The 115,343-nt window shown below is 41.9% G+C and carries 74 protein-coding genes and 1 pseudogene (1 of these 75 cut by a window edge); 30 read left to right on the forward strand and 45 right to left on the reverse strand.

The features are described 5' to 3' along the window. Window positions 1-139: 139 nt before the first annotated feature. The 5 genes from KQP79_RS09855 to KQP79_RS09875 all read right to left on the reverse strand — a co-directional run bounded on the left by KQP79_RS09855 (window position 140) and on the right by KQP79_RS09875 (window position 8,992). A complete protein-coding gene (locus tag KQP79_RS09855) occupies window positions 140-1,126 on the reverse strand; it encodes a FecR family protein (protein WP_061447960.1) in 987 nt (328 codons plus the stop codon). A gap of 224 nt (window positions 1,127-1,350) precedes the next feature. Next, a complete protein-coding gene (locus KQP79_RS09860; protein WP_004309597.1) occupies window positions 1,351-2,289 on the reverse strand; it encodes a glycerophosphodiester phosphodiesterase family protein in 939 nt (312 codons plus the stop codon). A gap of 13 nt (window positions 2,290-2,302) precedes the next feature. Beyond that, the gene (locus KQP79_RS09865; protein WP_004309598.1) at window positions 2,303-3,184 is read right to left on the reverse strand and encodes a PL29 family lyase N-terminal domain-containing protein; all 882 of its coding nucleotides are present in this window, start codon (window positions 3,182-3,184) and stop codon (window positions 2,303-2,305) included. Between the two features lie 12 nt (window positions 3,185-3,196). Beyond that, window positions 3,197-5,617, reverse strand: coding sequence for a PL29 family lyase N-terminal domain-containing protein (locus tag KQP79_RS09870; protein ID WP_225483921.1), 2,421 nt, complete (start codon window positions 5,615-5,617; stop codon window positions 3,197-3,199). A gap of 30 nt (window positions 5,618-5,647) precedes the next feature. Then, on the reverse strand, window positions 5,648-8,992 hold the full coding sequence (locus KQP79_RS09875) for a PL29 family lyase N-terminal domain-containing protein (protein ID WP_061447961.1): 3,345 nt from the start codon (window positions 8,990-8,992) through the stop codon (window positions 5,648-5,650). Between the two features lie 303 nt (window positions 8,993-9,295). On the opposite strand from KQP79_RS09875, the gene KQP79_RS09880 reads away from it, so the two are divergent. Beyond that, window positions 9,296-9,883 carry an RNA polymerase sigma-70 factor gene (locus KQP79_RS09880; RefSeq protein WP_004309601.1) on the forward strand — a complete coding sequence of 196 codons (588 nt, stop codon included), beginning with the start codon at window positions 9,296-9,298 and terminating at the stop codon, window positions 9,881-9,883. 108 nt (window positions 9,884-9,991) lie between these two features. On the opposite strand, the gene KQP79_RS09885 is transcribed toward KQP79_RS09880, so the two are convergent. From KQP79_RS09885 to KQP79_RS09960, 16 genes are all read right to left on the reverse strand, one after another. Further along, window positions 9,992-11,335: a Gfo/Idh/MocA family oxidoreductase gene (locus tag KQP79_RS09885; RefSeq protein ID WP_138343227.1), complete on the reverse strand. Its 1,344-nt coding sequence runs from the start codon at window positions 11,333-11,335 to the stop codon at window positions 9,992-9,994. Between the two features lie 87 nt (window positions 11,336-11,422). Continuing rightward, window positions 11,423-11,662, reverse strand: a complete 240-nt coding sequence (locus tag KQP79_RS09890) for a hypothetical protein (RefSeq protein WP_004309603.1) — start codon at window positions 11,660-11,662, stop codon at window positions 11,423-11,425. Between the two features lie 3 nt (window positions 11,663-11,665). Next, a complete protein-coding gene (locus tag KQP79_RS09895; RefSeq protein ID WP_022199332.1) occupies window positions 11,666-12,991 on the reverse strand; it encodes a Gfo/Idh/MocA family protein in 1,326 nt (441 codons plus the stop codon). A gap of 1 nt (window position 12,992) precedes the next feature. Continuing rightward, window positions 12,993-13,763, reverse strand: coding sequence for an FAD:protein FMN transferase (locus tag KQP79_RS09900; protein ID WP_061447962.1), 771 nt, complete (start codon window positions 13,761-13,763; stop codon window positions 12,993-12,995). A 51-nt stretch (window positions 13,764-13,814) separates the two neighbouring features. Then, a complete protein-coding gene (locus KQP79_RS09905; RefSeq protein ID WP_022199330.1) occupies window positions 13,815-15,224 on the reverse strand; it encodes a putative oxidoreductase C-terminal domain-containing protein in 1,410 nt (469 codons plus the stop codon). A 4-nt stretch (window positions 15,225-15,228) separates the two neighbouring features. Further along, the gene (locus KQP79_RS09910; RefSeq protein ID WP_008649456.1) at window positions 15,229-16,233 is read right to left on the reverse strand and encodes a Gfo/Idh/MocA family protein; all 1,005 of its coding nucleotides are present in this window, start codon (window positions 16,231-16,233) and stop codon (window positions 15,229-15,231) included. 6 nt (window positions 16,234-16,239) lie between these two features. After that, on the reverse strand, window positions 16,240-17,031 hold the full coding sequence (locus tag KQP79_RS09915) for a glucosamine-6-phosphate deaminase (protein WP_004305159.1): 792 nt from the start codon (window positions 17,029-17,031) through the stop codon (window positions 16,240-16,242). Beyond that, on the reverse strand, window positions 17,012-18,199 hold the full coding sequence (gene nagA, locus KQP79_RS09920) for an N-acetylglucosamine-6-phosphate deacetylase (RefSeq protein WP_004305156.1): 1,188 nt from the start codon (window positions 18,197-18,199) through the stop codon (window positions 17,012-17,014). Before nagA ends, KQP79_RS09915 begins: the two co-directional genes overlap by 20 nt. Before the next feature lie 17 nt (window positions 18,200-18,216). Continuing rightward, window positions 18,217-19,533, reverse strand: coding sequence for a sugar MFS transporter (locus KQP79_RS09925; RefSeq protein ID WP_004305154.1), 1,317 nt, complete (start codon window positions 19,531-19,533; stop codon window positions 18,217-18,219). A 6-nt stretch (window positions 19,534-19,539) separates the two neighbouring features. Further along, entirely contained in the window at window positions 19,540-21,744 is a 2,205-nt protein-coding gene (locus KQP79_RS09930) for a beta-glucosidase family protein (RefSeq protein WP_264386630.1), read from the reverse strand. A 23-nt stretch (window positions 21,745-21,767) separates the two neighbouring features. After that, window positions 21,768-23,336: a glycoside hydrolase family 26 protein gene (locus tag KQP79_RS09935; RefSeq protein ID WP_138343226.1), complete on the reverse strand. Its 1,569-nt coding sequence runs from the start codon at window positions 23,334-23,336 to the stop codon at window positions 21,768-21,770. Window positions 23,337-23,377: 41 nt separating this feature from the next. Next, entirely contained in the window at window positions 23,378-25,075 is a 1,698-nt protein-coding gene (locus KQP79_RS09940) for a DUF5018 domain-containing protein (RefSeq protein WP_008776506.1), read from the reverse strand. Between the two features lie 19 nt (window positions 25,076-25,094). Then, the gene (locus KQP79_RS09945; RefSeq protein WP_004299618.1) at window positions 25,095-26,729 is read right to left on the reverse strand and encodes a RagB/SusD family nutrient uptake outer membrane protein; all 1,635 of its coding nucleotides are present in this window, start codon (window positions 26,727-26,729) and stop codon (window positions 25,095-25,097) included. 12 nt (window positions 26,730-26,741) lie between these two features. Further along, on the reverse strand, window positions 26,742-29,891 hold the full coding sequence (locus KQP79_RS09950; protein WP_004299620.1) for a SusC/RagA family TonB-linked outer membrane protein: 3,150 nt from the start codon (window positions 29,889-29,891) through the stop codon (window positions 26,742-26,744). Between the two features lie 168 nt (window positions 29,892-30,059). After that, entirely contained in the window at window positions 30,060-31,247 is a 1,188-nt protein-coding gene (locus KQP79_RS09955; protein ID WP_008642909.1) for an alpha/beta hydrolase family protein, read from the reverse strand. Between the two features lie 108 nt (window positions 31,248-31,355). Further along, window positions 31,356-32,501: a xylose operon transcription regulator XylR gene (locus KQP79_RS09960; RefSeq protein ID WP_022199325.1), complete on the reverse strand. Its 1,146-nt coding sequence runs from the start codon at window positions 32,499-32,501 to the stop codon at window positions 31,356-31,358. 233 nt (window positions 32,502-32,734) lie between these two features. On the opposite strand from KQP79_RS09960, the gene KQP79_RS09965 reads away from it, so the two are divergent. The 4 genes from KQP79_RS09965 to KQP79_RS09980 all read left to right on the forward strand — a co-directional run bounded on the left by KQP79_RS09965 (window position 32,735) and on the right by KQP79_RS09980 (window position 36,853). After that, window positions 32,735-33,232, forward strand: coding sequence for an HU family DNA-binding protein (locus tag KQP79_RS09965; protein WP_004305143.1), 498 nt, complete (start codon window positions 32,735-32,737; stop codon window positions 33,230-33,232). An 81-nt stretch (window positions 33,233-33,313) separates the two neighbouring features. Next, window positions 33,314-34,582 carry an ATP-binding protein gene (locus KQP79_RS09970; protein WP_004324509.1) on the forward strand — a complete coding sequence of 423 codons (1,269 nt, stop codon included), beginning with the start codon at window positions 33,314-33,316 and terminating at the stop codon, window positions 34,580-34,582. A gap of 103 nt (window positions 34,583-34,685) precedes the next feature. Further along, on the forward strand, window positions 34,686-36,227 hold the full coding sequence (locus KQP79_RS09975; protein WP_004299629.1) for a glycine--tRNA ligase: 1,542 nt from the start codon (window positions 34,686-34,688) through the stop codon (window positions 36,225-36,227). An 11-nt stretch (window positions 36,228-36,238) separates the two neighbouring features. Further along, a complete protein-coding gene (locus tag KQP79_RS09980) occupies window positions 36,239-36,853 on the forward strand; it encodes an FKBP-type peptidyl-prolyl cis-trans isomerase (RefSeq protein WP_004299631.1) in 615 nt (204 codons plus the stop codon). A 351-nt stretch (window positions 36,854-37,204) separates the two neighbouring features. Here KQP79_RS09980 and KQP79_RS09985 read toward each other — a convergent pair whose 3' ends face one another. Continuing rightward, window positions 37,205-38,239, reverse strand: coding sequence for a LacI family DNA-binding transcriptional regulator (locus tag KQP79_RS09985; RefSeq protein WP_061447964.1), 1,035 nt, complete (start codon window positions 38,237-38,239; stop codon window positions 37,205-37,207). Between the two features lie 179 nt (window positions 38,240-38,418). Between KQP79_RS09985 and KQP79_RS09990 the strand changes: the two genes are divergently transcribed. The 21 genes and pseudogenes from KQP79_RS09990 (at window position 38,419) to KQP79_RS10090 (ending at window position 75,214) form a co-directional block, all read left to right on the forward strand. Next, window positions 38,419-39,351 (forward strand): aldo/keto reductase, encoded by a 933-nt coding sequence (locus KQP79_RS09990; RefSeq protein ID WP_087317084.1) that lies wholly within the window; start codon window positions 38,419-38,421, stop codon window positions 39,349-39,351. Window positions 39,352-39,366: 15 nt separating this feature from the next. Beyond that, entirely contained in the window at window positions 39,367-40,290 is a 924-nt protein-coding gene (locus tag KQP79_RS09995) for an amidohydrolase family protein (RefSeq protein WP_134978761.1), read from the forward strand. A 38-nt stretch (window positions 40,291-40,328) separates the two neighbouring features. Beyond that, window positions 40,329-41,621 carry an L-fucose:H+ symporter permease gene (gene fucP, locus KQP79_RS10000; RefSeq protein WP_004309619.1) on the forward strand — a complete coding sequence of 431 codons (1,293 nt, stop codon included), beginning with the start codon at window positions 40,329-40,331 and terminating at the stop codon, window positions 41,619-41,621. Between the two features lie 25 nt (window positions 41,622-41,646). Next, window positions 41,647-42,663 (forward strand): zinc-binding alcohol dehydrogenase family protein, encoded by a 1,017-nt coding sequence (locus tag KQP79_RS10005; protein WP_004309620.1) that lies wholly within the window; start codon window positions 41,647-41,649, stop codon window positions 42,661-42,663. Between the two features lie 296 nt (window positions 42,664-42,959). Then, window positions 42,960-44,558, forward strand: coding sequence for a glycoside hydrolase 43 family protein (locus KQP79_RS10010; protein ID WP_061448011.1), 1,599 nt, complete (start codon window positions 42,960-42,962; stop codon window positions 44,556-44,558). 96 nt (window positions 44,559-44,654) lie between these two features. Next, a complete protein-coding gene (gene xyl3A, locus KQP79_RS10015) occupies window positions 44,655-47,240 on the forward strand; it encodes a xylan 1,4-beta-xylosidase (protein WP_061447965.1) in 2,586 nt (861 codons plus the stop codon). Window positions 47,241-47,650: 410 nt separating this feature from the next. Beyond that, window positions 47,651-49,378, forward strand: a complete 1,728-nt coding sequence (locus KQP79_RS10020; RefSeq protein WP_061447966.1) for a glycoside hydrolase family 43 protein — start codon at window positions 47,651-47,653, stop codon at window positions 49,376-49,378. 25 nt (window positions 49,379-49,403) lie between these two features. Continuing rightward, a complete protein-coding gene (locus KQP79_RS10025; protein WP_234120582.1) occupies window positions 49,404-51,848 on the forward strand; it encodes a TIM-barrel domain-containing protein in 2,445 nt (814 codons plus the stop codon). A gap of 20 nt (window positions 51,849-51,868) precedes the next feature. Continuing rightward, complete coding sequence (locus tag KQP79_RS10030) at window positions 51,869-53,845, forward strand: glycoside hydrolase family 97 protein (RefSeq protein WP_061447968.1); 1,977 nt, start codon at window positions 51,869-51,871, stop codon at window positions 53,843-53,845. Between the two features lie 19 nt (window positions 53,846-53,864). After that, a complete protein-coding gene (locus KQP79_RS10035) occupies window positions 53,865-55,196 on the forward strand; it encodes a glycoside hydrolase family 43 protein (RefSeq protein WP_138343225.1) in 1,332 nt (443 codons plus the stop codon). 216 nt (window positions 55,197-55,412) lie between these two features. Next, on the forward strand, window positions 55,413-57,146 hold the full coding sequence (locus KQP79_RS10040) for a glycoside hydrolase family 43 protein (RefSeq protein ID WP_049702278.1): 1,734 nt from the start codon (window positions 55,413-55,415) through the stop codon (window positions 57,144-57,146). 120 nt (window positions 57,147-57,266) lie between these two features. After that, the gene (locus KQP79_RS10045) at window positions 57,267-60,416 is read left to right on the forward strand and encodes a SusC/RagA family TonB-linked outer membrane protein (RefSeq protein WP_008024353.1); all 3,150 of its coding nucleotides are present in this window, start codon (window positions 57,267-57,269) and stop codon (window positions 60,414-60,416) included. A 10-nt stretch (window positions 60,417-60,426) separates the two neighbouring features. Beyond that, window positions 60,427-62,427 (forward strand): RagB/SusD family nutrient uptake outer membrane protein, encoded by a 2,001-nt coding sequence (locus KQP79_RS10050; RefSeq protein WP_004324534.1) that lies wholly within the window; start codon window positions 60,427-60,429, stop codon window positions 62,425-62,427. Window positions 62,428-62,469: 42 nt separating this feature from the next. After that, complete coding sequence (locus KQP79_RS10055) at window positions 62,470-65,304, forward strand: SusC/RagA family TonB-linked outer membrane protein (protein WP_049701721.1); 2,835 nt, start codon at window positions 62,470-62,472, stop codon at window positions 65,302-65,304. Window positions 65,305-65,337: 33 nt separating this feature from the next. Further along, the gene (locus tag KQP79_RS10060) at window positions 65,338-67,125 is read left to right on the forward strand and encodes a RagB/SusD family nutrient uptake outer membrane protein (protein WP_008024359.1); all 1,788 of its coding nucleotides are present in this window, start codon (window positions 65,338-65,340) and stop codon (window positions 67,123-67,125) included. 26 nt (window positions 67,126-67,151) lie between these two features. Beyond that, the gene (locus tag KQP79_RS10065; RefSeq protein WP_008024360.1) at window positions 67,152-68,210 is read left to right on the forward strand and encodes a DUF5627 domain-containing protein; all 1,059 of its coding nucleotides are present in this window, start codon (window positions 67,152-67,154) and stop codon (window positions 68,208-68,210) included. A gap of 19 nt (window positions 68,211-68,229) precedes the next feature. Next, window positions 68,230-70,428, forward strand: coding sequence for an endo-1,4-beta-xylanase (locus tag KQP79_RS10070; protein WP_004324537.1), 2,199 nt, complete (start codon window positions 68,230-68,232; stop codon window positions 70,426-70,428). A 127-nt stretch (window positions 70,429-70,555) separates the two neighbouring features. Further along, window positions 70,556-70,738: a hypothetical protein gene (locus KQP79_RS26015; protein WP_004305120.1), complete on the forward strand. Its 183-nt coding sequence runs from the start codon at window positions 70,556-70,558 to the stop codon at window positions 70,736-70,738. Beyond that, window positions 70,717-71,868, forward strand: a pseudogene (locus tag KQP79_RS10080) (glycoside hydrolase family 5 protein); the annotation flags it as partial. The gene KQP79_RS26015 and the pseudogene KQP79_RS10080, both read left to right, overlap by 22 nt. Window positions 71,869-71,901: 33 nt before the next feature. Next, window positions 71,902-73,818: a sialate O-acetylesterase gene (locus tag KQP79_RS10085; RefSeq protein ID WP_049701723.1), complete on the forward strand. Its 1,917-nt coding sequence runs from the start codon at window positions 71,902-71,904 to the stop codon at window positions 73,816-73,818. A 7-nt stretch (window positions 73,819-73,825) separates the two neighbouring features. After that, the gene (locus tag KQP79_RS10090) at window positions 73,826-75,214 is read left to right on the forward strand and encodes a glycoside hydrolase family 43 protein (protein ID WP_061447969.1); all 1,389 of its coding nucleotides are present in this window, start codon (window positions 73,826-73,828) and stop codon (window positions 75,212-75,214) included. Window positions 75,215-75,235: 21 nt separating this feature from the next. Here the strand turns inward: KQP79_RS10090 and KQP79_RS10095 are convergent, their stop codons facing one another. The 20 genes from KQP79_RS10095 to KQP79_RS10190 form a co-directional block, all read right to left on the reverse strand. Beyond that, window positions 75,236-79,255 carry a two-component regulator propeller domain-containing protein gene (locus tag KQP79_RS10095; protein ID WP_138343221.1) on the reverse strand — a complete coding sequence of 1,340 codons (4,020 nt, stop codon included), beginning with the start codon at window positions 79,253-79,255 and terminating at the stop codon, window positions 75,236-75,238. 158 nt (window positions 79,256-79,413) lie between these two features. Beyond that, window positions 79,414-81,849 carry a glycosyl hydrolase family 95 catalytic domain-containing protein gene (locus KQP79_RS10100; RefSeq protein ID WP_061447971.1) on the reverse strand — a complete coding sequence of 812 codons (2,436 nt, stop codon included), beginning with the start codon at window positions 81,847-81,849 and terminating at the stop codon, window positions 79,414-79,416. Between the two features lie 706 nt (window positions 81,850-82,555). Next, window positions 82,556-85,093, reverse strand: a complete 2,538-nt coding sequence (locus tag KQP79_RS10105; RefSeq protein ID WP_061448013.1) for a glycosyl hydrolase 115 family protein — start codon at window positions 85,091-85,093, stop codon at window positions 82,556-82,558. A 507-nt stretch (window positions 85,094-85,600) separates the two neighbouring features. After that, window positions 85,601-86,416: an N-acetylmuramic acid 6-phosphate etherase gene (gene murQ / locus KQP79_RS10110; RefSeq protein WP_004309644.1), complete on the reverse strand. Its 816-nt coding sequence runs from the start codon at window positions 86,414-86,416 to the stop codon at window positions 85,601-85,603. A 40-nt stretch (window positions 86,417-86,456) separates the two neighbouring features. Further along, window positions 86,457-87,293, reverse strand: coding sequence for a hypothetical protein (locus KQP79_RS10115; RefSeq protein WP_004309645.1), 837 nt, complete (start codon window positions 87,291-87,293; stop codon window positions 86,457-86,459). A gap of 13 nt (window positions 87,294-87,306) precedes the next feature. Then, window positions 87,307-88,590, reverse strand: coding sequence for an MFS transporter (locus tag KQP79_RS10120; protein ID WP_061447972.1), 1,284 nt, complete (start codon window positions 88,588-88,590; stop codon window positions 87,307-87,309). Window positions 88,591-88,604: 14 nt separating this feature from the next. After that, on the reverse strand, window positions 88,605-89,963 hold the full coding sequence (locus KQP79_RS10125) for a SpoIID/LytB domain-containing protein (protein ID WP_061447973.1): 1,359 nt from the start codon (window positions 89,961-89,963) through the stop codon (window positions 88,605-88,607). Further along, window positions 89,960-92,425, reverse strand: a complete 2,466-nt coding sequence (locus tag KQP79_RS10130) for a DUF4922 domain-containing protein (protein ID WP_004309648.1) — start codon at window positions 92,423-92,425, stop codon at window positions 89,960-89,962. The genes KQP79_RS10125 and KQP79_RS10130 overlap by 4 nt, the downstream gene beginning before the upstream one ends. After that, the gene (locus KQP79_RS10135) at window positions 92,425-93,918 is read right to left on the reverse strand and encodes a sodium:solute symporter (RefSeq protein ID WP_004309649.1); all 1,494 of its coding nucleotides are present in this window, start codon (window positions 93,916-93,918) and stop codon (window positions 92,425-92,427) included. The genes KQP79_RS10130 and KQP79_RS10135 overlap by 1 nt, the downstream gene beginning before the upstream one ends. A 91-nt stretch (window positions 93,919-94,009) precedes the next feature. Continuing rightward, window positions 94,010-95,284 carry a hypothetical protein gene (locus KQP79_RS10140; RefSeq protein WP_004309650.1) on the reverse strand — a complete coding sequence of 425 codons (1,275 nt, stop codon included), beginning with the start codon at window positions 95,282-95,284 and terminating at the stop codon, window positions 94,010-94,012. Between the two features lie 261 nt (window positions 95,285-95,545). Further along, the gene (locus tag KQP79_RS10145; RefSeq protein ID WP_004309651.1) at window positions 95,546-96,580 is read right to left on the reverse strand and encodes a DUF4857 domain-containing protein; all 1,035 of its coding nucleotides are present in this window, start codon (window positions 96,578-96,580) and stop codon (window positions 95,546-95,548) included. Between the two features lie 40 nt (window positions 96,581-96,620). After that, window positions 96,621-97,289, reverse strand: coding sequence for a hypothetical protein (locus KQP79_RS10150; RefSeq protein WP_004299700.1), 669 nt, complete (start codon window positions 97,287-97,289; stop codon window positions 96,621-96,623). A 70-nt stretch (window positions 97,290-97,359) separates the two neighbouring features. Further along, window positions 97,360-98,247: an ABC transporter ATP-binding protein gene (locus KQP79_RS10155; protein WP_004309652.1), complete on the reverse strand. Its 888-nt coding sequence runs from the start codon at window positions 98,245-98,247 to the stop codon at window positions 97,360-97,362. 22 nt (window positions 98,248-98,269) lie between these two features. Continuing rightward, window positions 98,270-98,836 carry a PepSY-associated TM helix domain-containing protein gene (locus KQP79_RS10160; protein ID WP_061447974.1) on the reverse strand — a complete coding sequence of 189 codons (567 nt, stop codon included), beginning with the start codon at window positions 98,834-98,836 and terminating at the stop codon, window positions 98,270-98,272. After that, window positions 98,823-99,410, reverse strand: a complete 588-nt coding sequence (locus tag KQP79_RS10165; RefSeq protein ID WP_004309654.1) for a hypothetical protein — start codon at window positions 99,408-99,410, stop codon at window positions 98,823-98,825. Before KQP79_RS10165 ends, KQP79_RS10160 begins: the two co-directional genes overlap by 14 nt. A gap of 180 nt (window positions 99,411-99,590) precedes the next feature. Beyond that, window positions 99,591-101,216 carry a fimbrillin family protein gene (locus tag KQP79_RS10170; protein WP_004309655.1) on the reverse strand — a complete coding sequence of 542 codons (1,626 nt, stop codon included), beginning with the start codon at window positions 101,214-101,216 and terminating at the stop codon, window positions 99,591-99,593. Window positions 101,217-101,251: 35 nt separating this feature from the next. Beyond that, the gene (locus KQP79_RS10175) at window positions 101,252-102,763 is read right to left on the reverse strand and encodes a DUF6850 family outer membrane beta-barrel protein (RefSeq protein ID WP_055235232.1); all 1,512 of its coding nucleotides are present in this window, start codon (window positions 102,761-102,763) and stop codon (window positions 101,252-101,254) included. Then, window positions 102,756-103,988 (reverse strand): DUF4876 domain-containing protein, encoded by a 1,233-nt coding sequence (locus KQP79_RS10180; RefSeq protein ID WP_061447975.1) that lies wholly within the window; start codon window positions 103,986-103,988, stop codon window positions 102,756-102,758. Before KQP79_RS10180 ends, KQP79_RS10175 begins: the two co-directional genes overlap by 8 nt. 4 nt (window positions 103,989-103,992) lie before the next feature. Continuing rightward, on the reverse strand, window positions 103,993-106,830 hold the full coding sequence (locus KQP79_RS10185; protein WP_061447976.1) for a TonB-dependent receptor: 2,838 nt from the start codon (window positions 106,828-106,830) through the stop codon (window positions 103,993-103,995). 240 nt (window positions 106,831-107,070) lie between these two features. Further along, window positions 107,071-108,078 (reverse strand): aspartate-semialdehyde dehydrogenase, encoded by a 1,008-nt coding sequence (locus KQP79_RS10190; protein WP_004299708.1) that lies wholly within the window; start codon window positions 108,076-108,078, stop codon window positions 107,071-107,073. Between the two features lie 252 nt (window positions 108,079-108,330). On the opposite strand from KQP79_RS10190, the gene KQP79_RS10195 reads away from it, so the two are divergent. The 3 genes from KQP79_RS10195 to KQP79_RS10205 are packed head-to-tail and all read left to right on the forward strand — an operon-like array spanning window position 108,331 to window position 111,846. After that, window positions 108,331-110,466 (forward strand): cation:proton antiporter, encoded by a 2,136-nt coding sequence (locus tag KQP79_RS10195; RefSeq protein WP_004299709.1) that lies wholly within the window; start codon window positions 108,331-108,333, stop codon window positions 110,464-110,466. Continuing rightward, window positions 110,448-111,182, forward strand: coding sequence for a ThiF family adenylyltransferase (locus KQP79_RS10200; RefSeq protein ID WP_032842925.1), 735 nt, complete (start codon window positions 110,448-110,450; stop codon window positions 111,180-111,182). The genes KQP79_RS10195 and KQP79_RS10200 overlap by 19 nt, the downstream gene beginning before the upstream one ends. Window positions 111,183-111,189: 7 nt before the next feature. Next, on the forward strand, window positions 111,190-111,846 hold the full coding sequence (locus KQP79_RS10205; RefSeq protein ID WP_004309659.1) for an ABC transporter ATP-binding protein: 657 nt from the start codon (window positions 111,190-111,192) through the stop codon (window positions 111,844-111,846). A gap of 182 nt (window positions 111,847-112,028) precedes the next feature. On the opposite strand, the gene KQP79_RS10210 is transcribed toward KQP79_RS10205, so the two are convergent. Continuing rightward, window positions 112,029-112,946, reverse strand: coding sequence for a helix-hairpin-helix domain-containing protein (locus KQP79_RS10210; protein ID WP_004309660.1), 918 nt, complete (start codon window positions 112,944-112,946; stop codon window positions 112,029-112,031). Beyond that, window positions 112,946-114,316, reverse strand: coding sequence for a sodium-dependent transporter (locus tag KQP79_RS10215; protein ID WP_004309661.1), 1,371 nt, complete (start codon window positions 114,314-114,316; stop codon window positions 112,946-112,948). The genes KQP79_RS10210 and KQP79_RS10215 overlap by 1 nt, the downstream gene beginning before the upstream one ends. Before the next feature lie 103 nt (window positions 114,317-114,419). Here KQP79_RS10215 and KQP79_RS10220 point away from each other — a divergent pair, with 103 nt between their 5' ends. Next, window positions 114,420-114,812 (forward strand): VanZ family protein, encoded by a 393-nt coding sequence (locus tag KQP79_RS10220; protein ID WP_004305084.1) that lies wholly within the window; start codon window positions 114,420-114,422, stop codon window positions 114,810-114,812. An 80-nt stretch (window positions 114,813-114,892) separates the two neighbouring features. On the opposite strand, the gene KQP79_RS10225 is transcribed toward KQP79_RS10220, so the two are convergent. Then, window positions 114,893-115,343: the 3' end of a UDP-N-acetylmuramoyl-tripeptide--D-alanyl-D-alanine ligase gene (locus KQP79_RS10225; RefSeq protein ID WP_004305082.1), read on the reverse strand. It continues 845 nt past the right edge of the window; only the last 451 of its 1,296 coding nucleotides appear in the window; its start codon lies off the right edge, out of view; the stop codon is at window positions 114,893-114,895.

Genomic DNA, 115,343 nt, shown 5'->3' on the forward strand with positions numbered 1-115,343 from the left:
TTTTTAGTTAATAAAAAAGCCCGTATTTCTACGAGCTATAACTATTTGTTATGACCTAACCCACTAGTGTCGGGTCGTATATAAGTGCCTTTTTTATAAATATTAGTTTGCTTCATATCAGGTTATACTACTGCTAAATTTATGGAGTTGCAGAAGTAATCATGATTACTTCCTGACTCCGGGTTATGGACATTTGTCCGTCTGTATTGAGATTGGATAAAATCTCGTCAAGAGTTTCCCCGTTAGTGAAATAAGCAATGTACGTGTTGTCGCTTAACTTTTGATCTAATATGATGATTCTGGTATCGAAATAATATTCCAGTTCCTTCACAATATCACTAAGGGGAAGATTACTGAAATAGAATCCTTCGCTTTTTGACGGACACTTGTACAGATTGGCAAGGAATGTTTCACGAACAATTTTCTGTGAGGCACGGTTGTACTGGATCATTTCTCCTTTTTTCAGAATCTCATTAGGATGAGTCGGAGTTTTGAACAGTACCGAACCTTCTACGAGTGCGACTTCTACCGTCTCAATATTCTCGTAGGCACGGAGATTGAACTTTGTACCCAGTACCTGCACATGGACGTCACCGGCAGAAATGATAAAAGGCTTGTCCGGGTCCTTTGCCACATCGGCAAAGAGCTCTCCACTGACAAAGATTTCTCTTTTATCTTCTGTGAAGTCGGAAGGATAAATAACCCGCGTGCCTGAATTGACGTGGAGCTTCGTTCCATCCGAAAGAGTGAGTGTTTGATGCATACCGTGTGGTACGGTGATATCATTCCAGTGTGTATTTGCCTTCTTGTTAAGAAGTAAATATCCGGCTAAAAACAAAAGTGGTATAAAAAGGACGGCTGCTACACGCTGCATCCAGCGGATTGAGTGCTGAAGCCTTGGGCGTAGTATGCGAACCTGTTTGGGTTGAATAGCTTTTTGAAATTTCTGAAAGGCTTTTTGAGATAACTCATGGTCCTCTATTTGAATTTCAGAGATAATCTCACGGAAACTCTGGTCCATCAGGTTATTGTCATTTTCTGTCAACCACTTTTGGATTTCTATTTCTTCCTCGTGAGAACACTTATCGTAGAAATAATCTTTTAATATGTCGTTAGTTATCTTCATAGCGTATTTGTTTAAAGTACAAAAATGCATTTTTTTTCTTTATCTGTGAGTATATTATGTTGATTATTTCTGAATAAGATATTCTATTGGGGATAGATTCGTATTCTTAATCTGATCTCATATTCATAAGCACTTGTTTTTATTTAATATAGTGAAGTCAGAAGGAGCAATATAAAATTTCTCATGTTTCTTTATCTGATAAATAGAGTAATAACTTCGAGAGGCTAATCGTGGCGTCCGATTTTCTTCAGGTAGCTGATTAATAACTCTGGTCGGTCCGTTTGTATGATGGATGTACCGAAATCTAGCACCTTTTGGTAAACTTCTGCCCCGTGTTCAAAAGCGTAGTCATCGTATATACCAGCTTCTTCACCTCCGCAGAGCGAGGCCCAAAGGGTGTTTACCCAGATTTTGGAACCTTGGGCAAGGATATCCTTCATACATTTTCTTACTTCCGGAGTTTCTTGTTGCCAGCATACTTCATAAGCCAAAGGGACGATTTTTTTGTCCATATATTGGCGGAATAATTCCTGTCCGCTTGGTTTGTTAATATCAATAATGGGCATGTACATCATAGCGTGCTTATACTTCTTTGCCTGTGCATCTACAAAATCTACCGGTTTTTTGCCTTTAATCAGGATTTGTTCTGTGACTCCCAGTTCTTCTGTAATAGCCATCACTAAATCATAATATTGATACCCTTGGTCTATATTAACCACTATACGGTCTTTGCAAACAGCCAATGCTTCTTTTAAAGTCGGCATCTTGTATTTGGTAGGGCAGTTATGTCCAGTTTTCAGGAAACAGTTTTTGATATAATCGTAAGTTACGTCGCTGACTCTGCCTTTTCCTGTAGTAGTCCGGTCAATGGTACCGTCGTGGCAGAGGACAAGTACACTGTCGGCTGTTAGCTTCAGATCCAGTTCCATAACATCAACTCCCATTCGGATAATTGATTCAATGGCGGGGATCGAGTTTTCCGGGTAATCTCTCCAGTCTCCCCGGTGAGACACTACTACTACATAGTCTGTTTTCGGGTTGTGGATGGCTTCTACTATCTTTTGCGCATTTGTCTTGCCCGAAGTGACAGGAGTGGCTGCAAAAGTGCTTAGAGTCAGCAAGAGCAGAAGTCCGGCGAATAAAATTCTTTTTTTCATATTCATATCATTTTAAGGATTAATTCTTTTTGAATAAAAGAGGGCGAAGCACAAGATGTTGAAGATCGTAGGCTGTGATGATGACATGGCCTTCGTCAAAATCATTCTCGAATGTCACTGTAAGAGTATGAGTCTCTTTGTCGAGTGTTGCTTTAACGTTTACTGCCTGAGCAATAGTAATTATCGCGTCTCCTGCTGATGTTCCCGTCACTTCATATTCAATTTTCAGAGGACTGGCAAGGTCAGTCACCTTGGTAACCGCTTCAGCTTTCAACTTGAGATTCAGTGAATTGAATACTTCCAATGTAAGGGTTTCTCCGTTACCCAATGTGATATTGAGATATCCATCGTCAGTTTTGGATATATTCTTAAAAATGGCAGTCGCGTCGGTGGTAGCTGTAATAGGAGTGCCTTTGCTATCTTTAAGGACTTCACCGTTGACTGTCCAGTAACCGTCGGCGTTTACCCCCATTTCGGGGGTATAGCCGCAGACTGGGACTTTTTTCCCGGCATCATCAGTGAGCCAGTTTGTTTCATTGTCAATGGTTGTAGTCCAATAATACAATTGGTCATCATCGCTGAGGCGTACACCTAGTATCGGAGCTTCTATTACATCTTCCTGGGTTGCTACGACGACTGCTTTTTCTTCATTATTGCTATCTTTGTAGGTAATGACATATTGTCCATCCGAGTTCCGGGTAACGGAGGTGATAACATTTCCTTCCGTCAGATAGCTCAGCTTTGAAATATCTTCGTTGAGTTTATTCGCTTTTGTTTGAAGAGCAGTTATTCGCTCTTTGAAATCATTGAGCTTATTCTGAATCGCGGAGTCGTCATAATCCCCACAACTGGTTAGCAGGAGGGAAAGAAGCAACGAACAGAAAAAATATATTCTTTTCATATCTTGTGTCTTTTAGAAATTAATACTGGGATCGAAATTCTGGTTTGCATGGCAGAATGCATTCTCGTTGGTGGCATCCGGTGCAGAAGTGGGATCGTCCTTATACTTGCTGTAATCACCGACATAACCTCCGCATACACAAGCTTTGCAATTAGTCCAGGTTGCAGTAGAAGCACCCGAATAACCACATAACCACCCCGGACCATGTCTGTTGGTTCCATTTCCTTCGGTAAATACATCTCCCAGAACAGCCCCTTTGTTTACACAGCCGATAATCTGTATGTTGGAGTGACCGATGATACCTCCGGTGCGGACACTTAGGTGAGTCATGACATTTCCATAATTTGTGCAGGACTCTACTGTACATTCTGGTTTCGTTTTCAGGTCATCCGTACCTCCCACAATTCCACCCATACGTTTGTAATTGTAGGTTATGCTCGCTTCTTTACCTTCGAATTGTCCTACCTTATCATCTTCGATGGTTCCTCTATTGTCGCAGTTGTAAATGTTGCCATACATCAGTGTTGCTACAATTCCGCCTGTTCTTCCACTCGGACAACTAATATCACCATAGTTAGTACAGTAATTCAGTTTGCCACCTTCTGCTTTAGCCATGAAGGCGCAGATTCCGGCAGTCTGCATGCCCGTACCTCCATTGCCTGTATTACTGATGTGTCCTGTGCGGACAAATCCTCTGTTGGCACAACCTTGTGCTTTGGATTCTCCTCCGATCGTCGTATTTATAATAGCACCTACCAGACCGGAAAGTGCGTTAAATTCTCCAGATTTATTATCGGCTGTGAAGTCGATATTATAATAGTTAGTACAGCCCTCTATTACTGAATTTTTGGCGAAGCAAACAAGAGGAGCGATAACAGTATATTTAGGTGCTGTTCCGCTCATGATCCAAATAGTAGTGGTACCAGCATCTCCTAAAGCCAAATTCTTGACCGTTGCGTTTTCTATTGAACCGAACAGGCCGTATGCCAGCCCTCCGTTCGTTATATCTGCACTGCAATTCAGATTCTTGATGGCGTAACCTTGTCCGTTGAAGGTTCCGGTAAACGGATGTACGGAAACGTAAGGTTCGGCAGTTGTATAGTTGGAAGCATCTATGTCGCCTATCGGTGTCCAGCTGGTCACGGATGACATATCAATGTCATTCAGCAAAACTACTTCTCCGGCATCATTCTGCCAACGGGAAGTATTTGTTCCATTATTAACGGCTTTCGCAAAGTTAACCAAATCAGTGGCCGTACTGATTCCTCCCTTAGCTTCCACTTCTTTTGCTTCCTGTATCACATCAATGCTTGAAGAAATATTATACAGCGAGTTGGAGAATGTTATTTTTCCGGTACGTTCGTCGCCTGTTTCATTGGCCAGAATGGTGAAAGCGTGTGTGGTTGTAACCAGTGCGCGGGTCCCGTTGTAGGTGATCCACTCATTTTCTGTATTGACTTGATAGGATATGTTCGCAGATATTTGCATCTCAATATTCATTTGTGTACCTTTAAGTTGGATAGGTCCTACATGACCTTGATATATTGGTTCGTCCAGAATAGCAGTACCATATGTGAAGTATATCGGTTTCAATACGGTATTATTACCAGCACTTGCCAGTAACAGGATATTCCCTTCAGTTGCCCCTTCTTTCATGGTGGCGATAAGGGTGGAAGAGATCTTGTCTATTTTGACTTCCATATTGTAGGCAGTAAACAAGTCTACATATGCATTTTCCGACTGTGTACCATATATTTCGTATGGGATACTTACGGGAGTGGTATAGTCTGTTACTGCGTTGTATACCGGACTGTTGAAGCGGATGCTGAGTGCTTCCTGCAAACTCATCCGCAATTCCTGGCCGTCTGCCAGAATAAATACGGCTTCTCCTGTTTTATCATCGATATAGGCTGATTTGAATAACATATTACTTAAATCATTAGCCAATACACCGGTACTACTACCGTTCACACTCCAGTAACCATTCTCGTTTATTTTAACGTCAGGCATCGTTCCGCCAATCGGGAATTTCTTTCCGTCACCGTCAAGGATGAATGTGTAAGTCTTCCCCTTATCAGTAGTCTGTGCCCAGTAGAATTTACCGTCACTATCTTGCTTTGCTGTGATGATTGGGAATTTGATAACATCTCCTTGGGTGGCGATGGTAACGGTGTGGGTTTCCCCACCACCGTCGCTGTAAGATATTATGTAGTTACCATCAGCATCCTGACTGATTAAAGTGATAAACGAACTTCCGAGCACTTTGGACAGTGAGGCCATTTGTGCAGTCAATGTTTCGGTTTGAGCTTCATAATCTCCAATCGTTTTTTCTATTTCGTTGAGGTCCTGCCAAATTCGTTCGTCGTCGTAAGAACTACAACTTCCTAGAAAGCAGGCAGATATAAATAATGATATACTTATAAACTTTTTCATATATTCAGTGATTAACATTCGTTTGATTCATTATTCAAGTACTCTGACATGCAGATAGTTCATGCAGCTTCTTTCACCATTCGCATCCGACACATGATTGATTACATTTCCGATACCATTTTCATAGGTCCACATTACCGTAGAACCTCCTCCATCGAAACGGATTACATCATATAACCCCAACTTTTTGCAGACACGATAAGCTTCATAAAAATCAAGTCCTCTGTCGTTATCTGTTCTTCCGTCTACACAGAATATAATTACCTTCGATTTATCTTGTGTCATTCCAAGATTAGTAGTCGGGTTGATTGTCTCTGCATCTTCTTTCTTGGGAGGAGCGGAGTATATACCATTGTATACGTAGCGATACATGCTGGAATTATGTACTTTAATCGGATCGGTAGAACTACCTATTTTAAGTTCGGCACTAATTTGTACTTTATCTCCTGTTTTCAGACTTTGAGCCAGTTCATTGGCTTTGTCACCTGTCACTTGCAATACCCATTCATTTTTATCTATTACGTATGGAGCTTCTACAGTAGTGCTTCGCCCGTCAATGATTTGGGTAATTGTAGCTTCAAAATCACCGGAATTAACCTTCAATGGTTGGTTATTTTTGCCTATGATAAACAAAGCTTTGGTTCCTATTGGGTTGGTCAACCCCGGATGAGGCTCTTTCACATATCTGAAAGTATATAAATTTGCATCGTATGATGGCTTGCCATTCAAGCGGACAATGGTGTCATTGACTGAATAATATTCATATTCTTTGGTTCCGACTTTCAATTTACCAGTAAAGTCTCTCTTTTCGAAACTGATGGAACGGTTATCAAAGAAGGTGAATCCCCAGACATGATTGGTCAAAGTGGAACGCACATACGGATTATTGACGAATACAGGTTCTCCTTCTTCAATATGCATTCCTCTGGGGAAGCCGTCGTGAGAATTGAAAAAGCCGGTATTGATACCTACGACGATATTTCTTCCTTCTCCTCTTCGTCTGACACAAGTCTCTGACAATGTTTCGCGAAGAATTTTACCATTATTAGAGTTGTTGTTACCATTAGGATTCGGGCAGATCTCATCTGCCATGACTGTTTCGAACGTCACTTTCGGATTGTTCATATCAATCTCGATAGCATAGATATTCTGATTGAAATTGGTGAAAGAATAGTGTTTGTATACGATACCCGATGCCAATTCGCGGTCTTCGGTCACCTGCCAGTCATAGTATGCTTCATCCTGATTAGAGAAGTTATTAGCTTCTTTGGAGAAAGCTCCGTGGCGGACGGCATTGCTGTAAGTGGCAACCGGAGCATCTTCCGGATTGTTCTTGTAAACACTGTAATCTCCGATTTTGCCTCCGATGTGGCAGTCTGTGATATAGTCTGTGCCAGTTTTTGTACCGCTATAGCCACAAGCCCATCCGGCTCCATGTTTGTTGGCTCCGTCTGCGGTTGCATCCGACAGAATGATTCCGTTGTTTGTACATGATTGAACAAATCCGGCGTTGTGTCCGACGAATCCGCCTGCACGACTTCCATTTTGAGAGTAGACGTTTCCGTTGTTAATACAATTCTTGAGGTATTTATCTGTGTTGATTCCCCCTGCAAGTCCTCCGATACGTTTCACATTATATCGTTTGGAGTTTGAGGCAAATACATCGTTCACGTCATCCTGAATAAGTCCTTCGTTAGTGCTGTTTTCAATCGTTCCTTCCTGTAAAGTTCCTACGATTCCTCCGCCACGTCCGGAAGGTGCACTGATATTTCCTTTGTTGATTGCATATCCGATATAGGCTTCATCAATTTCTATATATCCCGCAATTCCTCCTTGGTTGAAAGCGGAATAGGCCCCGGAGCCCGTGTTGACAATATTGCCGCAAGTCAGGTTGCCTTCATTTATACAGCCATTTGTTTGTGTTGTGTCGCCTATTTTATTTCCATACAGTACACCAGCCAAACCTCCCATTCGAACACCGATATTAGCGGCGTTTGTTCCTTCAAAGGATAAGTTTATTTTATTGGTGCATGCCAGTATGCTTCCTTCACAATAGCCTACCAATCCGCCAATAGCTGCCCCTTGCGGAGCTTTACCTGTAATGGTGGCATTACCGGAAACCACTAAATTTCTGATAATTCCCGAACTGCCGAGTGAATTAAATAATCCGTGGGCGATATTGCCGTCTTCAAGATTATACGTACAAGTTAGGTTGTTAATTGAATGTCCTTTACCGTCAAATACCCCGTTGAAGGTTTGCTCGCCGATTGTATAAACTACTTTTGTATTAGCACTGGTAGTATTACTTGTAACTTTACTTCCTACACCGCTCGTCAGTGTAATATCTTTCATATCGATATCATTCAGTAGGATTACGTTTCCTTCTGTGTCTTTGAATTTACGTAAACTACCTCCATTCGTGACCGCATCTATAAATGCTTTAAAGTCTGTTGCAGTAGCAATGCCTCCGTTTTCGACGATTGGTAGAGTAAAGCGTACCGGCTTGATTAATACATTATCTTCAGTATCATAGAGCATAATCATGGTTACTCCCTCTTCAAAATCATCGGTAAAGGTAACAGCCAGTGTTTTATTGCTGCTATTCAACTTGACTTCTACTCCATCGTCGCTACGTGTGATGAGCACCAGTGTTTGTGCTGCCTTTTTCCCGATAATATTATAATTTAAGGTAAGGCTTTTCGTTCCTTCCTCTATAATAATAGGAGAAATGGCAGGTTGACCTGCATTTTTAAATTCTACATTAAATAGCGTAAAGGTACTGACCGATAGAATTTCTCCGTTGCCTAGTGTTATTGAGGCAGTTCCGTTATCGTTCATTTCCACTTTAGTAATCAGTGAAGCCGTTTTACCTTCGGCCTTAATCGGCTTTTGGTTACTGTCGAGAATCTGCTGGTCATTGATAACCCAATATCCATTCTCATCCACTCGTATTTGAGGAGCGCTACCCGATACTGGGATTTTTTGTTTGTTGGTATCCAACAGGAAAGTTGTTTGTCCTTTGGTGGTAGTAGTCCAGTAATAAGTTCCGGCTTCTTCTTGTATTCCGATAATCGGACTGGAAACCATTTGATCGGTGGTAGCGATGGTGAAGCTATGCTCTACATTGTCACTTCCTTTATAAGAAATGACATAACCGCCATTAGCAGCTTCTGTGACAGAGGTGATTGCTCCTCCTTTCACAATTTGGCTCAACGCATTCGCTTGTAGTTGCAAACTGTTTAGCTTCTCTTTCAGTTGATCGAGATCTTTGTAGATTCCATCAATGTCCTTCCAGGCAGCCGAGTCATCATAGTCATCGGTGCAACTGCCAATCACAGGCATGAGTAGCAAGAATAAAAGTAGAAAATTTCTCATGTTTTTTAAATAATTTGATTCAATGGTTAATAGCGCGCTATTTATAACTCGTTTCTATAATGAAGAACACATCACTTGGAGGGGGTACGTAATCGGATTTGAACTTTTTTTTTTTAATCATCACTATTTTCAATAAGACTTGAATTTTTCATATTAATTTCATAGTTTTGTCATCAGAAGCATACTATTTCCTGTTTACTCCTCCCTTACATATTACAATATGATGTGATTTTAAATAGGGTTTGGTATATCTTCTATATTATTTATAGCTTTGTTGCCTAGAAATCTTTTTCGGAATAAACGATGAATAAAACTGATTTATCTTCTGTTACTGAAGAACAACTGTTGTTACGGCAGTTGAGAGAAGGGGATATGGGGAGCTATGAGACCCTTTTTCATCGTTATTATCCCACCTTTTTTGCTTTTGCCAGAGGTATGCTGAAGGATGCAGGGGCAGCAGAAGATATTATCCAGAATGTATTTATGAAGATCTGGATACATCGTGAAGCTTTGGATGAAACGATGTCAATCAAGAACTATATTTATGTACTTTCCAAACGGGAGGTTTTCAATTATCTTCGGGCCAAATACAATACCCATGTTGTGTTAACGGAAGACATGATGACATTGGAGCAATCTTCAAGTACGGATGAGCCAACTACAGACTATCGTGAATTGCGTGAAGCAGTACAAAGTGTGATTGATACGATGCCGCCTAAACGTAGGAGTGTGTTTTGTCTTAGCCGTTTCAAATCCCTGACTAACCAAGAGATTGCTGATAAACTCGGTATTTCTATTCGTACCGTTGAGAAGCATATAGAATTGGCTCTTCGCACTTTTAAAGAACAGTTGGGGAGTTTCTTTGCTCTTTTTGTGGGGTGGTTCCTTTGAATGAGGCTGTAGCGACTGCAGGGGGGCTACTTGTATAACAGAAAGAGATATGGTATTTGAACACCATATCTCTAAATAACTTATTAAAAGTGAGAGGAATAAGCTGAATTAAACTCGTATTTCCCATCCTTTTTCATACTCTCTTCCCCAGAGCTTATTAGCCTCCAAATCGTTGAGAATACGGCCGCTTCCCGGATCGATTTGTAATGAATGACCGACGCGCTGAGCGATATTACCCAATTGTACTAGCTGGGTACTGATACAGGCATCTACAATTCCGGAGTTTAACTTAGTACCTTTGCGGATAGCATCAAACCAGTTCCGGAAGTGGAAAGAGTCCAGCTTTTCTGAAGGATTCAGGAGATTTCCGGTTTCAAACTTCAAATCACTCTTTACCTCCTTGATCGTTTTGCCTTTGATATCTGCTATCTTATATTCGTTACCACCACCAATAAAAAGAGTGCCCGTATCTCCATAGAATGCAGTACCGACTCCATATCCGTCTACCGGCATCGTATTGCAACTACGTCCCTCCCAGGAGAAAGATGCTTCGTCGCCAAACTGGAAAGTGATAAGCTGTGTATCCGGCGTCTGCCAATCATCCTGAAAACGATAACGTCCTCCGATTGAATCTACTTTGGTTGGATAATCCACACCTAGTCCCCAGCGAAGCATGTCGACAAAGTGAGTACCGTTATTTAAAGCTTCTCCAGTTCCCCAGTTCCAGAACCAGTGCCAGTTGTAATGAATGAAGTTATCCTTGAAATCGGGTACACGAGGGGCAGGGCCTTGCCACAAATCCCAGTCCAGATAATCCGGTACGGGAATGACTTTACCTGTTCCGATAGAAGGACGGTTGTTGACATACCATGATTTGGCATATCTCACTTTTCCGATGGTGCCGGACTTGATTTCCTCCATCGCTTTGATTACATTCGGGAATGATCTGCGTTGATTGCCAACCTGAACGATTCGATTGTATTTTAAAGTGGCTCTAACCAACATTTCATTTTCTGCCGGATTGTGGCTAGTTGGTTTTTCCAGATAAACGTGTTTGCCGGCTTGCATAGCCATAATGGCTGCTTTAGCATGCCAATGGTCCGGAGTGGCGATTACTACTGCCTCAAACTCATTGGATTCTAACATTCTGCGTATGTCTTTTTCTCCTTTAGGAGTCCGTCCGGTCAGTTTGTGAATCGCAGCCTGGCATTTTTCAAGTGCTCTTGAGTCTACATCGCAAATGTAAGTTACTTCACAATCGGGTTGTTTGGCAAATCCTTGCGCGAGAGCACTGCCTCTGGAATTTACGCCAATAACTCCGATACGTATTTTCTCATTAGCTCCCAGAATATCTTGATATCGGCTGGAACCAAACCCTGGAAGTATGCTTCCTAAAGAAAGTGCAGCTGTACCTGCTACTGTTTTTTTGATGAAATCTCTTCTTGTTGTCATAGTATCTATTTTTCTCCAAAATTAGGTTGTTATTAGGATATGTGAATGAGTATTTCCGCCAATTCTCCCTCAAAAAACGTAAATTTCTTATTTTTTTCTTCGGAAAAGACGGATCAGGACGCTAAGAATTCCCCGGGGAATCCATAGGATGAAATAAATGAAAATGCTGATGACAATCACATATCCGATTTGAGAAATTACTTCGATCCATGGTCGGGAATAGACAATGATTGCAATAACATTGACGATAAACGCAAGTATGAAACTTAGAAGATAGATATTTCTTTCTCGTTTCAGCTTTTGGGATGTGATGATAATATCTTTCATGGTTTAGAATTTCATATAAGGTATTTTATATTCGTCAGGAAAGAATATGTGGCGTTGTTCTTCCATGGCCTGATTTCCAAGTAAACAAAGAACCGTTGAACAATATGCTTCTTCAACTATATTCTGTGCTTTCTCTCCGGTGATACATGACTGGCAGAAAGAAGACAGGATAATGTCCGAACCGTCTTTGTCTGCTCCGATCATACTCAATCCACTGTTTACGTGGATATCTCCATCAATGATAAAGTGTGGTGTGTACTCCATTTTTGTTTCTGGTCTCCAACTAGGACCTGCTGTCGGGATGGCGGCAAAGACCTTGTCTTTTACCTGGTCAATCAGTTGCCGGATACCCGAAGTTGAATGATCTTCTTCCAAATAATAAATACCTTTTGCCATTTCCACGGTTCCTTTACTTCCCAGAATTTGGTCTTCCATTCCGTTGAACTTATTGGAAATCATTGATTCGTATGCGATCTTAACTCCATCCGAGTATCTGTAAGTGACATTGACGCTATCATAAACTTCTCGTCCGTCTTTCCAGTATACAATGTCACCCATTCCCACAATGGATTCTGGCATTTTTTTGGCTGCCCAGTTACAAACTTCCAACTGATGGCATGCTAATTCCGTCATTAATCCTCCGGAGCTCTCTTTGTATAATCTCCAGTTAATCTTGCGTTCCAGCTCTGGTGAAGGAACCGGACGACGCCAGTCTGCATTACGGAACCAGTGACAGCGAAGACCTACCACATCTCCGATGAGACCGGAATGGATCATCTGCATTCCCTTGATGTACTTCTCGTCATACATTCGCTGCATACAAAAATAGAGAACCTTGTCTGACTGGTTGTAAGTGTCATAGATAGCTTTGCACTCGTCAAGGGTACGTGCCATTGCTTTCTCGCAAAAGACATGTTTGCCGGCAGCTAATGCGTCCAATACAATAGGTGCATGCCAGTTTAGTGGTGTGGATATGATGACTCCATCGATGTCTTTCAATTCCAGTAGTTTGCGGTAATCCGTATATGGCTTTGCATCCGGACAAAGTTCCAATGCTTGTTGAAGATTGGGGGCATAATTATCACATACGGCAACAATTTGTGCATGAGGTATTTCTTTGAGGTTATGGATGTGGTATTGTCCTCTGGACCCGGTACCAATCAAAGCTATTCGTGCTTTCTCATGCTTGATCTCTTGTAGTTTCTCCGGAGTACAGGAAGTCAGCCAAGGAGTGGTCGCCAATAATGCGGTTCCTCCGGCAACGTATCCTAGGCTTTTGATGAATTGTCTGAGTCCTAAGTCTACTCCTTTTTCTTTATGTTCTTTCATATCATAAATTGTATAGGGTTGCTTGTATATTATTGAACTTTTCTGAAATCTTTTTTTGTTCCTGTTCATTGGCAATCATCCAGACCGTACTAAGAACTTCGGCTTCCAACGGGTCGGGGGACAGGATAGAACTTGCTTTTCGTTGTTCATTAAATATGCCTGTAAGCGGATTCATAATGTGTCCGGTATATTGTAACGTATTACCGGAAGTGGATAATGTTGTATCCTGCAGATCGAATTCTTTTAGAAGAGACTGATTGTACGGGTTCAGAAAACTGACTTTCCAACAATCTCCATAAGGATGATGTCCTATACCCAGGATCGAACTGTTTCCAAAATTAGCAAATGCATCACTAATATTCTCCTGTTCAATGAATTTTCTTATTTTCTTCAAAGCATATCCTTTGGCAAAACCTCCAAAATCAAGTGAAATATCAGGAGATGTAAAGGAGATATATGAATGTTCATGAAGTTGTATTTGGGAGAAATCTTTTAATGTAATGTCGAATAAGTGTGAAGTGGTCTCATAATAGTATGAGCAAAGCTGTAAGATTGATTTCATCTCTTTACTGATTTGAATCTTGCTTTGAGAAGCATGATTATTAATCTTGGAAACTTCACTATGAGGATCAAAACGATTTAATATTTTATCCAATCGCTCCAGCTCATAGGCGATATCTGCCCAAAGTGTATTCAATCGGTCGATATCGGAATGAATGAGCAGGATATCGAATCGGGTCCCCATGATATGAGGAATGAAGCCATGAAACATGGCTTCATTTTCATAATATTTGCATCTTGTTTCTAACACCTATTGTTTTGTTTATTTGTTTCCTTTCTTTGCCATTTCTACAGCAGTAGTAGTAATGTAATATTTAGCTAGTGTATTTTCATTTTCCCATTCCGGCATATCCTGATTGTGTACATAATGCAGGAAAGCCTTTGCCACTTTGCTGAAATGTTCTTCGTGTCCTAATCGTTTTTCCTGTGGTATGTCAATCAGATAAGTTCCATTCTTTTTGTTTTTGACAGATAAGAACGGATAAGTTATTTGAAGCTGTTCCACTGTTTTTTGCAATTGAGCTTCAAATGTCCTATTGTCAATGTCCGGTTCTTTCTGTATATATAGCTCTTTTACAAATCCATTTTTTTCATCCTGAACGATTTTTAAAGTGGCTTTACTTCCTTTCTTTATGGAAGTAAATGTATCTCCTCCGTTAGTGGGTGGAGTATAATGCCATGTGACTTTTATTCCTATACAAATCCCTTTAACGGTATAGTTGAGACTTCCGTTTGCCATCACTTCCAATACATCGTTTTTTATGTATCGATTAAGATAAGCGGGAAAAGAATCGACTTGTGTCGATTGACTGAACTCTGCTAATGTAATTGGAGTTGCCCAGTGTTTGGCGGCATTCACGGTGACATCCGATTGATAATGAATCGTTTTATCAGGAAAACATTGCCAGTTGATAAGATCGATCAGATGTGTTGTAACATCTGCAATCCCTTCTCCTTGTTGCTCTACATCATAATACCATGCCGGGCGAATTAATGGCTTGCCAGAAACTGTCTTGAAAAAATGATGCACGCTTTCCATTATGACAGATGGATTGTCCGGTGAACCTTTTTGTAAATCTCCGAATAATTCCGTCTGATGCAAAAGCTCTTTTTCTATGATATTGAGGATATCATAACGTTCCGTCATCAGATCGTATAAAAGAAGATTCTTTTCTTTGGCGAGTTGATAGGCTTCTGTCAATAACTTGAAATCCTGTGGATTGATAGCCAGTGGCTTATCGGCAAGGACATGATATCCGGCTTTGATAGACTCCATGATATAGCGCGTCTTTTTCTGATTGTTTCCGGCCAATACTGCTATATTACCTTTATGATCGGCAAGCATTTTCTGGAGATAATCATCTCCGGTATATACTTGTTTTTTCCATGTCGTAGGAGATTCCGCCCGCTGATTATAAGAATCAATGCTTTCCAGATATTGGTTGACGGCTATTCCTTCGGGGGCATATATCCGGATGGTGTCACTGACATCTGTCAATGTCTCTTTTTGAAGTAGGCTGGCATGGAAATGTCCGGGATCGAGAACCACTACTTCTATTTTACATGAATCATTGGCTTCCGCCTTATTCATAATCTGTTTCTTGGAGAAAGAACATGAAGAAACTATAAATAAGATTGATATAAGCCCGATTCCTTTATATATAAATTTCATTTTCTTATTTATTATAGGTTTTGATTAATTTCCGGGCGTCTTTCCATCCTTTTTGGTAAGCTTCTTCCAATGTGACAATTCTTCCATTCTCTTCTTTACTCATATTGGATGCTTTCATGAAAGTGAATATTTCAATTGTTTCTTCTCTGGAGATAGGAGAGATTCCTGTTTGAAAGTATTTAAGAATCTGTTCAAGAAGCGCTTTATAACCTTGGTAACCTCCTGCGGCTACTGCTCCTTTTGAAGTATAGGCAGTTCCACCATAAATTTGCGGTCCTTTTATAATCGCTCTGAAAGTTCCGATTCTACCATCTTTCCATCGTCCTACTACTACATCCCCTCTATCTGAAGACATCCGGTTGACTGATTCGCATCCTGTTCCCATAATTGTGTATAATGTTTCTACTCCATGAATGCCATAGAAACCGAAATCCGGATGCGTTGGCTCCACTTTGTGAGGAGAATAACAATCGGCTCCAAGGATTTTGCCAAATTCTCCATTTCTTAATTTCTGGTTTTGAGGAGTAAATCTAAGAGCAGAAGAGGAAAAAACAGGTGCATTGTATTTTTCTGCCATTTCATAAATAGCGATTGCATCTCCTAAAGTAGCTCCGACAGGTTTGTCAATATAGCATATCTTACCTGATTTGAATACCTCGACGGCTTGTTCCAAATGTAGTCTGCCGTCATTGGTTTCCAAAAGGACACAGTCTACTTTTTCCAGTAAATCTGCTATTGATGAGGTGATTTCCACGCCATTTGCTTTGACCTTTTCAATGTATCCGGGGATTCGTTCGTAACTGGATTGAATAGTCTTTGAACCGTACGGATACGCTGCTACTACCCTAAAACCTTTGGAAAAGGTCTCATCCGAACCACTATTAATCAATTCGGTGAAAGCGGTGGAATGGGATGTGTCCAGACCAATAATTCCGATCCGCATAACTTTTTGTGCGTGTATACTGAAGCTGATAGCCAGTAGTATAAGAAGTGAGATTCTGTTTTTCATAATCCTTTATAAATTAATTCTTTCTGCACTTTCCGGGTCCAAATATAACGAAGAATTTTCTTTTCTTCGCAATATGCTGGCCGGACATTTTTCTGAAACTTCACCATAAACAGTCTGATAGACTGCTTGAGCTTTATTTTTGAACGGGACGATACAAAACATCCATTCAGCTTTTAGCAAAGCCGGTATCGTGAGTGTTAAAGCTTCTTTGGGTACTAAGTCTAGTGTCTTGAAGCATTTTTCATTGACTTGCTGTTGGCGACATATTGGGTCCAGTTCAACTACTTTCACAAGTTTGGGATCATTAAAGTCTGCTACATCCGGATCATTGAAAGCAATATGCCCATTTTCTCCAATTCCCAAACAAACGATGTCAACCGGATGCTTAGTCAGCAAGTCTGCATATCGCTGACATTCCTCTTCAAGGTTTTCCGCCAGACCATTCAGATAGTTGACTTTCTTGAAAGGAACTTTGTCAAAGATACGAATTCTAAGGAAATGTCCAAAACTTTGTGGGGCTTCCGGATGTATACCGATGTATTCATCCATATGAAAAGCGTTTATTCTGGTCCAGTCGATGCGTTTGTCATGAATCAGATGACTCAAAAACTCATTTTGTGAGGGGGCAGCGGCGAAAATCATATTTATTTCCGGTTTGCTTTCCAATAAGCGACAAATTTGGTCGCCGACTTCTTTTGCGGCTACACTGCCCATCTCTTGAATGGACGGGAAAATTCGAACTGTTAATTGTTCCTGCTGAAAAACTTTGGTCTTAGTTTCATTTAGTATAGATAACATGGCCTTTTAATATTGTATTATTTATATTTATTTGATTATCAAAAATGACTATGTCGGCATCCTTACCGATTTCTAAAGAACCTTTTTCTTTGTCAATATGAAGAATACGGGCGGGCGTCAGGGTCATCATACGGACGGCGTCAATGAGAGGAACACCGGCTAAATATATCATGGTTCGAACCAGTCGGTCGGTTGTTGCAACACTACCGGCAAAAGCTTTCCGATCCGGCATTTTGGCCACTCCGTCTTCGATAATGACTTTCTGACCGTTGTTGAGGCTACCTAATATCGATTCACCGTCCGGCATACCCGCTCCTCTCATGGCATCAGTGCAGAGGGCTGTTTTATCAACTCCTTTGAACTTGTATACGAATTGGAGCAGGGGTTTCGGAAGATGTATGCCATCGGCAATAATCTCCACTGTCATATCTTCAATCAAGTAGGCGGCTTCTACTACTCCGGCATAGCGGAAAGCATTTTTGCGGGTCACTGATGACATGGCCGAATAAAGGTGGGTCACATGTGTATAACCTGCTGTAAAGGCTTTCTCAACTTCTTCATAAATCGCGTCGGTATGAGCGATGGAGGGCAGAATATGATGTTGTTGCAGAGTTTGCCCTAGTGCTAGAGCACCCTCCAACTCTGGAGCTACGCTCCAACGGATAATATCTTTTGAGGCTTCCAGAATGGCATTATATTCTTCTGCTTGCGGCTTTTTCAGGAAGTTCGGGTCTTGCGCACCACATTGTTTCGGTGAAAAGTAAGGTCCTTCCAAATGTAAACCGATAAACTGCGAACCATTGATATTCATTTCTTTGGCTTTCCGATATACGGTAAACGTCGTCATTAACTCCTCGTTAGTGCTAGTAAGTGTGGTGGGAACCATTGCGGTAGTACCATACTTGGCATGTGTCTCGGCCACTCCGAGAAAAGCTTCGATAGTACCATCCATGAAGTCATGTCCTCCTCCTCCATGGATATGCATGTCGATGAATCCTGGTGAAACATAATTCTGACGGGCGTCTATTACCTTGTCACCGACGAGCGGCTGATAGCTTCCATTGGGAATAATCTGCTCAATTTTTCCATTTTCGCATATCAATGTTTGCCCCATTTTTATGCCTGTTGGTAGAATGAGTTTTCCATTTGTTATGATGAGTCTTTCCATATTATTTCGTTTTTAATTTATTTCCAGGAGTCTATTTTATGACCTTTAACTGCAAAGAAAACCAAATATAAAAAACAGGGAATCAATACCCAATAACCGAAACGCAGACTATACATATCTGCCAGATGACCATATATCAGAGGCAGAATGGCATTGCCACATAATCCCATGATAAGAAGAGAGGAACCGGTTTTGGTGAATTTCCCCAGTCCATGAATGGAAAGTGGCCAGATACCTGCGTAGATTAAAGCATTTGGGAAACCCAATGCATTCAGAAAGAAAATGGAGGCATTGGCATGATGACCGAACAGAGTTACTTCAAAATCTGCAAATACAACTCCGAATGAAAGGAGTAATCCGATGATGGTACAACCTATAAGTGCATTTTTTTGTGAAACATATTTGGGTATTAACAGGATTCCTAGGAGGTAACCAATCATAGTACAGGCCAATGTATATGAGGGAAAAGTTTTAGCTTCAAGCAGGTCCATACCCATCGAATTGGCATAATTGATGATTGTATCAATTGCGATAACCTGTGTTCCTACATGAAGAAATATAGCCACTGCTCCTAAGATAAGGTAAGGAAAGTCGAAAATACTTTTTCTGGTGTGATGGTGGCTACCTGTATCTTCCGTGCTGTTTTCTTCGTCTGTATTGATTTCAGGCAGAATGGAGTAACGGATACCGATACCGGTAAGCAGTAAAATAACGCCTAGAACAGCATAAGGCACAATGACGCGTTGTATTAATTCGTCAAGCATAGCGTTCTTTGTGACTATGTCTAAAGTCCCCGATTCTATAGTGGCAAAAAGCTCCTTGTCGGTAACATTTAATATCAATGCAGCAAATATGAGCGGTGAGACGATACCTGCGAATTTATTGCATATTCCCATAATACTGATTCGTCTGGCGGCACTATCAATAGGACCGATAATAGTGACATAAGGATTAGCGGCAGTTTGCAATATGGCTAATCCGGTGCCGATGGAAAACAGACCGGCCAGAAATATCTCGAACTGACGGGCTAATGCTGCCGGAACAAATAAGAAAGCTCCTAAGGCGGTAAGCATAAAACCATACATAATACCTCGCTTGAATCCCACTTTCTTGAGAAGTACTCCCGAGGGGATAGCCATTACAAAGTAGGCGATGTAAAATGCAAAGGCGACAAAATAGGATTCGAAATGTGTCAGTTCACAGGATATGCGGAAGTATGGAATCAGTATGGCATTGACCCACGACACAAATCCGAAGATAAAGAACATCCCTGCCAGAATTGCAATTGATATGTAGTATGTCTTTTTGCTGCTTATAAGGTTATTGTTTCCCATGTGTTTTTATTTTTTCAGTTCGAAATCTTTCTGTAATTTGATGTCCCGTGACGATGCGCCTATTAATACTGTAAACATACCCGGTTCGTCTTTCCAGCGTTTACTTTCGGTATCGTAGTATTGTAAGGCGCGGCGTGGTAACTTGATAGTGACTTGTTTGGATTCATCCGGTTTTAAGCCAACCTTAGTGAACCCTTTTAACTCTTTAAACGGGCGTTCTACAGAACATTTGTTTTGATGCAAATATAACTGTGCAATTTCCTGGCCATATCGTTTTCCCGTGTTAGTAATGGTGAATGATACGGCAAACTCTGTGTCCGATTCTTTCCATACAGATTTCATCTTTATGTCTGAATAAGTAAAAGNGGTATAAGATAATCCATAACCGAATTCAAATTGGGGGACTACACGGTAAGTATCGAAGTAGCGGTAGCCGACCATAAGCCCTTCCTTGAAACGGACGGTGTCGTTTATACCCGGATATTCTCCAAATACGTGATCAGGCATATCTTCCAGACGCTTACACCAGGTAGTAGTCAGTTTTCCCGAAGGATTGACTTCTCCAAACAATGTACGTGCTAGTGCATTTCCTCCTTCCATCCCTAGAAAACTGCCGTGCAGTAATGCCGTAGCATCATTATACCATTCTCCTATCTCGACGGGGCCACCGGAGATTAGTACCACTACAGTGTTGGGATTAACCTCCAGGATACCTTTTAATAATCTGTCCTGTTGGTAGGGAAGCTTTAAATTCGGCTTATCATACCCTTCACAGTCAGAACCATGTTCGTGGGAGGTTCCACCTATATAGATTACCAATTCTGCTTGAGCAGCTGTATTGATTGCTTTCTTATATAACTCTTCATCGAATTTATCAAATTCGTTCGTGAACCAATGACCAACCTTATACGCCTTTTTACTCAATTGATAACCGGGGGCATATTCGATCCGGGCTTTTCCATCTAAAAGATTTTGTAGCCCTTCCAAAGGAGTGACTTCATATTTGGCTTTGAGTTTTGTACTGCCACCTCCTGCTGCAAATACTTCGGTTGCATTTGCGCCAATCACTGCGACATTCTTGTATTGTGCCGGGTCTAGTGGTAGCATATCTTTGGAATTCTTCAATAATACCAATGATTCCTCCGCTATTTCTCTGGCAGCCTTAGTATGGGCAGGTATTGCAAGTTTGGCTGCCATGCCTGTGGTGTCATAAGGAGCTTGTCCTATTAAATCAAGTCGAATCATCAATTTCAGAATATTACGTACTTTTTTGTTGACAGCTTCTTCCGGAATCTCTCCATTACGTACTTTCTTCAATAAAGGATCGGCTAAATAATATTTATTGAAAGCATATTTCCCATTTTCTTTGATGCTTGTTCCCATTTCGACATCCATACCACACAGAGCTGTTCGCTCTGTGTTATGGACTGCATTCCAGTCTGATACGACTAATCCGTCAAATCCTAGTTCATCACGAAGTAAAGTATCAAGAAGATAAGGACTTTCCGTACACCACAACCCTCGAACCTTGTTATATGCCGCCATGGCTGCCATGGCTCCACCTCGTTGTATGGCAGCTTCAAAAGCCGGAAGATAAATTTCGTGTAAGGTGCGTTCGTCTACTTCTACACTCACTTTGTACTGGTTGTATGCCTGGCTATTCAGAGCAAAATGCTTCACACAAGAGGCTACTCCCTGTGACTGTACTCCTTGTATATATGGAACAGCCAGTTCACCGGAGAAGAAAGGATCCTCGCTGAAATATTCCCAATTACGTCCATTGAGTAAGGAACGGTGAATGTTGACTCCCGGAGCCAGACTTACATGCTTACCGCGTGCTTTACATTCAGCTCCAAGAACTTCTCCATATAGCTGTGCCAGATCACGGTTCCAAGTAGATGCTAAGGCGCTTAATGCAGGTAGATAGCTACATGCGTCGTTATCCCATCGGGCGGATTCCCACCCATTGGCTACTCCCTCAAATCTTACTCCGTGAGGTCCGTCGGAGTAGTGCAGGTCGGGGATGCCAAGCCTCGGAACACCGGTACTTGAAAACATCGTGTTACTGTGCAACATTCCAATTTTCTCTTCCAAAGTCATTTGCGATAATAAACTTTCTATCTGTTTATCAGTACTTGCTACTTTATTACCAGTCAGGCAGGAGGAGAATATAATCAGAATCAGCCAGCTATATGGAGTCAGTCTTTTCATACTAGAATACTTGTTGTCTTTGATTATTTTGAGTTATTTTTTCTTGTTTCAATTTCACTGTACACAGCATCCGGGATCAGATCAAGCCAGTAAGGATCCTGGACGAGTTCCTTGTACAGTTCAAGTGCCAGAGGGTCACTTTGCAGACGGCGGTCACCATTCTCTGCATTTTCGTGATTCTCCCATACGACGACCTTGACACGTGGCTCTTCATCCTTCAGCTTAAACCATTCTCTTACCCATCTCTGGTGGTCGCATGTACTGGAGTATCCTCCTTCACTAATCATGATAGGCTTGTCTGCCGATACCTGCTTGATGCCTTGCATCAGCGTGAGCGGATATCTTCTATCTTCCGGATAAGTAGCACTAAGCGATGGTGGATAACAGCTTACTCCCAGCCAATCTACATACATATCTCCTGGATAATAGTTTTTCATTGCGTTTGCTTCTGTACCTGGCATGCTTACACTGTTGGGTGACCATACGAAGACATTGTAGGCAGTGACACCCAACTGTTCTGCAATGTTATACATACGTCTCCAAGCCTTGACATAGTTTGTGGGATCTCCGTAATACGGAGTCCAGCTTCCATTCATTTCGTTGGCTGGTCTGAACCAGATAGGTCCCATGTCACGTACTTTTTGGGCAGCTACTTCGGCGAAGTATGATTTGTGAAAATCGTCGAGTTCGCCATTTGCCATTTGTTGGGTGGGAATGACGGGCAGCCATCCGTAAAGGAAGAATCGGTATTTGCCCTGATAGTTTTTTCCCCAGTATTTCTCACGTACTGTTTGCATTTCGCTGAAATTTCGTCCCGGTTCCATATTCTGATACCATAAGATCATAGATAGTTGCTTTCCCACCAATTTTTCAAATAAGGCAACGGCACACTGGTCAGTACTTCCTTCGCGGTCTTCCGGATCGAATCCGTATAATGGTGGGAATGCTCCATGATAACACCCTTTTTCGGGGACGTACTTCATGTCATTATGAAATTCTCCCATTACCTTGATTTCGTCGATGAGCATCATCGTACTGGTGGAAGCTGAAGATTTGAGAGTCGCTTTCACATATCTGCATGCTACATTACTAATGTCTGTTTTTCCCCAAGCGTCCGACTTTCCGTTGCTGTCGGAATAGGTAATTGGTGAGGCTGCTTTTTCCCATTGGCTTTTGTCCTTGCTGGTTGATACTTCTATTTGAGCAGGGAATACAATTTGTGATGTCGGATCGGAAATAGCATGTACTGATACTTCTGTGATATTGCGTAATGATCCCAAATCAATTATTACTTCTACAGTTTGTGCATCCCAACCGACTCCTCTGTTTTTAGTCGAGAGGGTACCGGTCTCCTCATCCGTCAGTTTGGTGCCGGATGTCCAGGGATCGAGAGGGGCTTTATCAGCATAGGCACTGTTGGCTACAACATTCATTTTATAGAATTTGCCTGCCGCCACATTAATAATGCTTTGTTCATTTGGATCTTTGGGCTTATTTGGATCAAAAGTAACTTCCCATGATCTCGTTTCTTCTGCATTGCAAGCGTATATGAGTATTGCAACTGCTATTAACCATAAATTTTTTAATTTCATATTTAGTGGTATATTATAAGGTTGATTACTGGTTGTTTGTATTACATATCAATACAGTCATATTGGTAGCAGGCGATGCCTCCATTAGAGAATACGAGATAAACGTATAGATAATAACCATTTTTGGCAACTTTAAATACGACATCTCCGGTTCCTTCGGTGTTTTGACCGGAATTCTCGAGACCTCCATATATCTTGTCCGGACATACTATTATTTGGTTGTCGAACGAGCCGCTACTAAGATCATACATACGGACAGCATCAGAACCAGTTACGGCATAGTTGAAACTATTTACATGATTGTAAATGATATAAGGTACTTTGTTGAACACGGCATAGTCTACGGCATTGATAATTGTGTTACCCGGAGCACCCGTATTTGCCGCTTTTATGCTATTGTCTGTTCCTTTAAACCAGTAGAAATAGCGTTTGGCAGAAGTATCTGTGACATGGCTGGCCAAGAAATAGTCACTTTGAGTATCAGTGTCATCAGCATAAATCACATCCGCCCATTTAATCCAGTTTGAAGTCAGTAGAGAGGAACTCATAATGACAAATTCCGGACTTTGTGATTGTAAAGTACCATTTATGACACGCCAACGGGCGAATTGCACTTTACTATCCTTTTGGAATACCGGAGTTGTGATAAGGGCATTGGCATCCAAATCTCCTTGGATAGAGATCTTCCAACCAAATCTTATGTTAGTGCCAGTTTTATATTCAATATATTTCTGTGGTTTCTCATTCACTCCATTAGCTTTCCATACAGTGAAAGTACCTCCTGATGGAGTATAGCTGCAGAATAAAATATTATTTCCCCGATCTGCTGTTGCATGGAAGTTTGAATTATCACCGGCAAATTGGCTGATATCCATAGAACCTGCTATTTCTCCGGTCTGGCTATTTAAGTAAATGGCACGATCATTGGCACGTTCGTTGATGACAACATATTTGTCGACTACTGCAAGTCCGGTTACTTTACCCGGTAGCAGAATACCGCTTATTTCAGATAGTCTTTTAGACCATAATAGCTTACCGCTTCCTTGGCGAATACCTGCAACAGTTTTTTGCGGAATATCTTTTTTTACCGTATATGTTGCTTTATCTATACCATTCTGTGCTGTGACAACAATGGTCTGTTCTTGTTCATAGTCTAGTGCTTCTGTTTCGGGGTTGGGACTGCATGTTGCTCCATGTGAGATATCAATGTTAGCTATCTGCTCCCCTACATTATCTATGGTTACTAATGAAATTGTTTTTTCGTTTTCATTAATGACTCCCAATAGCCCTATGGCAGGAATATCGAATTTGGTGATACTACATTCGTTGCTCTTACGGATTTCACCTATTACTTTGAATTCGGTACTAGTCCCGGAGGTCTGATCTTTCACTGTGATATAGTTGTCTTGGGTAAGATCCATATAAAGTAATGGTGGAGTTACACTGACATTATTCGCTAAACTGGCACTCAATCTTACCCGTTTTAGTGCAGAGGTCGGCAATACATTATCCGACAATTTGGGATAATTGTATGGGAAAACAAATGTGATTGAATGATTGGTATAATCTATCTCACCTTTGAAACTATTTTCGCTGCTGTCATCGTTCGGAAACGATGCAGTGATGCTGTTGATACCTTCGCGTTGAATGTCAGAACCCAACTCTTCAGGACTGTGACAACTAGTTACTCCCCATAGAAGAACTAATGCCTGGATGATTGATATAATTTTGTTTTTCATTGTTCTAAGAGTTTTATTGTTATTTCCATTCATCATATTGCTCAATCAATGAGTTATTCTTCAATTCTTCAGACGGTACAGGAAGGACATATAATTTCTTTATAAACTTGCGGTCCTGCCCGTCGCAATCAACATATTCGTATGTATTGGTAGCGCCAATGATTTTGAAGCCATGTGTGCGATAGTTGTTGTATTCAATATGGGCTAATTCCCAACGACGCATATCCCAGAATAAATGACCTTCATAGGCTAGTTCAACCTTTCTTTCATTTCTGTAATCTTTGAACCAAGCCTCGCCTGTAGAGGATTTACCCGGTAAATTCACTTTTACTCTGGCGCGTACCTCATTCATTGCACTTTGGGCTTCCCCGATCTTATTGAGTCGATAAGCTGCTTCTGCTTTGTTCAATAAAACTTCTGCATAGCGAATTTCAACCCACGGTTGGGCGCTTTTCCCATTTTTGACGTCTGTTAGCGTTTCATCTAACAATTTCCTTAAAAAATAACCGGTTGTGGTTTTGCCGTATGAAGTACCCTGTTCCCGGTAAGGCATAAACACACCATTCTTTCCGTCAAGGCTGCAATCCATCTTTTTCCCTTTCCAGGTACATCCTCTATAGATTACAGTTGCGGCGAAGCGAGGTTCCAGTTGGTCGTATGGAGGAGTTTCATCAGTAATGCCATGCCAGGGTGTCCAGTCTATCTTTTCTCCATTTTTGCTTTCATAACATTCTACCATTTCCTGGGTAGGAGTTCCTGTTGAACCATTGTCATAACCATCACATTGTGGTACATAATACCGGTCGAAAAGATGATTAGGCCCGTTGGCAGCATCATAATCAAACTCCAGAATCGCTTCTTTATTATTCCCTTTCCATGCATCTTCATATTTGTCCGTCAGACCATATAGTTTGAGTGCAATTACATTATTAGCAGCATCATAGGCATCCTGCCAACGTTTGGCATATAACATAGCTCTTGATTTCAGTGCATAGGCTGCTCCTTTGGTGATACGCCCTTTATTTGCCGCATCCCATTCCTTGGGTAAATTATTGGCTGCAAAATCAAGATCGTCAGCTATGAATTGCCAGGTTTCTTCAGCACTGCTGCGGGCTTTATTAGTTGATACCGGCAGATCGTCATACAAGATGACACCTCCATGTCTTTTGGCTAACTGGAAATATACAAATGCACGGAAAAAGCGTACTTGAGCTTCCCAAAGCTTATTTCTGTCTGCTGAAAATTCGGAATATTTTCTTTGTAGAGATAGAAATTGGTTTGTTTCTCGGATCTGTTTGTATGCTGTTGAACGTAGCCAGATACTGTATAGACAGTTATCCGGAGAGATAGCATCCGGTGTAAGTACATAAAGATTAGGATGGCCGGCTCTGTGTCCCAGCGTATATGAACCATACTTAAATGCGTCAGTCAGACTTTCTGTAAAACTTCCGTAGAATTGGGCCTCCCCGAATTGACCGTAATCATGCAGGAGGGGATAGAAACTATTCACATATTTGTCAACCTGGGTTTCATCTTGCCAGATGATTTCATCACTAACGGTAGTCGTTTGTTTTACTTCATCCAGCCAGTCGTTGCACGAACTTAAAGTCAGCAACATAAAGAAGAGTGATATATTAATACATAACTTTTTCATATAGCGTATATTTTAGAATGTGATTTTAGCTCCAAGTGTATAAGTCCTTTGTTGCGGATAATATCCATTGTTTACAGCTGGAGATTCCGGGTCGATGTTGTACTTGGACACAGCGCTGAAAGTCAGAAGGTTGTATCCCTCAACATAGAGGCGAAGAGCTTCCACTCCCAATGGACTCAACCATTTTTTAGGGAAATTGTATCCTATTTGCGCTGTTTTTATTCTCAAATAGTTTCCGTTACGATACCAGAATGTGGAGGCCAGCCCGTTATTCAAACTTCTCGGATTGATTTCCAGACAAGGGAACTCTGCATTTGTATTTTCGGGTGTCCAGGAGTTTGCCACCAGATAGACTGGTGCATTGCCATTCTGATAGAATGGACGCGTGAAGGCCGTAGCGCTTTGGATTCCGGATGAACCGGTTGCCGTATATACTCCGGTTAATGCAACATCGCTGCCAAGCCCCCATGATGCTAAAATATCAAAATCGAATCCTTTCCAGTTACCAAATAAATTGAAAGAACCTGTGTGGGTCGGCCTTGAACTTTTACCTACATACCCCTGATCTTGATTGACGGTTATAATACCGTCTCCATTTCTATCCATATACTTGATATATCCGGGATAAGCCGGTCGGTCGGGCATGGTAGCGGAGTTGGCTATCTCTTCCTCACTCTGGAACAATCCCTGGGCAATGAATCCCATTTTCGAACCGATTTGCTTTCCGGTCAGTCGTCTGTATTCCGGTGTGTTTTCAGAGTCACCTGCATATTTGAGCCACCTTCCGTATGCGTATGACCAGATTAATTTGGCTCCATAGCTGAAACTTCCGATTCTGTTCTGATGTGTAAAGGTGACATCAAAACCCTTATAATCTGCTTTATTAACGTTGGCAGTTGAAAAATAATAGCCTCCCATGGAAGGAGTGTGCGAACCGGTTACAGAAGATAATTTGTCATATTCATATTTATAAAAAGCATCCAGTTCCATTCCTAATAATCCATTCCATAAAGTTACATCTATTCCGATATTATAGTTGAGGCATTGCGCCCATGTCAAATTGGGATTTCCCAATACGGACGGATAGATAGCAGTTTGACTGGCTCCGCCTATTACTACAGAATTGGGGGATGTGCTCATCGTATTTCTCCATTGGAAAGGCTGGATACCGCTGGTTGCAGTTTTTCCAATACCTGCTCTTAATTTCAGATTGTCTACCCAAGTAGCATGAAACCATTTTTCATTATTGATTCTCCAGGCAAGAGAGAGACCGGGCAGGGTGACCCAGCGTTTGTTCATACCACCAAACAGATAACTACCATCGTGGCGTAGTGAAGCCTCCAAATAATATTTGTCAGCGTAATTGTAGTTCAAACGACCTACAAAACCGGCTACACGTGTCTGGCTGCTGCTACCCGAAGGTATAGCAGGTTGCTCTTTCCCCTCTTTGGTGAATCCTGTGATTTGGTTCAACTCATCCAACTGAATGAAATCTAATCCGGTTCCCGTTACACCGAGATTGTTGCTATTACGTTCCCGTGTTTCGGCCAGTAATAATACTCCGATCGAGTGATCTCCAAATTTGTTATCATACGTGATACTGGTTTGCGTTGTGAACTCTTGGGCGCGTGATGCCGATTCGGATAATATAGGTGTATCTTTCAAAACACTGTAGTCCTTATGGTAGGTGAGTGTGGTAGTGGCTGCATTAGGTAAATCCATAATCATGACTTCATTCGGCTTGGTCAACTGTTTAGTCATCCCATGAACTAAGTCGTACGCTCCCTGGAATTTTAAACTTAATCCTTTAAGCCAAGGTGTGTCGTATTTCAGACTGAAATTAGACTGCATATATGATTGGTTGGACCTGTTATATCCTGAATCGTATATGGATGCGATAGGAGCTACCGGAGAACCGGAAGTCGGGGTTGAAACATCGTATATTTTCCCATTATATTCATAAGTGTCCTGTACGTATGGCAAAGCATAGCATACCTGTTGGGGAATATTCATCCAATCATCCGGATCGGCAGAAAATTTGGGAGCATCCCGTTTTTCTATACGCCCCGAAACACCTAATGACAGACTAAGTCCTTTAGCCAACTGTGCATCGATATTAGAACGAAGATTCATTCGACGGTATTTGAACTTATCTATATTTCCTTTTTCTTCCAGATAACCGATAGATGTGAAGAAACGAATCTTTTCACTTCCTCCTGATGCTGAAATATTATGATGTTGGCGAACACCGGTTCCATATACTTTATCGTACCAATTGGTATTTCCCCATCCGTCGACACCCTCGCGCATTTTGCGCACCATGTCGACAGTAAACACTTCCGTATCACCTTGTAGAAGACGGGCTTTATTGTACCAATAAGCATATCCCGGTCCGTCGAGCCATTCTTGTTCTTCTGCATTCTGGCTGATACCCACAGTACCTGTATAGCTAATGGTGACTTTATCTGTTTGTCCCTTTTTGGTTGTGACAATGAATGCTCCATTTGCGTCCAGACCATAAACGGCTACGGCTGATGCATCCTTTAATACAGACACAGATTCTATTTCATTCGGATCGAGTCCGTTGAAGTCACTTGCGCTTCTTCTGATGCCGTCAATAACATAGATAATACCACTTTGCCCGCGTATGGATAAGGAGGCATTATCCGCACCGGGTTGTCCACTGGCTTGTACGGCGGAAATACCGGCAACACGTGCACCGATGATATTACTGATTCCCATGGTTGGGGCTTTAAGGATTTCTTTATCGGAGACAGTAGATATGGCGGCGGTCAGACTACCGCGCTTTTGAGTTCCATAGCCTACCACTACGATTTCATCCAGCGAGGAAACATCTTCTTTAAGAGTGATATTGATATTCGTCTTATTACCTACTTTGACTTCCTGGCTGACCATTCCGATATAGGAGAATACCAATACGTCATTCTTATGGGCATTAATGCTATATTTGCCGTCAACATTTGTAATGGTACCGACATTCGTTGCACCCTTGACAGCTACAGATACGCCAGGTAATGGTTCATCATTACCATCTTTCACAAACCCTTTTATTACTTCTTGTGCAAGACAATCGAGAGTGCACATTAAAAGAGTAATAAACAACGAGGTTACTAACCTTGGATTCCATCTGATTTTCTTCATTGCATGATAAGTTTTTAAATATTAGATCGTCGATTTGAAATTTTAATTTCTAACAATAGTCTCTTTAGACCGGTTAACTAGTTAATGATACAAAAGTATTCTGTTTCAAAGATATGTGCGGTGGCAAAAACGAAAAACTATCTTCAAAAAACGAAGAATAATGCATCGTTAATCTTCTTTTGGCGTTTTTCTTTTTAAGAACCATTCGAAGAACTTATATATAGTTTCGTTTGATTCGGGAGTAGGATCATGTTTGGGCCTGTTCGTCATTGCCACTCGATGATGATAACCCAAAAGCCGGTTGACTGCAACAGAGTGATTTAATGGAATCCATCTGTCTACATTATCAGAATAACCTCCTGATACGAGAAATGGGCGAGGAGCCAATAAAGAATGGAGTTCATGTAAATCATGCCCCTCTTTACATAGTCTGGCATAGACACTTGTTGAAGAGTTATTGCCGTTGTTGCTCCAGATCTTTTTCCAGGGTGGGGGATAATACCCCAAGTACCAAGGTTCCCAATAATTGATATAATTATCTTTGGTTTCATCAAAGACGATACCCGGATCACTCCAGGCGGTGCAGGCAAACTTTTCATATAAACAAGAAGCAAACATAGCCCATTTAGCACCGTAAGAGTGTCCCATGATACCAATTCGGGTAGAGTCGACACTTTCGACTCTGGCTAATACTTCCCATGCATTGGCTGCCGCATAAGCAAGTACTGAAAGAGGTTGCATAGTGGAGTTGTTAATAGTCGGGTAATAGAGAGAGTAAGTCTTATCTTTGGTGGTCTGTCTAGTTCCTAATGAGAGAGTAACGAATCCTCTTTTGGTTAATTGGTAGGCGAAATCTCTATTAGCTTTTCCTCCCCATCCGATAGCTGTTTCCGGTTCGTAGAATACTGTGATAACGGCAGGATGTTTCCCTTTCTTATTTGGTTCCAGTAAATAGCCGTAAGTCTGTTCCAGAGGAGTCCAATAAAAACGCACTAAATGTTGTTTGAAATCTTCGCGTTCTGTGGTTTTTATAATCTCCAGTTTTTGATTGGTGATGATAGCCGGCCAATGACCGATCAGGTTCAACCATTTGTCTTTTATTTCTTTTCTTCGTTTTAGCCAATCGTCTGCGTTTTTGACTGTATCTCCATTGTAAAATAAAAGAGGATTGCGGTAAGTTCCAAATTTCTCCTGATACAGTGGTGGTGGGGTAAAGTAGGCGGATAGCTTCTCCCAGTTTCTTTTTGTCTGGTTAATCTCTAATCTTTTGCACCCCATTATTGAGGTGACCCCCAAATAAATAATAATAGGATAGATAATCGTTCTTGTTTTTCCTCTTATGGTATGTCTTTGCATAGTATTAATATCTAAAATGTATTTCGAAAGGTATGAAAACAAAGGTAGGTCATTCTCATGAATGATCTTAATGTCAAAACGAAAAACAGTCTTCAGAAAGCGTTTATTTTATCTTTGTCTAGTCTTTTTCTGCCGGTATTCAATAGGTGAACATCCTTTGAATTTTTTGAAAATCCGGGCAATGTTATTATAGTCTGTAAAGCCTACTTCCATTGCTAAATCGGCCAATGGACGGTCGGTTGTGAGCAGTAGATCTGCAAGATGATTACACCGGCAATTCAGAATATATTGGTATATAGAGGTATTCAGTGCGTTTTTGAATTTCACTTCGAAGTTTCTGCGGGATAGCGGAATGTTTGCAAGCAGAGACTCTATGGTCAAATCGGAACTGTAATGAGACTCTATATACTTCACTACTTCCAGAATATAAGGGTCTTTGATATTGTGTTTCTCCGTAGATTGCCGTAATTCGATGCGGATAGGATTGATAACAATATTGAAAGTACCTTCGTGTTCCTTTTTTATTTGTTGATGAATAAGTCTGCCGATAGAATATCCGCCTCTTTCTACTTCGAGCTCTATGGATGAAATGGGAGGGTCGGAAATATTACACATCAGTTCGTCATTGTCCACGCCTAATAAAGCAATTTCTTCCGGAATAGGAATATTCGTCATTTTGCAAGTTTCAGAAATGAATAGGGCGTGCGCATCATCACAGCAAAATAGGGCGACTGGCTTGGGGAGTTGCTGCAACCATTGGCTGACTTCCATTCTTATCTCGTCTTCCTGCTTATCCGATTCGAAACTGAAAAATTCGCCTCCGATGCGTTTTACTTCCTGCCGATACCCTTCGCAACGTTCGTCAGACCAAACCACCCCTTTAACGCCGAAATAAGCAAAATTGCGAAACATTCTCTTGGCAAAAAACTGGGCTGCCATTCTTCCCGTTCCTTTATAGTCGCCTGTCAGATTAGAGTAAGTGACGCTCCGGTGATGGTAGTTTTGTAGTACTACCGGAATATTCAGCTCCTTCTGCAAATCGATCGTATCATTATTCCACTGACCGATAATGGCGTCGGCTTTCCATTCTTTCGCCCATCTTAAAATGCCTTGTTCACCATGCATTGCGCTATAATAAGAAGGTAGTCGGTAAAAGAGCCAGGGGCCGTTTTCTTTGGAGTATTGGACAAGTCCCCGTAGCAGTTTCCTGTCAAATTCGCTTGAATAGTCTATCAATAGAAGAATCTTAATCATAGTTCTATGTTTTTCTTTAGTATAATGTAGGGATGCACAAATATAGAAGAATTCCTTTGTTTTCCTATAATAAAAACTTAATTTTGTAGCAAGAAAAACTTGTATGACACCCGGGTCTCGTGCTGTACGACACCCGGGTGTTGTTGTGTTCGACACCCGGGTCTCAGTATGCATGACACCCGGGTGTCGTACAAATTATGATAACTAACTTAAAAAGAAAGGAGCGTAAGATTATGTCTATCCCTTATGTAGTGAGAAAGAAAGCGGATTTATCATCCGGAGAACGGAAAGAGTTATGGTATGGTGTACCTAGTAAAATGCAGCGAAGAGGAGGAGTGAAAAATAAAGAACTTGCAGTACGGATGGCAAAGACAACAGGCTTTCATCGTGGGCAGATAGAAGGAATCCTGTCGGAGTTGGTTGAAAGTATTCAAGACCTGCTTTCCTCCGGTCATTCGGTGACCATTGAGGGATTGGGAACCTTTCAAACGGCACTGACCAGTCAGGGATGTGTGCTGCCCGAACAGGTAACGCCGGGGAAAGTTGCTATTTCACGCGTATATTTTGTGGCAAACTCAAAATTCAGCAGGGAACTGAAGAAGACAAAGTGTACCCGCATACCTTTTAAATATTATATGCCCGAAAGTATGCTAACGAAAAATATGAAGAAAGCAGACCGGGAACTGGAACAAACAGAATACGACATAGAAGAGCCGGAAATCGACGAATAGTTGAATAAAAAACAATATTGTCTTGTTAATTGAACAGAATTAGATTATATTTGTTCAGTGGTTAGAACAATATCTTGAAATATGATTAGAAGAGAAATACTAAAAGAAGTTCTATTAGATAATAGAAATGAGGTGGTCAAACATCAAGTTATACCTCGTAGCTTTCAGTTTGAAGAGTTTGGAAATTATGTATTTGTAGGTATCCGGCGAGCAGGAAAATCATTTTTACTTTATCAACGGATACAGGAACTTTTGCATAATGGGCATACTTGGAATGAAATGCTATATGTGAACTTTGAAGATGAACGTTTGATTGGAATGACGGCGGCAGATTTAAATCTCATACTGGAAGTACATGCCGAGATGTCAACAGACAGGCCGATGCTTTTCTTGGATGAAATTCAGAATATTGATGGTTGGGACAAGTTTGTTCGGCGATTGGCTGATAATAAATATAGGGCTTATGTGACAGGAAGCAATGCTAAAATGCTTAGTCAGGATGTAGCTACCACTTTGGGGGGACGATACATTACAGTACATGTATACCCTTATGATTTTAAAGAGTTTCTTTATGCTAATGGGGTTGAAGTTACAGAGAATTCTTTGTTTGCAACAGAGAGCCGGGCAGAAATAAAGCGTATATTCAATGATTATTTTCGTTCCGGTGGTTTTCCGGAAGGGGCATCGCTTGCCGCAAAACGGGATTATCTGACAAGTGTTTACCAAAAGATATATTTAGGAGATATTGCTGCAAGACATTCCATCGAAAATACTTTTGCTTTACGCATCCTTTTCCGCAAATTGGCCGAAAGTATAAAGCAACCGGTTTCGTTTACTCGTATAACTAATATTGTTGCTTCAACCGGAGTGAAAATATCGAAGAATACTGTCATTAACTACATGGAATATGCCAAAGATGCTTGCTTGCTGATTCCTATACAAAATATTGCGGATAAATTGGTGGAGCGTGAAACTAATCCGAAATATTATTTTGCGGATAATGGCATTCTCAATTTGCTTCTTTTGGATGCTGATACCTCGTTGCTTGAGAATTTGGTTGCTGTGACACTATTGCGGCGTTATGGGACGGACGATGCTGTATTCTTTTATAATAGAAATGTAGAGGTTGATTTTTATTTGCCTGATACAGGAGTGGCTATACAGGTCTGTTATACCATGAATCTCTCTGATGAGACTTTCCAACGGGAAGTTCAGGCATTAGTAAAATTGAATAAGGTATTTGAATGTCGGCAGTTATTGATAATAACGTATGACGATGAAGAACGGATTGAGTTGGAAAAATGTGCGATTGAGGTAATACCGGTTTGGAAGTGGTTGTTGGGTAAATAAGATAAATTAATACCCTCCCTGTCTTATTTATGAGATAAATCCCTATCTTTGTGGCACTTTTTACGAAAAAAGCAAATTCAAATTAATAGATATAGAAAAGAAAATGGCACAAGAAGACGTTTTTAAGAAGCTTGTATCGCATTGCAAAGAGTATGGTTTCGTATTCCCTTCGAGCGATATCTACGACGGACTAGGCGCTGTGTATGACTACGGTCAGATGGGCGTTGAATTGAAAAATAACATCAAGAAATACTGGTGGGACAGCATGGTGCTGTTGCACGAGAACATTGTCGGTATCGACTCTGCCATCTTTATGCATCCTACTATCTGGAAGGCTTCCGGACACGTAGACGCATTCAATGACCCTTTGATTGACAATAAAGACTCTAAGAAACGTTATCGTGCTGACGTGTTGATCGAAGATCAGCTGGCTAAGTATGACGATAAAATCAATAAAGAAGTAGCGAAAGCTGCCAAGAGATTCGGCGAATCTTTTGATGAGGCTCAATTCCGTTCTACCAACGGACGTGTATTGGAGCATCAGGCAAAACGCGACGCACTTCACACTCGCTTTGCTAAAGCTCTGAACGACGGTAATCTGGAAGAATTGCGTCAGATCATTATTGATGAAGAAATCGTATGCCCGATCTCCGGTACAAAGAACTGGACAGAAGTTCGTCAGTTCAATCTGATGTTCTCTACTGAAATGGGTTCTACTTCCGAAGGAGCAATGAAGATTTATCTTCGTCCGGAAACTGCACAAGGTATTTTTGTAAACTACCTCAATGTACAGAAGACGGGTCGTATGAAAGTTCCTTTCGGTATCGCACAGATTGGTAAGGCTTTCCGTAACGAGATCGTTGCCCGTCAGTTCATCTTCCGTATGCGTGAGTTCGAACAGATGGAAATGCAGTTCTTTGTAAAACCGGGAACTGAACTTGACTGGTTCAAGAAATGGAAAGAAATCCGTCTGAAATGGCATAAAGCTCTTGGATTCGGCGATGCAAGCTATCGTTATCACGATCACGATAAACTGGCTCACTACGCAAATGCCGCTACTGATATCGAATTCCTGATGCCGTTCGGATTCAAAGAAGTGGAAGGTATTCACTCTCGTACTAACTTCGACTTGTCTCAACATGAGAAGTTCTCCGGCAAGAGCATCAAATACTTCGATCCGGAACTGAACGAGTCTTATACTCCGTACGTAATCGAAACTTCTATCGGTGTTGACCGTATGTTCCTTAGCATCATGAGCGCATCTTATTGCGAAGAGCAATTGGAAAATGGTGAAAGCCGTGTGGTTCTGAAATTACCTGCTGCTTTGGCTCCGGTGAAACTGGCGGTTATGCCGTTGGTAAAGAAAGACGGTCTGCCTGAAAAAGCCCGCGAGGTTATTGACAGCCTGAAGTTCCACTTCCATTGCCAATATGACGAAAAGGATAGTATCGGTAAGCGTTATCGCCGTCAGGATGCTATTGGTACTCCGTACTGTGTAACAGTCGATCATCAGACATTAGAAGATAACTGCGTGACATTGCGTAATCGCGATACCATGCAACAAGAGCGTGTAGCTATCTCTGAACTGAATAATATCATCGCAGACAGAGTAAGCATCACTTCTCTATTGAAAACTTTACAATAAAACTTTGACGAATGAGTAAAAAGATCTATTTATTCTCCTTAGTATTGCTGGCTCTTGCATTCACTGCTTGCAGTGAAACGGAAGAGACGGGCAAATATGATAACTGGCAGGCACGTAATGAAGCTTTTATAGATTCAATAGCCAATGCTCATGCAAATACCGCTACACGTGGTCAGTTGGATTCTATTCATATGATTGCATATCCTGGAGTTCCTATCTATTTTAAAAAGAAAACTCCTGTGGGAGATGGGGTGATTCAAAATATTATCCCGCGGGCAACAGATGAGGTTACTGTATATTATAAAGGTTCTTATATCATTTGGGGTAATACTGGTGGTTATGTTGATAAACAAGATAACTTTATAGGGGAAGCGTTTGATGGCTCTTTTACTGAAGCGAATCCTAGCATTGATTTTTCAAGAACTGCGAACTTAACAATTAATGGGCTTGTGACTGGTTTGTCAGAGGTATTGCAACGAAGAAAAATTGGTGAACGTTTGGAAGTGTATGTTCCATGGAAATATGGTTATGGTAGTAGTGATTATACTCCAAAAGGTTCTTCGATTACTATTTTAGGTTATTCAACTTTAGTATTTGATATTCAAATGTTAAAGTGCGAAAAATAATCACTTATTATCATTTGGAATTTATTAAAATAAAGTTCCCTTATTCTAATCCTATTTCATCTATGGCAAAGGATAGAATAAGGGAGCTTATTATTAATATAGCATTGGTTTAGATATGATTTTTATTCTATGAATTATTTCTAAAACTGAAGTATTTCATATATTGTATTTCTACCAGGAGTAATACCATGGAAATTCTTATCTGCAGGTAAGTCATATCCTATAGGATTGTTCCATTTATCCCATACAATAGCTTGATTTGCATTCTTTTCATTTTCATCATCAATCCATAATCCTCATTGTCATGATGTCGTTTGACTACTCCTTATGTTTTGTTCCTTCTTGCTTATATTACAGAAGATTACATTTTTGATTTTTTATACTACTCTCCCTAATCTGCAAATGTGTTGGAATCGTCACCTGCTTGATAGTCTTATCTCCTTTTATCTGATCGATAAGTAGTTGGCAGGCAGTTTCTCCCATTTTATAGGTCTGATGTGATACTGCTGATAATTTCGGTTCCACATAATTAGCATGCTGCTCGTCTGTATACCCGATGATTGCCACATCATCCGGTATGCGGAGGCCATGGTTTTTGATAACTTCCATTGCTGCGAAAGCCAATGTGTCATTCATGGCAAGAATAGCGTCCGGAGGCTGTGGAAGTGATAGTAAAGTTTCTGTGGCAATCTTGCCTTCCTCATAATCAATCTTCCGGCAAACAACTAGCTCCTTTTTGATAAGAATACGATTCTCACGTAAGGCTTCCAGATAACCATGTTTTCTTCTCTTTACAATATCCAGATGATTAGCTCCTCCGATAAAAGCTACCCGCTCGCTTCCATTATCCAGGAGATGTTGTGTAGCCATCTGTGCGGATTGTGCCCCGTCTGCTATCACCGATGAAAATTGGTCGGTCAGGCAAACACGGTCGAACAGGATAAGTGGCATATTAATGTCTTTCAAGGTGGAGATGTGGGAGAAATCGGTTGTTTCTTGAGACAGACAGGCGATGATACCTTCCACACGCATATTGACCAGATTCTCAATATTTCTTTTTTCGTGCTCGTAAGACTCATGCGAGGTCGTGATAATCACGAAATACCCGTTGGCAATAGCCATATTCTCTATTCCATTCAGAATTGATGCAAAGAAATGAGTGACAATATCCGGGACTACCACTCCAATGATACGTGGCGCATTTTTCCGCAGGCTCATGGCAAAAGGATTGGGGCGGTAGTTCATCTCTTTAGCCAGTGCCTTTGCTTTGGCGCAAAGTTCACGGCTGATTTCCGGACTATCTTTTAGTGCCCTGGATACAGTAGGAATCGACACCCCCAATGCTTGGGCGAGATCTTTGAGTGAAGTATGTTTCCGGTTTTCCATTTGAAAGTCTGCAACTTAGATTCTTTTTACAAAGAAAGCACATTCTCGGAAAATTAAAAGCATCTGAAGCAATATTTTTTACGTAAACCGTTACGTTGGTTTTTCGACCGCTCTCTGCTGCACTGAAACTATTACTGACCTATTTTTGTCGCATACAAAATGATTTAAAACCTAAAAGTATGCAATACCATGAAATCGGAAAGACAGGGATGAAAGTATCATCTCTTAGTTTTGGAGCTTCTTCTTTAGGAGGAGTTTTCCATGATTTGAAAGAAAAAGAAGGCATTCAGGCTGTGTTTACCGCTGTTGAGGCAGGAATGAACTTTATCGATGTGTCTCCTTATTACGGACATTATAAAGCGGAAACTGTTTTAGGAAAGGCACTTAAAGATCTTCCTCGCGACCGTTATTACCTTTCTACCAAAGTGGGACGTTATGGAAAAGATGGAGTAAATCTGTGGGATTACTCTGCAAAGCGTGCTACCGAAAGTGTGTATGAGAGTATGGAACGTCTGAATATAGATTTTATCGATCTGATAAATGTACACGATGTGGAGTTTGCCGATTTGAATCAGGTGGTTAATGAAACTCTGCCGGCTTTGGTTGAGTTGCGTGAAAAAGGAGTGGTAGGACACGTTGGAATTACCGACTTGCAACTCGAGAACCTGAAATGGGTAATTGACCATTCACCAAGCGGTACGATTGAATCTGTGCTTAGCTTCTGCCATTATTGCCTGTGTGATGATAAATTAGCAGACTTCCTGGACTACTTCGAATCCAAAGAAATCGGCGTGATTAATGCTTCTCCCCTTTCAATGGGACTGTTGAGTGAACGTGGTGTTCCTGCCTGGCATCCGGCTCCCAAACCTTTGGTAGAGGCTTGCCGTAAAGCAATGGAACATTGCAAAGCTAAGAATTATCCGGTTGAGAAGCTGGCTATGCAGTTCTCCGTCAGCAATCCCCGTATAGCAACGACTTTGTTTAGTACGACTAATCCGGAGAATGTGAAAAAGAACATCGCTTTCATCAAAGAACCTATTGACTGGGAACTCGTTCGGGAAGTGCAGGAGATTATCGGAGAGCAGAAACGTGTAAGTTGGGCAAACTCATAAAACAGCGTCATTCGTATGGACTATACAATTATTGATGCGCACGCCCATCTGTGGTTACGACAGGATACTGTTGTGGACGGATTGCCTATCCGGACTTTGGAAAATGGCCGTTCGGAATTTATGGGAGAAATCCGGCAAATGGTTCCGCCCTTTATGATAGACGGAGTGAATAGCGCGGAAGTTTTTCTTTCGAATATGGACTATGCGCAAGTGGCTGCGGCTGTCATTACCCAAGAGTTTATTGACGGTATTCAGAATGATTATTTGTCGGAAGTCGTTTCCCATTATCCCAACCGTTTCTTTGTTTGCGGAATGTGTGAGTTTCGCAAACCTGGATTTTTGGAGCAGGCGAAAGAGCTTATAACCAAAGGTTTTAAGGCTATAAAAATCCCTGCCCAGCGCTTGTTGTTAAAAGAGGGACGGGTAATGCTGAATAATGAGGAAATGATGCAGATGTTTCATTCTATGGAAGAACGGAATGTCATGCTCTCCATCGACTTGGCTGACGGAGCAACACAGGTTCCCGAAATGGAAGAGATTATTCAGGAATGTCCCCGCCTAAAAATAGCTGTCGGACACTTCGGAATGGTGACACGTCCGGACTGGAAAGAACAAATCCGCCTGGCACGTCATCCCAATGTGATGATTGAATCCGGCGGAATCACCTGGCTTTTCAATGATGAATTTTATCCTTTCAAAGGAGCAGTGAAAGCCATTCGGGAAGCGGCGGATTTAGTTGGCATGGAGAAACTGATGTGGGGATCGGACTATCCGCGCACCATTACAGCAATCACCTACAAGATGTCATACGATTTTGTGGTGAAGTCTTCCGAGTTGACGGAAGAGGACAAAAGACTCTTTTTGGGAGAAAATGCCCGGAACTTCTATGGATTCACGGATCTCCCCGTACTTCCTTACATCAAGAACATGTCCGAATGATAGAGAAAACATCCTTATCGTAAAACTAGATTTATACCATGAAAAAGAATACATATACAATACCTTTAGCGTTAGTTTTCTGCCTTTTCTTTCTGTGGGCGATAAGCAGCAATCTGCTTCCCACAATGATCCGGCAATTGATGAAGACATGTGAACTGAATACCTTTGAAGCCTCCTTTACCGAGACTGCCTACTGGTTGGCTTATTTTATTTTCCCCATCCCCATAGCGATGTTTATGAAACGTTACAGCTATAAGGCGGGAATTATTTTCGGACTGGTATTAGCAGCAATCGGAGGCCTGCTTTTCTTTCCTGCCGCCATTTTAAAAGAATATTGGGCTTACCTCTGTATCTTCTTTATTATCGCTACGGGAATGTGCTTTCTGGAGACAGCTGCCAATCCGTATGTGACGGTTTTAGGAGCCCCCGAAACAGCTCCCCGCCGATTGAACCTAGCGCAGTCTTTCAATGGACTCGGAGCTTTTATCGCTGCCATGTTTTTGAGTAAGCTCATCCTTAGCGGAGCTCATTACACGCGAGAGACCCTTCCTATAGATTATCCGGGAGGCTGGCAGGCCTATATCCAATTGGAAACGGATGCCATGAAACTTCCTTATCTGATATTGGCTATATTGTTGATTGCCATAGCTGTCGTCTTCGTCTTTTCAAAATTGCCGAAGATTGGGGACGAAGGAGAAACGGCTTCTTCTGATAAAACGACTTCTTTGGGTAAAACGAAAGAGGGCAGCCAGAAAGAAAAACTGATAGACTTCGGTGTATTGAAGCATTCACACTTGCGGTGGGGAGTGATTGCGCAATTCTTCTATAACGGCGGACAGACGGCGATAAACAGTCTGTTCCTGGTTTACTGTTGCACTTATGCCGGATTGCCGGAAGATACAGCGACTACCTTCTTCGGATTGTATATGCTCGCATTTCTTTTGGGGCGTTGGATCGGTACCGGATTGATGGTGAAATTCCGTCCACAGGATATGCTACTGGTTTACGCCTTGATGAATATTCTTTTGTGCGGGGTAGTGATGATATGGGGAGGTATGATCGGGCTATACGCAATGTTGGCTATCTCTTTCTTTATGTCTATAATGTACCCCACGCAGTTCTCATTGGCGCTAAAAGGACTGGGGAGTCAGACAAAGAGCGGTTCGGCATTTCTGGTAATGGCTATTGTCGGCAATGCCTGCCTGCCACAGTTGACGGCTTATTTCATGCACGCCAATGAGCATATCTATTATATGGCCTATTGTGTACCGATGATTTGTTTTGTCTTCTGTGCATATTACGGCTGGAAAGGTTATAAAGTAATCGATTAATAAATCTATTTATCAAACATATCCAATGAAAGCAGTTCAAATTGTCAATCCCTCCGAAATGAAGGTGGTTGAACTGGAAAAACCGACCGTTGGTGCCGGTGAAGTATTAGTAAGAATCAAGTATGTTGGTTTCTGTGGCTCTGATCTGAATACCTTTTTGGGGCGTAATCCAATGGTGAAGTTACCGGTAATCCCGGGACATGAGGTAGGAGCGGTGATTGAGGAGATTGGTCCGGATGTTCCGGCCGGCTTCGAAAAAGGGATGAACGTGACATTGAATCCATACACCAATTGTGGTAAATGTGCTTCTTGTCGTAATGGTCGTGTCAATGCTTGTGAGCATAATGAAACGTTAGGAGTGCAACGCAATGGAGTGATGTGCGAATATGCCGTATTACCTTGGACGAAGATTATTCCGGCTGGTAATATCTCTCCTCGCGATTGTGCGTTGATTGAGCCGATGAGTGTCGGATTCCATGCGGTATCTCGTGCGCAGGTGATCGATAATGAATATGTGATGGTTATTGGCTGCGGTATGATTGGTATCGGTGCCATTGTACGTGCTGCTTTGAGAGGGGCAACGGTCATTGCTGTCGATCTGGATGACGAGAAACTGGAACTGGCGAAAAGGGTAGGTGCTTCTTATGTGATTAACTCCAAGACAGAAAATGTACACGAACGGATGCAACAGGTAACGGAGGGCTTCGGTGCCGATGTGGTGATTGAAGCTGTCGGCAGTCCGGTCACTTATGTGATGGCGGTGGATGAAGTCGGTTTTACAGGACGGGTCGTTTGCATTGGCTATGCCAAAAGCGAAGTAGCTTTCCAAACGAAATATTTCGTTCAGAAAGAACTGGATATCCGTGGTTCCAGAAATGCGTTACCAGCCGATTTCCGTGCGGTTATTAATTATATGAAAGAAGGCAACTGTCCGGTGGAAGAACTGATTTCGAAGATTGCCAAACCGGAAGGAGCTTTGGAAGCTATGCAGGAATGGACGGCTAATCCGGGAAAAGTGTTCCGTATACTGGTTGAGTTCTGATAAGTTCTTGTAATAAGAATAGTTGTTGATGCCTGTTGTTTCGGGTATGTAATAAGTGAGAGGAGGCTGAATACAGTCTCCTCTCTTTGGGAGATAGGGTGATGTAACATGAGTAAATATAGATGTAACATTCTTCATTCGATATGTAGCATCACAAAGAAATCATGTAGCATACTTTGGGCAATATATCTGTTTGCATTTTCTATTTTTGTGATGTGGAAGATGACAAGAAACATTTTAAATAATTAGCTTTCAAATAATAGATAATGTAGCCAGTTAATAAAAAAACGATGATTATGCTGAAAACAAAAATCAACACTATTCTACTGTGTACTCTTTTTACATTGTTCTTTCCGCTATCAGCCGGAGCACAATACCGTAATCCTATTCTTTATGCTGACGTGCCCGATATGTCGGTGTGCCGCGCAGGCGATTACTTTTACATGGTTTCCACTACTATGCACCTGATGCCGGGAGCGCCTATCATGCGTTCGCCGGACATGAAACATTGGGAAACTATCAGCTACGTATTTCCTCGCATTGACGATGGTCCCCGTTATGATCTGCTCGAAGGCACTGCTTACGGGCAAGGACAATGGGCATCATCTATCCGCTATCATGACGGTAAATTCTATGTATGGTTTACAGCCAATGGCGCGCCCGGACGTGGGTTTGTTTATACTGCGACAGATCCGGCCGGTCCCTGGAAACTTCTTTCGCGTCCCCCGCATTTTCATGACGGTTCGCTTCTGTTTGATGATGACGGGCGGGTGTATCTCTTTCACAGTACGGGACAGCTTACGGAGTTGAAACCCGATTTGACCGATGTACTTCCCGGTGGCATCAATCAGCAAATATTTGAACGGGATGCTGACGAACAAGGTCTGTTGGAAGGTAGTTCCGTCATCAAGCATAATGGGAAATATTATTTGCTGATGATTTCTATGGATTGGAGTATTCCCGGCCGTCTGCGTCGTGAAGTATGCTATCGTGCCGATAAGATTACCGGACCTTACGAAAAACGTGTCATTCTTGAAACGGAGTTCGACGGGCATGGCGGTGTTGGTCAGGGATGCATCGTAGACGGGAAAAACGGTGAATGGTACGGGCTGATTTTTCAGGATCGTGGTGGCGTAGGGCGTGTGCCGTGTCTCATGCCTTGTACATGGACGGAAGATGGTTGGCCTATGCTAGGGGACAAGGATGGGCACATTCCGAATGATACCACTTTATCGTATATGTCAATGGATGGTATCTGCGGTTCGGATGATTTTTCCGCTTCCGGGCTTTCCCTCTATTGGCAGTGGAATCATAACCCCGTCGATCAGGCATGGAGCCTTACCGATCGTCCCGGATTTCTGCGTTTGAAAACCTCCCGTGTGGTAGATAACCTGTTTGTTGCTCCCAATACGTTGACTCAACGTATGGTAGGACCGAAATGCATGGGCACTGTCAGTCTCTCTCTGGGGGGGATGAAAGATGGTGACCGTGCAGGATTATCGGCTTTTAATGGTGACAGCGGTGTGCTTACGATTGAAAAGAACGGAAATAAACTGTCTCTTGTGATGAGTGAACAGAAAAGCGTGTTTGAGAAAACAAAGCGTGCCATTAGCCGTGTGGATATGACCGAACAAGCCCGTATACCTCTTAACAAAGAGCTTGTCTACTTGCGTGTGGAAGGTGACTTTACCAATGGACGGGATGAGGCTCGTTTTTCTTATAGTCTTGATGGGAAAACATGGATACCTGTCGGTCTGCCTGTCAAGATGAAATTTGACTACACCCGTATGTTCATGGGCAGTAAGTTTGCCATATTTAACTATGCTACACGTTCTGTAGGCGGTTATGTAGATGTGGACTCTTTTGATTATTCGTTCTGTGATGCGTCAATGTAACACACAAATATGTATTTGTAATCAATGAAACATTGTTTTATTGGAAAATAGGCTATTTTTGTTTCCAAATTAATCATAACTAATAAGTATAATATTATGAAAAGAGGTTGGATACCGATTATGGGTGTTTGTTTGGTGTTATCGTTTTCGGCATGTAAGCAATTGCTGCCTTACCAGGACACTTCTTTAACGGCGGAACAACGGGCGGAGGATTTGTTGCCCCGGTTGACTTTGGAAGAAAAAGTATCATTAATGCAAAATGCATCACCTGCTATCCCTCGACTGGGAATTAAAGAATATGAGTGGTGGAATGAAGCGTTGCACGGTGTGGGACGTGCCGGATTGGCTACTGTTTTTCCTCAGTCTATCGGTATGGGAGCTTCTTTTAATGATTCATTATTATATGAAGTGTTCAATGCCACTTCCGATGAGGCTCGCGTAAAATCGCGTATTTTCGGTGAAAGCGGCGTGCTGAAACGCTATCAGGGATTAACATTCTGGACACCAAATGTCAATATATTCCGTGACCCTCGTTGGGGACGCGGTCAGGAAACATACGGTGAAGACCCATATCTGACAGGACAAATGGGAATGGCTGTGGTCCGTGGCTTGCAAGGACCGGAAGATGCCAGGTATGATAAGCTGCACGCATGTGCCAAGCACTTTGCCGTTCATTCAGGACCGGAGTGGAACCGGCATAGTTTTGATGCGGAGAATATAGATCCCCGGGATTTATGGGAAACCTATCTGCCTGCTTTTAAAGATTTGGTACAGAAAGCGCATGTAAAAGAAGTGATGTGCGCCTACAATCGTTTTGAGGGAGAGCCTTGTTGTGGCAGCAATCGCCTGTTGATGCAAATATTGCGGGATGAATGGGGATACAAAGGCATTGTAGTCTCTGACTGTGGAGCGATTTCCGATTTCCATAGACCGGGAACGCATGAGACTCACCCGGATAAGGAACACGCCTCGGCAGCTGCTGTGCGGACAGGCACAGACCTTGAATGTGGAAGTGAATATGCTTCACTGGCGGATGCTGTAAAAGCCGGTTTGATTGACGAAAAAGAAATAGATATTTCATTGAAACGTTTGTTGACAGCACGTTTTGAACTGGGAGAAATGGACGAACAACCGGCTTGGTCGGAAATTCCGGCCTCTGTGCTGAATAGTAAGGAACATCAGGCATTGGCTTTGCGTATGGCTCGTGAATCATTGGTGCTCTTGCAGAATAAAAACAACATTCTGCCTCTGAATACCCATTTGAAAGTAGCCGTTATGGGACCTAATGCCAATGACTCCGTGATGCAGTGGGGAAATTATAACGGTATTTCGGCACATACGGTTACCTTATTGGAAGCTGTCCGTGCCAAACTACCGGAAGGGCAAATCATATACGAACCGGGTTGTGACCGTGTGGACGGAAAGACACTTCAAAGCCTGTTTGATGAATGTAGCATAAACGGTAAACCCGGTTTCTTGGCAGAATACTGGAATAATCGTGATCGTGAAGGGGAAGTCGTTGCTACCGATCAGATTTCCACTCCGTTCCATTTTGCGACAACAGGGGCTACTACATTTGCGCCCGGTGTGGAAATTACTAATTTCTCGGCCCGTTATGAATCAGTCTTTCGTCCTTCGCAGTCGGGTGATGTTGTTTTCCGTTTTCAATTGGACGGTGAAGTGACTCTTATTATAAATGGTGAGCAAGTGGCTCAGAAAATATATGTTAAGAATCCGACGAACCTCTATACGTTACAGGCGAAAGCTGGAAAAGAGTATCATATCGAGATTCTATTCAAACAACGGAATGAAAGGGCTACACTTGATTTTGATTTGGGCAAAGAGGTCGGGATCGACTTGAACCTCGCAGTGAAGAGAGTAATGGATGCTGATGTGATTCTTTTTGCTGGTGGAATTTCTCCAAGTCTGGAAGGTGAAGAAATGCCGGTAGAAGTTCCCGGATTTAAGGGTGGTGACCGTACGGATATTGAACTTCCGGACGTTCAACGTGATTTGTTGAAAGCTTTGAAGAAGGCTGGTAAAAAGGTTGTCTTTATCAATTATTCCGGTTCAGCTATCGGACTAGTGCCCGAAACGACTACTTGTGAAGCGATTCTGCAGGCATGGTATCCGGGACAGGCGGGTGGTACAGCTATCGTTGATGCTCTTTGGGGAGAGTATAATCCTGGTGGACGCCTGCCGGTCACTTTCTATAAGGATGTGAATCAATTGCCGGACTTTGAAGACTATTCCATGAAGGGGCGTACCTATCGATATATGCAACAGCAACCACTTTTCCCATTCGGTCATGGGCTGAGTTATACTACGTTTACTTATGGAGAAGCTAAATTGAGCAAGAATACAATCGCCAAAGGTGAAAATGTAGTATTGACTATTCCGGTAAGCAATGTCGGGCAACGTGATGGAGAAGAGGTGGTTCAGGTTTATTTGAGACGTCCGGGTGATAAGGAAGGCCCCCGTTATACCTTGCGTGCTTTCAAACGCGTTCATATTCCGGCAGGGAAAACTGAATCAGTAGCTATTCCTCTTACTGGTGTGAACTTTGAATGGTTTGATGTAGAGTCGAATACGATGCGTCCGTTGGAAGGTACTTATGAATTACTGTATGGAGGAACTTCTGATAGAAATAAGTTGAAAACGATTGTAATGAACGTACAGTAATACCGCTTTGGAATTTTGTTTATTTTTACAGATAGACAATCCGGATTTATTTATTGAATGAATAAAGAAAGAACGACCTTGTTCCTTTAAAAGGAACGGGTCGTTTCTTTTAAACCAACGGGGGCTTTCCTTTAAAGGAAAATGAATATTTGCTAATTCTTGATATTCAGCATTTTATATGATGGAAGATAAAAGTGCTGAAATAATAGGTAATGTAGTTAATTATCTTACCATTTTTCTGTTTTGAGGCTTTTTGTTACATCAGAAAAGAATCATGTTACATGTCTGTGATAAATGTAACCTGTATATAGATGCCTGTATCATGATTGTACATATATGATAAAACCGAATCGATACATTTGCAAACACTACTATGGAACAGAAAATTATAGAAAATAAAAAGTGATAATATGAGAACATTAAAATTGATTTTGTCGGGCTGGCAATCCGTGGGGCTTGTCGTATTTATTATGTTGTTTTTTAATATGGAGGTGAGTGGTAAGGGTAAAATAACGAAAAATGCTCCTGTCTTTACGCAATTTATTTATCAGGGGGAGGATGCTATTTATCAAAACAATCCTTTAAAGCCGGGTGAGTTCTATAATCCTATTTTGCAGGGTTGCTATCCCGATCCGAGTATAACGCGGAAAGGGAATGATTATTATTTAGTGTGCTCATCTTTTGCTATGTTTCCCGGGGTGCCTATTTTCCATTCTAATGATCTGGTAAACTGGAAACAAATCGGTCATGTGCTGGACAGAACGTCACAATTAAAGGTTGAAGATTGTGGTATTAGTGCTGGTGTATATGCTCCTGCTATAAGATATAATCCCAATAATGATACGTTTTATATGATAACCACTCAATTTTCCGGTGGCTTTGGAAATATGGTGGTAAAGACAAAGAATCCGGAGAATGGCTGGAGTGATCCGATCAAACTTCAATTTGAAGGCATTGATCCTTCTCTTTTCTTTGATGATAATGGCAAGGCATACGTGGTACATAATGATGCTCCTGCAAAAGCAAACGAGCGTTACTCGGGACACCGTGTCATAAAAATATGGGATTATGATGTGGAGAATGATAAAGTGGTTCCGGGAACGGACCGGATCATAGTAAACGGTGGCGTCAATATAGAAGAAAAACCGATATGGATTGAGGCTCCTCATATCTATAAGAAAGATGGACGTTATTACTTAATGTGTGCGGAAGGAGGAACCGGAGGCTGGCATAGCGAAGTCATTTTTGTAAGTGATCATCCGAAAGGACCTTATCTTCCGGCAAATAATAATCCTATTTTGACTCAACGTTATTTTCCTGCAAACCGGGCGAATAAAGTAGACTGGGCTGGTCATGCAGACTTAGTGGAGGGACCCGACGGAAAATATTATGGTGTATTTTTGGGAATACGCCCTAATGAGAAGAACAGAGTAAATACCGGACGCGAAACCTTTATTCTTCCGGTGGACTGGAGCGGAACATTTCCTGTTTTCGAAAATGGGCTTATCCCTATGAAACCTACATTGAAGATGCCTTCGGGAGTAGAGAACCAAACAGGGAAAAACGGTTATTTGCCTAGTGGCAACTTTGTCTTTAAGGATGATTTCTCCGATAAGACATTAGACCTTAGATGGATCGGTCTTAGAGGACCTCGTGAAGATTTCGTTGATATGACCGATAAAGGGTTGCGGATCATCCCTTTTACCTCAAATATCAATGAAGTGAAACCTACTTCTACCTTGTTCTACCGTCAGCAGCATAATCAATTTACAGCGGCAGCGACCATGGAGTACAAACCGAAAAATGAGAAAGATTTTGCTGGTATAACATGTTATCAGAATGAAAGATATCACTATGTCTTCGGTATTACTAAAAAGGGAAAAGACTATTACCTGATGCTGCAAAGAACCGAAAAAGGACAAGCGAGTGTCCTGGGTGAGGTGAAGATAGAAACAGAGAAACCTGTGACACTGCAAGTAGCAGCCAATGGAGATGATTATCGTTTTAATTATTCGATTGATGGCAAAAGTTTTACAAATTTAGGAGGAACCGTTTCCGGTGATATTCTTTCTACTAATGAGGCTGGTGGCTTTACAGGAGCAATGATTGGACTGTATGCAACATCTGTTGGTAATTAATTAGAAACCTTATCATTCCATAATTATGAAAATACATCATCTATTTTGGGGTATATGTTTATGCTTCAGCACAAATATTTTATTCGCACAGAACTATCAGAAAACATCGTCCGGCATCAAAACCACTGTAAATGCAGTGGATATAGAAGTACAATTCTTTGCGCCTGCTGTGGCGAGAGTAATAAAATCGCCGGAAGGGGTTGCCTATGAAAAACAGAGTCTTTCTGTAATTGCCAAACCCGAAAAGGTAAGTTTCAAGGCTGATATACAAGATAATAAGATTGTATTGAACACCAGCGAACTAAGTGTCAGTGTGGACACCGGGACGGGAATTGTTTCTTATTTCTCAAAGGATGGCAAATCCTTATTGGCAGAGAAATCCGGTATGCAGTTTATCGATTTCGATGATGCCGGGACAAAAACTTACCAGGTTTATCAACCTTTTATATTAGATAGGGAGGAAGCCATTTATGGTTTGGGACAATTGCAAAATGGAAAGATGATTCAGCGGAACATGACTAAAAATCTGATACAGGGAAATGTGGAAGATGTGTCACCTTTCTTCCAGTCTACTAAAGGATATGGTGTGTTTTGGGATAACTATTCGCCGACTCTTTTTACGGACAACGAAGTTGAAACATCTTTCCGTTCTGAAGTAGGTGACTGTGTTGACTATTATTTCATGTATGGGAAGAATGCCGATGGTGTAATAGCACAGGTACGCAGCTTGACCGGACAAGCACCGATGTTTCCTTTATGGACTTATGGTTACTGGCAAAGTAAAGAAAGATATAAGAGCCAGAAGGAAGTGGTAGACGTTGTTCGTAAATATCGTGAATTGGGTATTCCCTTGGATGGCATTATTCAGGATTGGCAATATTGGGGGCATAACTATTTGTGGAATGCGATGGATTTTCAGAATCCGACTTTCAATAATCCTCAAAAGATGATTGAGGATGTCCATGCAATGAACGCACACATGGCTATATCTATCTGGTCGTCATTCGGACCGATGACCAAGCCTTATAGAGAATTGGATAAAAAAGGGATGTTGTTTAACTTCACTACCTGGCCGCAATCGGGATTGGAGTCATGGTCCCCCAACATGGAATATCCTTCCGGTGTAAGAGTGTATGATGCTTACAATCCCGAAGCGCGTGATATTTATTGGAAATATCTGAATGATGGAATTTTCAAGTTGGGAATGGATGCCTGGTGGATGGACTCTACCGAACCCGACCATTTGGACTGGAAGCCGGAGGATATGGATACCAAAACCTATCTGGGCTCGTTCCGTAAGGTGCGCAATGCTTATCCGTTGATGACTGTCGGAGGGGTTTACGACCATCAGCGTGCAGTGACTTCGGACAAACGCGTGTTTATTTTAACCCGTTCCGGATTCTTGGGGCAGCAACGTTATGGTGTAAATGTATGGAGTGGTGATGTCGCTTCCACATGGGAGAGTTTTAGAAATCAGATTCCTGCCGGATTAAACTTTTCTTTGTGTGGTATACCTCACTGGAATAGTGATATTGGTGGCTTTTTTGCAGGACATTATAATAAAAGCTGGAATGATGATAGTGCTTCAAAAAATCCATTGTATCAGGAACTTTATGTGCGTTGGTTGCAGTTTGGAACGTTCAATCCGATGATGCGTTCTCACGGGACGGATGTTTATAGGGAAATCTATAAGTTCGGAAAGAAGGGCGAGCCTGTATATGATGCTATCGAGAAGATGATAGGTTTGCGTTACTCTCTGTTGCCTTATATTTATTCTACTTCTTGGGAGGTGAGCAATCGCCAATCGAGTTTTATGCGCGCTTTGATGATGGATTTTGTAGACGACAGAAAGGTGTGGGATATCAATGACGAATATATGTTTGGAAAATCGCTCCTTGTGGCTCCGATTGCTCATGCACAATATACGCCGGAAGCTGTGGTAAAAGTCTCCGAAGAAGAGGGATGGAACAGAGATGGAGCGAAAAAAACAAAAACTGATGTTGCTGTGGATTTCATGGAAACGAAATCTACTAACATATACTTACCGGCAGGAACGCTATGGTATGACTTTTGGACGGACGAGAAACACGAAGGCGGAAAGGAAATTACCAAAGAGACTACACTGGATGTTATTCCATTGTATGTAAAAGCGGGTAGTATTATTCCTGTCGGTCCACAAGTTCAGTATGCCACTGAAAAACCGTGGGATCATCTTGAATTGAAGGTGTATGCGGGTGCGAATGGAAACTTCATTTTATATGAAGATGAATTTGATAATTACAATTACGAAAAAGGAGCTTATACGGAAATTCCAATCTCTTGGAATAATGCATCTCGTAAATTGACGATAGGGGCAAGAAAAGGTGCGTATGAGGGAATGTTGAAGAACCGTAAGTTTACTGTAACTCTTCAGGACGGGACTCAAAAAAACGTCGATTATAATGGGAAAGCGATTTCTGTAAGGTTTTGATTGTAATAGAATGTGTGATTATGTCAGTAGAAAAGAATCTGAAAAGTAGGAATATGATGAAGTTTTTTATAGTAATGGCTATGCTATTGGGGAGTAGCGTTACAAGTGCAGAAAATAAACAGATAACAAGTCCTGATGGAAAGCTGGTAGTGACAGTCTCAGATATGGATGGAAGACCTTCTTATTCTGTTAGTTATGACAATGTTCTCTTTTTGAAGCCATCTCCATTGGGGATGATTGCAAATATAGGAGATTTTTCATCGGGGATGTCGCTGGAAAAGAATGTTTCAACCAATAAAATAGATGAAACATACGAGTTGGCTTCTATTAAAAAGAGCAAGGTTCGTTATGTGGCCAATGAAGCTGTATTTTCGTTTACACAACAAGGGAAAACAATTTATGATGTTATATTCCGCATAAGTAATAACGATGTTGCTTTTAAATATAGGATGTATCCGCAAGGTGAGACACTAAGTTGCGTGATTAAGAAAGAAGCTACAGGATTTGCGTTTCCTGACGGAACCACCACTTTTCTTTGTCCGCAAAGTAAACCGATGGGAGGATTTGCCCGTACTTCTCCAAGTTATGAGACGTCTTATACGGCAGATGATGCCGCAGGGAAGAATGGTTGGGGAGAAGGATACACATTTCCCTGTCTATTCCGTAATGGAGATAACGGTTGGGCGCTTGTTTCCGAAACGGGAGTAAATGGCGGATATTGCGCAAGCCGTCTGTTGGGACACAAAGAAGGGGTGTATACCATTGGATTTCCGCAAGAAGGTGAAGCAAATGGGAATGGTACGGTTTCTCCGGGGATAGCGTTGCCGGGCGAGACGCCTTGGCGTACTATTACTGTGGGCAAGACTTTGGCTCCAATAGTGGAGACAACCGTTCCTTTTGATGTTGTAAAACCGCTTTATCAGGCAAAAGGAGAGTTTACGTATGGCAGGGGTTCATGGAGCTGGATTATCGGTATGGATGGAAGTACTAATTATAAAGAGCAACTTCGGTATATTGATTTCTCGGCAGCAATGGGGTATCAATCTGTGTTGGTGGATGCCTTGTGGGATAAACAAATAGGACGTGATAAAATTGAAGAATTGGCTAAATATGGGAAGGACAAAGGGGTAGCTCTTTATTTGTGGTATAATTCGAATGGGTATTGGAATGATGCTCCGCAAACTCCGAGAGGTATGATGGATAATGCGATAGCCCGACGTAAGGAGATGAAATGGATGCAAAGCATTGGCATCCGTGGAATAAAAGTGGACTTTTTCGGAGGCGACAAGCAAATGACTATGCAGTTGTATGAGGATATCTTGTCGGATGCAAACGAGTACGGACTTTTAGTTATTTTCCATGGATGTACTTTGCCTCGTGGCTGGGAACGTATGTATCCTAACTTCGCAGCGAGTGAGGCTGTATTGGCTAGTGAAAATCTTCATTTCTCTCAAGGCAGTTGTGATAATGAGGCCTTTAATGCCACCCTGCATCCGTTTATCCGTAACACGGTAGGTAGCATGGATTTCGGCGGTAGTGCATTGAACAAATATTATAATGCGGATAATGCTCCACGGGGAAGCCGGCGGGTGACATCAGATGTCTACGCACTGGCTACGGCGGTGCTATTTCAGAGTCCGGTACAGCATTTCGCTTTGGCACCGAATAACCTGACCGATGCTCCGTCGTGGGCAATTGATTTTATGAAAGAGGTTCCAACTACTTGGGACGAGGTACGTTTCATTGACGGTTATCCTGGTAAATACGTCATTCTTGCCCGTCGTCATGGCGACAAATGGTATATTGCCGGAGTAAATGCGCAGAAGGAAACACTGAAACTTAAAGTTAATTTGCCGATGTTCTCTAATGGAGAAAAGGTGAGACTGTTTAGTGATGATAAGGCATTGCAGGGTAGCGTAAAACAAATAGAAATAGGAAAGAAACAAGAATTGCAATTGACTATTCCTTGCAATGGTGGAGTATTAATAACCAAATAACCATTTAAAATAAAAGAATATGAGAAACTTAAAATTTTTAGGCGTATCGTTTTTGTTGGCAATCACTGCCGCTACTTCAGGAACTGCACAAAATCCTATTATACAAACAAAATACACTGCCGATCCGGCTCCGATGGTATATAACGATACCGTTTTCCTTTATACAACTCATGATGAGGATGATGCCGAAGGATTCAAAATGTTGGACTGGTTACTTTATACTTCCACCGATATGGTCAATTGGACCGATCATGGAGCGGTCGCTTCTCTGAAGAGTTTTGATTGGGTGAAACGTGATAACGGTGCCTGGGCAGAACAAGTCATCGAACGTAATGGCAAATTTTATATGTATTGTCCGATTCACGGTAATGGTATTGGCGTATTGGTATCCGACTCTCCTTACGGTCCTTTTAAAGACCCATTGAACAAACCGTTGGTTTGGCAAAAGGAGCATTGGTATGACATTGACCCGACCGTATTTATTGATGATGACGGACAAGCGTATATGTATTGGGGCAATCCGAATGTTTATTATGTGAAACTGAATGAGGATATGATTTCATATTCGGGGGAAATTGTACAAGTGGAAAATAAACCGGAACATTACCAGGAAGGTCCGTGGGTGTATAAACGGAACGGGCATTATTACATGGCTTTCGCTTCAACTTGTTGTCCGGAAGGGATTGGCTATGCCATGAGCGACAAAGCTACCGGACCATGGAGTACAAAAGGATATATTATGCGTCCAACAGAGCGGAGTAGAGGAAATCATCCTGGAATTATCGATTATAAAGGTAGCTCTTATGTATTTGGCCTAAATTATGATTTGCTTCATTTGGAAACATTGGATCATAAGGAACGTCGTTCCACGTCTGTTGCAAAAATGCATTATAATCCGGATGGAACTATTCAGGAAGTTCCTTATTGGCAGGAGACGAAACTGGAACAGATTGAAAACTTTAATCCTTACCGTAGAGTGGAAGCTGAAACGATGGCTTGGGGATATGGTCTTAAAGCTGAAAATCATAAGAATGGTGGTTTGTATATAACCGATATCGATAATAATGAATATCTGTGTGTGCGTGGTGTCGACTTTGGCAAGAAAGGAGCAAAGAAATTCAGTGTAAGCGCAGCTTGTGTTGAAAAAGGCGGAATGATAGAAATTCGTCTGGATAGCACTGAAGGGCCGGTAATAGGTAGTGTCAGTATATCACCGACAGGAGGACTGGATATATATAAACAGATGTCATGCCGGATAAAGAATGCAAAGGGTGTACATGATCTTTATTTCTGCTTTAAAGGAGAGAAAGGAAACAAACTTTTCAATCTGGATTATTGGGAATTTGAATAGCTTTTATTCAAAAAAAATAAGATTGTAATGTGCTTATAATCAGTGTAATTGTTTGGACGTGCTACAAGGGGAAAGATAGATGTAACATTGAAAATGAAGATGTTATTTAGGAAAAGAAGCCCGTAACATAATTATGTTTGTAGTTTTATGAACTGGCATATCTTTGCAGAAAAGATCAGTAATTCATATTTGATTATAAAGAAAATAAGAAGTATTATGAAGAATACACAGGTAATACAATTAATGTCAATCGTCTGGCTCTCCATATTTATGCTGGGGATAACAATGATGTCATGTAGCTCAAAGAAAGAACAACAATTACCGGCTATTGGAAAATCTGTGGCCCTCTTTGATTATTTTTCTTATAAGGGAAATGATGATTTTTATATTTCCAATCCTCTGTCAGGTGAAGACTATTTCTATAATCCTATTTTGCCGGGATGGTATTCTGATCCTAGTGTTTGTACAAATGGAGAAGGTGATTATTTCCTAGTAACATCTACATTCACTTATTTTCCCGGTGTTCCTATTTTTCACAGCAAAGACTTGGTGAATTGGAAACAGATAGGGCATGTGTTGAACCGTGCTTCGCAATTAGTGAATATGGAAGGACAGAAAGTGAGTGGCGGTATTTTTGCTCCGGCTATTTCTTATAATCCGTATAACAAGACATATTATATGGTAACAACCAATGTCGGAGCCGGAAATTTCTTTGTTAAGACGCAAGACCCGTTTGGTGAATGGTCGGAACCCATCATGTTGCCGGAGGTCGGAGGTATTGATCCTTCTTTCTTTTTTGATGAAGATGGTAAGGCATATATTGTTAATAATGATGAGGCTCCGGATAATAAACCTGAATATAGCGGACACCGTACTATACGCATACAAGAGTTTGATGTGAAAACAGATAAGACGATCGGTTCCCGTAAAATTCTTGTAAACAAAGGAGCTCAACCGGCAGACAAACCAATTTGGATAGAAGGTCCTCATTTATATAAGATAAATGGAAAGTACTTCTTGATGTCCGCCGAAGGTGGAACGGGAAACTGGCATTCGGAAGTGATTTTCCGTGGTGATTCTCCGATGGGTAAGTTTCTTCCATGGAAAAACAATCCGATTCTGACGCAAAGACATTTGAATTCTGACCGTCCTAATTCGGTAACCTGTGCTGGTCATGCAGACTTGATTCAAACAAAAGAGGGAGATTGGTGGGCTGTTTTTCTGGCTTGTCGCCCTATTAATAATCAGTTTGAGAATTTGGGACGTGAAACATTTATGATGCCGGTGAAATGGAGTGAAGACGGATTCCCGTACATGACACAAGGAGATGATTTAGTACCTATGATTGTAAAACGTGAAGGTGCGAAACGCGATACGACAGTTACTTATGGTAATTTCGAGTTAATAGAGAACTTTGATTCTCCTGTACTTGATATGCCATGGATGACTTTAAGAGCTTCTGCTTCCGATTTATATTCATTGACGGAAACACCCGGATACCTGACCTTGAAGTGTGCAGATATTAGCGCTACGGAAAAGAAAACTCCGGCATTTGTTTCTCGTCGGTTACAACATCATAAATTTGAATGTGCTACCCGTATGTTGTTCAATCCTTCTAACGATAAGGAAACAGCCGGAATGTTATTGTTTAAAGATGAGACGCATCAATATTTCTTCTGCTTGAATAAAGTGGGTGAGAATAAAAATATTTCTCTGAAACAAATCGGTGAAAAGGAACAGACATTGGCTTCAGATGAAATAGACGCAGATACAAATGAAGTATATTTGAAATTAGTATCTCAAGGAATTGGTTACGATTTCTATTATTCTATTGATGGTGAAAAAAGCTGGAAACTGCTTTGTAAAGATGTAGCCCCCAGTTATCTCTCTACTACAACGGCTGGTGGATTTACCGGTACTACAATTGGATTATACGCTACTTGCAAATAATTATTTTTTTTATATAAATATAATGCTAGTAATTATGGGTGATATTTATAATGATGGCTAACGCACTTAAAAAAAGAATGATGATTAGAAAACAATGTAGTTAATTAACATCTTAAACTAATGGTAATGAAAAATGTAACGAAGAAAATTCAAAAGATTCCTTACTTGTTTCTCCTTATGTTGTTTAGTTTTGTAACAGCATCAGCACAGAAAGGGATAACGGTGAGGGGAACGGTTCTTGACAGTAATGGTGAGACAATCATTGGAGCCTCAGTAGTTTTAAAGGGTAATAATTCAATAGGTACGATTTCAGATATAGATGGAAATTTTGTATTGACCGTACCCAATGAGAAGTCTACCCTTATTGTTTCGTATGTAGGAATGAAACCACAGGAGGTAAAAGTGGTTTCCAAAGGTCTTTTTAAAGTGGTGTTGGAAGATGATACTAAACAACTGGAAGAAGTAGTAGTTGTAGGTTACGGACAACAGAAGAAAGCGAGTGTGGTAGGTGCTATCACGCAGACCACTGGAAAAGTTTTGGAACGGGCGGCTGGTATTTCTGATATTGGTGCGGCGTTAACCGGTAACCTGCCGGGGGTTATAACGACTCAAAGTTCCGGTATGCCAGGTGAAGAAGAACCGAAAATCACAATACGTGGGACTAGTTCATGGAATAATAGTGACCCGTTGGTACTGGTGGATGGCATAGAACGTCCGATGAGCAGTGTGGATATTGCTTCTGTACAATCTATTTCTGTCTTGAAGGATGCTTCTGCAACTGCTGTTTATGGTGTGAAAGGTGCAAATGGTGTCATTTTGGTAACGACTAAACGCGGAACTGAGGGAGCTGCCCAAATAAACATAGCAGCCAATGCCACGATGAAGATACCTTCCAAGCTTCCTAACAAGTTGGATTCTTATGATGCTTTGATGGCACGCAATATGGCTATTGAGCATGAGTTGAGCTTGTATCCGGATTCATGGTCGTACATAAAGCCGCAGTCAATAATTAATAAGTATCGTAATCCGGCAAATTTGGAAGAAGCGGAACGCTATCCGAATGTGGACTGGCAGGATGTATTGTTCAAAGACTATGCGATGTCCTACAATGCAAATGTGAATGTCAGCGGTGGAACTCGGTTTGTAAAATATTTCGCTTCTGTCGATTATGTGCATGAGGGGGACTTGTTCGATGTATTTGATAATGGGCGTGATTATAATTCCGGTTATGGATATGACAGAATTAATGTACGTAGTAATCTGGATTTTCAGATAACCAAGAGTACTGTTTTTAAGGTTAATGTAGCGGGCTCTAATGGATACAAGAAAACTCCTTATAATAATTCCAATTATGATAGCTCGGCCGACTGGTCGATTGCCCAGCAGTGGGCGGGGGCGTATAATATTGCTCCGGATGTATTTCTTCCAAAATATTCGGATGGTTCATGGGGATATTATCCGAATATTTCGAATGTTACCAATTCTGCAGAAAATGTTTCATTGGGAGGTACGATGACTACCACTACTACACAGATAACAACTGACTTTGCATTGGAACAGGATTTGAGCTTTATAACGAAAGGATTGAGTGCAAGGGCTATGGTTTCTTGGGATAATACTTTTGTAGAATGGAAGCGCGGTATCAATGACCTATATAACGACGCACAACATAAATGGATTAATCCGGATACAGGGGAGGTCAGTTATAAAAAGTCGTATGACAACAATACAGGTTTTGATTTTATGCAGGGTGTAATGTGGAATACGGAAGGTGGTGAAGTCAAGAATTGGGCGACACAGCGTAACCTTAATTATCAGGCACAGTTAAATTGGGCCCGTAGTTTTGGAAAGCATAATGTTACCCTTATGGGATTGTTCAGTCGTCAAGAAACGGCTACAGGAAGTGAAATTCCTCACTATCGTGAAGACTGGGCATTCCGTACTACTTATAATTGGGCGGATAGGTATTTTATTGAATATAATGGTGCTTATAATGGTTCCGAGAAGTTCAGCAAAGAAAATCGTTTTGCATTCTTTAATTCCGGTGCTATCGGATGGATGGTTAGTGAAGAACCGTTTATGAAATTCTTGAAAGAACGCAGAATTTTGGATATGTTGAAAATTCGTGCTTCTTATGGTGAAATCGGTGATGATAATGTAAAAACACGTTGGTTGTATATGAACCAATGGGCTTACGGCGGAACCTCGTCTTTGGATGTAGATCGTGGTGAAAGTCCATATACTTGGTATCGTGAATCAGCAGTAGGTAATTCTGATGTGCATTGGGAGAAAGTAAAGAAATTGAATTTTGGTATTGATTACTCTTTTTTGGATGGTTTGTTTGCAGGTAGCGTGGAAGTCTTTCGTGATAAACGTACTGATATTCTGGTGGGTGGAAGCGATCGGGCTATTCCTTCTTATTTTGGTACTACAGCAGTTACTGCTAACTTAGGTAAGGTTAGAACCAAAGGTTATGAGTTGGAACTTCGTATCAACAAGACATTTTCCAATAAGATGCGCGTTTGGGCTAATATGAGCATGACCCATGCGGAAAATAAGATACTTGAAAAAGACGATGCTCCATTGTTGGCTGGGTATCAAAAGGTGGCTGGTTATGCCATTGGTCAGAATAAGGCATATATTGATAATGGATATTTGAATTCTTATGACGATGTGATTGGTAGCCCGCAGCATGATACAAACAATTCACAACGTCTTCCCGGAGACTATTATATTGTCGATTTCAATGGGGATGGTGTCGTCGACAGCAAGGACCAAGCTCCTTACGGTTACTCTGATACTCCACAGAATACATATAATGCTACTCTTGGCTTTGAGTGGAAGGGATTTAGTGCTTTTGTTCAGTTCTATGGTGTAAACAATGTGACTCGTGTCGTTCAGTTGACCAGTTTTGGCAGTCAGATGAATACGGTGTATGACCAGGGTAGCTGGTGGTCTGAGGCTGGCGATGCGGCCGATGTTGTAACTCCGCGCTGGTTGTCAAAGGTGAGCGGTTACAGTAATGGTACGCAATACTATTATGACGGTTCTTATATTCGTCTGAAAAATGCAGAGATAGCCTATACCTTTACAGATGGATGGGTGCGAAAACTCGGGGTGAAAAATTTGAAGATTTACTTAAATGGAAACAACTTATGGGTATGGTCTAAGATGCCGGACGACCGTGAATCGAATTTTGCAGGTTCGGGTAATCAAGGGGCGTATCCTACGGTGAAACGTTTCAACTTAGGTGTTAAATTTACATTATAATCAAAGTACTATGAGAAAAATATATAGAACTCTTTTATGCGGTAGCTTATTGCTCTTCTCGTTGGGATTTTCATCTTGTGAGGACTATCTAGACAAGGAAGCTGACTCTACTGTATCTGAAGAAGAAGCATTTAAGAACTTTAGGAATTTTCAGGGGTTTATCGAGGAAATATACAACTGTATTCCTGATAAGGAGAAGAACAATTATACTACTTCCTGGAACTGGGGAGATGATGAAATATTCAACCCGGAAGGTGACAGCCACATGACGCATCAGGTCGATTTGGGTAACTTCCGTGCATGGTCTACCAATAATCAATGCTGGCTCTATCGTACCGGCAGTGATCCTACGGCTACTTATCATCCGAACAGTGACGGCAATGCTAAGTTTAAACATTCACTGTGGCCACATGCATGGTATTGTATACGTAAGGCTAACATCGGTATCGCTAATCTAGAAAGGTTAACGGAAGCTACGGATGAGGAGAAAAAACTGATTGCCGGTCAGCTTTATTTTTTCCGCGCATGGTGGCACTTTGAAATGATGCAATATTTTGGTGGCTTGCCTTATATTGATACAGTCTTATCTGCTACAGAGAAAATGTCTTTGCCACGTCTGAGTTATCAGGAATGTGCAGATAAAGCAGCAGTCGATTTCCGTATGGCAGCGGATTTGCTTCCTATTAATTGGGATAACACAACTGTTGGCAAACAAACCGCGGGTAAGAATGATTTGCGTATCAACAAGATTATGGCATTAGGCTATCTGGGCAAGAATTATCTTTGGGCTGCCAGTCCTCTGATGGAACATGGTGCGCAGCTAGGTGGAAGCAATACTTACAATTACAATACAGAATATGCAAAAAAAGCAGCAGAGGCATTCGGAGAGTTACTGACACTTGTCGAAAGCGGGCAGACGCAATATGCATTGGCGCAGTTTGATTATAGTGATATTTATAATCATACCAAATCGGCATCTGCTTCTAATAGTTATTCTGAAATATTCTATACTACTGGTCAGAACTGGAAAATGCCGGGTACTACAGAAGCTATTTTCCGTGGTCCGTCCGAAGACTTCAACGGTAGTAACTGGAATATGACCAAGTTGTGGGGACCTAAAATTTATGGTTTGGTTGAACATGATAATATCATCCACCAACCTACTGCCAACTATGTGAATTTATATGGTATGGAGAACGGTTTGCCATTGAGTGAAGATGAAACAAAATCCGGTTTTAGAAAGAATTTTCCATTTAGAAATCGTGATGCCCGTTTTTATCATGACATAGTGTTTGACGGATTCCATTATGTCAATGCAGCTATTCCTGAAGCAGACAAGGAATTCTTACGCTATTGCACTCTGTATACGGGCGGAGCTATGAGAGCCGTGGCCAATGCTAGCCGTACCGGCTATTTCATCCAGAAATTAGTACCGCATCAGGCTAATAAATATGACGGACTCTATAATTGGTCGGGTAACCTGCATACATATTTACCTTACATGCGTTTGGCGGATATTTATCTGATGTATGCTGAGGCTTGTGCGGCAGTAGACGGTGCTGCAGGTAAATCTACGAATTTTGGTAAAACGGCTGAAGATGCGATCAATACTTTGCGTAAACGTGCAGGAGTAGGCCCTGTTGGTGGAGGGGAACCGGGTGATGAAAAAGGTACTCTTTGTCCGGAATATATTTCCAATTCCCAGAAATTTATGGATGAAGTTCGTCGTGAACGTGCTGTCGAGTTGTCTTTTGAAGGTTTCCGCTTTAACGATTTGCAGCGTTGGTTGCTGCTGACCGAAGAGCCCTATACTATTAAGACTTCACAAGAATTCGAACGTGTAGAGAATGAAGACTTTTATAAGAATAATGATCCGGCAGAGGCAGAAGTGAGAAACTTCCGTGAGGAGACTATTTTGAAACGGGTATTTGGAACGAAGCATTACTGGTTCCCCTTATTGGATAATGACGTGTATCTGTATGCTGAATTCCCGCAGAATCCGGGATGGTAATCCCTTATGGTTACTGAATGTATAATTATAAATGAATAAACAATGAAACATATATATAGAAGATTCATTCTCAGTGCAGTGCTTGTTTTTCCGGTTGTTATTTCTGCCGGTGCACAAGAGTTGGCAGGGGATAATGCAAGTTCGCTGCAAAACGATTCGTTGGTGCAGGTGGCTTTCCGAAAGGTTTCTCAGAACAATTTATTAGGAGGTGCCTCAGTAGTAAATGTAGAGGAATTGACGAAGAAAAATTACAATACATGGAGCTTGACCGATATGCAGGGATATGTCGGTGGTTATAATGGTAACTCATTGTGGGGAATGGATGAAAAGCTGATATTGGTGGACGGGGTACCTCGCAATATTGATTATATTTCTCCTACGGAAATCAGCCAAATAACCTTTTTGAAAGGTGCGCAAGCTGTGGTGCTCTATGGAAGTCGTGCGGCTAAAGGAGTAATTATGATTACAACTAAAAGAGGTAAGAGTACGGATCTTCAAGTAGATGTACGCGCCAATACAGGGTTTTATGTCGCAAAGAGTTACCCCGAATATTTAGGTTCGGCCGAATACATGACTCTTTATAATGAAGCACGTGCCAATGACGGGCTCGGTGCTCTCTATAGTGCGGAGGATATTTACCATTATGGATCCGGTGAGAATCCTTATCGTTATGCTAATGTGAATATGTATTCGTCGGACTATATCAAGAAGGCATATAATCGTTCGGATGTTACAGCCGAAATTTCGGGTGGCAATCATCGTGCCCATTTTTATACGAATATAAATTATCTTCGTTCCAATGACGTTTTCAAAATCGGTGAAGCGAAGCATAATGGGACCAATGGTTTAAATATTCGCGGTAACGTAGATTTGACATTGAATGACTTTATTACAGCTTATGTGAATGCTAAAGTATCTTTCTATTCACGTCGTAGTGCCAATGGGTCTTATTATTGGAGTGCGGCATCTACATTGCGTCCCAATCGTATTTCTCCGTTGATTCCGTTGAGTTATATTGATGCAAATGCAGCCAGTGCATGGGATTTGGTGGCGAATAGCAATAATATAGTTGATGGAAAATACTTTTTGGCAGGAACACAATCTGATATGACAAATGTATTTGGCGATTATTATGCTTCAGGTTATAGCAAAGCAACAGATCGTTCGTTCCAGTTTGATGCGGGAGTGAACATTGGTTTGGACAAGGTGTTGAAAGGACTCTCTTTTCATACTCGGTTTTCTGTAGATTACTCTACTGCTTATATTACTTCTTATAATAACAGCTATGCCACATATGCGCCTACCTGGTCTAATAATGGCGGGAAAGATATTATTGTCGGTTTGACAAAATACAATGAGGACAAGAAGTCCGGTGTGCAGAATATCAGCGGCAGTTCGGATAACCAGACTGTTTTATTCTCCGGCCAGTTCGATTACGAAAACACTTTTAATGATGATCATCATTTGGCTGCCATGTTAATAGCCTCTGGTTATCAACAAAGTTATTCAGGAGAATATCATAAGACAAGCAATGTAAATTTGGGCATGCAGTTGGGATATAACTTCCGCAATAAATATTATGCCGATTTTGGTGGGGCTGTTATACATTCTGCAAAGTTGGCTCCGGGACATCGTAATGCTTTCTCACCTTCTTTGACATTGGGCTGGAAATTATCAAACGAGAGCTTTCTGGAAAATTCTCCGGTAGTGGACGAACTGATGTTGAGTGTGTCCGGTAGTATCTTGAATACGGATTTGGGAATTGACAACTATTATATGTATGATGGTTATTACAACCAGTCGGACGGTGCATGGTGGGGATGGCGCGAGAGTGTATCCCTACACTCTACTAACTCCAAACAAGGGGCGAATGAAGACTTGAGCTTTATCAAGCGTAAAGAGCTTTCAGTTAATCTGAAAACTTCTTTATGGAACCGGATGATAACAGCGGATGCATCTTTCTTTGTTAATTCAATCGAAGGTAAAATCGTGACTTCTACTACTCAGTATCCGGAGTATTTCTTCACTTATTATCCGACTGCTTCGTTTCGTCCGTACATCAACTACGATAATGACCGTCGCATGGGATTTGATTTCAACGTAAACTACAACAAACGTTTCGGCAAGGTTGATTTTACAGCGGGCGTTACCGGAACTTACTATACAACGAAAGCTACCAAGCGGGATGAATTGTATCAGGATAAATACCAATACCGTAAAGGATATGCTGTTGACGGTATTTGGGGATTACAGTGCATCGGATTCTTCAAGGATGAGCAGGACATCATCGATTCTCCAGAACAGCGTCTTGGCGGTACAATAAGACCGGGTGATTTGAAGTATGTAGATCAGAATAATGACGGTATAATTGATGATAAAGATCAGGTTTATCTGGCTCGTGGAGGTTGGTATGGAGCTCCCTTGGCGTTGGGTATAAACTTGACTGCTAAATGGAAAGGATTAACTTTCTTTGTATTGGGTACAGGTGAGTTTGGCGGACATGCCATGAAAAACAACGAGTCTTATTATTGGATATCCGGTGAAGATAAATACTCGGCAGTAGTCCGGGGGCGTTGGACTCCGGAAACGGCAGCAACAGCTACTTATCCGCGTCTGACTACAGAAAGTGGAACTAATAACTTTTATTCTTCCGACTTCTGGATGTATAAGACGGATGCTTTCCGTTTGGCAAAAATACAGGTCACGTATGACCTGCCTTCCAAGTGGTTTAAGAATAGTTTTGTTCATGGAGTATCCGCATATATCAGCGGTTCTGATTTGCTCACAATATCCAAGGAACGCAAGGCGCTGGAATTGAATGTTGGCTCCAGCCCGCAATGCCGCTTCTATAATTTAGGTGTGACTGCAACTTTCTAATACAGATTATTTCAATAATTAAAGAACGAAATTATGAAAAATATATTCAAATTATTGGCTTTCTTACCTCTGCTGACTGCTTGTGACGATTTGTTTGAACCGGCACTAGAGAACAACAGAGATCTTGAGGCTATGTATAAAGAACCGAGCTATGCGCAGGGTATACTTGCGAACGCTTATATTATACTTCCTTACGAAACTTCACCTACAAGTGACTTGGCTACGGATGATGCTGTGACTAATGAGATTTCCAGTAACTATCTGCGAATGGCTACAGGTTCCTGGACTGCCAATAATAATCCGGTTTCCCAGTGGCAGAATCGTTTCAATGCTATCCAGTATATCAATCTTTTTTTGGAGAATGTAGATAAGGTAGAATGGGCAAAAGATGAACGTATCTCTACCATGTTTCTTGATCGTTTGAAAGGAGAGGCTTATGGGTTGCGTGCACTGCATATGTATTATTTGTTACGTGCACATGGTGGCAAGATTGCGGACGGCACATTGATGGGAGTACCTATTATTTTGAAATCGGAAGGACCGGATGCGGATTTTAATCATGCTCGTGCCACTTATTCCGATTGCGTGAAGCAAATAATGGAAGATGCTGATAAGGCTATCGAATTATTGCCGCTCGATTATAAGAAATTTGCAGATAGTGAGATACCGGAAAAATATAAAAACATCGGTGTGACGAATGCGAGTGATTATCGGCGTGTTTGTGGTGAAGAATATAGAGGGTTGATGAGCGGACGGATTGCATTGGCAGTCCGTGCACAAACGGCTCTGTTAGCTGCCAGTCCGGCATTCCAAAGCGGGTCGGGAATGACTTGGGAACAAGCTGCCGATTATGCTGCTGAAATTATAGAGAAAGCTAACGGTGGCGGCGGCTGCGGGCTGGATGCAGATGGATTGGAGTGGTATACACTTGCGGATAAAGATTATGGAACGGGCGGCAGTCCCGCCGAGGTTATTTGGCGTAGTAGTACAGATGATAATAATACATTGGAAACAGCTAACTTCCCTCCATCACTTTACGGAAACGGTCGTGTCAATCCTACCCAGAATTTGGTGGATGCCTTTCCTATGGCGAACGGTTACCCTATTTCTGAAACATCAGGCAATTACGATGCAGAAAACCCGTATGATAACCGTGATCCGCGTTTGGCAAAATACATCGTTTACAATGGTAGCAAGCAAGGTCCTAGTGATACGGAAATTATTACAGGAACTTACGGAACGAATACAGACGTTGTGAATAAGGAAAGCGGAAGGTCTACTCGTACAGGTTATTACTTGCGGAAACTATTGCGTAAAGAGTGTAACCCTAATTCACAGTATAATACAAAGAAGAAGCATTATACCGCACGTATCCGTTATACAGAGATGTTTCTGATTTATGCGGAGGCGGCTAATGAGGCTTGGGGACCACAGAATAATCATGGACATCTTTTTAGTGCTTATGATGTAATCAAAGCCATTCGTACGCGTGCCGGTTTAGGTATCGATAATGGAGATGCTTATTTGGAGAGCATAAAGGATAATAAAGACAAGATGCGTGAACTAATCCGTAATGAACGCCGTATCGAACTTTGTTTTGAGAATTTCCGTTTTTGGGATTTACGTCGCTGGAATGTTGATTTGACCAAACTGAATGAAACTGCTCTTGGGGTGGAAATAAGCAAGAATGGTTCTGTAATGAACTACTCTCCGCTTACGGTAGAGAAAAGAAAGTATGAGGAGTATATGATTTACGGGCCAATACCTTTTGCTGAAGTAATGAAGTGGAGCAATCTGGAACAGAATGTCGGTTGGAAATAATTGTAAAATAATAAATAATGAAGCATATGAAATTAATTAAATTAATATTTGCCATGTCAGTTGGAGTCTTTGTTTCATGGACGATGACATCCTGTGAAAATCAAGATAATGAATTTCCTGATTATGAGGGCGGCACTTCAGTCTATTTTGCAACCCAGTATCCGGTGAGAACGTTGGTTATGGGTGAAGATGAGTATGATACGACGCTGGACAATGCTCATAAATGTAAGATTAATGCTACTATGGGCGGTGTTTATGCTAATAAGAAGGATATCACGATAGATATTGAAGTAGACAATACATTATGTGATAACCTTTATTATTCGTATACTTCTGCATCTGAAAATGTGCCGGTAAAAGCTATGCCTTCCAACTACTATACATTATCTGATGATAAGATCACTCTGAAGAATGTATTGATGGATGGTGTGGAAGTCTCATTTACTGATGCTTTTTTTGCTGATCCCGAAGCATTGACCGCTACCTATGTTATACCTTTGGTAATGACAGGTGTGACTAATGCTGACCGTATTTTGAATGGTACTTTGTCCGAAGGGGCAGAAGCCGTCAGATGTAATTCGTCAGTGTGGTTGGTGCAACCACAGGATTATGTACTTTATTGTGTGAAATACATCAATAAATGGACTGGTAAGTATCTGCGTCATGGCGTGGACAAAGTGACAGAAAACGGGACAACTACCGAGAATGATCGCCATAACGAGTATGTAGAAGATGATGAAATATGTCAGACTGTAACAAAATCTTTGACTGAAACCATTCTTACAGTTACTACCAATTTAGGGACAACAGACAATCCGCGTAATATCAGTTATAAGTTGCTGCTGGTTTTTAATGGCGATGAATGTGTGGTTTCCGGGTTGGACGGCGTTACGGCTACTGGTACTGGTAAGTTTGTTCAAGACGGTGAGAAGAATAGTTGGGGTAATAAAGACCGTGATGCCATTTATTTGAAGTATACTGTGGATTTCAGTAATGGATTAAAGCTTGAAACAGAAGATACACTGGTTGCGCATAGTCGTGGCGTGGCAAGAGAAGATTTTACGCCGATCTATGTGAAGAATTAATCGTTAAATCTAGAAGAATATGAAATACTATAATAGAATTTTACTGCTTGCTATGGTTGCCGGAATAACTGTATCTTGTGCAGATGCGCTTTTTGCGGACTACAAGACAGAGAAACCGGAGAGTCTGAAAAAGTATGAGTACTTGAACGAATATGGTGATTTGAAAACATATATTGACCGTATCTCCCATCCCGACTTCAAGTTGGGAACGGGGGTCACGGTGAGTGATTTCTTGAAGCAAGATTTGGTTTATACTTTGACTGTCAACAACTATGACGACGTGACGGCTGGTAATGCCATGAAATATAGCTCCTGTGTAGATGCCAAAGGAAATATGGATTTCGGCACAGTCAAGAAGTTTGTGAAAACTGCAAAAGAAACAGGAATTAGTATTTATGGGCATACGCTCTGTTGGCATTCACAGCAGCAAAATGCTTATTTGAATGGGCTGATTGCGGATAAAGAACCGGAACCGGTTCCTGGTAGTTCAGAAATCGCACTTCATATAAAAACCTCGAAACCTCAAGCGAATGTATGGGATTGGGAATTGTATTATGATTTGGATGAAGCATTAATAGCAAATCAAGAATATACTATAAGTGTGCGGATGAAGGCTTCTTCGGCTATAACCTTTCCGTTCTGGCCGGGGAAGAAAGATGGGACTGACACTCAATATGGTGCAGGGACCTTTTCAGCGGGTGAGCAATGGTCAACTAACACATTCACGTTTACGCCTTCTGCTGATATCGATAGGTTACGGTTCTGTTTCGGTTTGTTTGGCGGTGATTTGTATTTTGATGATTTAACATTGACTGCCTCGGGCTCTGATAGAAATTTGATTATGAACTCTACTTTCGAAGAAAGCAAAGATCTGTCCCGATGGAGTAAAGCGAGTTGGATTGATTTTGCTTATGGGATAGAGGAGGTCCAGGAAAGTGGATCCGTGTTAACTAATGTATATATATTAGAGGATGACTTTTCAAGCGGAACAGCTATGATGGGTTGGGGAAATAACTCGACTCGGCAGGTGATTGACGGAGTACATCAAATGACAAATCCGTCGGAAGTAAATTCTTGGGAGGCACAGGCTGGCTATGATTTTTCAGCTCCTTTGACAGAAGGGACTACCTATTTCTTAAAGATGAAGATTAAAGGCAGTGTAGCAGGTAGTATTGGAGCGGTCTTTCAAAAACCGGACGGATTTGCCGGGCGTGGTGACTTCCCTTCCATACCAATTACAACAGAATGGGAAGAGGTTACTGTATTTACCAACTGCACGGGAGATGCGGCTACTCGTATTCTTTTTAATTATGGGAAGTATGCCGGTACCATCTATATTGATGATTTGTCTATATATTGGCAGAAGTCGGGTAATACGATTCCTCTGACTCCTGAAGAGAAAGAAGAAATCCTCACGAACGAACTGGAACGTTGGATTAAAGGTATGTTGGAATCTTGCGGTGGTTATGTTAAGGCATGGGATGTCGTGAATGAACCTATTTCCGGAAAAGATTCGGATGGGGATGGCTATTACGATCTTCAGTCAGCTTCTCAAACAGATGATAATGGTGTTTCCGGTGAAAACTTCTATTGGCAGGATTATTTGGGTGATGATTACGCCCGTATTCCGATTAAGTTTGCGCGTAAGTATTTTGCGGAGTCCGGTGGTAACCCTGATGAGTTGAAGCTTTTTATTAACGACTATAATCTGGAATCCGACTGGGATCAGAATAAGAAGTTAAAGAGCTTGATACATTGGATCGAACGTTGGGAGTCTGACGGGGAAACAAAGGTGGACGGTATCGGTACTCAAATGCATGTGTCTTACTATATGAATCCTGCTACTCAGGCTAGTAAGGAAAACGCCATTATCAATATGTTTACCCTGTTAGCTTCTACCGGTAAGCTCATAAAGATCACAGAATTGGATATGGGTATTGTCGATGCAGCTGGTGAAACGATACTGACAGAGAATCTGACAGACGAAATGCAGCAGAATATGTCTGATTTCTATCAGTTCATTATTGAGAAATATTTTGAGATTATTCCGGTGGCACAGCAATATGGCATCACTCATTGGAGCCCGACAGACAGCCCTTCTGAAAACTCCTTCTGGAGAAAAGGCCAGCCAATTGGTCTGTGGGATTTGAATTACAACCGCAAACCTGTCTATGTCGGTTTCCTTGAAGGTTTGAGAAATGGTACTGCCAGTAAATAAATGAGATAGAAAACTATCATGTAGTTTATGCTGATTTAGATTAGGCACGCTCGTCCGGATAGCGGAGTCTCTCGATAGAGCTCCGCTATTATTTTAAATAGATGTAATTAAATAGATTGATGAAATTATGAAAAGAATAATAGGTATATTAACTTTGTCTTGTCTGTTGTTTTCTGCTTGTGGCAAGGATGAAATTCCGCAAGAGGAAAACGAAAAAAAACAGAAGAAACAACACCCGGTGATGATACCGGCGGTGATGAATCGGATGATGATCCTGATTCTCCGAAGCTGGTTGTTCCTTTACATGTAGAGGGACGTTATCTGAAAAATGAACAAGGGAAAATTGTCAACTTGCATGGATTTACGCAGACTTATAGTCCTTATTTTAATAACAACGCATGGAGTAATTATGATGTAAGCAGTTGTCTTAGCTATAACAAAAGTATGGTGGATAAAATACTGGCTGCCGGATGGAAATTTAACTTTGTACGTCTGCACATGGATCCTTATTGGAGTGATGATACTACGTTGCCTTATGTGCGTTATGAAGGACATGAACGTTTCTCGGAAACACGTTTCAAGAAGTACCTGAAAGAGTTATTTGTCCCAATGGCGGAATATTTTATTTCTAAAGGGATGTATGTGGTGATGCGCCCGCCGGGAGTTTGTCCACATGCAGGTGATACTGAAGATAACAGGTATCTAGGTATAGAGTTGGGAGATTCTTATCAGGAGTTTCTGCTGAAAGTATGGGACATTGTATCGCAGAATGCTGTTGTGAAGAATAATCCCGGGATTATGTTCGAGTTGGCTAATGAACCCGTTCATATAAAAGGTACAGACGGTAAATATGGTGGTGACGGTGATGCTTGCTTCATCAATATGCAAAAGTATTTTCAGGCGATTGTTGATAAAATACGTGGAAATGCTTGTAACAATATCATTTGGGTACCCGGATTGGGCTGGCAATCTCAGTATAGTGGCTATAAAGACCATCGTATCGAAGGAGGAAATATTGGTTTTGCCGTACACTGTTATCCGGGCTGGTATGGAAGTGATGCCGAACAGGACAGTGGTGAAGGAAATGGCTCCTCTACAGGAGGGGGATATGAACCTTTCCAACGTGGTTGGGACAAGCAAGTAGGTCCGGTAGCTAGTTTTGCTCCTGTCATGGTGACTGAGATAGACTGGGCACCGAAGAAATATGATGCAACATGGGGGAAAAGTATTACGGGAGTGGCGAAAGGCGAAGGTTTTGGAGCTAATTTCAAATACATAGCCGATCAATCCGGCAACGTTTCCTGGCTGTTCTTTACTACAAAGTCTCATGAATTGGCTGCTTTTAAGGATGTAGCGGGTGAACCGGGAAACTATACTTTTTTGAATGATCCAGAAGCGTGCCCGTGGGCTATTTATCACTGGTTTAAAGAGTATGCCGAAATGGATGAATAATAATATCAGTTTTGTTACAAGATGAAGAAGATTATATTATTAAGTTGTTTGTTATGTGCAGGCATATTTGCCTTTGCACAAGACCCTAATTTCCATATTTACCTTTGTCTGGGACAATCCAATATGGAAGGAAATGCAAAGATTGAGGCCCAGGATACATGCAATGTCAATGAACGCTTTCTGATGATGGCGGCTGTTGATTGTCCGTCTTTGGGACGCGTCAAAGGACAATGGTATAAAGCTGTTCCACCGTTGGTACGTTGCCATACAGGGTTAACACCGGCCGATTATTTCGGACGTACATTAGTGGAAAGGCTGCCTGATAATATTAAGGTAGGTGTCATCAATGTAGCTGTAGGTGGTTGTAGGATTGAACTGTTTGATGAGGAGAATTGCGAAGAACATATTGCCTCTCAACCGGAATGGCTGAAAAATACCGCGAAAGCGTATGGTAATAATCCTTACCGTAGACTAAAGGAATTGGCTGTAGAAGCACAGAAAGCCGGTGTGATTAAAGGTATCCTCTTGCATCAAGGCGAGTCTAATACCGGTGATAAAGAGTGGCCTCAAAAAGTAAAGAGAGTCTATGAGAATCTGTTGAGGGATTTGAATCTTCAGGCAAAGGATGTTCCCTTACTGGCAGGAGAAGTGGTACATGCCGACCAGAATGGCAGATGTGCAAGCATGAATGAGATAATCAATACGCTACCGCAAGCGATTCCGACTGCGTACGTGATTCCTTCTTCGGGCTGTTCTGCCGCAGAAGATAATTTGCATTTCACGGCAGAAGGATACAGGAAATTGGGAGTGCGGTATGCCGAGAAACGACTCCTTTTGTTGGAGAAGGAACCAAACTCCGGGATTACTACCGAACCGGCATCCACTAATATTCCGGGATATGACTATCCCCGGGTGGATAAAGAGGGGCGTGCTCATTTTCGTTTCTATGCTCCGCAGGCTACCAAGCTACAAGTGGATTGTTGCGGAAAGAAGTATGATATGTGGAAAGATGCCGGAGGACTCTGGACGGCAACGACCAACCCTCTGCCTGTAGGATTCCATTATTATTTCTTGATAGCAGACGGAGTGTCGGTAACAGATCCTTCCAGCTACACGTTCTTCGGTTGTTGCCGTGTGGCAAGTGGTATCGAAATCCCTGAAGGTGAAGAGGGGGATTATTATCGTCCTCAACAAGTACCTCACGGGCAAGTTCGTTCCTGTACGTATTACTCCGAAATGCAGAAAGAGTTCCGTCGGTGTATGGTATATACGCCGGCAGAGTATGAAACTCATCCGAAGAAGCGCTATCCGGTATTGTATCTGCAACATGGCATGGGTGAAGATGAAACCGGCTGGAGTACGCAGGGAAAGATGAATCATATTATGGACAACTTGATTGCATCCGGTCAGTGTGTGCCGATGCTCGTGGTGATGGATAGCGGTGATGTGGAAGCTCCGTTCCGGCCGCGTCCGGGAAAAGATGTGAACGAGGAGCGGGCTTTGTATGGCGCCACCTTTTATGACGTTATTCTGAAAGACCTGATTCCTATGATAGACCGGACATTCCGTACGAAAACCGACCGCGAACACCGTGCTATGGCAGGACTCTCGTGGGGAGGACATCAGACTTTCAATACGGTTCTGCCTCATCTCGATAAGTTTTCTTATATCGGAAGTTTCAGCGGGGCGATTTTTGGTCTGGATATGAAGACTTGTTTTAACGGAGTGTTTGCGGATGCGGACAAATTCAATAAGAAAGTGAATTATTTCTTTCTCGGCTGTGGCACGGAGGAACAAATGGGAACAAAGAAGATGGTGGATTCACTCCGGAAACTGGGTATCGAGGTTGATTATTATGAATCGCAAGGCACAGCGCATGAATGGCTCACGTGGAGACGTTGCCTGAAAGAATTTGTACCACATTTATTTAAACACTGAAAATAGCATGAAAATGAAATCTACATTTATTGCAGCCACATTGTTGCTCGTTTCGGTTATGACCGAAGGAGGACTGTCGGCACAAAACCCGATTGTGCAAACTTGCTTTACTACAGACCCGGCCCCTATGGTGCACGACGGCACCTTGTATGTGTATACGGGACACGATGAAGACAAAGCGGATTTTTTCTGGATGCAGGAATGGCGTGTATATTCTACCAAAGATATGGTGAACTGGACCGATCACGGCTCTCCTCTTGCCATCGAATCATTCGACTGGGCGGACGACCGTGCCTGGGCAGCACAGTGCATCGAACGTAATGGTAAGTTTTATTGGTATGTCTGCCTGCATTCCAAACTTTCCAATACGATGGCAATCGGTGTGGCGGTAGGCGATTCGCCTGTCGGTCCTTTTAAAGATGCCATCGGCAAACCGCTTCATGACGGGAGCTGGGACTATATTGATCCTACGGTCTTCATTGATGATGACGGTCGTGCTTATCTGTATTGGGGAAATCCGAATATCTATTATGCAGAACTGAATGACGACATGATTTCCTTGAAAGGTGAAGTGGGCAAACTGGAACAAACTGTTGAGAGCTTTGGTGCACCCAATCCGGAAAAGCGTGTCAAAGGTGTTAAGTATAAAGATACTTATACAGAAGGTCCATGGCTTCATAAACGGGAAGGAAAATACTATCTTCTTTATGCTGCCGGAGGTGTACCCGAACATATTGCCTATTCCATGAGTGACGGACCTCTTGGCCCGTGGAAGTATATGGGAGAAATCATGCCTTTACAAGATACGGGCTCGTTTACTAACCATTGTGGAGTGATAGACTATAAAGGCAATTCTTATTTCTTCTATCATACGGGTAAGCTGCCGGGTGGTGGAGGCTTCGGGCGAAGTGCGGCGGTGGAGCAATTTAAGTATAACGCTGACGGCACTTTCCCGATTATTAATGCTACCCGGGAAGGGGTGTCACCGGTAGGTACGCTCAATCCTTACGAAAGGGTGGAAGCTGAAACAATCGCTTTTTCTGAAGGTGTGAAGTCCGAACCAAATGTGAAAACCGGTATATATATATCTGAAATTCATAATGGAGATTATATAAAGGTACGTGAAGTGGATTTCGGCAATAAATCCCCCAAACGGTTCACTGCTACCGTTGCCAGTGCCCTTCGTGGCGGAACACTTGAAGTACGTACAGACAGTATAAGCGGACCATTAATTGCGGAACTGACTATTCCTTCAACGGGAGGTTGGGAATGCTGGAAAACATTGCAGACTGATATTGTAAAACCGGTCACAGGAATACAAGATATTTATTTTGTATTCAAAGGACGCAAAGGCTGCAAACTGTTTAACTTTGATTGGTACAAGTTTAACAGATAAACATGCTAGAGAGCAGTTGGGTTACTCTTCTTTTTTACTCAACTGCTCTTTCATATACATTGAAGGCGGCATTCCATACAATTCTTTGAATGTTGTCGAGAAATTATTAGGATCAGTGAATCCTGTTAACATGGCTATCTCGGATATGGTATGCTGTTTTTCGGACAATAAACGAGCGGCTTCTTTTAAACGTATATTACGTATAAAGTCACGGGTTGTCTGGTTGGTGAGCTCTTTGAGTTTCCTGTGAAGATGTACGCGGCTGATACCTACCTCGGTGGTGATTGTCTCTATTGTCAAGTTAGGGTTACCGATGTTTTCATTGATCACTTTCATAATACGTTCCATCAATTTCTCATCGGGTGATTTCACTTCCAGTTTCTGAACCTTGTTCTCCAGATTTTGCTGGCCTGTAAATACTTTGCGTAACTGCTGCCGTGTATTAATTAGATTTTCTACCGTCTTTTGCAGAATTTCGATATTGAATGGCTTCATGATATAGGCGTCGGCTCCTGTATTCAGACCTTCAAGGTTGTCTTCTTCCCTCGTTTTCGCGGTAAGCAAAATGACTGGGATATGGTTGAGGTTTACATTCTGCTTGATCTTCCGGCATAAGGTGAGTCCGTCCATTTCGGGCATCATGATGTCACTAATGACTAAATCCGGAGTCTTTTTAAATATTTGCTCTAATGCTTCTTTACCATTACGGCTTTCCATGATATGAAATTTGTCCCCGAACTCCTTCGCTATATAATTTCGGATTTCTTCGTCATCTTCTACAATTAATACGTGATATTTAGTTTTTACCCTGACTTTCTTTTCTTCCTCATTTTCTATAATGGGAGAGATGACAGGAACAGTTGGTACGGCTACTGTTACCTTTTGCTTATTGTTGTCAACTTCTTCAGGTCGTAGATGCTTGTTACCCAACGGTAATCGGATAATAAAACGGCAACCCGGTTGTTCTTTATTATTTTCTACATAGATAATTCCATGATGTAATTCCACTAATGAACGAGTCAGATGTAATCCTATTCCTGTTCCGCCTTTCGGATTCTGTTGGCTGTTACGGATCTGATAGAAACGTTCGAAGATATGTTCTTTTTCCTGTTCATCGATGCCTGTTCCGGTATCCGCGATAATTATTTCGGCATATTGTTTCAAGGGATCGGGCAGTGTATTATCTTCTCCCGTACGGATGGTAATATCTATGTTTCCTTTTTCAGGAGTAAACTTGAAGGCATTAGACAGAATATTCAGGATAATCTTATCAAAATTACCTGTGTCTACCCATACATTCAGTTCCCGGAGCGTACTGTGAAGTTGTAGCCGGATATTCTTTGTATTTGCCTGTTGACCGAAAGTTGTACATAAATCCTCAATAAAAGGAATGATGTTGGTTTCCCGGAACATCAAGAACATTTGTCCTTTATCAATTTTCCGAATATCCATTAGTTGATTGACAAGATTCAGAATACGTTCCGCATTTCTGTAGATAATATGATATATTTTCAAGCGTTCATTGTTCTCCTCATTCTTAATCAGTTTCTGTAGAGGGCTGATGATTAGAGACATCGGAGTGCGTATCTCATGAGAGATGTTGATAAAGAACTGCAATTTTGCTTCATTGATTTGTTCGGCATGGATATGTTGCAGCATTTCCTGATGCATTCTGTACCGATGTCTGATCTGAAGAATAATGATAAATATAATGGTCAGTAATAATAAGGAGTAGATAACTTTGGCCCACCATGAAGCATACCATGCAGGAGATATAAAGATGGTAATTTCTTTTATATTTGAATACACAGTGTTGTCTTTTGCTCTGATTTTAAAGTTATAGGTACCGGGTTTCAGATTGCTGAATGAGATACGGTTTACACCTTTGGGCAAACTAATCCATTTTTCATCGTTGATAGAATAAAGGTAGTTGATGTGTTCGGGGGCATTTAATTCCAGAGTGGCAAACTCGATACTGAACACATTGTCTTTATGGGATAGATAAAACTCTTTTGCGTTGAATACAGGGCAGTTGATAATATTGTGAATACCGGATTTCATTCCTTTTCTAACCGGATTGTTATGCAGGAAAAAGTCGGTAATCCGGATATTCCACGTTTTTGCCGGATTGATAATGTCTTGCGGATTGAAATAGGTGATACCATTCATTCCGCCAAACCAGATAATACCTTGTTTATCTTTGAAGGAGGCATTCTTGTAGAACTCATTTCCCTGTAATCCGTCGCTGACATAATAATTGATAAATTTGTTGTTTTTCTTTTGGAATTGGGAAATTCCGGCATTGGTGCTTATCCAAAGAAAATCTTTTCCATCTCCTTGTATGGCATATATTGTATTACTGGGCAATCCGTCTGCAGTAGTATAAGTGGTTAGTTCTTTCGTTTTTTTATTCCAACCGGATAATCCTTCGGAACTGCCCAACCAGACAACTCCGTCGGCATCTTCAAAGATTGAATAAATAACATTTTGTGAGAGTATCTTATGACTTTGAAAATCAGGACTGTCAAGGTCTATACAGTTGACGCCGTCATAAGTTCCGACATACAGCTTATTATCATCGGAATAGTGGAGGCAACCTATCCATTCGTTGATTAGAGATGTCTGAGATTGTACGGATGTAAATTCTTTCGTTTTCAGGTCATAGTAGAACAAACCGAATCCCATTGTCGCAATCCAAAGTCGCTTGTTTTTATCTTCTGCGAAATCATATACACGTTGTATATAGTTGTTGTTCTTATCTACCAGTTTGTACTGGTAATCGCATAATCCTGTCTGTTTGTTCAGCTTTCCCATACCGTTGATAAAGGAGCCGACCCAAATGTTGTACTCGGAATCTTCATATAGTTTTATAACTGTTGAAGGCACAGAATTAGGGTGATTAGTATGCGAGAAATGTTTAGCCGGTTCTAACTTTTCTGTCAGGGCATAAATTCCGTCATTGTCTGTTCCAACCCATAACATACCGTTGTTGTCTTTGCAGAATGAGGTTATACAACTGGAACCGATTATGTTTTTATCCATGGATTTATGTCCTATATACTTGAAACTGTTTGTTCGGGCAGGTATCTGCATGACTCCTTTCTGATAAGCAGCCAACCATAAGTTACCGGAATTGTCTTTTAGGATAGAATGTATTTTTGAATTTTTTGAATCAAAATAGTTGTTGTCAAAATTGTATTCGGAGATTTCATGAGTTTGGTTATTGTAGACACTCATACCTTTACCGTCAGTTCCGATATATAATTCATTTTGCGGTCCGGAATAGAGGAAACAGATAGGAAGTTCTCTCTTTTCTTTAAAATCAATAGGTATAAAGGAGTCTTGTCTTTTGTTATAGACGAATAGTCCTTTTCTCATACTTCCTACATAAATATTCCCACGTGAATCTTCACATATACTTTTGACATATCCGTTGTCTTTAGATAAATACAAAGTAAGTTGGTTATTAGAATCAAGACGATATACTCCTTCTTCGCCTTTTGCTATCCAGACATTCTGTTTCTTGTCTTCAATCATAAATCCTGTTGATGTCATGGGGATATCAATTTTTTGAACAGTCAACAGGTAATCTTTGATATTCAACCTGCACAACATATTTCCGGATACCCATATTTCTCCATTTCTCCTTTCGATAAAGGAAACAATATTGCTTTCAAATATTTCTCCATTGTCTTCCCTTATTGCAAGTGGGGTAAAATTGTCTGTGGCCGGATCATACATTTGAATTCCCATATATGTACCGATAAACAAATGACCTTTGCTGTCCTCAAAAACAGTACGAACAAAATTGTGGGCTAACGAATGTTCATTATTGGGCTCATGTTTGTATATGGTAAATTTAGCACCGTCATAACGGTTCAGACCATCTTCTGTTGCAATCCAAATGAAACCGTTCCGGTCTTGATATATTTGATTAATCAGACTACTGGAGAGCTCTTTGTCAGTAGTGAATAACTTAGGAGATTGCCCGTTGCATAACAAAGAAAACAATAATAATAGAAAAGTGAATACATTTTTCATAGTTATAGATCGTTGTTTGTTGTACAAAGAAAAATAAAAACCTAAATATAACCTAATAAAAGATGAATATTTTCATTAGGCTCCGGGAGTACAATCAGATGTTGTAACATCGTTTGTGAAAAATGTAACATGAGAAAAGATTAACCTCTTCTTATGTATTATTGTTTTCCTTTCATTGTATTTACAATATAGCTTTTACCGGCTTTTGTTTCGATGTCATATTCGTAAACCTTCTGCAGTTTGGGAGACTGCGCACTTACTCCTTTGGCTACAAGAGGTTGCTTGATAGGAGTGGTGGCGAATAATCTATTTGAGCACTCTTTCCCGTTTACTTGTTTTAAGCCTTTCCCTTTCAGGGGAACATAAGACCGGATGCGGAGCGTACCGCCTATATTCGACCGGATGATCGCTTTATTTAACACATTGTTTTTCCAGTCCATATCGACAGTAAAGTTTCCACGTGCCACCAGCCCCTTCACACTTCCTTCTTCCCATGCATCAGGCAATGCCGGCAATAAATGTACGGCACCGTCATGACTTTGGAGCAACATTTCCGCTACTCCGGCTGTATAACCGAAATTACCGTCAATCTGGAAAGGCGGATGGGCATCCAGCATATTGGGATAGGTACGCCCGTTCGGATATTCTTTAGCCAAGTTATCGTTGGGCAATAGTTGAATCATATTTTTAATGATTTGGAAGGCATGGTTTCCATCCAGCATACGTGCCCAGAAATTGACTTTCCAGCCGATACTCCAACCGGTAGCTTTATCACCGCGTTGAAGCAATGTGTTTCTTGCTGCCTGGAATAACTCGGGATTTGAGTATGGAGAAATTTGATTACTCGGATATAGCCCGTACAAATGTGAAATATGACGGTGCTCGTCCTTGGGATTGTCAATATCTTCAAGCCATTCTTGTAGTTGGTTATGTTTTCCTATTTGCATAGGTGGCAACTTCTCTAGTGTTTGTTTGAGGGAGTCTTGGAAAGAGGGGGCTTCACCTGCGATGTATGAAGCCAATAAGGTATTATGCAGTGCATCAAAGGCAATCTGGTTATCCATGGTGCAACCGGCCGTGATGGGACCGTGTTCCGGCGACACAGAAGGCGACACTACCAACCATTTATACACTGGATGTTCTACCAAGAAATCCATGTAGAACTGCGCTGTTCCTTTCAGGATGGGATAATACTCTTTCAGGAACTCTTTATTTCCTGTAAAGAGGTAATGTTGCCAGATATGTTGAGCTAACCATGCGCCGCCGCTAGGCCACATGCCGGCTGCTGCAAAATCGACTACACCACAGATTCTCCATAAGTCAGTGTTATGATGTGCCACCCATCCCCGACAATCATACATGGTTCGGGCTGTTTCTGCTCCTGTGACGGATAAATCTTTCAACATAGAGAATAACGGACTATGTGTTTCACTTAAATTAGTGACTTCTGCCGGCCAATAGTTCATTTCTGTATTAATGTTGATGGTGTATTTACTATCCCAAGGTGCATGAGTACTGTTGTTCCATATACCTTGCAGATTAGCCGGTTGCCCACCCGGTTGCGAAGAAGAAATCAGCAGATAACGTCCATAATGGAAAAGTAGAGCTGCCATTGCCATGTCTTCCCCATTTCCGAAGTTTTCAATTCGTTTGGGAGTCTCCAGTTGGGAAGCTTTGCCTGCCGGTAATGTAAGGCGTACACGGTCAAATTGTTTTTTATAATAAGCGATATGGCTTTTGAGAGCTTTTTCGTAAGGTATTTGCATTGCTCTTTTCAGATATTCGCTGGTCCGGTGGGATTCATTGGCGCTGACATCCTGGTAGTTTACGTAGTTGGTTGCTGCCGATATATAAAGGGTTGCTTCTGTTCCTTCATTTATTTGGAGCGTATTTCCTGCCGGGCGGAGAGTGCCATTCGTTTTTACCTGGATTTGACATTCTGCCCGTAGTGCGGCTTTCAAACCTTCCTGCTCTTTCCCTTGACAGGTGACGGTCAGCTTATCATTCTGAACATTCACCTTATGTACTAGAGGGAAGTTATATGCAATAGTAAAGTTCAGTGCGTTTGCTTTACTTGCTTTGATATGCATAATAATGACATTATCAGTAAATGAAGCAAAAGTGGTGCGGGTATAAGTGACGTCATCCACTTGATAACGGGTAGTTGTCGTTGCATTCTCCAGATTCAGATCGCGGTAAAAGCCGGATGCGTTTTGGTGTTCCGGAAATTCCAGGTAAAGACTACCTAATGTCAGATAGCTCATTCCGTGTTGCTGGGTTAAGAAGTTGGCGTCAATGAGTCTTTGCGCTTCCTTGTTTCTTCCTTCAAAAATCAGTTTGCGTACAACCGGTAGCACATGTATGGCATTCGGGTTATTATTATTGTATGGAGAACCTGCCCAAAATGTTTCTTCGTTGAGTTGTAATTCTTCGCGTTCGATTCCGCCATATACCATGGCTCCAAGACGGGAGTTGCCAATAGGGAGAGCTTCCGACCAATTTTGTGCAGGTTGACTATACCACAGTTTCAGGTCCTGTCCTGAAACAAGGTTGCTTATTAATAGGAATAATACAAAAAAAGTGTTTCTGTTCATATTGTATGGATTTGTAGCAAAGGTAGCTCATTTCCCAATACAAAAGGCAATAAACTGTTTCTGAAATCTACCTTGAAAGTAACTTCTTTCCATATTTATGTTACTAATATATATGGTGTATGTTCCACAGGGTAAAATAATAACTGCTGGTTTCTTTTTGATTTATTATCAGCCTTGCCCTCTTGTCATATAGCTTATTTGCAAGCTGATTAAGTAGGGAGGTATAAGAAGGGAAGCTGGTATAGTTGCGTTGGGATACCGGTATTGTTCTATGAAAGTACCGGTATCATTAATTCCCCACGGCCGTGACAAGATCTTCCCACGGCCGTGGTAGGAACTCGTCACGGCTGTGGGAAGAAGCTACCACGGCCGTGAAGAATTAAGTATACCGGTATCCTGATCGAACAATAGTTATTGAATGATATAAGTATGCCGGTTGTATGACGGATGTTTAATGGAGGCTTTTCTTGAAAAGTAAGTAAAGCTGGATAGGAGATATGGGAGAGCAAAATCATAAAATAATAGGCTGACAATAAAACTTATAAAATGTTATTGTCAGCCTATTGTCAGGGCTTATTGTCAGCGTCTAATGTGCTGGAAATCATTCGTCTAATGAATAGGAATGACGGCTGACAATAAGAACTGCAAAATTTATATGTAAATACAATCAGTGTGTAGTAATTGACTTGTCTCTACATTGATCTTTTTATCTATTATCTCTCTTGCTTTTCGATTCATTCATAAACAGATAAGATTTCTTATAGCCTCCGTAGTCTACAACCAACTTTTCCAGCACGATGCCCGGATCAAGAGGTTTGAAAATTAGTGTCTGCATGCCGTCTGATGTATTCGGCACATTCAGTTTGACCTTTTTCTCGACGATACGTCTTGCAACTGTCGGATAGTATATGCTGTATACATTTTCAGGAAGCTCATTTAAGTTATGATTGAAATTGATAGTCTGTTCCTTCGCTCCTTCGAATCCGATACTGTACTCATGTCCTTTCCGGTCGTGGAAAGCAAGAGTCGATTTCACTATCACGTGAACAGTCACTTTGTCGACTCCTTTGGGCAACTTTATTTTGTAGGAGATAGAAGCTCCGTTGGTCGGTTGGGTATAAGGCATCAGAGCCATGCCGCTGAGGGTACGCCCCATATAGGGGATCACTGTCCATTCCGTACTTGGTGCTGCTTTAGTGCTGTAATAGTGTTCGGCTTCTATGGCTATATATCCGTCTTGTCCGGTGAATACGTATTCACCGACAGCCTTTTCCGGATTTTCGATTCGGTAGGTTTGTGGTAGTGTATCAGCGGGGAAATTATCATTCCATGAGGTATAACCGATATGTTTCTGAATCATCATGTTCTTCCATTTGCCGCCGGACATAACGTTGTTATAATCGTCACTCAACGCTTTATCCCGTGCAAAAGCCTGTTCCACTTTATCTGCCCATTCGTTAGCTTGCGGATTGTTTTCTTTGTACAATTTATGGTTCATGGCTTGTGCATAATACATCTCGTACAGGTTTGCCATGGCTTGAACAGGGAAGAGGATTAATTGCTTGTAGGCATCTTTATATTCTGGTTTCAATGATATGTATTGTCTCAAAGCTTCCGCTTCCAGTTTCAGATATTCATCAGATACTTGTTTCCATTCGCCGGTCTCCAGGTTATAAGTATTCCGGTCGAGCATTTCTCCCGTTACGCGACCGTTATATTTGCTGTACAGGTTTAAGATTCGCATAGCTTCATCCGCTTGATCTTCGCCAAACTGCTGTGCGCAGAAACGACGGGGATGATCCAGCAAGTTGGAGACGTTGAATTGCTTGGGATTCCATGCCATATCCATGAAGAGCGTGATCGGATATTCCATTGGTTTCAAATCGCCTACATTCAGTATCCACAGCTTTTCTACTCCGTAATCGTATGTGAGTTGAAGTTGCTCCCACATATTTTGTATAGGGGTTACGTTCAGCCATTTGGAGTTTCTCGGAGCACCTACGTAGTCTACATGGTAATACATGCCCCAACCGCCCGGATGCTTACGTTCCTTGGCATTTGGCAGGCGGCATACATTTCCCCAGTTGTCATCACACAATAGCATGATAACGTCATCGGGTACACGCATACCTTTATCATAGTAATCCAGTACTTCTTTGTATAGTGCCCAGACTTGCGGGGTTGCTTTGGCAGGTCGTTTAGTCACCTTTTCAATGATTCTGCGTTGGTTCTTTACTATGTCTTCCAGCAGTTTCACGTTGGTGTTTTCGCTCATGGCTGCGTCACCGTCTCCGCGCATACCGATGGTTACGATATCTTCTGTGCCCTGCATCCGTTCGATACCTTCACGGAAAAACTGATCGATCACTTTTTTGTTAGTTGTATAATCCCATGCACCATATTCTTTGCGCTTGCGTGACCACTCCTGATGGTTGCGTGCCATTGGTTCGTGGTGGGATGTACCGATGATGATTCCCATTTCATCAGCAGTCTTACTATTCTCCGGGTCGTCTGCATAGAAAGCCCAGCTCCACATGGCAGGCCAAAGAAAATTACCTTTCAGGCGTAATATCAGTTCGTAAACTTGTGTATAAAAACGGTGGTCACCGTAGTTTGTGCCGTAGGTTTGTTTTACCCAACCGGTCAGACAGGGCGCTTCATCATTCAGGAAGATACCGCGGTAGGTCACCGCAGGTTCTCCGTCTGTATACTGTCCCGGCTTTACATATACATTCTGTTGCTTTCGGATAGGGACGTCTGCCCACCAATACCAAGGAGATACCCCCATTTGTTCAGACAGTTCATAGATACCATAGATCGTACCGCGTCTGTCGCTGCCGATGATAACCACTGCTTCATCTACTCCTTCACAGGGATTAGTGACAACTTGCAGGATATATTTCTCGTTTTTCCCTTCCAGCTCTTTTTTATCTATTTTGTTTGCAGCTATCAGTTTTTTTACAAAAGGAGTACTATAGGTACCTACAATGACACAGTGTTTCGAACTTACGTTTGTTAAGAGCACAGGCTTCGTTCCGCATACTTGCAGTATATCTTGTTGAAGATTGCCGACAGCTATCATCACTCCTTTGTCTTCGGAAGAATCTACATATATCGGACAAGGAACTCCTTGGGATATCAACGGAAAATGATTATCGGTCGGTGTGAATACTACGAATTGTTCAGCGGCAAATGCTGCTATACTCACAACAGAGAGGTAGAAGAATAGAAATAATCTTTTCATGGTTTCAATATTTAATAATTTGTTGTTAATCATTGATCTTACGTTTCACTGTAACCGGATATTCTACTTTGTAGATAATTGGTAATTGAAAAGTATATAACAGCAGGCTCAAAATGATGCAAATATCCTTCTTCATAAATACTATATTTAATGAAATTATCTTCTTTGTGTCTTAAATTCCAAAAATGGTTTATTTTTGTCTGTACTGTGACACGATGCAAAGATAGTTGGTATTGATAAGAACGGGCTTTGGGTATGTTTCAATTATTTATACTGTTGATACCAATTTACTTTTTCTTGAAGTTTTTTCTTCGGAGATAAAATGAAGAAGTGTGAACAAACCGGTTTGTTCAATAAATGTTTTTGATTTTGTTTCAAAATCTTTTTGTATTGTATCTATGAGGCTGTCGGATGAATAATAATGGTTAATGTGTCATATTCCGTATTAATAAGATTGGTATGTGATGCGTATAATATAAGTTGGTTAAACAAGAGTAAGTAGAGATTTTAATGATCTTGAGAATATCGGTAAGCGTCAATTGCATTCTTAACCGAACCGTGTAACAGTAACAATTTTTGTGCATGGTCATGATTTAATCCTAGTTCCTCCATAATCATCCTGGTGCCTCTTTCTACCAGTTTATGATTACTAAGCTGCATGTTTACCATCTTATTTCCTTTCACCCGTCCGAGTTGAATCATCACCGACGTACTAATCATATTCAGAATCATTTTCTGTCCGGTACCCGATTTCATCCGGGAACTGCCTGTCACATATTCCGGCCCTACAATCATTTCGATGGCGACATTTGCCTCTGCCGCCATTGGAGAATCGGGATTGCTGGTGATACAACCTGTCAGGACACCGTGTTTACGGGCTTCCCGCAAAGCACCAATTACGTACGGGGTAGTGCCGGAAGCAGCAATGCCGATAACGGTGTCTTTTTCGTTGATCTGGTGTTCGACGAGTTCTTCCCAACCTCGATTTTCATCATCTTCGGCTCCTTCTACCGGATTGCGCAGGGCTGTATCGCCTCCTGCAATCAGTCCGATAATCCAGTTGGGAGACATTCCGAAAGTAGGAGGAATTTCGGAAGCATCCAATACTCCCAGGCGACCGCTTGTGCCGGCCCCCATATAAAAGATGCGTCCGCCTTGTTTCATGCGGGGCACAATCTGATTGACAAGCTCTTCAATTTGTGGAATAGCCTTTTGTACGGCTAATGCTACTTTCTGATCTTCCTGGTTGATATCTTCTAATATCTCTCGCACAGATTTCTTTTCCAGATGATCGTAAAGTGACGGTTGTTCGGTTATCTGCATTTTTATAATTACTGGTTATAAATTACAATAGGTAAAAGAATTATTGTTGATGGTATTGAATCAGCCCTTCCATCGGACTTTGAAGAATCTTACCGATCTGAATACCTGTTGTTTGCGCAGCCTCCTGCAAAATCTCCTTGTAACAGTGAGCTACGGAACCAATAAAATGTACCGGATATTGCTTATAATCATATTGCATCACGTTTCTGCGGAGAAAAGCGATAAAGCTGTTGAGTACTAGTGAACGGATAGCCGGTTCTTCCAAGTGCTGTGCAAGGAAAGGGGAGAGACTGGCCAGAAAACGGTTCGGGAAAGGCTGGCGATAAACCCGGTCGATGATTTCGGGAGCCGTCAGGTCGAACTGTTTTAAGAAAGCTTCTTTGATGGCGGGTGGAAGCTGGTTTTTCAGTACATCGCCTACCAGTAGTTTTCCTAAGACTGCGCCGCTTCCTTCATCTCCCAGGATGAATCCAAGAGGGGAGATGTTGTTGACAATCTCTTTACCGTTGTAGAAACAGGAATTGGAACCTGTGCCGAGGATGCAGGCAATCCCTGCTTCATGTCCGCATAGTCCGCGGGCAGCGGCAAGCATATCCGAGTAGGCTTTGATGTTCCCGATGACGGGCAGGCTGTCGGCAATAGCCCGCCGGAGGACGGGAGCTTTTTCGGGAGTGCATCCTGCACCATAAAAAAAGACGGAGTTGATCGTTCCTTCCGGTAGTTGTGGTAGAAGGGAATGTGTCAGCTCTTGTTGAATTTCTTCTTCTGATTGGAAGAAGGGATTAATTCCCTTCGTTCCCATTCGTTTGATTGGGGTGCCGTTGAAAACGATGCACCAGTCGGTTTTTGTAGAACCACTATCTGCAATGAGTATCATATCTTTGAGCTTTTTATTGTTTCTTTCCGAAAGAATCCTCCAGTCGGTTGCGAATCATTAATGAGGCGACGATACCGGGCAGGGTACAAATACAAACCCAGATAAAGAAGTTTGTGTATCCGAGATGCTCCTGTATCCATCCTGCAGGCATCCCCGGAAGCATCATACCAAGTGCCATAAACCCGGTTCCGATAGCATAGTGCGCCGTTTTGTGTTCGCCTTCCGCAATATAAATCAGATATAGCATATAAGCGGTAAAGCCGAAACCATAGCCCAGTTGTTCGATAGCTACGCAAATGGCTATAAATATAGGATTATCCGGAGTGGCGGCAGCCATCCATACATATAATAGATCAGGAAGGTTGATAGCTAACGCCATAGGTAATATCCATTTTCTGAATCCGTCGCGGGAAACGAGGAAACCACTGATGATTCCGCCAACTAATAAAGCTATGACGCCTATAGTTCCATAGATCATTCCGACAGTTGCGGTAGATAAAGCTAGCCCACCTTTATCGGTAGCATCGAGCAGGAAAGGAGAAGCTATTTTGGCTAACTGTGATTCTCCCAACCGGTAAGTGAGAAGGAAAAAGAACATGAGACCCAGGTTCTTTTTCTTGAAGAAGGTGACAAAGGTCAGAAGAAAATCTCCCAACAATTTACCCGGTGTGAGTCCGGGACGTTTAATGTCCAAATCAGGATGGGGGAGAATCAGACGATGATAGATAGTAAGAGCAAGAAACAATCCTGCAAGAAGGTAGAATGTAATACTCCATGCCAAGGGAATATTGTTTTGTGATGTTTCCAACCATCCTGCCAGCATGACAAGAATTCCCTGCCCGAAAATGTTGGCAAGCCGATAGAAGGTATTCCGGATACCGACAAAGAAAGATTGTTCCTTATTATTGAGTCCGAGCATATAGAAACCATCTGCAGCGATGTCATGTGTAGCGGAGCTGAAGGCTAGCAACCAGAAAAAAGCAAGAGTCAACTGTACATAATGTGCAGTTGGGATAAAGAAGGCTATCCCTGCAAATCCGGCGGCGATGAAACCTTGCATGGCAATAATCCAAGCCCGTTTTGTTTTCACCAGATCGACGAATGGACTCCATAGAGGTTTGATAGTCCAGGGAAGATAGAGCCAGGAAGTGTATAAAGCTATTTCCGTATTGGATAATCCCAAACGCTTGTACATGATAACAGCAATCGTCATTACCGCTACGTATGGCAGCCCTTCTGCGAAGTAGAGGGTAGGTATCCAGCTCCAGGGATTTCTTTTTATAGTGGGGGTTGTCATGGTATTATTCTTTTTTATTGATATTGTTTCTCGAGCGTACTGCCGGGGTAATAGTGAGACAGTATTTCTTCATATTTGTAACCTTGCTCTCCCATTACGGCAGCACCAATCTGGCAAAGTCCTACTCCATGCCCCCATCCGGCTCCGGTAAGGATGAATCGTGAAGGGATTTTATCCTCTTTATGTCCTTTTTCCTCATATTCCTTGTCTACTACGAAGGCGGAACTATACAGATGGGAAGTAGATAAGGTACGGCGTATTTCCAGTTCTTTCCCGATAATAAGCGTTCGCAAGGTTCCTACAATTTTCAATCGGACAAGACGTCCCGACGTTCCACGTTCTATAGGAATTAAATCCAGAATTTGTCCGAAGTCAATTCCCGAACGTTGATGAATCAGTGTTGAAAGTTCTTGTTGGGTATAACTGACTTTCCAACGATAGAAGTCTGCTGTTTCTTGATCGTAGTTGTTTAGTACTTGGCTTAGAATTTTCTTATCCTGCGTATTACAAAAAGCAACAGGTGAGGTACGTATCCATTTATCAGCTTCCGCCTCTATGGTCAAATCGGGAAGTTGTTTTTCAGTCTTGCTATCCCGTTGTCTGATTAGATAAGGATGCTTTACGTTTTCCCAACAATTTTGGAACTCTTCAAAAGCTCCGCCACAACATTTAGAGAAACGGGCATCACAAATCGCTCCTTTATACATCAGCACTTCCCCCCGCGTGGCGGAGACTGCTTCGATGGCTTGTGGTGTTGAGGCTCGTGTAATTCCCTGATAACGCTGGCAATGATCATCGGCACATACATCGAAATTTCTATGTGCTTCATGGTCATACCACTTAATAAATGAAGAATTAGGAATGAAGAATGAAGAATTGGCTGCGCTGTCTTTTTGCAAAGTTCTTTTAAATTCTTCATTCTTCATTCTTAATTCTTTATTTTTTTCGAGTAACCAGCTTCGGGAGATGACGGCGTGAGCCTTTAGTAGTTCTAAAGAAGCTGTTGCGCTCATCTCTGATGAAATTACACTGGTAAGATATTCTTCAATGGAAATCACATTGATGGCGGTTAGTTGTTCTCCTTCGATGATAATCTTTAATTCCCCTTTGAATTTCTGGACTTCTTTGCGTTCCCAATGGAAGTTGATTCCGATGGTCACATCTTTCAGTTCAAAGAAAGCATGTGCATTTTGTGGAGGAATGAAGGATAATTCGTCGTACTCTTTCCCTTGCCAATGAATCTTCCCATCCTGATAAATAACTTTCTGTGTTCCGGAAATTTTCGTTCCGACAGAAGAACTAAATTTCACCGGGAAAGAGAATTCAATCTCTTTCCCGGAAAGGATACCGACTGTTATTTGAGGTTGAGTCATAATACAGCTTTAATACGTTCTAGTATTTTTTGCAGTTTTTCTTTGGATATAGATACTTCCCGATAGATATCATATACTTTTTCAGGAGTCAGTTTCTTCATATCCTCTTCACGTACTATAGGGAATATGCCGTTCATTTCAGCTATAGCAGGACTGATGAGAATTTGTTCGTCTCCTTTTGCGTAATAGCAGTCGGGACGATGTTTGCTGCGTAAGAAGATAATACAATTGTAAGGGTGTTCGGCCACTGACTCAAATTGATCGTCGTAGTTCTTTCCAAAATGCTCTTTGGTGATTTCCAAACCATACCAGGCAAGAATATTCATCATTGGTTCTTTTCCGTTATTATTGGCAGCTAAGATGTCGTAAATCAGATGAAAGGTTTTCGACATTGTTTTCTTATTTTTCGCCTGAATCCTGATGAAACTGTACGGGAAATCTTCATAACTAATTCGCACCTTGTCGTTATCTATTAAATCTATGTGATCGTAATATGATCCCTGCATACTTTCCTCTTTACTGCAAGCTTGAAAATGGGCATGATCGGGAGCGGAAGCTCCACATTCCGGTCCATTATACAAAAGGAAGTATTCTCTCATTATGTCGGTGAATTCTATCATATCTTTAAAACGCCCGGCTATGGATTGCGACTTGTGTTCCTTATCTACAATTGTAAAGTGGTGTTTAAATATGGGATAGGGATTAACCAGTATCTGATAATTCCTATAACTGATGAATTCTTGTTCCTGCGGTCGGTTTGTTTGGCAGAGGAAGCAAGGCCGTGAGTGAATGGAGGCAGTATCTGTCTGTGCGGTAGTCGAAAGAATACGTTTCGGATTAAGGAATAGGTTCGCATCTAAATATTGCTTACCAAACCATTTGGATATTTCTTTTGTTCGTGACCGATACTGTTTCAATGCCTGGTAATTCTCTTTGGCTAGTTCCCAAGAAAGAGTTTGCTTTTGGAATAACCGTTCGATACTTTGCTGAATTTTCTCTAATGTCGTTTCTTGTTGCAGGATGCGCTGTTCCAATTCCCACGTACGAAGTCGGTCTTTATATAGATTATTCTGGTTGATTTTCTCAACAGGCAGTGCAGCATCCGAGTTGCCTTCCCAACGGCGGCAAAGGTAAATCACGTCGTATATTCTGCCTATCTGATAATCGTGTGAAATTTTCAATCCAAGGGCATAATCTTCTCCATAGCTTGTGTTCGGGACTTTGATTTCCCGAAGAATGGGCGTGTAGAATGCACGGGGAGCTCCCAGACCGTTGATACGTAATGCATTATTTCGTCCGTTGTCGGGTGTCCATTCCTTATGATCGATGATGCCGGGGGCAATTTCCTGCATATCAAAGTTAGTCATCATATAAGTGCCGATTACCATTGCACATTTCTGTTTATAGAAAGTATCAATGATGATTTGCAGGCTATGTTCGTCTTTATACACGTCATCGCTATCAAGTTGGACGGCAAACTTTCCACATTTCTCGTGATGGATACCTATGTTCCAACATCCGCCTATACCGAGGTCATTTCTTTCGGGAATGACGTGAATCAGGCGCTTGTCCGAACTAAGTTCACGGAGAACTTCACTGGTCCCGTCTGTCGAATGATTGTCGATGACAATGACATTGAACGGAAAGGTCGTTTGCTGGTTCAGTGCCGAGCGTACGGCATCTTTGACTGTACGAATACGGTTGCGTACGGGTATAATGACAGAAGCTTCATACTCAAAAGTGTGGGAAGAAAAGTCTACAGGACGGAAGATAGGATAAAGATATCCGCCAATTTCCTTCAAATGGTTGGTGCATGCCTGTTCCATTTCGATCTGTACCTGACGGTTTTTAGGGTCTACATAATCGAACTGCTTCTCACCGCTTTTCCGCTTGTCACTTTCTACTTCGGTATATAGATATTCGTTGATATGTACCAGTTTGCTCTTTTGGGATATTTTGAGTCTCAAATCATACAAGCCTGCATATTGATATTCCTCTTCCGTATTTTCTATAACTTCCTTGAATGCGTTGGCATTGAACAGTAAAACCGAGCCGAAATTGAAGTCGTCACGCAGGCTACCGGGTTGGTAATCAATGACCGGAGCTGTTTTTTGCACACCGTCTATCTGTTGGTAATGGTCTGCATATACCATGCCAGCTTGGGTCATTTCCATTACTTGAACCATTCTTTCAAGAGCGAACATGCCTATTTTTAGTGCAGTGTGTTTGGTATAGAGCAAGGTATATGTTTTATCAGAATGTTCTGCAATAGCTCGCATTGCTTGTGTAGACTGCATTTTTTCTACAGAGATGAGTTCGCATCCGGGAATACAGACATTGGTAATTGGCGATGCCAATAAATAAATTTTGTCTACCAGCGTCGATGCACGTAACTCCTTAACTGTTTGCACAGTTTCTTCCAACCGGCTGAAAGGAAGAAAACAGTTGATTGTTGTTTTCATTATTTTACTTTTTGTTTTGTAGTATGAGTTGTGTAAGATGTTTCTTTGTCTTGTCTTTTGATGAACAAACAAAGTCCAAGGAATGTGAACAGGGCATTGATTATCAACAACTCGTAACTAATTTGGTAACCGTTGAGCCATGCTTCCGAATTTCTTTGAAGGATATAGCAAAGAATAGGAGAAGCGATAGCTACCAACGGAATATATTTATCATAAACTTGTTTCTTGGTGAAGATGCCAAAAGCGAACAGTCCTAAGATAGGGCCATACGTATAACTGGCCAATGTGTAAATCGCATCAATCACACTCGTGTTGTTCAGCAGATTGAATACGAAAATGACTGCTCCCATCACAACTGCCATACCGATATGTACATGTTTGCGTATTTGGCTAAGTGCCGCCTCTCCTTTTTTCTGTGCATGTAAAATATCTACAGTAAAGGAAGTGGTCAGTGCCGTCAAGGCAGAACCCGCTGCAGAATAGGCGGAGGCTATCAGTCCGATAATGAATAATATTCCGACTATGCCGGGAAAATAATTTCCGGTAGCAATCATCGGAAACAACTCGTCGCTTTTTTCCGGATTCCCAATGCCTTGCTGTGCTGTAAACGTATATAACAGTACTCCTAGCATCAGAAAAAGCAGAATGACAAAGAACTGTGAGATTCCACTGGTAATCATATTCTTCTGTGAGTCCCGGAAGTTCTTGCAGCTAAGATTGCGCTGCATCATATCTTGGTCGAGCCCGTTCATGGCAATAACGGTGAATACTCCTGCCAGGAATTGCTTGAAGAAATATCGTTTGTCATTAACATCGTCAAAAAAGAATGTCTTGGAAAAGTCACTGTCTGAAATCGTACTAACCAAACCACTGAAATTCAGATGCAAGCTGGAAGCAATATAATAGATGCAAAGTACAACCGACACTACCAGGCAGAATGTTTTTAGAACATCCGTCCATATCAATGATTTCACTCCACCGCGGAAAGTGTAAAGCCATACGATAAATACCGTAAGAATTACGTTCAACAGGAAAGGAAGATGGAAAGGTTCGAAGATAAGAAACTGCAATGTCAGGCATACGAGAAAGAGTCGGACGGCTGCCCCTAGCATCTTTGAAATAAAAAAGAACCAGGCTCCCGTCTTGTAGGAAGAGCTTCCGAACCTGTTCTCCAGATATTCATATATGGAAACCAGGTTCATACGATAAAAGAGAGGAACGAGTACAAACGCAATGATAATTTGTCCTACTATGAATCCCAGCACCATTTGCAGGTAAGAAAAGCTACTTGCCTGTACCATACCCGGAACGGAAACGAAAGTGACTCCGGAAATGGTGGAACCGATCATGGCAAAGGCAACGATATACCAGGCTGATTTACGGTTTCCTACAAAGAATCCTTCATTGTCGGCTTTGCGTCCTGCTATATAAGAGATAGTGAACAGGATTATAAAGTATGCCACAATAGTAATAGATATAACGGCTGGACTCATATCTGCTGTTTAAATTCGTTTGAGGATAAATATCCGGAACTTGTTTACTTTGCCTACAAATGTAGGGAATTTATCATAGATATGCATACTCTTACATATTTTTTATTCCGGGTGTGCCTCCGGTTGCATGTTTTGATGAATGCCAATTCTTATTGAGAGAGGGTAACTCCGGGGATTTCTTTTCGAGTGAAACGCCGGTTATTTTATCAATGGTGTGCATTTCATCTCTAAAACAACAAGTGTCAAAAGTATGTCCTGGTGCAGTCTCTTTACTACTTGAAAGTGCCAGATACCCGCCATTATTGTTCAGTGCCGGGAAGTTCGGTATAATTATTATATTTTCTCCACCGACTTTATGTTTCTGAACGACTCTGTTGAAGTATTTCGTGAAGCAAAGATATGCTTTGGCAGGAATGGTTAGGGGAGTAGAAGGACTTTCATTTTGAAGGATGGTAGTATTGTATATTGCCCCGTCTTTATACATCTTATATAGATAAAGTACCGGTAAAATGATAGCCTGTTCAGTCGGATTGTAGATTTCTATATATTCTGCACCATCAGTGGCATTATTATACATGATTTCATTGAAAAGAAGCATACCTCTCACATCTTTCGGTAATTCGGGGGTGTTCGGATTATCTGGAATGTCTGTTCCGGGATGATCGGGTGTTTCATCAGGTGTAGTGTCCGTTTCTACGTTATTAGATAGCTGTATGTGATGAAATGTAAATCCTTTACAGCGGGTTTTGGTGTAAATGCAGTATATACCGCAGTAGCGGGAAGTTTGTATATCGGTATCTTTTATTTGTTTTTCTTTTACGTATTCATTCTCGGATTCACGTCGTGTCCAAAAAGTCCAGTAACCATTATTGTCACGTTCTACTTTTATATATAGTTTCGGTGAAGAGTCTCCTTTCATCAACTCTCTTCCCGAAGCCAGTAGTTTAGATTGGTCTCCGTTTTGACGATAAAGAGTTACATTATCTTTGGCTCCTCCTATCTGAATATAATAACCGTTTAAATTCTCGGAAAGAATGTTTGAGGAAGAAGTCAGATAAAATCGTGCATAATTGTTAGCGGAAGGATTAAAGGTGAGGTGAACTCCAAATTCCCAACGGGTATTTTTTACAGAGGTGGAAGGAATGGTGACATAAGCTGTTCCGGCGTCTTCGTATGGATCATTCAGATGGATTCCTTCTTTAGAATTGATGGTGAATTTGTCCATCTCTCCTTCCCAGGGAAGTTCGGAGGTAACTGTATCCTCTTCCTCTGAATCTCCTTTTTCTTCGTCATCAGTAGGGAGCGAACAATTATAGAACAATATGATGAAGATACTTAGGAAAGCAAATGCTTTGTAAACTTTCATACGGTTTTTAATTTGAGTTTTTTCGTTTTACCGTATTTGTTTGTGTATAATGCAGAAGCAATTGCGGTCTGAATATTTGAATGAGTCGGCAAAGATAAACTTTCTTGCCGGAAAAAGCCCATACTTACAGAAGAAAAGATTGTAATTCTTTTTGTTTCCTATACACGCATGGGAAGAAAACAGTAAGGGACTACCCTAAGTCATATTTAATAGATTGACTTTTGATAGTCCCTTACAACTGTTACATTCAATATGGGAATACTATTCGAAACGTGGCATTACATATTTATCAGTATAAGATGTGAAAGTAATACCGGGCATGGAATGAGTAGACGATGCGTTCTCTAATTTTTTAATCAATGAATAATCGTCGGCATTCAATGCGTAATAATTATCAGAGGTCGGAGTAGTCACACGTACCGTCCAATCGAACATATTACCGATAATGGTTAGTGCATCCGTTTCGGGATTGAATACCGGGATTCCTGTTTTTACGATTTCATACGTCCGATTCTGCAACACATAGAAGGCGTTGTTGACATCGGTCATAAAAGCAAGCGTCTTTTTGTTTCTGAACTCGGTCAGATACAGATGCTTTAACGTCAGTCCTTCAGGCAAGGTGATGGCACGGACATACGGACGCCCTTTCACCTGTTTCAGATGAAACAGACGGCGGTCGGCATCCAATAGAAGGTAACCTTCGTCATACTCCTTTTTCACCGTCGGATTTCCTACAATCTCCGTTGCCGGGAAACGAAAATCTTTCTTAGTCATAGCTTCGGTAAACTGAAGGCTTTTATCTTCCTTCACGCTGTTGGTAGCCATGTCGATGAATTCGATCCCTTTGGAGGTGATGCGGAATACATCATCCGGCATTTTTAAATCCACACGTCCTGACATGGATTCCATTAGCGGGTAAAGTCCGATAGAAGGCGCATTGATATCCGAAGGAACGCTGCGGAAGTTGAAGTTTTCCGTCTGCACCATTTTGGGAGTCACTGCGATTCCTTGAATGGTATCCGGAAAACGCTCGTCAGACATCAACTGGCGGAAGTAAAACATAGGCAGGATGCTGTCGAAAGCAGCTTCCGAATAAATGTTTCCTGCCAAGTCGCGACGCACGCTTCCCTTTCCCTCTTCCTGTCCCATCTGTGCGAAATCGCCAATGACGAAACTATATAGGGTAAAGGGAGTCTTCTCCGGCTTTACGACAAAGAAATTGTAACACCAAGGCAACTGCCAAAGAAGCAGGAAAGCGATGGTTACATATAATAGTATGGTACTGAAACGTCTCATTTCTCAATCTTTTAATTTTTAATCTTTAATTTTTAATTGTTTAGTCCTGCTTTCCGGCCTTAAATCGTACGATAGAAAGCCACGAGAAAGAAGCTGTCAACAAAGTATAAACCACTAAATAAGGGAGGAACTTGTTGTATGCTTCCGGTGTGGGCGACAGAAAGAAGATCCGTAGTAACAATACAGCGATAATGAGATTCAGAATACGACGTTTCCATGCCGGTTCAAGGCAGATCCATGCGACGAGCAGGTAGCCGGAAATCCCGGCAAGATACCACGTTAAAGCGGTGAGCAATATGTGGTTCTTCAGTTCATGGGCAAGTATTCCGTTCAGGTATACTTCCATCAACAGGAAATTAGAAGCAAAACAGACAAGAATCAATATGAGTCCGGAGAGTAACATATTGCCCGTCATTTTTAGTTCCGGATAAGGCAGATGGAGAGTCAGTTTCAAACATTTGCGTTGCATCTCGGGGACAAACTGCACGATTGCCATCAGGATTCCGGCAATCAGGGGGATATATTGCAACATATCAATGAAGATAACATCGCGTTGCAGCATGACTTCCCATACATGAGCAGCCCCTTTCATTTCTACCACTCGGTTGATGCGAAGCATACAATAGCCTGTAAAACCGAGTGTGGCGAGCACGGCAAGCAGAAAATACCACCGTGTCTTTATCCATTCTTTATAAAATATAGCGTACATTTTTGAGGATTTATGATTTATGAATTATGATTTGTGGGTTACGAGTAGCCAATTTTTATTCTTAATTTAATCAGTATTTGCCTGTCAGGCCGATAAATGCATCCTCCAAATTTACCTGTTCACTATGAAAATTAGTGTAAGGTACTGACATTGATTTCAGTTTTGCTTCTGTCTCTGCCGGTTGCAGGAAGGAGAAAGTCTCCAACTGGTTTCGCATGACAGAAGGATGATAGAAATCATCAGACGCAGGAAGTTCATAACCTTCGGGAATAGTGAAAGTGTAGCGACGTCCTTTTTCCAGTAATTCGACGATTGGTTTCTGAATCAGTATCTTTCCGTAGTCCATGATAATACAGTCATCAACGAGTCGTTCCATATCCTGAATGATATGTGAGGTCAGGAAGACGGTTTTCCCTTCCGAGCGGGCATAGTCACGGAGATAGTCGACAAACAAGCGGCGATAACCGGGATCGAGTCCGAGTGAGAAGTCGTCCAATACTAGAAGTTCCGGGTTTTGTGCAAGGATAAGTCCGAGGGCAACTTGTGAGCGCTGTCCGCATGACATACGTGAGATACGTTGTCCGGGAGCGACTTTCAACTTATTCATCAGTTCATAGTACGCTTCCTTTTTCCATTGACCGGGGTAGAAAGCTGCGTAGAATTTCTCTATCTCGGTGATGGTCATGAATTGATATTGCACATGACCTTCGATGAGCAGTCCGATATTGCGACGCAGAGCCGGTGCCATTGTCTGAATCTCCTGTCCGAAGATGCGACATTCCCCTGAACGGGGTTTCAGATAACCGCTCAAGATATTGATAGTGGTGGTCTTGCCTGTACCGTTCTTTCCCAACAGTCCCAGGATGCGTCCTTTGGGTACTGTGAAACTAAGATTTTCGTAAATCAACCGTTTGCCGTAATAGTGCGTCAGATTGTTACATTCGATAATATGTTCCATTTGATTTAATCTGTTATTCTATTCAAAAGAAGAAAAGGAAAAGAATGGGAATCAAGATTCCGACAATGACTTCGATCCCTCCTCTGCCGATAATGCCCTTATTCCCTTTCAGCATGATGATGCCGGAGAGAGTAATGATAATAAGAGCGATGGCGAAAATATCCGCGAAGTAAGTCCACCATTGTCCCGGGTTGTAATGTAAACGGGACATTGCTCCGATAAGCGGGCGGCGGGTGACGGATTCATATACCACTTCCCCTGTCTTTACGTTTACTAGAAGGTTGGAGCCACCTTTCAGGAATACTTTCATTACGTCCGTTTTCGGGAAGTAATATTTGGTATAGTTGCCGCTTTCTCCCAATGGTTCCAGGAGAGTGAGCACTTTCTCCTTATTCATTCCTGCTTTATCCGGTAGCTTTTCTGCTATCTTATACTCTTTCCGTGTGATGGAGAAGTTCGGATTAATAGTGTCACGGTGATTCATTACAATTCCGGAAATGGCATATATCAATACCATTCCGGAAAAGAAAAATGATAAGTCACGGTGTATGAGCCGACTCCACTTACGGATGTTACTACTCCACTTCATACGAGTCAGCTTCCATGAAATAGAAAGATAAATACTCTTTTCCTGTTTCTGCCTTGCGGTCGGCTATTTTTGCACGGAAATCTGCAATGCGGGCTTCAGGGCTGTTGGCTGTTTCACCACGTGCTTTCTTTTCAGAGTCGCATCCGGCTTCACCGGTTCCGTGTTTCTCGGCAGCCTGTGCTTTGAGTTGCGCTTCCCAGTTCTGGAGGTAGGCTTCGTCAATGCGTTGTTCTTTCAGTGTTCCGGTAACACGAACGATGGAGTTCACGCATTTAGGATCGAATGTCCCCAAAGTGCCCGCTTCTACACGGATCACTTGGGTATCGTCGCTACCCATCAGGAAGATTTTCTTTGCGCCATGTTTGCAGGTATGTGTGCAGACGCCTTCAATGGTCACTTCTTGTCCTGCAAGGCTTTCGGCATTGGCAAGAAGAGAATCAATTTCCAAGGCGGAAGATGCAGACTGTTCTGTAGTCGCTTCTGATGCGCTTTTCTGTTGTTTGTTACCACATGAAGTTCCGATAAAAGTCATTGCCATGATGGCAATTGCGATTGTTAGCTTTTTTGTTTTCATTGTTATTGCTTCGTTTTTATATAGTTTGTAATCTGTTTTTCGTTTGTTTATAGCTTATCGTAGTTCGCCTTACGGGCGAGGGGGGTAGCCTTACTTGAAACTTTTAGTTTCCCAGTTTGAAACTGGTAGTTTCTCACCGAGAAACTAAAGGTTTCAAGGCATGAAACAAATATTAGTCTTTTAGTTGCCGGCTTGATCCCTTATGCAACGAACTTGCATACCGGCTTTAATGCTAACATAAGATAATGATAATCTGCCTTCCGGATACTTGGTTGCATTGATTGTACTCATTAATCCAAAGAACTGTATATTGGTTAGTAGGCCGCTGGTACTATTGTATATGGGTTTGTAGGCGGTCGAAGTCATGAGATAATTCATTGCCGGTTTTCCATGCCACGCAGCTTGAATCTTGGCGTCATCTGCTATTGCAGTTTTTTGGTAGCTGCCGACGCCTGTAAGACTTGTTGCCATACGAACACCGGAGAATTGGTAATTGAATCCTGCATCCATCAGTGATGATATTTTGGCTCCATCATAAGCTGCATCATAAAAAAGAGCTTTATCACCATCAGCCGGTACCTTGCCGTCGGCATCATTCGTTGTTTTTCCTACCAGATTAAAGTACTCCAGACGTGTCGGTATGTGCCATCCTTTCGGGCAGATTCCTTGTGCTCCTTCAAAGGAGGTCAGATTACTATCAGTAATTTCTTTACCACCCAGTGCAGCCTGGAAATCATATAGATAACCTAATTCTTTTATGGCACTTTCTTTTGTTGTAGCTACGGTTGCACCGTCGGCTGTGATTTCATACGGATACCAAACATGGCTATCAGCAGTTGGATCACTTGAAGGAGTATACCCTTTCGGTAAATAAATAAGCGGTTCAGCCATCCATGTCGTACCGTTTGAGAGAGTTACAGTCTTATATTTTACATTATCATACAGGAAATAGTTCTGATCGAGATGTTCCTCGAAAGGAATCTCATTATCAGCTCCAATTTCACCCTCATCTGTCCAGTTTTCAATGTCACCACTAAGTTTGACTTCTATATCGTCAGGTAACACGCGAATGTTCACACTGTATTGTCCTCCTTGTGCCAAAGTGGTAGATGTGAGCTTCTGTGACAAGGTCTTGCCGTCAGATGTTGCTACTTCAAGCGTCAAGGCTACTGTTTGGGGAACGATAATGGCGCGGTATGTCTCATTCGCTTTAACGGCTTGTGCAACAATGCTTGTTGCGGAGGCGTTTGCATCAGCAGTCACTGTGAGAGCACTCAAATCAAGAGTTGCAGTCGGGATGGAACCTTTCAATGCGATAGACGAGATGTTAGCTTCTACTTCCTTTGTTACATTAATCACTAATTTAGTAAACATGTGTTTGAAGTTCATGCTTATAACGTTGGTAGTCGGAAGTACATCCGATTTCTTTGCTGCCATAAAATCTGACGCTCCATATCCACTAGTCTGATCGGTTTCAACAGTAAATGAAGCCGGAGTATTACCCTCCTTATAGGGATAATAGGCTACTATTTGCGATTTGTCATTTCCTTCCGGGTACCAGAGTAAATCGCCTGCAAATACTCCGTCATTGTATGTCATCTGTTTATTCTCTGCATATACGAAGTCACCGTTTTGGGTGATTGTAACACCGATTTTATCTCCGGTCTCAAAGTTAACTTCCGTAGCACGTGTAATAATAGGAGAGATAGTAATGCGACTGTTTGCAGGAGTCGTAGCTTCGTTCTCTTCCTGTTGGCAAGATACCAAAAGCGCTGCTGCGAAGATAAATGTCAAACTCTTTTTCATTGCTTAATAATTTAGTTTATTTATATTCATTGTTTTCAAAAAGTATATCCTAATTTGATAGTCTCGTTCCAACGGTTCGAACCATCTATATATTGCAGGTTGAAACCGTGCGTATAACTACCCTGTACTTCCGCATAAACTCCATAGTTGAAATGATAGCGCAATCCGAGGTGAAAAGTCGTCTGTGGGGCAGTTGTATATTCATTTTTCAGATTGTAATAATCAGTCAGTCGATAAGGCGGGTCACCCGGTTCCGTATCTGTTGCCGTAGTCCTGTTTTTCTCGGTAAAGTTTCCTATGGCAAAGGATGCAGCCGCTTTCAGGTCGAGTTTCCCCAGATGAAATACGCTGGAGATATAAGTCCGGCTACAAAGCATCTTTTCCGAAGCTACATAAGGATACATCTGTGTGGTCAGTCGTCTGAATGTTGATATATTCGTTCCCAGGCGAAGTTCCGTGCGGGGACTAATCCATTCATATTCGGGATGGACGGAGAAAACATCCTGCTCAAAAATACGATTGGAACCGTGTACGTGAGTGATCGTTATCCCGTTTACCGTTTCCTTGGTTATCACATTTTCATTGTTGACCAGATGTGACCATTGCAAATTCAGTCGCAGAAAATGCTCTTTCTTTCCCTGTTTGAAATGATAACTCAAATGGGAGGTAATCCGGTGGGTTGGAAATTTAAACCAGATAGCATCTCTTTCACCGGCAGAACCTGAAGAATACGTGTATTCAGCATCTCCGTAAAATCCTTTCCATTGAAGTTGCAAGGCTACCCCGTTCGACAATTCTTTGATGGGGAAACCGTTGACGCCCGATTCACTAAGATGGATTCCACTCCCGTCCCATGCCTCGTAAGCTCCATACATAAGTCCTTTATCCAGAAAAGTATTGTAAGAGTTTTCGGCTGTACCGATGACTTCTGCTTTCACAGATTCACTGTTTTTACCGAAAATATAGGAAAAGCCGATCGCCATATCTCCCGAATGATACATGACGCTGGGGGCTATTTTCAAATTCAGTCGGTAATTGGTATGCCGCAAGTCCTTTCGTTTGGAATAGTTGGAAGCGGCAAAGTCTATCTTTCCTCCTAATCGCCAGTTGGGTGAAATATCAGTTGCAATACCACCCATGAAAGCGTAAGTTTGCAAGTCTTTACGTCCGGGTGTGAACTCCAGGAGGTCTACGGGATAAAATCCTGGGTGGATAAACATCGAACCGCTCATATCCTTGCCTGAAGTATGATCGAATGAGAACGAACCCGTCAGTGAATAACCTTTCAGATGAGTGATGGACTTTGCTACCGCTCCGGCACTCCATGCTTCTTTTGCTTCGTAATAGTTGCGGAAATCACCGTGGTTATTCTTTCCGTACAGTTCGGCATAGGAAGCAGAAATACTGTCCATCATGATACCTGTGACATTTGCCCCGGCATTCCAGGAGTTACGCCGTTCGATGATGTCATAAGTCTGTGCCGAAACTCCGGATGTCAGACATAGAATCCAAAGACCTGTTATATATATTTTCTTCATCTCACTCATGCAAAGATTGTTTTTCCCGTTCATAAAAATCGGTAGAAGAATTGTTTGTATCTACCAGTACTTCGTAACCCGCTTCCTGTGTCGCTTCTTCATCCACATGACGGTATAAACTGCGTCCGTTGTATGTGGCACTTTGAGTGACATATCCCGCATCGATGGATGGAGAAATACGCTTTTTATTGTTGGAGGAACCGCCATAATATACTTCCGTGCCATCAATCACCCAGTCGAGTGGTACCGCTATCACCTGATCCGTAGTGCTTCCCGGTTTTTGTATGACGCTTCCCTCTTTTAGAACGAAGTCCTGTATCGTGGTATCCTTGGCTTTAAAAATAACCGCGGCAGGAGAAAATATCGAGAATGAATAGGCGTTCGCCTGACCAGTCTTCAACACTACGTTCAGGTAATGATCTGGTGTGATCTGGTCGCCCGGAGCCGGATGATACTGTGTGTTCGGAAAATAAACATTATTATAGCATACAAAATATCCGGGTTTGTTCAGGTTGACAGATTGCGGATATTGTGCCGCATGGTCAACCGCTCCGTTGATGGCAATCACTGCATCTTCTCCCGGCTGAAGCGGGAATGTTTTACCGGTACCGCCAAATTGCCATATACACTGAACGATGGGAGCGAAGTCCTTGAAGATGGTTGCTCCGGTTACTTCATCCTGTGTCACCCATACATTAGTGGCTTGTGAATTGTAAGGGTCGAGTGCTCCGAAGCATAAACTATCCAGATATTGCACTTCCGAGTCGTTATTATGCAGGATAATGTACTTGTCGGACTGATAATTTCCTTCCAGCGGTAACTTTGTGCATCCTCCGCAGTAAATCTCTTTAATAATGATCGTCCCGGCCTTGGAATGAATGAGCGGGAGATTAAGAGACATGTCTCCGCTGGTTAGTTTGACATTATCAGCTAATCCGTTGAAAATATCCTTTCCGCCTTTGTCGCTGACTTGTACGCGGTATATACCTTTGGTCAAAGAGAATTGCGCCACTCCATTCTTGTCGGTTTTAGCCTTGTAAGAATTTCCACGGTCGACATCTTCAATCTTTACGGTCACTCCTTCCCGGAGATGATCCGTGTATCCGTCCGGATATACGGCAGTAACCTGCAGGCTGTGCAACTGGTTGTCATACGGATTCTCTTTATCGATATCTGTGCATCCCGCAAAGATGCCAGTCACTGTTAGTAATAATATGTAGATGAATTGTTTCATATAGTTAGAATTTGATACGGCAAGTAAGTCCATAATAGAAATCCGGGGTGAAGAGAGCGCTTACACCCGTTGCATGAGATTTTACATAAGGCCGTGAGTTGGTGAAATTAATCGCATTGAGAGAAAGAGATACATAGTCTCCAATCTCTTTGGTGATATTGATATTGGCAGAAAAATAAGGATCATATCCGTCTGCTGCAAATGTATAGGCATTGCCCGATTTGCGTATCAGGTAGGAGAATTCCGGATTCGCGGCTTCCGCTGATGTGAAAGGATGCATCTCATTATTCAGGTCGAGGTATGCTACCGGCCAGATAGCGGTATAAGAGTTACCGTCATAGATACTTCCCCCGGTTTGGGTATTACTGCTTTCGCTCACATTGAAAGCATATTCTTTTCCTTGATACTCGGAGATGTTCTGCGAACGCTTCACAAGCGAAGCTTCCAGTCGGCACGAAATAATCAGTCTGGCTTTCGGAATACGGGTGATGGCTGTGATATTGGCATCCAGCGAGTGGGTACGTTTGCCGTTGGCGGTAGTCGATAAGTTGTCACCGTTGGCGTAGATACCTACATATTGGTAAGAACGATTGGCAAGACTGGTGTGCGACCATCCATTCTGATAATAATACGATAAAGAGTTGTCGATGTATTTCGTATAAGTATAAGCGGCATCTACCCGGAATTGCGTGCGAATCGGAGTAATTTCCGGGAAATCAACAATCATTTCCGCTCCGCGATGAATCACGTCCATTCCATTGTCGGGAGAAGTTGACTTTACAAAAGTCTGGTCGGTCACTTTGACATCCATAGGAGTCCAGTAACTGGATGCATTGTCGCGTATGTAAACCATCCCTGTCTGGTTATCTACATTGATTTGCGGGTTAGTCGGCATCGTGAATCCATCCGGCAATTGGAGCACATCATAGGAGAACGGAGTATAAGTACTTGCGTATTTATACGGCAGCTTGGTACGGTTGAAATAACCGACTAATGAAATCCGGGTACGGGCAATGTTGACGTCCAGACCGATTTCTGCGTTCTGATTCCGTTGCCAGCGTAGGTTTTCATTGTGCAATAACGTGTAGGGCTGACTATAATATATATAAGATGATTCAATCTTATTATAGGAAAAGCCGAAGGTCTGTATGTCCCGATATTCCTGTTTGGGATACAAGGTATAGAAAGAGGGAAGTTTTTCGGTAATTCCCCAACCGCCACGGATAGCGATATGTTCGTTCAACTGCCATCTGGCATTGAAACGTGGTGAAAGAGTATTCAGGTTCTTATATTTCGTTCCCTTGATAAACAAATGTTCCCAACGTACCCCTGCCATCAGTCTAAGCATGGTATTTCCCACAGGAAATGACAGACTTTCTTCTGCATAAAGCGAAACATTATGCATATATGGATAAGTAGTGTAAGGACGGGGACGATAACCGTTTGGAGCCAATGATGGGTCTTTGTAATATTCTCCTTCACCCACATTGCCTGTTGCTTTCCATTGAACACCCGCTTTCAGGTTGCTGTTTACAGTCTTAAATCGTCTGTTCCATTCATATTTTAACGATGCGGCATAATCCAGTTCTTTGGAGTCGATGATTTGGTCGGCAAAGTAAGTATATGGCAGTTTGTTTGCCATAAAATATCCTTCCTCTGTGGCATGAACAGCCGGTTGCTCCGATGCATAGGAGTAGAACGTATGCGCGTGGGAGTTGTTATCATTGTAGTATATTGATGCGTCGAACTTAAGGTTGGTTATCCACGATTTGTTGAGCAGCCAGGCCAGTGAAGTGTTTGTCCGGAATACGTTATCTCTCACTTTGTTGTATTCTCCCGAATAGGCATCAGGATCATCTTTGGTATTCATTCCTCCGATATTGCCTGTAACACCGATGTCGAATCTTAATACGTTGCGGAACGTGTTGCTATATCCGGCAGAGAATCCTCTTCTTGTATAAGAAGAATAGGGAGATACCAACTTTTGAGTAGCCTTGGTCCACTCACCGTTTATGTTGATGACACCTTTATTGTTTCCTAAATCCAATCCTTTAGCAAATGAAGCCTGTTCGGTGCGAGGATTGATAGATAGCAATATGTTCCAGGGTGTTTTCCCTTTCCGGGTGTGAATCTTGACCATACCACTATTCAAGTCTCCATATTCTGCCGAAGGCACTCCGGTGATGACTTCCACCGATTCAATATCTGCAACAGTGATATTCCGGGTATCCACTCCGTTCATATTGCCAAACGAACCATTGTTTCCAATACGAACTCCATCCACTTCTACGGCTGTTCCAAATGCGGCATTACCGGCTGTTGACCCTCCGTCGCGTAATGAGAAGATATTATTGGTGGTAAGATCCGGCACTTTAGTTTTTCCTCCCGGAAGGAGAGCGGAGATATCGCTCACGTTGGACACCTGTAGATGTTCCAATGCATGATTTCCGATAGTGAGCGTCGTGTTTAATTCATTTTTGGGTGCTTGTGCAGTGACGACTACATCATCCAGTGCAAGTGTATTTTCTTTGAGTATGATAGGAAGGTTATTGATATTGCTGCGTACATTTACGGGAATTGTTGCCGGTACATAACCAAGAAAAGAAACCTCCAGATTATATTTTCCCTCCTGTACTCCTTGTATCGTAAATTCTCCTTTCTGATTGGATACGGCCCACAAATAGGTACCTTTAATGAGGATAGAAGCACCAGGCAAAGGGGAATTCGTTTTTGCCTCGGTCACACGTCCCGAGATTGTATAGATGTTTGAATTAGCTGCGGCCTCAAATAAATTGAAAAATAGTAGCCCCCAGAATGCTATATTAAAAAGACAATATTTCATAGATAAGTTTTGCGCAAAATTCGATAAAAAGTGACTTTCTATCAATCACTATAAATAGTTATTTTGGTAGATGCTGATACCTATAACTAGTGACTTCTTACCTACGAATAGGTATTTTCTCTCTAATTACGGCTTGGAGAATAAAAAACCGGCTTGCATTGTGATCACTATCACATTGCAAACCGGCTGATTTATTGGGCTTATCTATAGTTGTCCGGATATTATATCCAGTCTGTTATATTAGATATTTTTTACTTTAATCAAATATTCGGCAATCTGAACAGCATTCAGGGCAGCCCCTTTCTTAATCTGGTCACCTACAATCCAGAAAGTCAATCCGTTTTCGTTTGTCAGGTCTTTGCGGATACGGCCTACGTATACCGGATCTTTACCTGCCAGGAACAACGGCATCGGGTATTCTTTTTCGGCAGGATTGTCCTGCAGAACCAGACCTTCACCGTTAGCGAATGCTTCACGAGCCTCTTCTACGGAAATCGGACGTTCAGTTTCTACCCAAATACTTTCAGAGTGAGCACGTAATGCAGGAACACGTACGCAAGTTGCGCTAACTTTTACGTCAGAATGCATGATCTTGCGTGTTTCATTATACATCTTCATCTCTTCTTTCGTATAACCGTTTTCTGTAAACACGTCGATCTGCGGAATCAGGTTGAAAGCCAACTGATAGGCAAACTTCTCTACAGTCACAGGTTCGTTTGCCAATACCTGACGATATTGTTCGTACAATTCGTCCATGGCAGCGGCACCCGCACCACTTGCTGCCTGATAGGTAGACACATGCACGGTTTTTATATGAGAAAGCTTTTCGATGGCTTTCAGTGCAACTACCATCTGGATAGTCGTACAATTCGGGTTGGCGATAACGCCGCGCGGACGTTCCAATGCATCCTCTGCATTTACTTCAGGCACCACCAAAGGCACATCGGCATCCATACGGAAAGCGCTGGAGTTGTCGATCATCACAGCACCATACTTGGTAATTGTTTTCTCGAACTCCTTAGATGTTCCTGCACCGGCAGAAGTGAAAGCAATGTCTACCCCTTTAAAGTCATCGTTGTGTTGTAAGAGTTTCACCTCGATCTGTTTACCGCGGAAAGTATATGTTGTTCCGGCACTACGTTTAGAACCGAACAAAACTAACTCGTCCATCGGGAAGTTTCTCTCATCGAGCACGCGCAGGAACTCTTGTCCTACGGCTCCGCTTACGCCAACAATAGCTACTTTCATCTTTTTCTTTTGTTAAATTGTGAATATTGAATTTCTCTCCTTATCCTGTCGAATAGAAAAGATTTGGCTGCAAAATTATAACAATTTAGCATATAAACATCGCTTTTGAGAGAAATATTTCAGTTTTTCGGCGGATTACTCGTGCTTCCGTATAGTTGGACGTGGTTATTGGAGTGAAATGACCATTAGACATTCATTGGATTCTGCAAACTTTTTTGTTCCTTTGCAGAAAATTCCTAAAAAACACAGCCTATGAACCTGTTTGATCTCAATTTAACGTTGCCGATTTCTGATCCGACCTGGGTGTTCTTTTTGGTACTAATTATCATTCTTTTTGCTCCGATGATTTTGGGGCGTCTCCATATACCTCATATTATAGGCATGATTCTGGCGGGTGTCTTGATTGGCGAACACGGCTTTCATGTGCTCGACCGCGACAGTAGTTTTGAACTGTTTGGTAAAGTAGGACTCTATTACATCATGTTCCTTGCCGGTCTTGAGATGGATATGGAGGACTTTAAGAAGAACCGGACGAAAAGTTTCGTGTTCGGCTGGCTCACCTTTCTGATTCCTATGGCGTTAGGGATATGGAGTAGTATGAGTATGCTGGGATATGGTTTTCTCACGGCGGTATTGTTGGCAAGTATGTACGCTTCTCATACCTTAATTGCTTATCCTATTATTAGCCGTTACGGATTGTCTCGTTTGCGCAGTGTCAATATCACCATTGGTGGTACTGCTGTCACCGTTACTCTTGCTTTGATTATTCTTGCCGTCATAGGTGGTATGTTTAAAGGCACTGTTGATGGTTGGTTCTGGGTATTTCTTGTGGCAAAAGTGGCTTTCCTCGGATTCCTGATTGTATTCTTTTTCCCCCGTATCGGACGCTGGTTCTTCCGGAAGTATGATGACAGCGTGATGCAGTTTGTGTTTGTGCTGGCGATGGTTTTCCTCGGAGGAGGATTGATGGAATTTGTGGGAATGGAAGGAATTTTAGGTGCTTTCCTGGCAGGATTAGTGTTGAATCGTTTGATTCCTCATGTATCTCCTTTGATGAACCGGTTGGAATTTGTGGGAAATGCACTGTTTATTCCCTATTTTCTGATTGGCGTCGGAATGATTATTGATGTAAGAAGCCTGTTTACCGGAGGTGAAGCATTGAAAGTAGCTATTGTGATGACAGTGGTGGCAACCTTTAGCAAATGGCTGGCTGCCTGGATCACACAAAAGATCTATCGGATGCAGTCCAATGAACGGAGCATGATATTCGGTTTGAGTAATGCGCAGGCCGCAGCTACACTGGCAGCAGTGTTGATCGGTCATGAAATCATTATGGAGAATGGAGAACGGTTGCTGAATGATGATGTATTGAACGGTACGGTAGTGATGATACTTTTCACTTGTGTCATCAGTTCTTTGGTAACCGAACGTTCGGCACGTCGTTTTGCTTTGGATGAGAATGTGCAGGCGGAAGAAGAAGCTAAAAAAGTAAATACGGAACAAATCTTGATTCCGGTGGCTAACCCGGAGACGATTGAAGATTTGATTAATCTGGCTTTAGTAATAAAGGATGCCAAGCAGAAAAATGCATTGGTGGCATTGAACGTTATCAATGACAATAACAGTTCGGAGAAGAAAGAGCAGCAGGGTAAACGTAATCTGGAGAAGGCGGCTATGATTGCCGCTGCTGCCGATGTGCCTGTTACGATGGTGAGTCGCTATGACTTGAATATTGCTTCGGGGATTATCCATACAATCAAGGAGTATGAAGCTACGGATATTGTGATCGGTCTGCACCGGAAAGCAAATATTGTCGACTCTTTCTTCGGACATCTGGCCGAAAGTCTGTTGAAAGGTACGCATCGTGAAGTGATGATTGCCAAATTCCTGATGCCTGTTAATACCCTGCGTCGAATCAATATTGCCGTTCCGCCAAAGGCCGAATATGAGTCGGGATTCTCTAAATGGGTGGAACACTTCTGCCGTATGGGAAGTATCCTGGGCTGTCGGGTGCATTTTTTTGCCAATGAGCGTACATTGATGCGTGTTCAGCAACTTGTGAAAAAGCGACATGCAGGTACTCCGACGGAATTCTCCATATTGGAGGAGTGGGAGGATCTCTTGCTGTTGACAGGGCAGGTGAATTATGACCATTTATTGGTAGTTATCTCTGCCCGTCGCGGATCTATCTCTTATGATCCCTCTTTTGAACGTCTCCCGGCACAATTAGGAAAATATTTCTCTAATAATAGTTTGATAATCCTGTATCCCGACCAGTTTGGCGAACCGCAGGAAATTGTGTCATTCTCCGATCCTCGTGGACATAATGAGTCTCAACATTATGAGAAGGTCGGCAAATGGTTCTATAAATGGTTAAAGAAAAACTAATGGAAAGATACGACTGGCAACAGAGAACGGAACTCCTGTTAGGAGAGGAAAAGATGGAACGCATCCGGAACGCGCACGTATTGGTCGTGGGACTGGGTGGAGTAGGTGCTTATGCCGCCGAGATGATTTGCCGTGCAGGTGTCGGGCGGATGACGATTGTAGATGCCGATACAGTGCAGCCTACTAATATGAATCGTCAGTTGCCGGCCATGCATTCCACGCTGGGGAGGACGAAAGCGGAAGTGTTGGCAGCCCGTTATAAAGATATAAATCCGGCGATTGAGCTGACTGTCCTTCCTGTTTACCTGAAGGATGAAAATATACCGGAACTGCTGGATGCCGATAAATATGATTTTATAGTAGATGCTATTGATACGATCAGTCCGAAATGCTTTCTGATTTATGAAGCGATGAAACGTCGTATAAAGATAGTTTCCAGTATGGGAGCAGGGGCGAAGAGTGACATTACTCAGGTTCGTTTTGCCGATCTTTGGGAGACGTATCATTGCGGTTTGAGTAAGGCTGTGCGAAAGCGTTTGCAGAAGATGGGAATGAAACGGAAACTTCCGGTGGTATTCAGTACGGAGCAAGCCGATCCGAAAGCGGTATTGCTGACGGAGGATGAACAGAATAAGAAATCGACATGTGGAACAGTTAGTTATATGCCGGCCGTGTTTGGGTGTTATCTGGCTGAATATGTCATTAAACGATTATAAGGCTATTATGATAAAACTAGAAGGGATTACGAAGAGTTTCGGCTCATTACAGGTGTTGAAAGGCATTGATCTGGAAATCAACAAAGGAGAAATTATTAGTATTGTAGGCCCGAGCGGTGCGGGTAAAACTACGTTATTGCAGATAATGGGCACTTTAGATGAACCGGACGCAGGTGTGGTACAGATTGACGGAACAATGGTGAGTCGGATGAAGGAGAAAGAACTATCTGCATTTCGTAATAAGAATATTGGTTTTGTTTTCCAGTTTCACCAACTACTGCCGGAGTTCACGGCATTGGAAAATGTGATGATTCCCGCTCTAATCGCTGGGGTATCTTCGAAGGAGGCGCACGAACGCGCTATGAAGATTCTGGATTTTATGGGACTGGTTGACAGGGCTTCTCATAAACCGAATGAATTGTCGGGAGGCGAGAAACAACGGGTGGCGGTAGCGAGGGCTTTAATCAACGATCCGGCAGTTATTCTGGCAGACGAACCATCCGGTAGTCTGGATACACATAATAAAGAAGATTTACATCAACTGTTCTTCGATTTGAGAGACCGGCTGGGGCAGACTTTTGTCATTGTGACGCATGACGAGGGGCTTGCCAAAATTACGGACCGGACCGTTCATATAGTGGATGGTATGATTAAAAAAGATTAATTAGAGAACCTAATTTCTAAAAATGTATACCAAAAAGGTAGAGCCTTGCAAGTGTTCTATCTTTTAGCTATATATTTATAGTCGCTTCTCTACGGAAGTCTGTGAAGATGATAGTAGAGTGTTTGTTTTGTTTGTGTGTGATGCATTCTTGTCTGGTGTGATAGGAATGCATCTTTTTTTTATTAATTATAACAAATGTAGGGCTCTAGCCGTTCAAGATCAATAGGAGTGAACTCCTCATAGAGAGATAATTGCTTCAGACTTTTTAAGAATCCTTTCTTTTTCCGATATTCTATGATAACCTTTGCTTGGTAGTAGTTTATGTATGGATGATGCATCATTCGTTCCATGCCGGCTTTATTTACATTGATGCGGCGTGTCTGATGGGTGTCAATGGAAAACCACGGACGGAGTTTCTCTGCCTTTAGATGAATCTCCTGTAACTGCTCTATTCGGAAAAAGCCTCCCAGCCGTTCGCGGTAATTCACAATCATCCGGGCAATGCTGCTTCCGATTCCCGGAATCTTCTTCAGTTCGGTGGTATCTGCGGAGTTGAGACTGATGACAGTTCCCGGGAGATATTTCACAAGGGTGTCCCGTTGTATGCTTGGTGCGGTTAACAATCGTACCGTGTCTTTATTTGTCGAACTGAAATCTTCTGTAATTTGTATATAAGGACGAAGAGTCTGGTATTGTTCTTCCGTGAGTCCATATATCTTTCGGAAATCTTCCGGGTGGCGGAATTTACCTTGTTTATAGCGATAGTGCAGGATATTCTTTATCATCCAGGATGGTAATCCAAGCGAAAGAAAAGTAGTGGAGTCTGCGGTGTTCGGGTCAAACATCGCAAGCTTGATTTCCCTTTGAGGGGATGATTGAAAAGAATGACCGGACTTTTGGTGAGGTTTGGTTTCCCGGAGGGAGGAAATAAAGTCGTTGTATTCCTTATCGAACTTCTCGTTCTCTCTGCAGTCGGTATCTTCAGCGTGTGTGAAAAAGGAGAAGAGTTTAGGGGCGGCATATACTCCTAAAATAAGAACGACAAGGACGATAATGCCTTGTCGTTCTGTTTTAGTATAATAAAGGAAGTCTTTCCACATTATAGCTTGATTAATCCCAGTTCATTGATAAATATCAGTGAGATGGCGATTGGTGCGATATATTTTAATATAAAGATAATGAGTTTGTATACCGGTACCTTTAATGAACCGTCATTGGTAATCTCCGACCATACAATCTTCTTGTCCAGATACCATCCGGTAAAGAGGGAGATGCACAATCCGCCCAGTGGTAACATGATTTTAGCTGTTACAAAGTCGAAGAGGTCGAACATGCCCAGTCCGAAAACGGTAAATCCTTTCATGACTCCCAGTGATAGTGAACAGAATATTCCGAGGAAGACACAACCGCCGGTGACTAACCTTGCTGCTTTTCCACGGGAGAGGTTGAACTCCTCATGTAAATAAGCGGTTACTACTTCGTGCAGGGAAATGGTAGAAGTTAAAGCAGCCATTGCCAACAACGCATAAAACATGACAGAGAATATATATGCCAGTATGGGAACTCCGCTAAATGCCTGTTGGAATACATTAGGCAGGGTGATAAAGATCAGACTCGGACCTGAATCAGGTTGTATGCCTACGGAAAAAGCTGCCGGGAAGATGATAAATCCGGCTAGTATCGCCACAAAGGTATCAATGATTCCTACGCTGAAAGCTGTTTTGGTCAGGTTGGTTTCTTTACTGAAATAGGAGGCGTACGTACAAAGGCATCCCATTCCCAAACTCAATGAGAAGAACGCTTGTCCCATGGCACTCAAAAATACATTTCCGTCCACTTTGCTAAAGTCGGGCTTGAGCAGGAATTCGATACCTGCACCGGCTCCCGGCAGAGTGACCGAGCAAACAACCAGTATGAGGATAATGATAAACAGGGTAGGCATCATGATCTTGGAGGACTTTTCGATTCCTTTTTCTACCCCTTTCACAATGATGAAATGAGTAATCAACAAGAATGCCACCAACCATACAACCGGTCTCCATGGGCTACTGGAGAATTGTTGAAAAGAGGATATGAACTCTCCGGAGGTTTTTCCGGCAAAGCCATTAGTAGCAGCTTCAAAAATATATTCGAGTGTCCATCCTGCTACTACAGCATAATAACTAAGTATCAGGAAGCCTGCCAATACCCCCATGCGTCCTACCCAACGCCAATGTGTTCCAGGTACTAATTTCTGATATGCTCTAGCTGTGTTAGCTCTCGAACGGCGTCCTATCAGGAACTCGGCAATCATAATAGGCAATCCCAGAAGAAGAATGCAGCCTAAATAGATCAATATAAAAGCAGCGCCTCCATGGTTTCCTGTTTCATAGGGAAACCTCCATATATTACCCAATCCGACTGCAGAGCCGGCAGAAGCGAGTATGACTCCTAATTTACTGCCGAAGTTTGCTCTATCATTTTTTGCCATAAATCTTGTTTTATCTTACAAATCGTTATAAAATATACGTATTAGAGCGCAAATATAGAAAATGATACTTATATTTGCACGAAAATTGTAACATTATTTAGATATGCTATCTTATATTAAGAAATATCCAATCTCGCTTTTTATCATTCTGACAGTGATTTATCTGTCGTTCTTTAAACCGCCTAAGACGGATTTAGATGAAATTCCTAACCTCGACAAACTGGTTCATGTTTGTATGTATTTGGGTATGTCGGGGATGCTGTGGCTGGAATTTTTGCGTGCACATCGCAGGGACAATGCTCCGATATGGCATGCATGGGTAGGCGCATTCCTTTGCCCTGTACTTTTTAGTGGTTGTGTGGAATTGTTGCAGGAATATTGCACTACATACCGGGGTGGAGACTGGTTGGACTTTGCAGCTAATACTACGGGAGCGATTCTGGCTAGTTTAATAGCCTATTATGTCGTACGCCCCAGAATGATGAATAAGCAGTGAATGAAAAATAGAAACGGTGAATAATGGTTGCATCCAATATTCACCGTTTATCATTTACTGTTCACTCGTTTATTTTTCCGTTATAAATACTCTACCGTTGAGCTAAGTTTGATTCCGTTAGAGCCTTTGATAAGAATAGTATACCCTTTGGGTTTGTTAGCTTGCAGATCCTTTATAACTTCCTGCGCATTGGCGTACGTTTTGAAAGAATGTTCGCTTGCGGCAAACAGTTCTCCTACGAGCCATACTTTCTCAAAACCACTTTCTTTTATGTAGTCAACGATTTTCTGATGTTCGGCCGGGCTTTCAGCACCCAGTTCGCGCATATCTCCTAATATGAGCATCTTGTGGGGGACTGTCATGTTCCGGAAGTTTTGCAAAGCAGCCATCATGCTGGTTGGATTTGCATTATATGCATCGATGATAAGCGTGTTATCTTCTGTCTTTTTAAGTTGGGAGCGATTGTTCTGTGGCGTATAGCTTGCCAGAGCCTCATCAATCTTCTTCGCTTCCACTCCGAAGAAACGTCCG

Origin of the sequence: Bacteroides sp. DH3716P (assembly GCF_025914115.1) — a bacterium.
Classification (GTDB): Bacteria; Bacteroidota; Bacteroidia; order Bacteroidales; family Bacteroidaceae; genus Bacteroides; species Bacteroides ovatus.

Excerpts from the sequence above, each read along its gene's own strand:
- KQP79_RS10135 (WP_004309649.1), bottom strand. The coding sequence starts at position 93,918 with ATGAGTCCAGCCGTTATATCTATTACTATTGTGGCATACTTTATAATC.
- KQP79_RS09905 (WP_022199330.1), bottom strand. The coding sequence starts at position 15,224 with ATGAAATTTATATATAAAGGAATCGGGCTTATATCAATCTTATTTATA.
- KQP79_RS10205 (WP_004309659.1), top strand. The coding sequence starts at position 111,190 with ATGATAAAACTAGAAGGGATTACGAAGAGTTTCGGCTCATTACAGGTG.
- KQP79_RS10090 (WP_061447969.1), top strand. The coding sequence starts at position 73,826 with ATGAAAATGAAATCTACATTTATTGCAGCCACATTGTTGCTCGTTTCG.
- KQP79_RS09865 (WP_004309598.1), bottom strand. The coding sequence starts at position 3,184 with ATGAAAAGAATATATTTTTTCTGTTCGTTGCTTCTTTCCCTCCTGCTA.
- KQP79_RS10150 (WP_004299700.1), bottom strand. The coding sequence starts at position 97,289 with ATGTACGCTATATTTTATAAAGAATGGATAAAGACACGGTGGTATTTT.
- KQP79_RS10130 (WP_004309648.1), bottom strand. The coding sequence starts at position 92,425 with ATGAAAACAACAATCAACTGTTTTCTTCCTTTCAGCCGGTTGGAAGAA.
- KQP79_RS09900 (WP_061447962.1), bottom strand. The coding sequence starts at position 13,763 with ATGTTTCATGGCTTCATTCCTCATATCATGGGGACCCGATTCGATATC.
- KQP79_RS09925 (WP_004305154.1), bottom strand. The coding sequence starts at position 19,533 with ATGGGAAACAATAACCTTATAAGCAGCAAAAAGACATACTACATATCA.
- KQP79_RS09885 (WP_138343227.1), bottom strand. The coding sequence starts at position 11,335 with ATGACAACAAGAAGAGATTTCATCAAAAAAACAGTAGCAGGTACAGCT.
- KQP79_RS10070 (WP_004324537.1), top strand. The coding sequence starts at position 68,230 with ATGAAATACTATAATAGAATTTTACTGCTTGCTATGGTTGCCGGAATA.
- KQP79_RS10035 (WP_138343225.1), top strand. The coding sequence starts at position 53,865 with ATGAGAAACTTAAAATTTTTAGGCGTATCGTTTTTGTTGGCAATCACT.
- KQP79_RS10175 (WP_055235232.1), bottom strand. The coding sequence starts at position 102,763 with ATGAGTGAGATGAAGAAAATATATATAACAGGTCTTTGGATTCTATGT.
- KQP79_RS10120 (WP_061447972.1), bottom strand. The coding sequence starts at position 88,590 with ATGACAACCCCCACTATAAAAAGAAATCCCTGGAGCTGGATACCTACC.
- KQP79_RS09955 (WP_008642909.1), bottom strand. The coding sequence starts at position 31,247 with ATGCAAAGACATACCATAAGAGGAAAAACAAGAACGATTATCTATCCT.
- KQP79_RS09965 (WP_004305143.1), top strand. The coding sequence starts at position 32,735 with ATGTCTATCCCTTATGTAGTGAGAAAGAAAGCGGATTTATCATCCGGA.
- KQP79_RS09940 (WP_008776506.1), bottom strand. The coding sequence starts at position 25,075 with ATGAAAAACAAAATTATATCAATCATCCAGGCATTAGTTCTTCTATGG.
- KQP79_RS09880 (WP_004309601.1), top strand. The coding sequence starts at position 9,296 with ATGAATAAAACTGATTTATCTTCTGTTACTGAAGAACAACTGTTGTTA.
- KQP79_RS09970 (WP_004324509.1), top strand. The coding sequence starts at position 33,314 with ATGATTAGAAGAGAAATACTAAAAGAAGTTCTATTAGATAATAGAAAT.
- KQP79_RS10115 (WP_004309645.1), bottom strand. The coding sequence starts at position 87,293 with ATGATACTCATTGCAGATAGTGGTTCTACAAAAACCGACTGGTGCATC.
- KQP79_RS09995 (WP_134978761.1), top strand. The coding sequence starts at position 39,367 with ATGGACTATACAATTATTGATGCGCACGCCCATCTGTGGTTACGACAG.
- KQP79_RS09895 (WP_022199332.1), bottom strand. The coding sequence starts at position 12,991 with ATGAAAGAACATAAAGAAAAAGGAGTAGACTTAGGACTCAGACAATTC.
- KQP79_RS10140 (WP_004309650.1), bottom strand. The coding sequence starts at position 95,284 with ATGAAAGTTTACAAAGCATTTGCTTTCCTAAGTATCTTCATCATATTG.
- KQP79_RS09915 (WP_004305159.1), bottom strand. The coding sequence starts at position 17,031 with ATGTTATCTATACTAAATGAAACTAAGACCAAAGTTTTTCAGCAGGAA.
- KQP79_RS10010 (WP_061448011.1), top strand. The coding sequence starts at position 42,960 with ATGCTGAAAACAAAAATCAACACTATTCTACTGTGTACTCTTTTTACA.
- KQP79_RS09945 (WP_004299618.1), bottom strand. The coding sequence starts at position 26,729 with ATGAAAAAGTTATGTATTAATATATCACTCTTCTTTATGTTGCTGACT.
- KQP79_RS10210 (WP_004309660.1), bottom strand. The coding sequence starts at position 112,946 with ATGTGGAAAGACTTCCTTTATTATACTAAAACAGAACGACAAGGCATT.
- KQP79_RS10190 (WP_004299708.1), bottom strand. The coding sequence starts at position 108,078 with ATGAAAGTAGCTATTGTTGGCGTAAGCGGAGCCGTAGGACAAGAGTTC.
- KQP79_RS09990 (WP_087317084.1), top strand. The coding sequence starts at position 38,419 with ATGCAATACCATGAAATCGGAAAGACAGGGATGAAAGTATCATCTCTT.
- KQP79_RS10170 (WP_004309655.1), bottom strand. The coding sequence starts at position 101,216 with ATGAAAAAGAGTTTGACATTTATCTTCGCAGCAGCGCTTTTGGTATCT.
- KQP79_RS09980 (WP_004299631.1), top strand. The coding sequence starts at position 36,239 with ATGAGTAAAAAGATCTATTTATTCTCCTTAGTATTGCTGGCTCTTGCA.
- KQP79_RS10050 (WP_004324534.1), top strand. The coding sequence starts at position 60,427 with ATGAGAAAAATATATAGAACTCTTTTATGCGGTAGCTTATTGCTCTTC.
- KQP79_RS10045 (WP_008024353.1), top strand. The coding sequence starts at position 57,267 with ATGGTAATGAAAAATGTAACGAAGAAAATTCAAAAGATTCCTTACTTG.
- KQP79_RS10025 (WP_234120582.1), top strand. The coding sequence starts at position 49,404 with ATGAAAATACATCATCTATTTTGGGGTATATGTTTATGCTTCAGCACA.
- KQP79_RS10030 (WP_061447968.1), top strand. The coding sequence starts at position 51,869 with ATGTCAGTAGAAAAGAATCTGAAAAGTAGGAATATGATGAAGTTTTTT.
- KQP79_RS10020 (WP_061447966.1), top strand. The coding sequence starts at position 47,651 with ATGAGAACATTAAAATTGATTTTGTCGGGCTGGCAATCCGTGGGGCTT.
- KQP79_RS10065 (WP_008024360.1), top strand. The coding sequence starts at position 67,152 with ATGAAATTAATTAAATTAATATTTGCCATGTCAGTTGGAGTCTTTGTT.
- KQP79_RS10100 (WP_061447971.1), bottom strand. The coding sequence starts at position 81,849 with ATGAACAGAAACACTTTTTTTGTATTATTCCTATTAATAAGCAACCTT.
- KQP79_RS10085 (WP_049701723.1), top strand. The coding sequence starts at position 71,902 with ATGAAGAAGATTATATTATTAAGTTGTTTGTTATGTGCAGGCATATTT.
- KQP79_RS09985 (WP_061447964.1), bottom strand. The coding sequence starts at position 38,239 with ATGGAAAACCGGAAACATACTTCACTCAAAGATCTCGCCCAAGCATTG.
- KQP79_RS10155 (WP_004309652.1), bottom strand. The coding sequence starts at position 98,247 with ATGGAACATATTATCGAATGTAACAATCTGACGCACTATTACGGCAAA.
- xyl3A (WP_061447965.1), top strand. The coding sequence starts at position 44,655 with ATGAAAAGAGGTTGGATACCGATTATGGGTGTTTGTTTGGTGTTATCG.
- KQP79_RS10040 (WP_049702278.1), top strand. The coding sequence starts at position 55,413 with ATGAAGAATACACAGGTAATACAATTAATGTCAATCGTCTGGCTCTCC.
- KQP79_RS09950 (WP_004299620.1), bottom strand. The coding sequence starts at position 29,891 with ATGAAGAAAATCAGATGGAATCCAAGGTTAGTAACCTCGTTGTTTATT.
- KQP79_RS10105 (WP_061448013.1), bottom strand. The coding sequence starts at position 85,093 with ATGAAAAGATTATTTCTATTCTTCTACCTCTCTGTTGTGAGTATAGCA.
- KQP79_RS10200 (WP_032842925.1), top strand. The coding sequence starts at position 110,448 with ATGGTTAAAGAAAAACTAATGGAAAGATACGACTGGCAACAGAGAACG.
- KQP79_RS10160 (WP_061447974.1), bottom strand. The coding sequence starts at position 98,836 with ATGAAGTGGAGTAGTAACATCCGTAAGTGGAGTCGGCTCATACACCGT.
- KQP79_RS26015 (WP_004305120.1), top strand. The coding sequence starts at position 70,556 with ATGAAAAGAATAATAGGTATATTAACTTTGTCTTGTCTGTTGTTTTCT.
- nagA (WP_004305156.1), bottom strand. The coding sequence starts at position 18,199 with ATGGAAAGACTCATCATAACAAATGGAAAACTCATTCTACCAACAGGC.
- KQP79_RS09875 (WP_061447961.1), bottom strand. The coding sequence starts at position 8,992 with ATGAGAAATTTTCTACTTTTATTCTTGCTACTCATGCCTGTGATTGGC.
- KQP79_RS10005 (WP_004309620.1), top strand. The coding sequence starts at position 41,647 with ATGAAAGCAGTTCAAATTGTCAATCCCTCCGAAATGAAGGTGGTTGAA.
- KQP79_RS10165 (WP_004309654.1), bottom strand. The coding sequence starts at position 99,410 with ATGAAAACAAAAAAGCTAACAATCGCAATTGCCATCATGGCAATGACT.
- KQP79_RS09935 (WP_138343226.1), bottom strand. The coding sequence starts at position 23,336 with ATGAAATTAAAAAATTTATGGTTAATAGCAGTTGCAATACTCATATAC.
- KQP79_RS09960 (WP_022199325.1), bottom strand. The coding sequence starts at position 32,501 with ATGATTAAGATTCTTCTATTGATAGACTATTCAAGCGAATTTGACAGG.
- KQP79_RS09975 (WP_004299629.1), top strand. The coding sequence starts at position 34,686 with ATGGCACAAGAAGACGTTTTTAAGAAGCTTGTATCGCATTGCAAAGAG.
- KQP79_RS10180 (WP_061447975.1), bottom strand. The coding sequence starts at position 103,988 with ATGAAACAATTCATCTACATATTATTACTAACAGTGACTGGCATCTTT.
- KQP79_RS09910 (WP_008649456.1), bottom strand. The coding sequence starts at position 16,233 with ATGAAAAACAGAATCTCACTTCTTATACTACTGGCTATCAGCTTCAGT.
- KQP79_RS10095 (WP_138343221.1), bottom strand. The coding sequence starts at position 79,255 with ATGAAAAATGTATTCACTTTTCTATTATTATTGTTTTCTTTGTTATGC.
- KQP79_RS10185 (WP_061447976.1), bottom strand. The coding sequence starts at position 106,830 with ATGAAATATTGTCTTTTTAATATAGCATTCTGGGGGCTACTATTTTTC.
- KQP79_RS10055 (WP_049701721.1), top strand. The coding sequence starts at position 62,470 with ATGAAACATATATATAGAAGATTCATTCTCAGTGCAGTGCTTGTTTTT.
- KQP79_RS09870 (WP_225483921.1), bottom strand. The coding sequence starts at position 5,617 with ATGAAAAAGTTTATAAGTATATCATTATTTATATCTGCCTGCTTTCTA.
- fucP (WP_004309619.1), top strand. The coding sequence starts at position 40,329 with ATGAAAAAGAATACATATACAATACCTTTAGCGTTAGTTTTCTGCCTT.
- KQP79_RS10195 (WP_004299709.1), top strand. The coding sequence starts at position 108,331 with ATGAACCTGTTTGATCTCAATTTAACGTTGCCGATTTCTGATCCGACC.
- murQ (WP_004309644.1), bottom strand. The coding sequence starts at position 86,416 with ATGCAGATAACCGAACAACCGTCACTTTACGATCATCTGGAAAAGAAA.
- KQP79_RS10060 (WP_008024359.1), top strand. The coding sequence starts at position 65,338 with ATGAAAAATATATTCAAATTATTGGCTTTCTTACCTCTGCTGACTGCT.
- KQP79_RS09855 (WP_061447960.1), bottom strand. The coding sequence starts at position 1,126 with ATGAAGATAACTAACGACATATTAAAAGATTATTTCTACGATAAGTGT.
- KQP79_RS09890 (WP_004309603.1), bottom strand. The coding sequence starts at position 11,662 with ATGAAAGATATTATCATCACATCCCAAAAGCTGAAACGAGAAAGAAAT.
- KQP79_RS10215 (WP_004309661.1), bottom strand. The coding sequence starts at position 114,316 with ATGGCAAAAAATGATAGAGCAAACTTCGGCAGTAAATTAGGAGTCATA.
- KQP79_RS10145 (WP_004309651.1), bottom strand. The coding sequence starts at position 96,580 with ATGAGACGTTTCAGTACCATACTATTATATGTAACCATCGCTTTCCTG.
- KQP79_RS09860 (WP_004309597.1), bottom strand. The coding sequence starts at position 2,289 with ATGAATATGAAAAAAAGAATTTTATTCGCCGGACTTCTGCTCTTGCTG.
- KQP79_RS10220 (WP_004305084.1), top strand. The coding sequence starts at position 114,420 with ATGCTATCTTATATTAAGAAATATCCAATCTCGCTTTTTATCATTCTG.
- KQP79_RS10125 (WP_061447973.1), bottom strand. The coding sequence starts at position 89,963 with ATGACTCAACCTCAAATAACAGTCGGTATCCTTTCCGGGAAAGAGATT.